This window comes from Streptococcus equinus (assembly GCF_900104225.1).
Lineage (GTDB): Bacteria > Bacillota > Bacilli > Lactobacillales > Streptococcaceae > Streptococcus > Streptococcus equinus_D.
In genome coordinates this window covers 461,371-574,077 of the sequence record NZ_FNJK01000001.1, presented here as the reverse complement: position 1 = coordinate 574,077, position 112,707 = coordinate 461,371, and the positions used below count along the sequence as shown (strand labels likewise).

At 36.4% G+C, this 112,707-nt stretch carries 107 protein-coding genes, 1 pseudogene and 2 riboswitches (1 of these 110 only partly in view); of the genes and pseudogenes, 17 read left to right on the top strand and 91 right to left on the bottom strand.

From position 1 onward, the window contains the following. The 3 genes from BLP98_RS09385 to BLP98_RS02765 form a co-directional block, all read left to right on the top strand. A partial coding sequence (locus BLP98_RS09385; protein ID WP_159427424.1) for a hypothetical protein occupies window positions 1-667 on the top strand: 667 nt, incomplete at its 5' end. Further along, window positions 657-1,430 carry a tetratricopeptide repeat protein gene (locus BLP98_RS02770; RefSeq protein WP_074481795.1) on the top strand — a complete coding sequence of 258 codons (774 nt, stop codon included), beginning with the start codon at window positions 657-659 and terminating at the stop codon, window positions 1,428-1,430. The genes BLP98_RS09385 and BLP98_RS02770, both read left to right, overlap by 11 nt. After that, window positions 1,420-1,731, top strand: coding sequence for a DUF4176 domain-containing protein (locus tag BLP98_RS02765; protein ID WP_268778080.1), 312 nt, complete (start codon window positions 1,420-1,422; stop codon window positions 1,729-1,731). The genes BLP98_RS02770 and BLP98_RS02765 overlap by 11 nt, the downstream gene beginning before the upstream one ends. 34 nt (window positions 1,732-1,765) lie before the next feature. Here BLP98_RS02765 and BLP98_RS02760 read toward each other — a convergent pair whose 3' ends face one another. Beyond that, a complete protein-coding gene (locus BLP98_RS02760) occupies window positions 1,766-2,593 on the bottom strand; it encodes a helix-turn-helix transcriptional regulator (RefSeq protein WP_234792774.1) in 828 nt (275 codons plus the stop codon). 123 nt (window positions 2,594-2,716) lie between these two features. Here BLP98_RS02760 and BLP98_RS02755 point away from each other — a divergent pair, with 123 nt between their 5' ends. Both BLP98_RS02755 and xerS read left to right on the top strand, forming a co-directional pair. Continuing rightward, complete coding sequence (locus tag BLP98_RS02755) at window positions 2,717-3,013, top strand: ATP-binding cassette domain-containing protein (RefSeq protein WP_234792777.1); 297 nt, start codon at window positions 2,717-2,719, stop codon at window positions 3,011-3,013. A gap of 337 nt (window positions 3,014-3,350) precedes the next feature. After that, window positions 3,351-4,421 (top strand): tyrosine recombinase XerS, encoded by a 1,071-nt coding sequence (gene xerS, locus BLP98_RS02750; RefSeq protein ID WP_074481791.1) that lies wholly within the window; start codon window positions 3,351-3,353, stop codon window positions 4,419-4,421. A gap of 113 nt (window positions 4,422-4,534) precedes the next feature. Here the strand turns inward: xerS and BLP98_RS02745 are convergent, their stop codons facing one another. The 16 genes from BLP98_RS02745 to ylqF all read right to left on the bottom strand — a co-directional run bounded on the left by BLP98_RS02745 (window position 4,535) and on the right by ylqF (window position 19,898). Next, window positions 4,535-5,215: an XRE family transcriptional regulator gene (locus BLP98_RS02745; RefSeq protein ID WP_074481790.1), complete on the bottom strand. Its 681-nt coding sequence runs from the start codon at window positions 5,213-5,215 to the stop codon at window positions 4,535-4,537. A gap of 80 nt (window positions 5,216-5,295) precedes the next feature. Then, complete coding sequence (locus BLP98_RS02740; protein WP_074481789.1) at window positions 5,296-6,243, bottom strand: sensor histidine kinase; 948 nt, start codon at window positions 6,241-6,243, stop codon at window positions 5,296-5,298. After that, complete coding sequence (locus BLP98_RS02735) at window positions 6,240-6,902, bottom strand: DNA-binding response regulator (protein WP_006532126.1); 663 nt, start codon at window positions 6,900-6,902, stop codon at window positions 6,240-6,242. Before BLP98_RS02735 ends, BLP98_RS02740 begins: the two co-directional genes overlap by 4 nt. A gap of 101 nt (window positions 6,903-7,003) precedes the next feature. After that, the gene (locus BLP98_RS02730) at window positions 7,004-8,980 is read right to left on the bottom strand and encodes an FtsX-like permease family protein (RefSeq protein ID WP_074481788.1); all 1,977 of its coding nucleotides are present in this window, start codon (window positions 8,978-8,980) and stop codon (window positions 7,004-7,006) included. Window position 8,981: 1 nt separating this feature from the next. Further along, a complete protein-coding gene (locus tag BLP98_RS02725; protein WP_039696908.1) occupies window positions 8,982-9,734 on the bottom strand; it encodes an ABC transporter ATP-binding protein in 753 nt (250 codons plus the stop codon). A gap of 48 nt (window positions 9,735-9,782) precedes the next feature. Then, window positions 9,783-9,926: a hypothetical protein gene (locus BLP98_RS09380; protein WP_159427423.1), complete on the bottom strand. Its 144-nt coding sequence runs from the start codon at window positions 9,924-9,926 to the stop codon at window positions 9,783-9,785. A 272-nt stretch (window positions 9,927-10,198) separates the two neighbouring features. Further along, the gene (locus BLP98_RS02720) at window positions 10,199-11,020 is read right to left on the bottom strand and encodes a sugar phosphate isomerase/epimerase family protein (protein ID WP_074481787.1); all 822 of its coding nucleotides are present in this window, start codon (window positions 11,018-11,020) and stop codon (window positions 10,199-10,201) included. A 26-nt stretch (window positions 11,021-11,046) separates the two neighbouring features. Then, entirely contained in the window at window positions 11,047-12,384 is a 1,338-nt protein-coding gene (trmFO, locus tag BLP98_RS02715) for a methylenetetrahydrofolate--tRNA-(uracil(54)-C(5))-methyltransferase (FADH(2)-oxidizing) TrmFO (protein ID WP_074481786.1), read from the bottom strand. A 173-nt stretch (window positions 12,385-12,557) separates the two neighbouring features. After that, on the bottom strand, window positions 12,558-13,040 hold the full coding sequence (locus BLP98_RS02710; RefSeq protein WP_081341153.1) for a hypothetical protein: 483 nt from the start codon (window positions 13,038-13,040) through the stop codon (window positions 12,558-12,560). Between the two features lie 11 nt (window positions 13,041-13,051). Continuing rightward, a complete protein-coding gene (locus BLP98_RS02705; RefSeq protein WP_074481785.1) occupies window positions 13,052-13,774 on the bottom strand; it encodes a DUF3307 domain-containing protein in 723 nt (240 codons plus the stop codon). Further along, window positions 13,774-14,439: a SatD family protein gene (locus BLP98_RS02700; RefSeq protein ID WP_074481784.1), complete on the bottom strand. Its 666-nt coding sequence runs from the start codon at window positions 14,437-14,439 to the stop codon at window positions 13,774-13,776. Before BLP98_RS02700 ends, BLP98_RS02705 begins: the two co-directional genes overlap by 1 nt. Before the next feature lie 139 nt (window positions 14,440-14,578). Further along, a complete protein-coding gene (gene topA / locus BLP98_RS02695; protein ID WP_074481783.1) occupies window positions 14,579-16,717 on the bottom strand; it encodes a type I DNA topoisomerase in 2,139 nt (712 codons plus the stop codon). A gap of 94 nt (window positions 16,718-16,811) precedes the next feature. After that, window positions 16,812-17,654, bottom strand: a complete 843-nt coding sequence (gene dprA, locus BLP98_RS02690; RefSeq protein WP_074481782.1) for a DNA-processing protein DprA — start codon at window positions 17,652-17,654, stop codon at window positions 16,812-16,814. 65 nt (window positions 17,655-17,719) lie between these two features. After that, entirely contained in the window at window positions 17,720-18,277 is a 558-nt protein-coding gene (locus BLP98_RS02685; RefSeq protein ID WP_074481781.1) for a sugar O-acetyltransferase, read from the bottom strand. Continuing rightward, window positions 18,278-19,057 carry a ribonuclease HII gene (locus BLP98_RS02680; RefSeq protein ID WP_074481780.1) on the bottom strand — a complete coding sequence of 260 codons (780 nt, stop codon included), beginning with the start codon at window positions 19,055-19,057 and terminating at the stop codon, window positions 18,278-18,280. After that, window positions 19,044-19,898, bottom strand: a complete 855-nt coding sequence (gene ylqF / locus BLP98_RS02675; RefSeq protein WP_074481779.1) for a ribosome biogenesis GTPase YlqF — start codon at window positions 19,896-19,898, stop codon at window positions 19,044-19,046. The genes BLP98_RS02680 and ylqF overlap by 14 nt, the downstream gene beginning before the upstream one ends. Before the next feature lie 208 nt (window positions 19,899-20,106). Between ylqF and BLP98_RS02670 the strand changes: the two genes are divergently transcribed. Further along, on the top strand, window positions 20,107-20,511 hold the full coding sequence (locus tag BLP98_RS02670) for a DUF4231 domain-containing protein (protein WP_074481778.1): 405 nt from the start codon (window positions 20,107-20,109) through the stop codon (window positions 20,509-20,511). A gap of 219 nt (window positions 20,512-20,730) precedes the next feature. On the opposite strand, the gene BLP98_RS02660 is transcribed toward BLP98_RS02670, so the two are convergent. From BLP98_RS02660 to BLP98_RS02645, 4 genes are all read right to left on the bottom strand, one after another. Further along, entirely contained in the window at window positions 20,731-21,048 is a 318-nt protein-coding gene (locus BLP98_RS02660; protein WP_074481776.1) for a hypothetical protein, read from the bottom strand. A 359-nt stretch (window positions 21,049-21,407) separates the two neighbouring features. Beyond that, entirely contained in the window at window positions 21,408-22,946 is a 1,539-nt protein-coding gene (locus BLP98_RS02655; RefSeq protein WP_074481775.1) for an ABC-F family ATP-binding cassette domain-containing protein, read from the bottom strand. 158 nt (window positions 22,947-23,104) lie between these two features. Then, window positions 23,105-23,662 (bottom strand): ECF transporter S component, encoded by a 558-nt coding sequence (locus tag BLP98_RS02650; protein WP_074481774.1) that lies wholly within the window; start codon window positions 23,660-23,662, stop codon window positions 23,105-23,107. After that, window positions 23,659-24,519, bottom strand: coding sequence for a pyridoxamine kinase (locus BLP98_RS02645; RefSeq protein WP_074481773.1), 861 nt, complete (start codon window positions 24,517-24,519; stop codon window positions 23,659-23,661). Before BLP98_RS02645 ends, BLP98_RS02650 begins: the two co-directional genes overlap by 4 nt. Before the next feature lie 137 nt (window positions 24,520-24,656). Here BLP98_RS02645 and BLP98_RS02640 point away from each other — a divergent pair, with 137 nt between their 5' ends. After that, the gene (locus BLP98_RS02640) at window positions 24,657-25,931 is read left to right on the top strand and encodes an aminotransferase-like domain-containing protein (protein WP_074481772.1); all 1,275 of its coding nucleotides are present in this window, start codon (window positions 24,657-24,659) and stop codon (window positions 25,929-25,931) included. 48 nt (window positions 25,932-25,979) lie between these two features. On the opposite strand, the gene dapA is transcribed toward BLP98_RS02640, so the two are convergent. The 4 genes from dapA to BLP98_RS02620 form a co-directional block, all read right to left on the bottom strand. Next, window positions 25,980-26,915, bottom strand: coding sequence for a 4-hydroxy-tetrahydrodipicolinate synthase (gene dapA / locus BLP98_RS02635; protein ID WP_074481771.1), 936 nt, complete (start codon window positions 26,913-26,915; stop codon window positions 25,980-25,982). 88 nt (window positions 26,916-27,003) lie between these two features. Beyond that, window positions 27,004-28,080, bottom strand: a complete 1,077-nt coding sequence (locus BLP98_RS02630; protein WP_074481770.1) for an aspartate-semialdehyde dehydrogenase — start codon at window positions 28,078-28,080, stop codon at window positions 27,004-27,006. A gap of 343 nt (window positions 28,081-28,423) precedes the next feature. Further along, window positions 28,424-30,013: a cardiolipin synthase gene (gene cls, locus BLP98_RS02625; protein ID WP_074481769.1), complete on the bottom strand. Its 1,590-nt coding sequence runs from the start codon at window positions 30,011-30,013 to the stop codon at window positions 28,424-28,426. A 117-nt stretch (window positions 30,014-30,130) separates the two neighbouring features. Continuing rightward, window positions 30,131-31,801, bottom strand: a complete 1,671-nt coding sequence (locus tag BLP98_RS02620; protein WP_074481768.1) for a formate--tetrahydrofolate ligase — start codon at window positions 31,799-31,801, stop codon at window positions 30,131-30,133. A gap of 368 nt (window positions 31,802-32,169) precedes the next feature. On the opposite strand from BLP98_RS02620, the gene BLP98_RS02615 reads away from it, so the two are divergent. The 4 genes from BLP98_RS02615 to BLP98_RS02600 all read left to right on the top strand — a co-directional run bounded on the left by BLP98_RS02615 (window position 32,170) and on the right by BLP98_RS02600 (window position 35,983). Then, window positions 32,170-32,856, top strand: a complete 687-nt coding sequence (locus BLP98_RS02615; RefSeq protein ID WP_074481767.1) for a phosphopantothenate--cysteine ligase — start codon at window positions 32,170-32,172, stop codon at window positions 32,854-32,856. Continuing rightward, window positions 32,849-33,388 carry a phosphopantothenoylcysteine decarboxylase gene (coaC, locus tag BLP98_RS02610; protein ID WP_074481766.1) on the top strand — a complete coding sequence of 180 codons (540 nt, stop codon included), beginning with the start codon at window positions 32,849-32,851 and terminating at the stop codon, window positions 33,386-33,388. The genes BLP98_RS02615 and coaC overlap by 8 nt, the downstream gene beginning before the upstream one ends. A gap of 90 nt (window positions 33,389-33,478) precedes the next feature. Beyond that, entirely contained in the window at window positions 33,479-34,051 is a 573-nt protein-coding gene (locus BLP98_RS02605; RefSeq protein WP_074481765.1) for an ECF transporter S component, read from the top strand. Window positions 34,052-34,267: 216 nt separating this feature from the next. After that, window positions 34,268-35,983 (top strand): phospho-sugar mutase, encoded by a 1,716-nt coding sequence (locus BLP98_RS02600; RefSeq protein ID WP_074481764.1) that lies wholly within the window; start codon window positions 34,268-34,270, stop codon window positions 35,981-35,983. 190 nt (window positions 35,984-36,173) lie between these two features. Here BLP98_RS02600 and BLP98_RS02595 read toward each other — a convergent pair whose 3' ends face one another. The 6 genes from BLP98_RS02595 to gyrA all read right to left on the bottom strand — a co-directional run bounded on the left by BLP98_RS02595 (window position 36,174) and on the right by gyrA (window position 43,396). Further along, entirely contained in the window at window positions 36,174-37,433 is a 1,260-nt protein-coding gene (locus tag BLP98_RS02595) for an NRAMP family divalent metal transporter (protein ID WP_074481763.1), read from the bottom strand. 218 nt (window positions 37,434-37,651) lie between these two features. Then, window positions 37,652-38,560: a TDT family transporter gene (locus BLP98_RS02590; protein WP_074481762.1), complete on the bottom strand. Its 909-nt coding sequence runs from the start codon at window positions 38,558-38,560 to the stop codon at window positions 37,652-37,654. Window positions 38,561-38,674: 114 nt separating this feature from the next. Beyond that, window positions 38,675-39,640: a DUF1002 domain-containing protein gene (locus BLP98_RS02585; RefSeq protein ID WP_074481761.1), complete on the bottom strand. Its 966-nt coding sequence runs from the start codon at window positions 39,638-39,640 to the stop codon at window positions 38,675-38,677. A gap of 72 nt (window positions 39,641-39,712) precedes the next feature. Continuing rightward, complete coding sequence (locus tag BLP98_RS02580) at window positions 39,713-40,126, bottom strand: SMU1112c/YaeR family gloxylase I-like metalloprotein (protein WP_074481760.1); 414 nt, start codon at window positions 40,124-40,126, stop codon at window positions 39,713-39,715. Between the two features lie 68 nt (window positions 40,127-40,194). Beyond that, on the bottom strand, window positions 40,195-40,941 hold the full coding sequence (locus BLP98_RS02575) for a class A sortase (protein ID WP_074481759.1): 747 nt from the start codon (window positions 40,939-40,941) through the stop codon (window positions 40,195-40,197). Window position 40,942: 1 nt separating this feature from the next. After that, window positions 40,943-43,396: a DNA gyrase subunit A gene (gene gyrA / locus BLP98_RS02570; protein ID WP_074481758.1), complete on the bottom strand. Its 2,454-nt coding sequence runs from the start codon at window positions 43,394-43,396 to the stop codon at window positions 40,943-40,945. Window positions 43,397-43,745: 349 nt separating this feature from the next. Here gyrA and BLP98_RS02565 point away from each other — a divergent pair, with 349 nt between their 5' ends. Then, window positions 43,746-44,735: an L-lactate dehydrogenase gene (locus BLP98_RS02565; protein WP_074481757.1), complete on the top strand. Its 990-nt coding sequence runs from the start codon at window positions 43,746-43,748 to the stop codon at window positions 44,733-44,735. Window positions 44,736-44,786: 51 nt separating this feature from the next. On the opposite strand, the gene nox is transcribed toward BLP98_RS02565, so the two are convergent. The 7 genes from nox to BLP98_RS02530 form a co-directional block, all read right to left on the bottom strand. Continuing rightward, entirely contained in the window at window positions 44,787-46,154 is a 1,368-nt protein-coding gene (gene nox / locus BLP98_RS02560) for a H2O-forming NADH oxidase (RefSeq protein WP_074481756.1), read from the bottom strand. Between the two features lie 110 nt (window positions 46,155-46,264). Next, on the bottom strand, window positions 46,265-47,221 hold the full coding sequence (locus BLP98_RS02555) for an ABC transporter permease (RefSeq protein ID WP_074481755.1): 957 nt from the start codon (window positions 47,219-47,221) through the stop codon (window positions 46,265-46,267). Between the two features lies 1 nt (window position 47,222). Next, on the bottom strand, window positions 47,223-48,275 hold the full coding sequence (locus BLP98_RS02550) for an ABC transporter permease (RefSeq protein ID WP_074481809.1): 1,053 nt from the start codon (window positions 48,273-48,275) through the stop codon (window positions 47,223-47,225). Then, on the bottom strand, window positions 48,268-49,812 hold the full coding sequence (locus BLP98_RS02545; protein ID WP_074481754.1) for an ABC transporter ATP-binding protein: 1,545 nt from the start codon (window positions 49,810-49,812) through the stop codon (window positions 48,268-48,270). The genes BLP98_RS02550 and BLP98_RS02545 overlap by 8 nt, the downstream gene beginning before the upstream one ends. A 147-nt stretch (window positions 49,813-49,959) precedes the next feature. After that, the gene (locus BLP98_RS02540; protein WP_081341152.1) at window positions 49,960-51,024 is read right to left on the bottom strand and encodes a BMP family lipoprotein; all 1,065 of its coding nucleotides are present in this window, start codon (window positions 51,022-51,024) and stop codon (window positions 49,960-49,962) included. Window positions 51,025-51,215: 191 nt separating this feature from the next. Then, window positions 51,216-51,881, bottom strand: a complete 666-nt coding sequence (deoC, locus tag BLP98_RS02535) for a deoxyribose-phosphate aldolase (protein WP_074481753.1) — start codon at window positions 51,879-51,881, stop codon at window positions 51,216-51,218. A gap of 504 nt (window positions 51,882-52,385) precedes the next feature. Further along, window positions 52,386-52,976, bottom strand: a complete 591-nt coding sequence (locus tag BLP98_RS02530) for a class I SAM-dependent methyltransferase (RefSeq protein WP_074481752.1) — start codon at window positions 52,974-52,976, stop codon at window positions 52,386-52,388. Between the two features lie 131 nt (window positions 52,977-53,107). Between BLP98_RS02530 and coaA the strand changes: the two genes are divergently transcribed. Both coaA and rpsT read left to right on the top strand, forming a co-directional pair. Next, a complete protein-coding gene (coaA, locus tag BLP98_RS02525) occupies window positions 53,108-54,028 on the top strand; it encodes a type I pantothenate kinase (RefSeq protein ID WP_074481751.1) in 921 nt (306 codons plus the stop codon). A 75-nt stretch (window positions 54,029-54,103) separates the two neighbouring features. Next, complete coding sequence (rpsT, locus tag BLP98_RS02520; RefSeq protein WP_004231769.1) at window positions 54,104-54,355, top strand: 30S ribosomal protein S20; 252 nt, start codon at window positions 54,104-54,106, stop codon at window positions 54,353-54,355. Between the two features lie 84 nt (window positions 54,356-54,439). On the opposite strand, the gene BLP98_RS02515 is transcribed toward rpsT, so the two are convergent. From BLP98_RS02515 to BLP98_RS02385, 27 genes and pseudogenes are all read right to left on the bottom strand, one after another. Beyond that, the gene (locus BLP98_RS02515) at window positions 54,440-55,768 is read right to left on the bottom strand and encodes a sensor histidine kinase (RefSeq protein ID WP_074481750.1); all 1,329 of its coding nucleotides are present in this window, start codon (window positions 55,766-55,768) and stop codon (window positions 54,440-54,442) included. Then, window positions 55,758-56,432 (bottom strand): response regulator transcription factor, encoded by a 675-nt coding sequence (locus BLP98_RS02510; protein WP_074481749.1) that lies wholly within the window; start codon window positions 56,430-56,432, stop codon window positions 55,758-55,760. Before BLP98_RS02510 ends, BLP98_RS02515 begins: the two co-directional genes overlap by 11 nt. A 167-nt stretch (window positions 56,433-56,599) precedes the next feature. After that, window positions 56,600-59,143, bottom strand: coding sequence for a M1 family metallopeptidase (locus BLP98_RS02505; protein ID WP_074481748.1), 2,544 nt, complete (start codon window positions 59,141-59,143; stop codon window positions 56,600-56,602). Window positions 59,144-59,358: 215 nt separating this feature from the next. Continuing rightward, on the bottom strand, window positions 59,359-60,012 hold the full coding sequence (gene phoU / locus BLP98_RS02500) for a phosphate signaling complex protein PhoU (protein WP_074481747.1): 654 nt from the start codon (window positions 60,010-60,012) through the stop codon (window positions 59,359-59,361). A 30-nt stretch (window positions 60,013-60,042) separates the two neighbouring features. Further along, window positions 60,043-60,801, bottom strand: a complete 759-nt coding sequence (gene pstB, locus BLP98_RS02495) for a phosphate ABC transporter ATP-binding protein PstB (protein ID WP_074481746.1) — start codon at window positions 60,799-60,801, stop codon at window positions 60,043-60,045. 11 nt (window positions 60,802-60,812) lie between these two features. Continuing rightward, window positions 60,813-61,616, bottom strand: a complete 804-nt coding sequence (pstB, locus tag BLP98_RS02490; RefSeq protein WP_039696858.1) for a phosphate ABC transporter ATP-binding protein PstB — start codon at window positions 61,614-61,616, stop codon at window positions 60,813-60,815. Window positions 61,617-61,626: 10 nt separating this feature from the next. Continuing rightward, a complete protein-coding gene (gene pstA, locus BLP98_RS02485) occupies window positions 61,627-62,514 on the bottom strand; it encodes a phosphate ABC transporter permease PstA (RefSeq protein WP_039696857.1) in 888 nt (295 codons plus the stop codon). Further along, on the bottom strand, window positions 62,504-63,421 hold the full coding sequence (gene pstC / locus BLP98_RS02480; RefSeq protein ID WP_074481745.1) for a phosphate ABC transporter permease subunit PstC: 918 nt from the start codon (window positions 63,419-63,421) through the stop codon (window positions 62,504-62,506). The genes pstA and pstC overlap by 11 nt, the downstream gene beginning before the upstream one ends. Before the next feature lie 9 nt (window positions 63,422-63,430). Continuing rightward, window positions 63,431-64,297 carry a phosphate ABC transporter substrate-binding protein PstS gene (locus tag BLP98_RS02475; RefSeq protein ID WP_074481744.1) on the bottom strand — a complete coding sequence of 289 codons (867 nt, stop codon included), beginning with the start codon at window positions 64,295-64,297 and terminating at the stop codon, window positions 63,431-63,433. A 142-nt stretch (window positions 64,298-64,439) separates the two neighbouring features. Then, window positions 64,440-65,750 carry an RsmF rRNA methyltransferase first C-terminal domain-containing protein gene (locus tag BLP98_RS02470; RefSeq protein ID WP_074481743.1) on the bottom strand — a complete coding sequence of 437 codons (1,311 nt, stop codon included), beginning with the start codon at window positions 65,748-65,750 and terminating at the stop codon, window positions 64,440-64,442. A gap of 130 nt (window positions 65,751-65,880) precedes the next feature. After that, window positions 65,881-67,235, bottom strand: a pseudogene (gene gorA, locus BLP98_RS02465) (glutathione-disulfide reductase). A 13-nt stretch (window positions 67,236-67,248) separates the two neighbouring features. After that, a complete protein-coding gene (locus BLP98_RS02460; protein WP_074481742.1) occupies window positions 67,249-67,581 on the bottom strand; it encodes a DUF6568 family protein in 333 nt (110 codons plus the stop codon). A 46-nt stretch (window positions 67,582-67,627) separates the two neighbouring features. Next, entirely contained in the window at window positions 67,628-67,954 is a 327-nt protein-coding gene (locus BLP98_RS02455) for a putative quinol monooxygenase (RefSeq protein WP_074481807.1), read from the bottom strand. Window positions 67,955-68,073: 119 nt separating this feature from the next. Then, the gene (locus BLP98_RS02450) at window positions 68,074-68,898 is read right to left on the bottom strand and encodes a ZIP family metal transporter (protein ID WP_074481741.1); all 825 of its coding nucleotides are present in this window, start codon (window positions 68,896-68,898) and stop codon (window positions 68,074-68,076) included. Window positions 68,899-68,993: 95 nt separating this feature from the next. Then, window positions 68,994-69,758, bottom strand: coding sequence for an inositol monophosphatase family protein (locus BLP98_RS02445; protein WP_074481740.1), 765 nt, complete (start codon window positions 69,756-69,758; stop codon window positions 68,994-68,996). After that, window positions 69,748-70,023, bottom strand: coding sequence for a UPF0223 family protein (locus BLP98_RS02440; protein ID WP_074481806.1), 276 nt, complete (start codon window positions 70,021-70,023; stop codon window positions 69,748-69,750). The genes BLP98_RS02445 and BLP98_RS02440 overlap by 11 nt, the downstream gene beginning before the upstream one ends. Window positions 70,024-70,113: 90 nt before the next feature. Next, window positions 70,114-70,518: a Spx/MgsR family RNA polymerase-binding regulatory protein gene (locus tag BLP98_RS02435; protein ID WP_074481739.1), complete on the bottom strand. Its 405-nt coding sequence runs from the start codon at window positions 70,516-70,518 to the stop codon at window positions 70,114-70,116. A gap of 42 nt (window positions 70,519-70,560) precedes the next feature. Continuing rightward, complete coding sequence (locus tag BLP98_RS02430; RefSeq protein WP_327084534.1) at window positions 70,561-71,511, bottom strand: bifunctional riboflavin kinase/FAD synthetase; 951 nt, start codon at window positions 71,509-71,511, stop codon at window positions 70,561-70,563. 13 nt (window positions 71,512-71,524) lie between these two features. Next, complete coding sequence (gene truB, locus BLP98_RS02425; RefSeq protein WP_074481737.1) at window positions 71,525-72,403, bottom strand: tRNA pseudouridine(55) synthase TruB; 879 nt, start codon at window positions 72,401-72,403, stop codon at window positions 71,525-71,527. Between the two features lie 73 nt (window positions 72,404-72,476). Then, a complete protein-coding gene (locus BLP98_RS02420; RefSeq protein ID WP_074481736.1) occupies window positions 72,477-73,859 on the bottom strand; it encodes a DUF438 domain-containing protein in 1,383 nt (460 codons plus the stop codon). Next, a complete protein-coding gene (locus tag BLP98_RS02415; protein WP_074481735.1) occupies window positions 73,852-74,091 on the bottom strand; it encodes a DUF1858 domain-containing protein in 240 nt (79 codons plus the stop codon). Before BLP98_RS02415 ends, BLP98_RS02420 begins: the two co-directional genes overlap by 8 nt. A gap of 88 nt (window positions 74,092-74,179) precedes the next feature. Next, window positions 74,180-75,517 (bottom strand): DUF2130 domain-containing protein, encoded by a 1,338-nt coding sequence (locus BLP98_RS02410; RefSeq protein WP_074481734.1) that lies wholly within the window; start codon window positions 75,515-75,517, stop codon window positions 74,180-74,182. A 147-nt stretch (window positions 75,518-75,664) separates the two neighbouring features. Continuing rightward, on the bottom strand, window positions 75,665-76,261 hold the full coding sequence (locus BLP98_RS02405; RefSeq protein WP_074481733.1) for a restriction endonuclease subunit S: 597 nt from the start codon (window positions 76,259-76,261) through the stop codon (window positions 75,665-75,667). 117 nt (window positions 76,262-76,378) lie between these two features. Next, window positions 76,379-78,043: an ABC transporter ATP-binding protein gene (locus BLP98_RS02400; protein ID WP_074481732.1), complete on the bottom strand. Its 1,665-nt coding sequence runs from the start codon at window positions 78,041-78,043 to the stop codon at window positions 76,379-76,381. Beyond that, the gene (locus tag BLP98_RS02395; protein WP_074481731.1) at window positions 78,033-79,808 is read right to left on the bottom strand and encodes an ABC transporter ATP-binding protein/permease; all 1,776 of its coding nucleotides are present in this window, start codon (window positions 79,806-79,808) and stop codon (window positions 78,033-78,035) included. Before BLP98_RS02395 ends, BLP98_RS02400 begins: the two co-directional genes overlap by 11 nt. Window positions 79,809-79,950: 142 nt before the next feature. Continuing rightward, window positions 79,951-82,587: an FtsX-like permease family protein gene (locus BLP98_RS02390; RefSeq protein ID WP_074481730.1), complete on the bottom strand. Its 2,637-nt coding sequence runs from the start codon at window positions 82,585-82,587 to the stop codon at window positions 79,951-79,953. A gap of 10 nt (window positions 82,588-82,597) precedes the next feature. Further along, window positions 82,598-83,299, bottom strand: a complete 702-nt coding sequence (locus BLP98_RS02385; protein WP_074481729.1) for an ABC transporter ATP-binding protein — start codon at window positions 83,297-83,299, stop codon at window positions 82,598-82,600. Window positions 83,300-83,439: 140 nt separating this feature from the next. Between BLP98_RS02385 and BLP98_RS02380 the strand changes: the two genes are divergently transcribed. Further along, window positions 83,440-83,988 carry a TetR/AcrR family transcriptional regulator gene (locus BLP98_RS02380; protein ID WP_074481728.1) on the top strand — a complete coding sequence of 183 codons (549 nt, stop codon included), beginning with the start codon at window positions 83,440-83,442 and terminating at the stop codon, window positions 83,986-83,988. A gap of 49 nt (window positions 83,989-84,037) precedes the next feature. Here the strand turns inward: BLP98_RS02380 and tpx are convergent, their stop codons facing one another. The 12 genes from tpx to pdxS all read right to left on the bottom strand — a co-directional run bounded on the left by tpx (window position 84,038) and on the right by pdxS (window position 95,925). Continuing rightward, window positions 84,038-84,529, bottom strand: a complete 492-nt coding sequence (gene tpx / locus BLP98_RS02375; protein WP_074481727.1) for a thiol peroxidase — start codon at window positions 84,527-84,529, stop codon at window positions 84,038-84,040. A 127-nt stretch (window positions 84,530-84,656) separates the two neighbouring features. Further along, a complete protein-coding gene (locus BLP98_RS02370) occupies window positions 84,657-85,316 on the bottom strand; it encodes a DNA alkylation repair protein (RefSeq protein ID WP_074481726.1) in 660 nt (219 codons plus the stop codon). Between the two features lie 114 nt (window positions 85,317-85,430). After that, the gene (locus BLP98_RS02365; protein WP_074481805.1) at window positions 85,431-86,711 is read right to left on the bottom strand and encodes an O-acetylhomoserine aminocarboxypropyltransferase/cysteine synthase family protein; all 1,281 of its coding nucleotides are present in this window, start codon (window positions 86,709-86,711) and stop codon (window positions 85,431-85,433) included. 113 nt (window positions 86,712-86,824) lie between these two features. Next, window positions 86,825-87,457: a thiamine phosphate synthase gene (thiE, locus tag BLP98_RS02360; protein WP_074481725.1), complete on the bottom strand. Its 633-nt coding sequence runs from the start codon at window positions 87,455-87,457 to the stop codon at window positions 86,825-86,827. Then, on the bottom strand, window positions 87,450-88,247 hold the full coding sequence (gene thiM, locus BLP98_RS02355) for a hydroxyethylthiazole kinase (protein ID WP_074481724.1): 798 nt from the start codon (window positions 88,245-88,247) through the stop codon (window positions 87,450-87,452). The genes thiE and thiM overlap by 8 nt, the downstream gene beginning before the upstream one ends. Continuing rightward, entirely contained in the window at window positions 88,248-89,045 is a 798-nt protein-coding gene (gene thiD / locus BLP98_RS02350) for a bifunctional hydroxymethylpyrimidine kinase/phosphomethylpyrimidine kinase (protein WP_074481723.1), read from the bottom strand. Beyond that, window positions 89,038-90,375, bottom strand: a complete 1,338-nt coding sequence (tenA, locus tag BLP98_RS09520) for a thiaminase II (RefSeq protein WP_234792773.1) — start codon at window positions 90,373-90,375, stop codon at window positions 89,038-89,040. The genes thiD and tenA overlap by 8 nt, the downstream gene beginning before the upstream one ends. After that, complete coding sequence (locus BLP98_RS02335) at window positions 90,359-91,072, bottom strand: class I SAM-dependent DNA methyltransferase (protein WP_074481722.1); 714 nt, start codon at window positions 91,070-91,072, stop codon at window positions 90,359-90,361. Before BLP98_RS02335 ends, tenA begins: the two co-directional genes overlap by 17 nt. A gap of 3 nt (window positions 91,073-91,075) precedes the next feature. Then, window positions 91,076-91,651: an energy coupling factor transporter S component ThiW gene (gene thiW, locus BLP98_RS02330; protein WP_074481721.1), complete on the bottom strand. Its 576-nt coding sequence runs from the start codon at window positions 91,649-91,651 to the stop codon at window positions 91,076-91,078. Window positions 91,652-91,818: 167 nt separating this feature from the next. Beyond that, window positions 91,819-91,908: riboswitch (TPP riboswitch) on the bottom strand. A gap of 98 nt (window positions 91,909-92,006) precedes the next feature. Next, the gene (gene pcrA, locus BLP98_RS02325) at window positions 92,007-94,319 is read right to left on the bottom strand and encodes a DNA helicase PcrA (RefSeq protein ID WP_074481720.1); all 2,313 of its coding nucleotides are present in this window, start codon (window positions 94,317-94,319) and stop codon (window positions 92,007-92,009) included. A gap of 149 nt (window positions 94,320-94,468) precedes the next feature. Then, the gene (gene pdxT, locus BLP98_RS02320) at window positions 94,469-95,041 is read right to left on the bottom strand and encodes a pyridoxal 5'-phosphate synthase glutaminase subunit PdxT (protein ID WP_074481719.1); all 573 of its coding nucleotides are present in this window, start codon (window positions 95,039-95,041) and stop codon (window positions 94,469-94,471) included. A gap of 8 nt (window positions 95,042-95,049) precedes the next feature. After that, the gene (gene pdxS / locus BLP98_RS02315; protein ID WP_074481718.1) at window positions 95,050-95,925 is read right to left on the bottom strand and encodes a pyridoxal 5'-phosphate synthase lyase subunit PdxS; all 876 of its coding nucleotides are present in this window, start codon (window positions 95,923-95,925) and stop codon (window positions 95,050-95,052) included. 105 nt (window positions 95,926-96,030) lie between these two features. On the opposite strand from pdxS, the gene BLP98_RS02310 reads away from it, so the two are divergent. Continuing rightward, a complete protein-coding gene (locus tag BLP98_RS02310) occupies window positions 96,031-97,431 on the top strand; it encodes a MocR-like pyridoxine biosynthesis transcription factor PdxR (RefSeq protein ID WP_074481717.1) in 1,401 nt (466 codons plus the stop codon). A 181-nt stretch (window positions 97,432-97,612) separates the two neighbouring features. Beyond that, window positions 97,613-97,791, top strand: a riboswitch (glycine riboswitch). A 131-nt stretch (window positions 97,792-97,922) separates the two neighbouring features. Continuing rightward, the gene (locus BLP98_RS02305) at window positions 97,923-99,254 is read left to right on the top strand and encodes an alanine/glycine:cation symporter family protein (protein ID WP_074481716.1); all 1,332 of its coding nucleotides are present in this window, start codon (window positions 97,923-97,925) and stop codon (window positions 99,252-99,254) included. A gap of 43 nt (window positions 99,255-99,297) precedes the next feature. On the opposite strand, the gene BLP98_RS02300 is transcribed toward BLP98_RS02305, so the two are convergent. From BLP98_RS02300 to BLP98_RS02235, 14 genes are all read right to left on the bottom strand, one after another. Beyond that, a complete protein-coding gene (locus BLP98_RS02300) occupies window positions 99,298-100,119 on the bottom strand; it encodes a Cof-type HAD-IIB family hydrolase (protein WP_074481715.1) in 822 nt (273 codons plus the stop codon). Window positions 100,120-100,204: 85 nt separating this feature from the next. Continuing rightward, window positions 100,205-101,704 (bottom strand): glycoside hydrolase family 1 protein, encoded by a 1,500-nt coding sequence (locus BLP98_RS02295; protein WP_074481714.1) that lies wholly within the window; start codon window positions 101,702-101,704, stop codon window positions 100,205-100,207. A gap of 93 nt (window positions 101,705-101,797) precedes the next feature. Further along, a complete protein-coding gene (locus BLP98_RS02290) occupies window positions 101,798-102,451 on the bottom strand; it encodes an SGNH/GDSL hydrolase family protein (protein WP_074481713.1) in 654 nt (217 codons plus the stop codon). A gap of 24 nt (window positions 102,452-102,475) precedes the next feature. Then, on the bottom strand, window positions 102,476-103,294 hold the full coding sequence (locus BLP98_RS02285; RefSeq protein WP_074481712.1) for a Cof-type HAD-IIB family hydrolase: 819 nt from the start codon (window positions 103,292-103,294) through the stop codon (window positions 102,476-102,478). A gap of 147 nt (window positions 103,295-103,441) precedes the next feature. Beyond that, complete coding sequence (gene celB / locus BLP98_RS02280) at window positions 103,442-104,767, bottom strand: PTS cellobiose transporter subunit IIC (protein ID WP_074481711.1); 1,326 nt, start codon at window positions 104,765-104,767, stop codon at window positions 103,442-103,444. Between the two features lie 40 nt (window positions 104,768-104,807). Continuing rightward, window positions 104,808-105,320: a hypothetical protein gene (locus BLP98_RS02275; RefSeq protein WP_074481710.1), complete on the bottom strand. Its 513-nt coding sequence runs from the start codon at window positions 105,318-105,320 to the stop codon at window positions 104,808-104,810. Window positions 105,321-105,342: 22 nt separating this feature from the next. Then, window positions 105,343-105,657 carry a PTS cellobiose transporter subunit IIA gene (locus tag BLP98_RS02270; RefSeq protein WP_020916861.1) on the bottom strand — a complete coding sequence of 105 codons (315 nt, stop codon included), beginning with the start codon at window positions 105,655-105,657 and terminating at the stop codon, window positions 105,343-105,345. 19 nt (window positions 105,658-105,676) lie between these two features. Continuing rightward, window positions 105,677-107,650 carry a BglG family transcription antiterminator gene (locus BLP98_RS02265; RefSeq protein WP_074481709.1) on the bottom strand — a complete coding sequence of 658 codons (1,974 nt, stop codon included), beginning with the start codon at window positions 107,648-107,650 and terminating at the stop codon, window positions 105,677-105,679. A 50-nt stretch (window positions 107,651-107,700) separates the two neighbouring features. Further along, entirely contained in the window at window positions 107,701-108,018 is a 318-nt protein-coding gene (locus BLP98_RS02260) for a PTS cellobiose transporter subunit IIB (protein WP_074481708.1), read from the bottom strand. Window positions 108,019-108,326: 308 nt separating this feature from the next. After that, on the bottom strand, window positions 108,327-108,656 hold the full coding sequence (locus BLP98_RS02255; protein WP_234792772.1) for a hypothetical protein: 330 nt from the start codon (window positions 108,654-108,656) through the stop codon (window positions 108,327-108,329). A 179-nt stretch (window positions 108,657-108,835) separates the two neighbouring features. After that, entirely contained in the window at window positions 108,836-109,138 is a 303-nt protein-coding gene (locus BLP98_RS02250; RefSeq protein WP_074481706.1) for a hypothetical protein, read from the bottom strand. Between the two features lie 192 nt (window positions 109,139-109,330). Continuing rightward, the gene (locus BLP98_RS02245; RefSeq protein ID WP_014334819.1) at window positions 109,331-109,570 is read right to left on the bottom strand and encodes a SemiSWEET transporter; all 240 of its coding nucleotides are present in this window, start codon (window positions 109,568-109,570) and stop codon (window positions 109,331-109,333) included. Between the two features lie 101 nt (window positions 109,571-109,671). Then, the gene (locus BLP98_RS02240) at window positions 109,672-111,105 is read right to left on the bottom strand and encodes a 6-phospho-beta-glucosidase (RefSeq protein WP_074481705.1); all 1,434 of its coding nucleotides are present in this window, start codon (window positions 111,103-111,105) and stop codon (window positions 109,672-109,674) included. A gap of 109 nt (window positions 111,106-111,214) precedes the next feature. After that, window positions 111,215-112,707, bottom strand: the 3' portion of a protein-coding gene (locus BLP98_RS02235; protein WP_074481704.1) for an ABC1 kinase family protein. It continues 76 nt past the right edge of the window; only the last 1,493 of its 1,569 coding nucleotides appear in the window; its start codon lies beyond the right edge, outside the window; its stop codon occupies window positions 111,215-111,217.

Genomic DNA, 112,707 nt, shown 5'->3' with positions numbered 1-112,707 from the left:
TAAAGAAATTCTCTTATATGATAATCTGTATGGTTACGCAAAATATACTTTTGAAACGTCAGTTTCCAACAAAGGAAAAGTTGCCTTTACTTTTAGTCAATCAGGATTGGATAGTGTGACATCTGGAAATACCACTTTAACTAAAAAAGGTGAACTAAATTTACCAGTTTCTGGTTCTGCTTTAGAAGGACATCCATCATATGATGTTAGTGCTAATGCTAAGGGGGTTAGCGGCATATCAGGAAGCATCGGAAATGATAAATCAAAAACAACCTATGGTGTTAAGTATATTAATGGGGCATTAGCTGCTTACACAAGTAACCAATCGAATTTCGCATTGCCACAACAAGCCACAAACGATGTAGCGACCCTAAAAGAAAAAGTCACTTTCGAACAAGGCCAATACCTGAGAGATGGTGGGGGACCAAACTTGACTAAGTATGATTATTGGGTAAAATCAGGAGATTTTGAGACTGCAGGAAAAATAATGCGACAAGAAGCTGCGTCGGAAGTAAAATGGCTTTTGGGTATTGGTGCAGTAGCAATAGGTGGTTTTATTATATCAGTTCTTGGAGCTGGCAGCTTGGTATCCATAGGTATAGGAAGTTTGACTGGTTCAGCATTAATATTAAGAGATAGTCACAAGGAGAAAAAACATGAAGAATAAATTTCAGAAATGGGTTTCAAGACAGCCTTCTATGTTTATTTGTAATCTTCCAAAGATATTTTTGGCGTTTATAATGATTCCTATAGTGTGGTGTATTTATCAACTTTTTCAAGTACAGAAAGATAGTACTATAATATTATTATTGCTTTTTATTATTATTATTGAGTGTTTTTGGATTTTTAGTTATAAGTTAGTTCTGAATTCGGTACAACTCATATTAACTGAAAATATTGATTTACAAAAGTACAGTCAATGTTTATTGCGTATTTTATCTCATCATTTTTTGGGAAAGAAAAAACTTCAGTTACAATCCGATTTTGTGAAAGCACAAGTAGCTTTTTTACGTGGTAACTTTGAAGAATCATTGCAATTACTAACTCAATTAAAAAATAATGAGGTATTTTCATCAAGCAGTGAGACTCTTAAAGAAAATCAATTATACTACGAATTTTTAAATTATTGTAAATTATCTCAGTTTGAAAATGCTGAAATTCTTTTAGATAAGCTACCTGAAGAGTATAAAGAAAGTTCAAAATTTATTTTGAAAGTTTTAAGAGGTAATGTAAGCGACTATGTTTTTGAGTCTGAACCACGTACAAAGTTAGTGAAGATTGGGAGATGTTATTACCAAGCACTTAATTATTTAAATGCTAATGATAAATCCTCTGCCAAAGAAAACTTCCAAAAAATCGCAAATGAAAATCCAGAACTTTTCTATGTTCGTGAGGCTAAGAAGTATTTGGAGGAATTAGATAATAAATAGAGAACATTTACCGATTGGGAGTGTTGTTCGTGTGAATGGTGGTTCGCAGAGTTTAATGATTACGGCACTTTTTCCTGTTACTGAAAAAGATGGGCAAAAAGGTTATTTTGATTTTGGAGCAGTGCCTCTTCCTTTAGGAGTGGTTAATCAGGATTTAGCCTTTTTCAACAAAGAAGATATTGATGAAGTTCTCTTTTTGGGCTATGTTGATGTGTCATTTCAGCAATTGATCGCTAATTACGATGAACTCATTTCAAATATTCAATATCCTAAATTTACAGTTGAAGATTACAAAAAGTAAAATCATACAAAAAACACGAGATAACTCGTGTTTTTTACTTTAGTATTTCAGCATCTACCTTTGCTTCACAGAATTTATTAAGGCAATCATGGCATGGGCGTTTTTCTTTGTTAGGAGTAGTTTGTTTCTTGATATCATGCGGGTAAACACCGATATACTTTTTAAATAGGCTAGCAAAACGGCTGTGTGAAGTATACCCGACTGCAATAGCCACCTCTTTGATTTCTAGTTGGGTTGTCATTAATAAGTGCTCTGCTAGCGCCATACGACGTCGTTGGATGTATTCGGTAATTGTCATATGATACTTGGTCTTAAAGGCTGTTTTGAGCTTGGTTTTACTCATCATAGCAATTTTAGCCAGTAAATCTTGTGGAATTGTTGCCATCAGATGATCATTGATATAATGGCGGACATTATCCAAAGCGAGGCTATCTTCTTGACTCATTTCTTGTTCATCTTGTGCGGCATAATAGTTATTAATAATGACGCTTAGCCATTCTTTAGCCTTGATTTCATAGAAAAGTTCGCTGGCAGAAGATCCCAACTTATAGTGTAAAATATCATCAGCAATTTTTCCAAGTCCTGCTCCCAGAAAATGATTGGCTTCTTTGAAAATATGACATAAATCATCAGGGTTTAATTGGTAGCGTCCGACAAGGCAGTCATCGATGATTTTTTGTTTAAAGTCAAAACAAACTGCTTGAAAATTAGTGTGCTCATGTAGTAAAGTTTGAAGAATTTGGTGTTGGTTGCAAATCACAAAGCTATCGTTACTTGAGAGTTGCTGGTAAGGTGGCAAGATTTCACCATTAGCAGAAATGACATGGGCTGAAAAGAGGGCAGTATCAGGAAAAGCTGACAAATCGCAACAATAGATAGTTTCCTTTTTTAGAGTAAAATCAAAAATACTAACTCGGAAGTATTCAGTCTCATAGGTCCAATAAAATCCTTCTAAATCATCACATGACAAGTAATAGCTTTGACCGTGTGGAGTAAAAAGGATGCGCTTATACAGTTTGGATTAATAGATAAAATAGAGCGACACCCACAAAGTTTGTCAGGCGGTGAAAAACAACGTTTATTGTTAGCTATGGCAAAAGCTTCAAATAAGCCGATTATCGTCTTAGATGAGCCAACAAGTGGCCTGTGTAGACAACAAATGGACAAGATGATTGAAGATTTGCAGCAAATGGCCCAAACAGGAAAGATTATTATCGTGGTAACACATGATTATGAGCTAATTAAGCATTGCAAAGGAAGAATCATAGAATTCGTCGAATAAGCTTAAAATATCAAATATATAACGTATATATAACGTAATAATATATCATAGAATATATTTAAAATAGATTGTAAATCTCTGACAGAAAAATTATTTGTCAGGGATTTTTTTCTGTTTAAAAAAATAAAACAAAAGTAAGAGTACAAGTTAGCCAAAAAATTCTAAAAAGCATTAAAAACGTTGATAAAACACGTTTTTTTACAAAAAGCCATAAATGAATGATATCTCTTTCTTTGCATTTTTCTCATTACATCTTTCCGAAAAACTGTAATTTTCTTGAAAAACAAATCAGTCTATGATAAACTACTATTATAAAGACATCTAGGGAGATTTTTAGATGAAACGTGAAAAATTACTTGAAAAAATTGATGAACTAAAAAATATAATGCCTTGGTATGTCCTTGACTATTACCAATCAAAACTTTCTGTACCATATAGTTTTACAACTTTGTATGAATACCTCAAGGAATATCGACGATTCTTTGAATGGATTCTTGATTCAGGTATTTCAAATGCTAATCAAATTGCTGATATTGAATTAAGTACTTTAGAACATTTATCAAAAAAAGATATGGAATCCTTCGTTCTTTATCTACGTGAACGTCCTTCTTTAAATACCTATTCAACTAAGCAAGGGGTTTCACAAACCACTATCAACCGCACACTCTCAGCACTTTCAAGCTTATTTAAATATCTGACAGAAGAGGTCGAGGACGAAAATGGTGACCCCTACTTCTATCGAAATGTCATGAAAAAGATTTCAACCAAGAAAAAGAAGGAAACCTTGGCTGCTCGTGCTGAAAACATTAAAGGAAAGCTCTTTTTAGGTGATGAAACTATGGCATTTATCGAATATATCGATAAAGAATACCAAAGTAAGCTCTCTCATCGTGCTCTCTCCTCCTTCCAGAAGAATAAGGAACGTGATTTAGCGATTATCTCACTTCTTCTTGCCTCAGGAGTTCGTTTATCTGAAGCTGTTAATCTTGATTTAAAAGATTTAAACCTTAATATGATGGTTATCGAAGTTACTCGTAAAGGTGGTAAACGCGATTCAGTTAACGTTGCTTCTTTTGCTAAACCGTATCTTGAAGAGTATTTAAAAATTCGTGCACCTCGTTATAAAGCAGAAAAACAAGATCAAGCACTATTTTTAACAGAATACCGTGGTGTTCCAAATCGTATCGATGCTTCAAGTATTGAAAAATTAGTTGCTAAGTATTCGCAAGATTTTAAGGTCCGTGTAACGCCCCACAAACTTCGTCACACCTTGGCAACGAGATTGTATGGCGCAACTAAATCACAAGTTTTGGTTAGTCACCAATTAGGTCATGCCAGCACTCAGGTTACTGACTTATATACTCACATTGTTAATGATGAACAAAAAAATGCGCTTGATAAATTGTAAAAATAAATCTGGACTTAATTGTTAGTCCAGATTTTTTTATATTTTTATATATAAAGAAAATTTAAAAGATCTTAAAATGTGTATTTTACATAAATATTATTATGTCTTTTGAATTAGACTTCTAAGGGTTTAAAGTTACCAATGATTTTTCCAATGATTCGTGGATTTTCATCATAGGGAGCAAATTTGTCAGCATAATGTTTATTGAGAGAGACTAAACGTAATCCATCTTCTTCTCGATAAACTTTTTTGATGTAAGTTTGTCCATCCCAATCAACGGCGTAAATGGCTCCATCATAATCAAAGCCAGTTTGCTTAATAAGGACTACTTCACCATTTAAATAGGTTGGTTCCATTGAATCACCAAAAACCCAAGATGCAAAATCGTGGTCTAACTGCTCATCATAAAAGACTGTATCGTAATTGCCATCGCCAAAATAAGAGTAACCAGTACCTGCAGATAACTTTTCAAAAACCTTATAAGAGTAAAGTTTTGGCAATGGTTTAACAATTTCTTGCTCTTTTAGGAGATTTTCTGCGTAGTTCTCTAATTTTAAGCGATTATCTGGAGTTAATTTTAGGTAAGTGTTGACAATATCATGCTCAGAAAGGAAATACGTTTCATCAACTTTAAAAATCTGACTTAATTGTTCTAAATTTTTTTGATTTGGTTTTGTTTTCCCATTCTCCCAATTAAAGTACGAAGCTCTTGATATTTGTAGTCTTTTGGCTAAATCAGCTTGAGAATAGCCTTTTTCTTGACGTAATTCTTTTAATTTTTTCCCAGAAAACATGGCTTCCTCCTTCTGTTAGTTTATAAACTAACATTATTATAAAAGATATTCAGTAAAAAAGCAAGACGAAATAGTCTTGCTTAACGTTTTTTAGGTGTGATGTAAACTTGCGTTCCCTGATCAATTTGGCTTTGAATCGTGATATCAAGATTAAGGCTATCTAGGACTTGTTTTGTCATATAAAGACCAAGACCTGTGGCTTTTTGATGTTCATGACCGTTGAAGCCAGTGAAACCTTCTTCAAAAATACGTGGTAAATCTTCTTCAAGTATGCCGATACCATCATCTGATATTTCAATACTAGCTTGAGAAATGCGGATGATGATTTTGCCGTTATCTTTCGAATACTTAATGGCATTGTCGATTAATTGAGTTAAAGCAAAATTAACCCACTTTCTGTCGGAATTGAGCTCCCAATTACCTGTTACCTCAACTGAAAGATGTTTTAATAAACAAGGAATACGATATTTTTTGATAATTGAAGTTACAATATTTTTGACAGATAGTTTCTCAAATCGAAAATCGTCTTTATTTTGGCTGAATTTAAGATAATTTAACAAGGTATCTAAATAATTTTGTAGACGATTTAACTGCTGTTCCACTTCTTTTGGTTCAAGTTGATTTGTTTGAGCCATCAGTGAAAGGGCAGATAATGGGACCTTCATCTGATGTGACCACATTTTAATAAGATTTTGAACATCTTCCATCTGAGTTTGAAGTTTTAAGAGCTCACTAGCATGAGTCTCTTTTTGCTGACAGATGATTGCTTTGAAAGCTTGTTCAGACGGCAAGTGAAAATCATTCAACTCTTTTACATAAATAAATTGTTGTAAAATTAATTGCTTGCGCTTAAATTTATAGTATTGCCAAATCGTGATAAAGATAAGAATGGTGATGTTGACACTAAAACTGACTTTAAAGTAGGCAATCGGCAAGTGAAATAGAATAAAAGTGGTTAAAAATAAGGTCGTTAAAATGGTGTAGGTAAGATACCAAACACCAAATTCTTTAAAAAATTGTCGTATCATTTTAAAAGATAACCGACTCCTCTCACGGTATGAATGCGATCAAATCCTAATGGTTGAACTTTTTTACGTAAGCGTGTCATGTTGACACTTAGCGTGTTTTGGTCAATAAAACTCTCATTTTCCCACAATTTCTCTAGTAACTCTTCTTTTGGTACGACTTGATTTTGGTGTTCGAATAGGATGCTAAGGATTTTGTTTTCCGTTGGCGAAAGGTTAATCTGTTTGCTGCCATTTGATAGAATTCCTTCACGTGATAACGAAAATTCATCGAGCTGATAATTATCGGAAGTGAATTGATAAGCTCTACGCAAAAAAGCAGATATCTTGGCATCTAAAATAGTCAATGAGAAGGGTTTAGAAATAAAATCGTCTCCTCCCATATTAAGTGCCATAACAGTATCCATTTCATCATCGCTGGATGAGATAAAGATGATTGGTAAAGTCATCGTTTTACGAATTTCTGTTGTCCAATAAAAACCATTGAAATAAGGCAAAGTGATATCCATCAAAATCAAATCAGGCTTAATTTCTTCGATTTCTTGCTTAATCGCACGAAAATTATTAACGCTAAAGACATCATAAACTTTGCTTAAATGCTGTTTTAATAGAGTTACAATGGTGTTGTCATCTTCTACGATATAAATTTTTCCTTGTTTCATAGCTTCATTTTAACAAAAAATGGTCTTTACGACCATTTTCAGCTGAGTTTCTTATCAAAATATTTGTAGTTAGTCTTATTAAAGAAAGTAGTTTTTAGTAACTAACGATTGATGAGCTTATAATAAGTTCGGCTTGTTAGTTTATAGATAAAGAAGTAAATGATAACCAAGCATAGTATTGTAATACCACTTACAGTAACCATACTTGAACCAGCTACTCCAAAGAGTAAGAGCATTTGTTTTAGCATAGTTAAAGCGAAAACAAAATGTAAGATAGCAACGCCAAGTGGCATGAAGAAAACAAGTAATGTTTGTGAATTAACTGTTCGTTTCACTGCTTCTTTGCTCATTCCGACTTCTTGCAGGATTTTATAAGATTTTTTATCTTCAATTCCTTCGGTGCGTTGTTTGTAGTAAATGATTAAGGCTGCACCAAGCAAGAAACTGAGTCCTAGTAAGAATCCTGTAAACAAGAAACCTCCAGTAATAGCATACATGTCATTCATAAAGGTTTTCTTAGTGTAAATATCACTTTGGATTTCACTGTTTTTATCTGATTTTAATCTGTCAGAGATTGTTGAAATGTCTTTAGTTGAAAGATCAGCATAAGCTGTAAAAGTACTTTGAAACATGAGATCATGTTGTTTGAAAAGCTCTAGCATTTCTTCCATAACCGCATTATTACTGAAAATAATAACACTCGGATTATAGGTATTTCCTAGTTCAGGAAACTTGAAATCTTTAAAGTTTTTGACGTTTTCAAATTTTTTATCAAACAATGTCAATGTTTCAAGTTGACTGTCTCCCTTTTGTTTGTAAAAAGCAATTTGATTGTCTTTTAATTTTGGAAGATCATTTCCGAGTTTTTGAATAGCGTCTTGAGTTGTTAAATAAAGAGCACCAAACGTATTGACATCGGGATGTTTGATTGAATCGTCATTAATAGCCATTACTTTTTCATTTGCAAGGGAAGCTGAAGACATGGCTGACTGATAAGTTATGTAATCACTGCTTGGCTTATCTAGTTTATCGACGATTTGATTTTGGAATTCTTCTTTAAATTCATCCTCAGAGATTATTCTAGAATCCTTCTCAACATAGCCATTATTAGAAAAGGTTATTTGTGTATTTTTAGGAAATAGAATATTGGCTTGATTTTGACCACTAACATATAAAGAAGTTGTTGTTGCGATGGTTACAAAAGTCATTGTAGCAAGCAAAGTGATATTGGCAAGACCAACGGCATTTTGCTTCATTCTGAAAATCATTTGTGCAGTTGTGACAAAGTGTTCTGGTTGGTAAAAATAGTTTTTATTCTTACGACGGCGTTTGAGATACCATGTCATAAAGCTGACGTAAAATAGGTAAGTCCCAATAATAACAAGCACTACTGCAATGAAGAAACGATAGACAACCACAAGCGCAGCTACTTTTGCAGAGGAAATAGACATGTAATAGCCAATACCTAGGCTGATAATACTTAGCAAAGCTAAAATTATATTTCCACGAGGTTCTTTTTCACCTTTTTCTTGACGTTTAAACAAAGCAAGTGGTGATGAACGATGAATAATAACCAGATTAATAACTTCTAGCAATACAAAGATAGCCGCAAAAGCAAAAGCAGCAAACATAAAGGCAAGTGGTGATAATGTCAAAACAAACTTATCATAATGTAAGAGATTAACAAAAATTAGGTAGAACAATTGTGAAAATATGGCTGATAAGATGCTACCAATTATGATAACACCTACAAACATAATAGCTAATTCAATTGTTGACACCAAACCGACCTGACGTCTATTCATCCCAAGGATATTGTAAAGACCGAATTCCCTACTTCTTTGCTTGAGCAAGAAATTATAACTATAAATCTCCATGATGACTGTAAAAATCATCAAAACAACAATAGCCAGTCCTAATACGGTGTTACTGTAACGCATGTCGTCTGATACTGGACTAAAGAGAATTAACAAGGTTGAACAGTCAAGGATAAAAAGGACTACACTGGCGAGTAAAAATGGGCCGAAAATATCAAGTGATTTTTTCAAATTTGACCAAGCTAGTTTAGCATAGAACATCTTATTCACCTCCTAAAAGGGCTGTCATGGCAAGTGAAATGTCTTTACTAAATTCTTGATTGGTTTTGTTACCACGGTAAATTTGGTGGAAAATACGACCATCTTTGATAAAAAGCACACGTTTAGCATGGCTTGCGGCGTTGGCTGAGTGAGTTACCATAAGTATTGTTTGGCCATAGCTGTTAATGTCTTCAAAAAGATTTAAGATATCTTCTGAATTTCGATAGTCAAGCGCTGCTGTTGGTTCATCAGCCAAAAGAAGCTGCGGATTAGTAATTAAACTACGAGCAATGGCAACACGTTGTTTTTGACCACCAGATAATTCAAAAGGACGTTTTTCAAGCAACTCTTCAATGTGTAATTTTGGAGCAAGTGTTGCAATGCGTTTTTCCATTTCTTGATGATGAACTCGACCAAGAACTAATGGCAAGAAAATATTGTCTTTAACAGACAAAGTGTCGAGCAAGTTGAAATCTTGAAAGACAAAGCCAAGATTTTTTAAACGAAATTCAGCCAATTGGCTTTCTTTGATTTTCGTGACTTCTTCACCATTTAGAATAACAGAACCTTTAGTAGGTTTTTCCAGTGTTGCTAGGATATTTAGCAATGTTGTTTTCCCTGAACCTGATTCCCCCATGATGGCGATGAATTCATTCTTGTCTACTTTAAAGTCGACATCTTGCAAAGCACGTGTGACTTCTTTTGAAAAACGTGTGCGAAAGACCTTTTCGAGGTGATTGATTTCCAGTAACATAATTTCTCCTTTTTTTCATTATACCTTTTCGGTTTAAGAAATGCTTAGTTAGTCTTTAGTTTTCGAAACTTTTTTAGTTTCTTTCAGGTCTTTTTTAGGGGGCGTCTGCCGTTCCAGTACCAAAAAAGCTAGGCCTGCTACTCCTACTACAATAATCAATAAAATGGTTATTAGACTGTATCGTGTAACCATACTAAGCACCTCCTTTTACTTTGTTAGGCGAAAAGCGTAACAGATGATATAAGCAATGGAACCCAAAAGGAGTAACACTACCCAAATGAAAAAATTGTTCCATAAATTTACGTGTCTTTTGAGTTCTTCTTTCATGTTGCTACTCCTTTCTTATTGACACCTTTATTTTATCGGAAATAACTTCTTCTTTTCTTACAATTTCAGGGATGAAACCTTACAAAAATGTAAGAAAAACACAGAAGCCGATACTTCTGTGTTTTAGGGTTATGATATTACAAATCTTGTGCAATCTGTTTTAGGTAAGCATGACTTTCGAGCTGTTCAACTGGATTAGTTAGGTCTTTTAAGTTAATTTCGTAGATGCTACTTGCTTTCTCATTAAAGAGTGGCAAAGCTTTCGCCCAATCAATTTTTCCATGCCCCAGCGTTAAGCTATCATGCGTTTGCCCAAGTGAGTCTACCAAATGGTAATGAACGATATGATCTTTCAAAGTCTTTAGAGACTGCTGAAGAGCCTCATTATCACCGTGGAGATAGATAAAAGCATGTGAAACATCGTAAGCTAGTGGATAACCTTTTTCAGCAAGCAAGTGATCAAAATCAGGATTTCCATATGAATAGAGTTTTGAAATACCATTTTCAAACATGATATGGCCTTTGCCGATATGGCAAAAATGATCCATACGGGTGAAAAGGTATTTTCGAGCTTCCTCAATAGAATCAAATGGTTCTAGTAATTCAGCTTCTTCTAATTCATAAGATCCGTGAACAAGTACTTTGCAGTGATAAGCTTTAGCTAAATCGAGTAATTTTTGCGTTGAAAAATCAATAAAGTCAACTAATTCAGCATTGTTTTGCGGGTGTGCGACTAATTCTAATCGCTTGCCATGATATTTCATGGGATGATGAAGAACGATAGTCTTTACACCACTTGATTTTACTTTCTTGATAGCTTCTTCTAGTTGTTTTAAGCCATCAGTTGTAAAATCAGTTTCACTTGTAAAAAATTCAAAAACATCAGGATGATATTTTAAGCGACTAGCTACTTGTTCAGGGGCACAGCTAGCTTTTAGTCCTAATTGAATCGGAAACATTTTGTCACCTCTTCTAAGATAGTGTATTAAACGTTAAGGTATTCTTCCAAATCTTTCAAGGCACGTTCAGCAACTTTTTCGTAACGTTCTTTTTTATCGCGAATACGTGGACCTTCAAGTTCTTTAACGATACCAAAGTTAACGTTCATTGGTTGGAAATGTTTGCTTTCGGCATGAGTGATGTAGTGTGGTAAAGCACCGATAGCTGTTGTTTGAGGGAAAATAACAGGTTCTTCACCCTTGAAACGACGCACAGCATTGATACCAGCTACAAGACCTGATGCAGCAGATTCAACATAACCTTCAACACCAGTCATTTGTCCAGCAAAGAAAAGATTTGGATTTTGTCGTGTGGCAAATGTTTCTGTTAGAAGGTTTGGCGAATCCATGTATGAATTACGGTGCATAACCCCGTAACGGACAAATTCAGCATTTTCGAGGCCTGGAATCATACGAAAGACACGTTTTTGTTCTCCCCATTTAAGGTGTGTTTGGAAGCCAACAATGTTAAATAGACTACCAGCAGCGTTATCTTGACGCAACTGAACAACAGCGTAAGGTGTTTTAAATTCACCGTCACGTGGGCCTTTGTAGTCATCTGGGTATTCCAAACCAACTGGTTTCATTGGACCATAGAGCATTGTTTTAATGCCTCGTTTTGCCATGACTTCGATTGGCATACAACCTTCAAAGTATTTTTCTTTTTCAAATGAATTTAATGGTGCTTCTTCAGCATTGACAAGAGCTTCGTGGAAAGCCATAAATTCTTCTTTAGTCATCGGGCAGTTAAGGTAAGCAGCTTCCCCTTTGTCATAACGTGATTTAAGGTAAACTTTATCCATGTCGATAGAACTTTTATCAACAATTGGTGCTGCCGCATCGTAGAAATAGAAACCATCGCCACCATTTAATTCGTGGATTTTTGCAGCCAAAGCATCTGAAGTAAGTGGTCCACTAGCGATAACTGTAATAGCATCATCTGGGATTTCAGTGATTTCTTCGCGAATGACTTCGATAAGTGGGTGGTTTGTGACTTCGTCAGTTACCATTTGTGAGAATCCGTCACGGTCAACTGCAAGAGCGCCACCAGCAGGGACGCGCGTGCTTTCAGCAGCTTTCATGATAACAGAATCCAAACGGCGCATTTCTTCTTTCAAAAGACCGACCGCGTTTGTCAAACTGTCACCACGAAGCGAGTTTGAGCAGACGAGTTCAGCAAATTTATCAGTTTTATGCTGAGGTGTTGGTTTAACCCCACGCATTTCATAAAGTTTAACTTGAATACCGCGCTTAGCAATCTGATAAGCAGCCTCAGAACCAGCTAAACCAGCTCCAATAACGTTAATGTATGATGATTGAGACAATATACTAATACCTCCAAAAATGAGCTTAGAAAAGCCTAAAACTCATTTTCCAGATGTGGGAGTTTGCCCATATCTGAATCTTTCTATTTTTGATACCTGACTATCATAACATAAAATCAGTGAAATACAAATAAAATCTTGTAATTATTTACGTAAGTAAAATTATGTAAAAGTCAATGATTATCTTTTCTAATCATATTCTGATACTGTAAGTGAATGCCGATATGACCAATTCCTAAAATAATTGCTGCTAAGGCTAAAAAAGGATTCTTACCATAGATGGCTAGGCATAGAACTGCAAAAACTGGTAAACTTGCTCCGGCTACTGGTATTTTCAAAATAGGGGCGTAAAAATCAGTCATCCTTTTTGATCCCATAAAATAACGAATCCAAAAGATTTCATAAAGAAGCATGCAAAGAGCTGCTGCTATTAGCCACCAATTCCAATTTGTCCAAGAATGCCAGTTAAAGTCAGAAAAGATGAGAACTAGACAGGTAACAAGCACTTCTCCAATACGTTCAAGTAGGGTTAAGTACTTATTTTCTTGGCACTGATAGTGGTCATAATCTTTTGGTTTATGTCGTGTCCAAATAGGATTTGGTACAGTTAGCAGTACTAAAAAGATCAATCCAACATAAGAAAAGCCAAAATGCATGATTATCCTCCCTAGAATATACAAATCCAAGCAGCTAATAGAACACTTAAGATACTAAATAATGAACCAATCAGATAATATTCTGCAAATGTTGGGCTCTCTGAAATCTTGTTATAACGTGCAATTGATTTTGCTGTGAAAACCAGACCGATTGAGGCAAATTGATTAAAGATAATACAAATACTCATCACAATACGCTCTAATAGTCCAATAGTTGCTCCAGCCCCTGGAATGGTATCCATTTTTTGATTATCGTGTGGTTGGTATTTTTGAAAGAAAATTTTAAAGACGATATTCGTTGGTTTGGTGATTAAGACAAGAAATAAAATCATATTTAAAACTTGCCCCGCAAACTGGCTAGTTATCAGACCTAACCCCTCTTGATGGCGTGTTAATAAAATAATAATCACTAAATGAAGGATTTGATCAAGAAGAAAAGTCACCGTAGGGTTTAATCGAAGCCAGTTAGCCACATTAGATTTTCCAAAATCAATAATCGAATGTGTCACTAAAATGACTAAACTAATCTTCCACAAACTTGGTAAAAAGAGAGTTACTACTGCCAAAGGAAAGGCAACACCTAAAAGGTGAATTAGAAGATATTTACTCTCCGTATTTTTACGATCTGCAACTGTTTGACTTTGCAGATGAAAATCGGATAAAAAGTGACAGATTAAGAAAAGTGTCAAAATGGGATTTTGAATGAGATAGTGAGAAAGTCCAGTAATAGGCATTAAGCTAACTCCTCTCCATAATGTTTAAGGCATTTCAAAGCCGTTTTACGTGCGCGAAGGTAGACTTTGATGTTGCTACTTTTGAGCCGTTTAGACAAAGCGCTGGTTGTTAATTCTAAGCGTTTGGCAAGTATTTGCTGATCAAACTGCTCATCATATATACCAAGAGTTAACAGTTCCTTTAAAATCATTTCTTGACTTGCTCGCCAATCTGATTTGATGGCTTCGCTACTAGCAATCAAGGCATTCACAATGTTAACTTGACTTTCATCATCAAAAGAAACTGCAATTTGCGTATTGCCATAATCATTTTTTTGATGAATATAATTAATTGCTTTTCTAGCGTGCCAATAAGCTGGGCCATCAGCACCAATACTTTGTTCAGGATTAATGTCTGTTAAAATTTTGCCTAATCCTATCCCAAAACGTACTTGGTAAGGCTGAATAGCGAGATTGATGCGGTCAATAATTTGAAATAAAGGGGCATCAAGCGTCAATAATCCTTGAAATTCATCCCCTAAAGTAATAGAAAGTTTTGAAGCTAAGACTTCTTTAAATTCTGTATTTAAATCATTTAGACAAGCTTCTAACGTTTTTTGAACCTGATAGCGGTTATCAATTTTCTTTGAATCGATAATATCACCAATTAATGCAAAATAATTCATAGGCTACCTCTCTTATAAGTCTATTATAACAGACTTAACTCAAAAAGTCCGTTATAACGGCAATTATTTCAAAAGTCCATTATAACCACAATGATTATCAAACAAAAAACCTACAAAATGAATTGTAAGGTTTAACAGATTATTTAACTTTTGCTTCTTCGTAGTCACATTCTTCATTGCTGCAGACGACTTGTTTACCGCCGCCACGAATTTTTTTCTCAACAAGGAATTGACCACATTTTGGACAAGAACGTCCGACTGGTTTATCCCATGATGTAAATTCACATTCAGGATATTGATCACAACCATAGAAAATACGGTTACGTTTTGTTTTACGTTCAATAACTTGGCCTTTACCACAAATTGGACATGTTACACCAATTTCCTTAGTAATGGCTTTGGTATTATGACATTCAGGGAAATTACTACAAGCATAGAATTTACCGTAGCGACCAAGTTTAATAACCATCGGATGTCCACAAACATCACAATCAAAGCCGGCAGGTTCATCTTTGATTTGAATTTTTTCAATCTCAGTTTCTGCTTTTGCCAATTCTTTTTCAAATGGTTTGTAGAAAGCATCGATGACCTTTTGCCATTGTTCTTTACCTTCTTCGACTTCGTCAAGTTTACCTTCCATATCGGCAGTAAATTTGACATCGACGATATCAGGGAAGAATTCAACAATCAAATTATTGACGATTTCACCAAGTTCTGTTGGTTCAAAACGTTTTGAAACCAAGCGAACATAGTAACGTCTTTGGATAACATCGAGTGTTGGGGCATAAGTTGATGGACGACCAACACCATTTTCTTCAAGGGTTTTAATCAGTGTAGCTTCTGAATAACGTGCAGGTGGTTGAGTAAAGTGTTGTTCAGGACTTGTAGAAACTTTCTTAACAACATCACCCTCAGCCATATCTGGCAACATTTTATTCTTATCAGAATCGTTATAAACAGCTAAGTAACCATCAAATTTTACTTTACTACCGTTAGCTGTGAAGCGCACGCCATTTTGCTCCAAGTTCACTTTCATCGTGTCAAAGACAGCTGCAGTCATCTGACTGGCTACAAAACGATTCCAAATTAGTGTATAAAGTTTTAATTGATCTTTATCTAAGTGTTTTGCAATTGATTCTGGTGTTAAATTAACGTTTGATGGGCGAATGGCTTCGTGGGCATCCTGAGCACCTGTAGCATTTTTCACACGGCTACCATGTTTAGAGTAATTTTCACCAAAACGTTCTGTAATGAAACCAGCGGCATCATTTTGAGCAACAGGACTAATACGTGTAGAGTCGGTACGCATGTAAGTAATCAAACCTTGAGTACCACTCTTACCAAGACTAATTCCTTCGTACAATTGTTGTGCAACCATCATGGTTTTACGTGTACGGAAGTTGATTTTATTAGCAGCATCTTGTTGAAGAGATGATGTTGTATATGGAAGTGGTGCGTTACGACGACGCTCTTTCTTTTCAACTTTTGCTACGTTAAATTCATCACTAGTGAGACGAGCAAGAACTTCTTGCACTTCTTCGTTAGTGTTAAGTTTTAATTTTTTACCATCAATGCCATAAAAAGCAGCTTGGAATTTCTTTGTTCCTTTTTTGAAGAATCCATCAATAGTCCAGTATTCTTCAGGTTTAAAGGCTTTAATCTCGTTTTCGCGGTCAATAATTAGTTTTAAAGCAACTGATTGAACACGTCCAGCAGAAAGACCTTTTTTAACTTTTTTCCAAAGTAATGGCGAAATAGAATAACCAACAATACGGTCAAGAACACGACGGGCCTGTTGGGCATCTACCAAATCCATATCAATCTGACGTGGTTCAACGAAAGCATTTTTAACAGCGTCTTTCGTGATTTCGTTGAAGACAACACGGTTTTTATCATTCTCATCAAGTCCCAAAATATGTGCTAAATGCCATGAAATAGCTTCTCCTTCACGGTCCGGGTCACTTGCGAGATAAACTTTTTTAGATTTTTTAGCCTCTTTTTTCAAATCGTTAATCAGAGGACCTTTACCACGAATATTAATATATTGCGGTTCATAATTATTTTCAAAATCAATAGACATGCTTGATTTTTTCAAATCGCGGATATGACCAACTGAAGCGACAACTTTGTAGTTGCGTCCTAGATACTTTTCAATGGTTTTTGCTTTAGCTGGTGATTCCACAATAACCAAGTTTTTCTTGGCAGCTGTTTTTTTCTTTGTCGTTTTTTTACTTGTCTTTTTAACAGCTGTTTGGGCTTTTGTAGTAGTCGTTGCCATAAGCTCACTTCCTATCAGTAATAAACTTATAACATGATACCCCGCTTTTTGCGAACTGTCAATAAAAAAGTTGTATTTAATAGAAAAAACTTGTTTACATTTGGTATTCCGAAAGAACGTCTAGCCCTGATGTGATGCACTTTGCACCCTCTTTGATTAAGTGATGACAACCATCTGATTTTCCATCTAGGATATTACCAGGAATGGCAAAAACATCTCGCCCTTCTTCTAATGCTCGTTCACAAGTAATGAGACTGCCTGAGCGTAGCTTTGCTTCTGCTACGATGACGCCTTGTGATAAGCCTGCAATGATCCGGTTTCTTTCTGGAAAATGGTATTTCAGCGGTGCTTCTCCTGCGGTGTACTCGCTCAAAATCAGATGATTTTTTCCTAAATACTCCTGCAACTGCTTGTTTTCCTTGGGATAATAAACATCAAGACCACATCCGATTACTGCTATTGTTGCACCGCCATTTTTTAAGGCTGAGATATGGGCGCTGGTGTCAATTCCTCTAGCTAAACCACTGACAATAACAAAATGATTTCCAAGTTCATTGATGATTTTTTGAACAGATTTTGTTCCAGTTTGAGAACTAGTTCTCGCTCCTACTACTGCCATCTTCGGTCGACTGAGTAAGTCGATATTTCCTTGATAGAAAAGTAAAACAGGTGGATTATAGCAATGTTTTAGTTCCAAAGGGTATTCATCATCTAATATCGAGATACTAGGGTATTGATTAAAAAGTTTTCTTAACTCCTTGCTATCTAAAGCTTTATATTTTTCCATAAAGAGAATTGGGTTCTTACACTTAGAAACCACAGCCATATCACGCAAAGAAAGAGATTTATTTACTTGCTTCTGATAATCCAAAATGGCAAGAATGTTACGGTTAGTTAGTCCTGCTTGTTTTAATTTAAAAAGTTCAAAATTATTCATTAGTCACCTCACTACTTTTCTATTCGAAAAAAAGCCCTGAAAATCCAGGACTTTGTAAGGTTATTTTAGTTATTGTCTATAGTTTTAATGATTTTAGCTGGATTTCCAGCAATAACGACATTATCGCCGAATGACTTAGTAACAACTGATCCAGCTCCTACCACGACATTATCACCTAAAGTAACACCTGGTAAAATGGTTACACCACCACCTAGCCAAGCATTATCTCCAATAGTGATTGGTGCCCCATATTCTAAACCTGAAATGCGGTCTTTAGCATTTAGGGGATGAAGAGGTGTTAAAAGCTGGCAATTTGGGCCAAACATGGCGTTATCACCAATGTGAATCTCGCAGACATCCAGCATGGTGCAGTTATAATTAGCGAAAAAGTTCTCGCCGACATAGATATTAGACCCATAATCACAGACAAAGCGTTGCTCCATAAGAAGATTATCGCCTGTTCCACCAAACAATGATTTGATAATCTCTTTACGCTTATTGCGGTCTTCTTCATTGTTAAAAAGGGTGATTTGTTTACGGGCATGTAGACGCATGGCAAGTAGCTCACTATCACCAGCGTCATACAGCTGGCCAGCTAGCATTTTTTCTTTTTCGCTTGTCATTTATTGCTCCTTTAACATGGATTTAATTGGTTCAAAAGATTTACGGTGAATAGGTGTAACACCAAGCTTTTTAAGACCTTCGAGATGATCTTTAGTTCCGTAACCAACGTTTTTCTCAAAGGCATAGCCTGGATATTCTTTTGCGTATTCAGTCATCATACGGTCACGAGTCACTTTAGCGACAATGGATGCAGCCGCAATTGAAAGAGAATTAGCATCGCCTTTAATAAGCGATTCTTGAGGAATATCAGTATCGAGATGCATGGCATCGATTAGCAGATAATCTGGTTTTGTGATTTGTCCTTTGAGCTGGTCAATTGCTTGTAACATACCAACTTTTGTGGCTTCGTAAATATTGATATCGTCGATAACATTATTATCAATAACACCAATACCAACTCCTAAAGCACGCGCAAGGACTTCTTCATAAATTTCTTCGTGATGTTTTTTAGGAATTTTCTTGGAATCATTAAGATGCTTAATCTTACAATTTTTCGGCAAAATAACGCAGGCAGTCACGACAGGACCCGCTAATGGGCCACGTCCTACTTCATCGATGCCTCCGATAGCTTCATAACCAGCTTGATAAAGTTCTTTTTCGTAGCGCAACATTTTTTCAAGACGTAAATTTTCATCGATATCAGCTTGAATAGCCTTTTTACGCTGAATGATAGCCTTTTGAACGCCTGCTCTGCTATCTTCCTCGTAGGCTTTCCAGCGCGCATCGTCAAGACTATCAATCTCAGCTAAAGCTTCTTTGATTTCTTTAACGGTCGCCATCTTCTACTTCTCCTACAATGTCCAAAGTATAGCGACCAAGTTTGCCTTCACGAACGTCTTTAACAAAAAGGCTGTAGAAACGATCATAGTCATCACGGAAACCAAGTTTTTGTGTCATAGCCATAATGATTTCTGGCGCTTCTTCTTCCAAATCAATACCCTTATAACGTTCGATAAGACGTTCTGGATAATGTTCTTTGAAGAAATTCAAACCAAAGATTGTTACTTCATCCATTGGCAACAATTGATCTTTAATTGCTCCTGTAAGAGCAAGTTTTAGGCCTACAACTTCATCTTCAAATTTTGGCCAAAGAATCCCTGGTGTGTCAAGGATTTCCAAGTCTTTGTTTGATTTAAGCCATTGTTGACCTTTTGTGACACCTGGTTTATTACCGACAACAGCAATTTTCTTACCAGCCAAACGGTTCATGAGCGTTGATTTACCAGCATTTGGAATACCGATAATCATCGTACGAAGAGTTTCTTTTTGAATTCCACGTTCGCGTAATTTAGCTAACTTATCAGCCATTAATGACTTAGCGGCATCAGTGACTAACTTGACAGTTGATTGTTCTTTAGAATTAACAGCAAGGGTTTTAATGCCTTGATTTTCAAAATAATTGCGCCATTCTTTTGTGCGGTTACTATCAGCCAAATCTGTTTTGTTTAAAATCATTAATTTGGGTTTATCACCAACAATTTTTGTTAGCATTGGATTTTGACTAGATAATGGAAGACGTGCATCAACCAGAATTGTTACAAAATCTACGTGTTTGATATTTTCTTGAACTTGTCGACGAGCTTTCGACATGTGACCAGGGAACCACTGAATAGTTGCCATAAGTGTATAATTCCTTTCCTTGTTAAACTAATCTATGTTTTAGTATTGATTATTTCTTGTTTTCCACAAAAAGTGAAAAATATACCACATATCATTATAACATAAAGTGTTTTCGAAATGAGCGTTCGCCAGCTCCTTTCTTGACTATCCTTTCTTAAGACGATACAATGAAATCAAATGAGAAAAGGCTTTATTTAAGGAGATTCAAATGGACGATTACAAAGAAAAGACAATCAAAACTTATTTAACAGAACGTTTAGAACCTGCAATTAAAAGTTATGACAAAAAAGCTCGTTTTCATCGTGCCTGGTTTATTGTTTTTAAAGTTATTCAGATTATTGTATTAGCTTTGGTTCCAGTTCTAGCTAGTTTGCCAATTCCTTGTTTTAAACTCCTTGCTGTGATTAGTTCTTCTCTAGTACTTATTCTTGAAGCACTTATTGCACTATCAAGTCATAAAACCAAATGGCAACTTTATCAAGAGACATCTAAAACGCTTGCTTCAGAAAAATTTGCCTTTGAAACTGGAGCAGGTATTTACGAAACTTCTGATGATGATCGACTTTCTCTTTTAGTAGAACGTTGTGAAGCTATTATAAAATATCGCAATTAATTAAAAGAACCCCCGTGTTTTTAGAAACATGGGGTCTATTTTTTCTTTTGTAGTGAAATTAGTATTGGAATACTAGTAAGCGTTAGGTAATATAAAACATAAAACCATTTGTGACTTTGACCAAGCATAACGTAACTCATGATTAAATAAAAAATACAGTATCCTAGCCATAATTTTGCTGTCGTTTTAGGGTGATTTCTTATAAACGAATTAACTTTTTTAATCAATAATCTGATATTCCTTTTCAAATGTTTTTTGAGCAATAATACGGCGATTGGTAATATCGATATAATCGCCCAAGTATGCCAATTCATACATACCGTAGCCGGCAAATCCACCACCTAGACTTCCAATTGCTCCTATTTTAAGGTTTTTAACCGTTGATGGCTTTAAACCAGCCGTTAAAACACGAAGGTGGTTATCTAACCAGCAAAAATATCTTTTTGCAAAAGCTTCTTTTACCCAGTCAGGACTATTTCGATTATCTTTGCTGACTTGCCAAACATCTGCAACTTTTCCCTTATAAGTAGCTTTCATTTTTTTCTCCTTTTTTATTTCCCTTTTTATGATTTGTTAAAAGATTACAGTGACTATCAGTTTCACTAGGACGATGATACTTAGAGACTTTTGAATATTAGATTTAAGTTTTCTAGGCCACTTCATTAATCGCGTGATAGCTAGACAAATGCTTAAAAAACTTAAATAACTAACTATTGTTATCAATTGTTGCATCTAATTTACCCCAAAGTAATACTTCTATCCTCTATTTTACCAGATTAATCATTAAAAAAACGACCATGTCGTAAACAGTCGTTTTTTCGTCGTAATTGGTTAGTTTTCAATTAATAGCATTACTTTGGCTATAAAAAAGAGACCTGTTAAGTCTCTTTTTTATTTTACATAAGATCATTGAAATCCCAGACTTCAGTCCAGCCTTCGTAGAAATCTGGTTCGTGACAAACCATAAGAATACTTCCTTTGTAGGCTTTCAAGGCGCGTTTGAGTTCTTCTTTGGCATCAACGTCTAAGTGGTTAGTTGGTTCGTCAAGGACAAGGACGTTGTTTTCACGGTTCATCAATAGACAAAAACGAACTTTAGCTTGTTCCCCACCAGAAAGTACTTGAATTTGACTTTCAATGTGTTTTGAAGTTAAACCACAGCGAGCAAGTGCAGCACGAACTTCTGCTTGGTTCAATGCAGGAAAGGCATCCCAGACAGCTTCAAGCGGTGTTTGACGATTACCAGCAGCAACTTCTTGTTCAAAGTAACCAAGTTCAATGTAATCACCACGTTCAACACTTCCTGAGATCGGCGGAATAATTCCTAACAAACTCTTAAGAAGTGTTGTTTTACCAATACCGTTGGCACCAATGATGGCAACTTTCTGATTACGTTCAAAAGTTAGGTTAAGTGGTTTTGTCAATGGACGATCATAACCAATTTCCAAATCTTGTGTTTGGAAAATAAAGCGACTTGGTGTACGTGACTCTTTAAATTCGAATGATGGTTTTGGTTTTTCAGCCTGTAATTCAATACGATCCATCTTATCCAATTTTTTCTGACGTGACATAGCCATATTACGTGTGGCAACACGCGCTTTGTTACGATTAACAAAGTCTTGCAAGTCAGCAATTTCTTTTTGTTGACGTTCGTAAGCAGCTTCAAGCTGTGCTTTTTTCATAGCATAAACGGCTTGGAAGTTATCATAGTCACCAGTGTAACGAACCAAATCATGATTTTCCACGTGATAAACAATATTAATGACATCATTTAGGAATGGAATGTCATGTGAAATCAAAACAAAGGCATTTTCATAGTTTTGAAGGTAACGTTTCAACCATTCGATGTGTTCAGCGTCAAGATAGTTAGTTGGTTCATCAAGAAGCAAAATATCTGGTTTTTCAAGCAAGAGTTTTGCTAAAAGCACTTTGGTACGTTGACCACCAGATAGTTCTGTTACATCAGATTCCATTCCAAAGTCCATGACACCAAGAGCGCGGGCGACTTCATCGATTTTAGCATCCAAAGTATAAAAATCACGTGATTCTAGACGATTTTGCAATTCTCCTACTTCTTCCATAAGGGCATCCATATCAGCGCCTTCATCAGCCATAGACATGTAAATCTCATTTATACGTTCTTCTGTTTTGAAAAGCTCGTCAAAAGCTGTACGTAAGACATCACGTACTGTCATCCCTGCTTCAAGTACAGTATGTTGGTCCAAGTAACCTGCAGTGACGTATTTTGACCACTCAACTTTTCCTTCATCAGGTTGTAAATGTCCAGTTACGATACTCATGAAAGTTGATTTTCCTTCACCGTTTGCCCCGACAAGACCAATATGCTCTCCTTTCAACAGACGGAAAGACACATCCTCAAAAATCGTACGCTCACCAAAGCCATGGCTTAAATGTTTAACTTCTAAAATACTCATCTCTTATATTCTTTCGTTTATTTTCTTTTTGAAAATAGCTGCGCAAACAGCTTATTTATAATAATCTTTTCAATTATAGCATGACTTTAAGCGCTAAAGCAATGACTTTAGCTGTTGAAAACGCAAACTAAAAAGCCTTTTTAAAAGGCTTTTGTGATTTAATCAGAGATAGCTTTAGCGTGGCTTTTTTCTGGAATGAAGAATTGTTTTAAGATTGGGTATAAAATTGGCACAGAAATAATTGTGACAAGCGCTGAACCAAATGTCCCACCGATTTTAACCAAAGCTGTCAAAAAGGCTACTTGCAAATGAAGACCACCCACAAGACTATTAATCAAAGTATATTTAACAAGGTTACTAATGATTTTTGTAATGGCAGCTACGACCCCAACAATGATCACATTGCGTGTTTTAGTATCAGAATGCAACAGTTTTTCAAAAACAAAATGAAGAACTAAACAAACAATTAAGGATTCTAAAATGGTAATCCAGACTTCTGCTGCGTAACCATTAAGCACATCAAACAATCCTAGGCCGATAGAGGCGACTAGAGCGCCGATTTTTGAGCCAAACAATAAAACAGCCACAACTACTAAAGCATTGCCAAAATGGACAAATTGAGCGCCTAATGGGATACGTAAAAATTGTACACTAATAAAAATTAAGGCTGAATAAAAACTAAGTTCAACAAGTTGACGTGTGGTAAGATTTTTCATGCTTTTTCCTCTATTAATTGTTTCATTTGTAGGGCTAAATCAGTTAAAAAAGGCTCAAAAGATAGTCCAAAGCGTAAATTGCGTTTCAATGCCAAAGTTCTTTGCAAAGATTTGTCAATAAAAGCTAAGGCAAGGCTGGTGACATCATCTAAAGCTAATCCATGAAAATAGCCAGCACCAAGAACTGCCGTTAACAAGTCACCAGTTCCGAAGAAATGATAAGGATATTTTTTTGAAAAATGATAAGAGATACGCCCACTATTACAATCAAAATGAGCTAAACCAATTTTGTCATTTTCAAAAGAAACCCCTGTTAAAATAATGTGTTTATTATGAAGGGGTACTAGTGCTCGAAACAGCTGCTCAATATCTGCTTTGCTGTAAGACTCACCAAGATAAGGACAATCAGCTAAGAGACAAGCTTCAGTGATATTTGGCGTGATCACATCGGCATTTCTACAAAAATCACGCATGGCTAAGACAAAATCTTCCTGATAACCAGCATACAAGCGCCCGTTATCAGCCATGATAGGGTCTACAAAACGTGGAAGATGATTTTCAGCAGCAAATTCAGATAGCAAGTGCAATTGCTTTTGAGTTTTAAAATAGCCTGTAATCACTCCATGACAAGGAAAATCAAGCATCTCCCACTGTTTGATAAAGCCCTCGCTAGCCTGAGTTAAATCTATGATGCTAATGTTGTCAAAACCACCCGTGTGTGATGACAAAAGAACAGTCGGTATCGGCATAACTTCAATTTGGCAAGCTGATAAAACAGGTAAAGCACTTGATAAGGCGACTTTCCCAACCCCAACAATGTCATTAGCAACAATCACGGATTGTGTTAGATGATTCATAATAAACAACTTTCTAATCTTGTTTAAAACCCAATTTATCAAGAAGAAAAGGGTTTAAATTAAGAGTTTAGAAATATTGTAAGAAAATTCAATTTATTATACAATAGGTATCATAAAGAACTGTATGGGGACAGATTATGACAAGTAAATACCAAGACATTATCACATCGATTATCAGTCAAATTGAAAGCGGCCAATTGCAAAAAGGAGATCGTATTCCATCGATTCGTCGTTTGAGCCAAAGCTATCATTGTAGTAAAGATACGGTTCAACGTGCTTTGTTAGAATTAAAATTCAAAAATTATATTTATGCTGTTGAAAAGAGTGGGTATTACGTTCTTGAAGGAAAAAATCAGAAAGAATCCCCCTTAAATCTTAGCTTATCTGACTACAATAATATGGCTTACGAGGATTTTACAACTTGTTTAACAGAAACGCTTGTCAATCGTGAAAATTATCTCTTCAACTACTACTACCAACAAGAAGGGTTGCAAGAATTGATTCATTCTTTGCAGATTTACCTTGAAAAAAGTGCTATTTACGCTAAAAAAGAAAATATTTTAGTAACATCTGGAACACAACAGGCTCTGTATATCCTTTCTCAAGTACACTTTCCAAATCACAAGGAAACCATTCTCTTGGAACAACCGACATATCATCGTATGATTGATTTGGTCCGGTCGCTTAATTTGCCTTATCGCACAATTGAGCGTGATTTTGACGGAATAAATCTAACGAAGTTGGAAAACTTGTTTAAAACAGGCAATATCAAGTTCTTCTACACTATTTCACGTTTTTCTAATCCGCTTGGCTTGTCTTATTCAACCAGTGAGAAACAGAAAATTGTTGAACTAGCTAAGCGATACGATGTTTATATTATAGAAGATGATTATATGGGAGATTTTGCAAAATCAACGGATCTACCACTTCATTATTATGATACTTCGGGTCATGTCATTTACCTAAAATCGTTTTCAATGACGATTTTCCCAGCTTTGCGCTTAGGTAGCATTATTTTGCCATCTGCCTTAACACAAGCTTTTCTTGATCACAAAAAGATGATTGATTATGATACTAATCTTATTATGCAAAAGGCACTTTCGCTTTATCTAGATAGTGGTCTGTTTGAGAAAAATCTCAACTATCTTAAACAAGTTTTTCACAAGCAAAACTACAAAGCTGAAGCCATGCTAGCGCAATTTCCGGCTATTGAGCATTTTAGTACTTCTCTTCAAGGTTTGGTGCTTGAACTTCCACCAAATCACCATCTAGGAGATCTCAAATTTACCAATAAAATCAATTATTTAGAGACTAATTATCTTTCTTCAGCCGAGAAGCAATTTATTAAACTTCCTAATGACAAACATCTTCAGGAAACATTAGCGCTAATAGCTAAGCAACATACAAAATAAAACTCCAGAGACCATCTCTAGAGTTTTATAGTTGTTTCAAATAGTCAATTAATAATCAGGGCGTAAAACACCTGTAACGGTTTCTTTAGTAGCTTCCACATCGCCATCAATAACAACATTGATAATACGTTTAGCGTCTTCTGGTGGGCAACATACCAAAGGAAGACGTAGAGGACCTGTTTCAAAGCCAAGATAATTCAAGACAGCTTTAACAGGTGCTGGACTTGGGTATGAGAACAAGGCATTAACTTTCGGAATGAACTGACGTTGAATAGCAGCTGCTTTTTTAATATCGCTATTTTCAATAGCTGTCAACATTTCATGCATTTCATCACCGTTAACGTGAGAAGCAACTGAGATAACCCCATCAGCACCAAGGTTCATAGCATGAAAAGCATCTCCGTCTTCACCAGTAAAGATTAAGAAATTATCTGGTTTGTGTTCAATAAGATATGCCATGTTAGCAAGACTTGTGCATTCTTTAACACCGATAATATTTGGATGTTCTGCTAAACGTAGCATTGTTTCTGGAGTCATTTCGACAACGACACGACCTGGAATGTTGTAAATGATAATTGGAAGGTCACTGGCATCCGCAATGGCTTTGAAGTGTTGATACATACCTTCTTGAGATGGTTTGTTGTAATAAGGAACGATAGCAAGCCCCGCAGCAAAACCACCAAAGGCAGCTACCTCACGCGCAAACTCGATTGAGTCACGTGTATCATTAGTACCAACGCCTGCAATCAAAGGCACACGACCTTTAACGATTTTTTGAACAGCTGCAAAAAGTTCCAATTCTTCATCGTGTGTCAATGTTGGACTTTCAGCAGTTGTCCCTGCCAACAAGAGCGCATCTGTATGGTGTGCTAGTAAGTGTTCAACAAGTTTTGGCAGTGCATCAAAATTAATTGAGCCATCTGCGTTAAATGGGGTAATCATCGCGGTGATGATTTTGACATCTCTTAAATCTTCAATAGACATAATAATCTCCCTCTTTGTCTAAGAATGTAAAACCTAATTGATTAAATATGCTCAAAGACCAGTTTCTAAGAGAAACTGGCTTGAGTTATTATTTGAGTTCGAATTTAAGCTCTTTTGTTGGGTGTACAAGTCCACGTTCGTGGAGGGTTTCAGCGATTTGAACTGAGTTCCAAGCAGCACCTTTAAGAAGGTTGTCTGAAACAACCCACATATGAATACCATTTTCAACATCCAAATCTTTACGGATACGTCCAACGAATGTTTCACGTTTGCCGACAGCATTAGCTGCTTGTGGGTAAACTTGGTTAGCTACATCGTCTTCAAGAACTGCACCTGGGAAAGCTGCAATAGCTGCTTTCACTTCTTCAATTGGAGCTACTTCTTTTGTTTCGATGTAAACTGATTCTGAGTGTGAGAAGAGAACTGGCACACGAACACATGTTGCAGAAACTGGAAGTTCAGGCTCTTCCATGATTTTCTTAGTTTCGTTTGTCATTTTCATTTCTTCGTAAGTGTAGTCATTATCAGTGAAAACATCAATTTGTGCTAGAGCGTTAAATGCGATTGGGAAATGTTTCTTATCACCACCACATGGCAAAATATCAGCATGAACGTCTTTAGGTTCTAGGCCATCATTAACAACTTCTTTGATTTCGCGAAGTGTTTCGTTAATAGCTGATTGACCTGCACCTGATACGGCTTGGTATGTTGATACGATGATACGGCTTAAGCCCCATTTTTGACGAACTGGTTCCAAAGCAACCATCATTTGGATAGTTGAACAGTTTGGACAAGCAATAATACCGTTATGTGCGTCTAAGGCGTGTGCATTGACTTCAGGTACGACAAGTGGCACATCTGGATTTTGACGGAAATAAGATGTGTTATCGACAACAACTGCTCCTGCTTTAACAGCGTATGGAGCGAATTTTGCAGAAACAGAACCACCTGCAGAGAAAAGAGCAATATCAACGCCTTCAAATGAATCTTCAGTTGTTAATTCAACAGTAACATCTTGTCCCTTATACTTCAAAACTTTCCCAGCAGAACGTGAAGATGACAAAAGACGTACTTTGTCAATAGGGAGTGTTGATTGTTCTAATTGTTGAATCATGCGAGTTCCAACGGCACCTGTGGCACCAACGACAGCGACTGTATAGCCCATTTCAATACCTCTTCCTGGAAAATAGTATACTATTCTCAATTTTCTAAAAATTTATAGTAGCTACATTATACAATTTTTTAGAATAAAAGAAAAGACTGAATTTTATTTAATTTTAAAAATATTTTGAAAACAAAAAAATCCCCTACCAAAATGGTAAGGGATTGAGGCATTCAAAACTGAATGTGGCAAAAAGGTTCACACAGATTGCCAAAGTCCGCTCCTGCGTTTCTAGTTGAACTAGAATGACCTCCTCTTGCGCAAATAAACTCTCAAATCGAGTTAATTCGGCTCATCGCATGTAAATGATTATACCATAGATAGTAGGATTTGCAAAGAGTTACTCCTACATCAACGGTGCGATGGTTTTGACAAGTAATCCGATAAGTTTTTCGTGAGCTGGTCGGTTGTCGAGCATTTCTTGTGTTACGCGCTTACTTTTTCGCATGGTTTGAATGCAATCGTCGTAAATATCACGGATAGCATCGACTTTGTACATGTAAGTAGCACATTCAAAATGATGGTATAAACTACGGTAATCGAGATTAATCGTACCGACTACTGCTTTGCTATCATCGCTGATAAAAACTTTGGCGTGAACAAAACCAGGTGTGTAGAGATAAATTTTAACGCCAGAGCGCATAAGTTTGTTAAAGTATGTTTTAGCTAGCATATAAGGAACTTTTTTATCTGGAATACCTGGCATGATGATTCTGACATCTACACCACGTTCAGCCGCAAAACAAAGAGCGTGTTCCATTTCACTGTCTAATATCAAATAAGGTGTCATGATATAGACATATTCTCTGGCGTGGTTAAGAATATCGATGTAGACATTCTCACCAATTTTATCCGTATCAAGCGGCGAATCGCCATAAGGGATGACGTAGCCGTTTGCCTTGCGTTTTTTATCATGTTTTGCAAGATAAGGCTTAACCACCATCTGGCGCTCAGTAATTGACCACATTTGAAGGAAAAGAACCAAGAAGCTATCAACTGCTTCACCTTCAATCATCAGTGCCGTATCTTTCCAGTGACCAAAACGATTGATTTTATTAATGTATTCATCAGCTAAATTCACACCACCTGTGAAACCAACTTTACCATCGATAACAATAATTTTTCGGTGGTCACGATAATTGTAATAAGTTGAGATAAATGGTGAAATCGGTGAAAAGGCTTTGGCCTTAATACCGATTTTTTCCAAGCGTTGTGTATAGTCAAATGATAAGGTTGAAAATTCAATCATACCGTCGTAGAGAACACGAACTTCAACCCCTTCTCTGACTTTTTGCTCTAAAATTCGAAGAATTTCACCCCACATGACCCCTTCTGCGATGATGAAAAATTCCATGAAAATATATTCTTCAGCCTTAAGTAGTTGTTTTTTAAGTTCATCGAAAAACGCTTCTCCCGTTGGGAAATAGGTTACTTCTGTATTTTGATAGGCTGGAAAATCTCCTCGGCTACGGTCAAAATATTGAACCAAATGATAAGTTGTTGAGGTATTGCTTTTTAAAACTCGCAAAGTTTCAAGATTATCTTGCAAATACTGACTGCTAGCATCAACCAAATGATTCATGCGAAGCTTGAGACCACGATATCCCCAGTCAAGTTTGGTATAAATAAGAAACAACGACCCTAACAAAGGGGCAATCATAACCAAAATTAACCAAGTGACACGAGATAAAGCATCCATCTCGCTATTAACCAAGTATAGTACAGCAGCAATTGCAAGAGCACGCTCAATAATGGCAACCCAAATGCGATATTGATCTAACCATACAAATGATGCAATAATAAACAACAGTTGTAAAATTAGGAGAATAGAAATGACAGTCGTTCGACTAAAAATTCCCCGAAGAAAACTGCGACGGCTTTTATCTAATAAACGTATTGCTTTGATTTTATTTGTGCTTTTATTGTCGATAATCATAACCTCCCGTGTCGTCCTTTTTCATTTGCTACTATTATATCATACTTTACATTATGTCCTTTTCTGGAAGACAGAAAAAGCCGGCTAAAAGCCGACTTCATCTATATATGTATTAAATTAGAATAATCCAATAGCAGTTCCGTCTTCGGCAACATCCATATTAAGTGCTGCTGGTTTTTTCGGAAGACCAGGCATTGTCATAACATCACCTGTTAGAGCAACAATAAATCCTGCACCAGTTTTTGGTACAAACTCACGGATTGTAATATCAAATCCTTCTGGCGCTCCAAGAAGTGTTGGATTATCAGAGAAGCTATATTGTGTTTTGGCCATACATACTGGCAATTTATCCCAACCAAATTGAGCAAATTGTTTCAATTGGTTTTTAGCTTTTTTACCAAAGATAACTTTGTTACCACCATAGATTTCAGTAACGATTTTTGTTACTTTTTCTTCGAGACTTTGGTCATCTGAGTAAAGGCGTTTGTAGTTTGCATTTCCATTTTCAACGGCGTTTACAACGGCGTTAGCAAGATCAACACCACCGTCAGCTCCGTTTGCCCAAACGCTAGCAAGTTCTACTGGAACATCGATTTCGGCACAAAGTTCTTTAAGTGCAGCAATTTCAGCTTCTGTATCAGCAACAAATTCGTTAATAGCAACAACTGCTGGAACACCAAATTTACGGACATTTTCAACGTGACGTTTAAGGTTAGCAAATCCAGCACGTACTGCTTCAACATTTTCTTCGCCAAGATCAGCTTTTGCTACGCCACCATGCATTTTAAGGGCACGAATTGTCGCAACAATAACAACCGCATCTGGTGTTGTTGGAAGATTTGGTGTTTTAATATCAAAGAATTTTTCAGCACCAAGATCAGCACCAAAACCAGCTTCTGTGATAGTGTAATCAGCTAAGTGAAGGGCTGTTGTTGTGGCAAGAACAGAGTTACAACCGTGTGCGATATTGGCAAATGGTCCACCATGAACGAAGGCTGGTGTTCCATAGATTGTTTGAACAAGGTTTGGTTTAATAGCATCTTTAAGGATAAGAGTCAAAGCACCTTCTACTTTAAGGTCACGCACGTAAACTGGTGTACGGTCGTAACGGTAAGCAACAACAATGTTAGCCAAACGTTCTTTCAAATCTTTAATATCAGTTGCTAAACACAAGATTGCCATGATTTCTGAAGCAACAGTGATATCAAAACCATCCTCACGTGGAATACCATTAACTGGGCTACCAAGACCAACTGTTACATGACGGAGGGCGCGGTCATTAAGATCGACAACGCGTTTCCAAATAATACGACGTTGGTCAATGCCGAGTTCGTTACCCTGATGAAGGTGGTTATCAATAATTGCTGAAAGAGCATTGTTAGCTGTTGTGATAGCGTGCATATCACCTGTAAAGTGAAGGTTGATATCTTCCATAGGAAGTACTTGGGCATAACCACCACCTGCAGCACCACCTTTAATCCCCATTACAGGTCCGAGAGATGGTTCACGCAAAGCAAGCATTGTTTTCTTACCGATTTTGTTTAAGGCATCAGCAAGACCGATAGACATTGTTGATTTACCTTCACCAGCTGGTGTTGGGTTGATAGCTGTGACAAGAACAAGTTTACCTGGTTTGTTTTCTTGAACAGATTTGATTTTATCAAATGATAATTTTGCTTTATATTTACCATAGAGTTCAATATCATCAAATGTGATACCAACTTTTTCAACAACTTCTGTGATTGGTTTAAGCTCTACGCTTTGTGCAATTTCGATATCTGATTTCACGGGGACTCTCCTCTGATATTTTTTGATTGATAAAAACATTATAACACACTTTTTCAAAAACGCACGATATTTATTAAAATAATTATTAATGTTCGTGTTTTACCAATGCAAAACAATTATTTTTATCAATAGTTATAGTTATTCTTTATAACTAAGAACGTTTTGTGAACTCTCAAAGCATTGTTAATCTGGCATTTTACTGATATTTGGTTACTACTAAGTTCAATTATTTTATCATTCAAACTTCTAAAGCAAAAGTCATGAAATTGTTCGTATTTTAGCATATGAAAGAGTTAAAAAACTATTTTTTGAGATAAAAAACAACTTAAACAATTTACGAAAAAAACGTTTTTGTGTAAAATAAGTCTATGAAAATTTTAATTACATCCGGTGGAACCACCGAAAAAATAGATTCCGTTCGTGGCATTACCAATCACGCTACAGGATCCTTAGGAAAACATATTGCAGAAATTTTTTTAGAAAAAGGTTATCAAGTTACTTTGGTGACAACTAAACAAGCTGTCAAACCAAACGAGCATCCTCTTTTGACTGTACATACTATTACAAATGTTGAAAGTTTACTGACAACACTTGAACCACTAGTCAAAAACCACGATGTTTTTATTCATAGCATGGCGGTTTCTGATTATACTCCTGTCTATATGACTGGTCTTAATGAAGTTGAAAATACCAACAATGTTTCTGATTTGTTGCAACGTCATAATACTGAAACTAAGATTTCTTCTAAGGAAGATTATCAAGTGCTTTTTTTGAAAAAAACACCAAAAGTGATTTCTTTGGTAAAAACGTGGAATCCAGATATTACTTTAATCGGCTTTAAATTGTTGGTTGGTGTCAGCAAAGAGGAACTTTTTGCTGTTGCGCGTGAGAGCTTGCAAAAAAACAAAGCACAATACATCGTTGCAAATGATTTGACAGAGATTGATGGAAATCACCATCACGCTTACATGTTAGATGAGTCAAATGTTTATGAAGCTGATACTAAAGAAAGTATTGCTAGCTTGATTTTTGAAAGGGTGACCAATCATGACTAAAACGATTTTACTTGCTGTTTCAGGTAGTATCTCTGCCTATAAAGCAGCAGATTTAACTAATCAATTAACGAAACAAGGCTACGATGTTCATGTTTTAATGACAAAAGCTGCTACTGATTTTATTACGCCACTAACACTTCAAGTGCTATCAAAAAACGCTGTCCATCTTGATGTGATGACTGAAGGTGATCCAAAAAGCGTTAATCATATTGAATTGGCTAAAAAAGCAGATTTATTTGTCCTTGCCCCTGCTTCAGCTAATACTTTAGCAAAACTAGCACACGGTATGGCTGACAATATGGTTACAGCTACTGCTCTTGCTTTGCCATCCGATACACCAAAATTAATCGCGCCAGCTATGAACACAAAAATGTACGAAAATCCACTCACACAGCGTAATCTAGCTATATTAAAAGAAGTTGGCTTTGAAGAAATCGAGCCTCGTTCAAGTTTATTAGCCTGTGGAGATATTGGGCGCGGTGCGCTAGCTGAGCTTGACGCCATCATTGAACGTATAGAAAAAAATCTTTAAATTTTACTCTTGTCAAGACACTTGTAAATTTGTATAATGTATTGGGCTTTTGAAAGAAAAGTCGAAAAAAGTCGTCCTTTAGGAGGAGTTATGAAAAACAATAAAGCAGCAAGTAATATTGCTACAGTTGCAATTTTCTTTGCTATCATGCTTGTTATTAATTTTTTAACAAGTCTTGTCTTTAACCTTTGGCCTGTGCCAATCAAACCAACCCTTGTTCATGTTCCAGTAATCATTGCTTCTATTGTTTACGGACCGAGAATTGGTGCCACACTCGGTGCTTTAATGGGGGTTATCAGTGTCACAGTCAATACTTTGACTCTATTACCAACAAGTTATCTTTTCTCTCCATTTGTTGAGAATGGTAATCTTTCATCACTGATTATTGCTATGGTGCCACGTATCTTGATTGGTATCACACCATATTTTGTTTACAAATGGCTTCACAATAAATTTGGTATTGTTATCGCCGGCGCTATTGGTTCAATGACAAATACAATTTTTGTTTTAGGAGGCATCTTCTTACTTTTTGCTAACGTATATAGCGGAGACATTAAAGCGCTTCTTGCTGTTGTTTTCGGAACAAACGCAATTGCAGAAATGATTATTTCAGCAATTTTGACACTTGCAATTGTTCCAAGATTACAGAAAATCAAATCATAAATAATGAAAATCACGGGAAAACCGTGGTTTTTTAATGACATGAAGTAAAAAACTTGGTTAATTTTTACCTAACACAAACGTTTGCGTAACTTACAAAAAATGCTTAGAAAGCTTGATTTAACAATATTTTCACCAATATTAAATTTTTACTAGAAAAATAATTTACAAAGTGGTATAATGAAAGCGTTTATAAGATCATAAAAAGGAGTTCCATTAATGACTTACACTGAAAACTATCAAAAATGGCTCGATTTTGCGGGGCTTCCCGACTATCTCCGTGAAGAATTGTTAGCCATGGACGAAAAGACAAAAGAAGATGCTTTTTACACAAACCTTGAGTTTGGTACAGCAGGTATGCGTGGGGTTATTGGCGCTGGTACAAACCGTATCAACGTTTATGTAGTACGCCAAGCTACTGAAGGTCTTGCAAAACTTATCGAAACAAAAGGTGAAGACGTTAAAAAACGTGGTGTTGCTATCGCTTACGATTCACGTCACTTCTCACCTGAATTTGCTTTTGAATCAGCTCAAGTTTTAGCAAAACACGGCATTAAAGCTTATGTTTTTGAATCACTTCGCCCAACTCCAGAATTGTCATTTGCTGTTCGTCACCTTGGTACATTCGCTGGTATCATGGTTACTGCAAGTCACAACCCAGCACCATTTAACGGATATAAAGTTTACGGTGAAGATGGTGGACAAATGCCACCTGCTGATGCTGATGCTTTGACTAATTTCATTCGCGCTATCGATGATCCATTTGCTATCGAATTAGCTGACCTTGAAGAAAGCAAAGCTTCTGGTCTTATTGAAGTTATCGGTGAAAATGTCGATGCTGAATACCTTAAAGAAGTTAAAGATGTTAACATCAACCAAAAATTGATTGATGAATACGGTAAAGACATGAAAATTGTCTACACTCCACTTCACGGTACAGGTGAAATGCTTGCACGTCGTGCGCTTGCTCAAGCTGGTTTTGAATCAGTTCAAGTTGTTGAAGCTCAAGCTGTTCCAGATCCAGACTTCTCAACTGTAAAATCACCAAACCCTGAAAACCAAGAAGCATTTGCACTTGCTGAAGAACTTGGACGTAAAGTCGATGCTGATGTTCTTGTTGCAACTGACCCAGATGCTGACCGTCTTGGTGTTGAAATTCGTCAAGCAGATGGTTCATACCGCAACCTTTCAGGTAACCAAATCGGTGCTATCATCGCTAAATACATTCTTGAAGCACACAAAACTGCTGGAACTCTTCCAGAAAACGCAGCTTTAGCAAAATCAATTGTATCTACTGAATTGGTTACTAAAATTGCTGAAAGTTACGGCGCTAAAATGTTTAACGTCTTGACTGGTTTCAAATTCATCGCTGAAAAAATTCAAGAATTTGAAGAAAAACACAACCACACTTACATGTTTGGTTTTGAAGAAAGCTTCGGTTACCTCATCAAACCTTTCGTACGTGATAAAGATGCCGTTCAAGCTGTTCTTATTGTAGCTGAAATCGCTGCTTACTACCGTTCTCGTGGTTTGACACTTGCTGATGGTATCGAAGAAATCTACAAAGAATATGGTTACTTCGCAGAAAAAACAATTTCTGTAACTCTTAGCGGTGTTGACGGTGCTGCAGAAATCAAGAAAATCATGGATAAATTCCGTGACAACGCTCCGGTTCAATTTAATGCAACTGATGTCGTTAAAACTGAAGACTTCTTGGCTCAAACAGCTACAAGCGCAGCTGGCGTTGAAAAATTGACAACACCACCAAGCAACGTCTTGAAATACACTCTTGCAGATGATTCTTGGATTGCAGTTCGTCCTTCAGGTACTGAACCAAAAATCAAATTCTACTTTGCAACTGTTGGTAAAGATCTTGCCGATGCTGAAGCTAAAATTGCTAACATCGAAAAAGAAATCAATGCATTTGTTAAATAAATCTTATCAATGATGTTTAAACTCCTTCTATTTTATAGAGGGAGTTTTTGTGTATTGCTTTTCAGCTTTATCGCTTTAAAAGGTGCTTAGTTTTTAATTTACATAAATATATTTATATACAACAAAACAACACCCAAGGGAGAAAAGGTGTTGTTTTTTAGAGAGTTCGCATTTCATGAAATAGTAAGCTTTAAATATTACCAGTTAACCACGCAACGATAAAGAATAAAGCAAAACCAAATAAGTAAATAAGACCAATGATTGATAGAACTTTCAACCAAGGTTTGATTTGATGTTCTTTGTTGTTGACCAATGAATAGTTCAAATAACCAAAGAACGGTGTTGTAATAAATGATGCAATCATCGCAAAGCGAAGCATTGTTGCAACGTTACCAGCAAATAGGTAAACAATTACAAGACCGACAGCTGCTGTTACAGTCATCCAGATGTAAAGTGCTTTTTGAGATGATTCTTTTTTACCGAGCAACAAACGAAGAGATTCGTTATTGGCACGAGAGTAACCATCAATAACGGTAATAACTGTACCAAAGATACATAGGAAGGCGATTAAGGTAATCAAGAAACGAGACCATTGACCAAGAACTTTGGCATACATATTAACGAATTGAGCGATGTAAGCTGCTGATGCTCCTTGTACTTCTTCTCCTGAGCCAAATTGAATCAAAGCACCAAGAGCACAGAAGATAAGAGCAAGGATTGCTGTTCCGATATAGCCAATATTGAAGTCGAAAACAGCATCATCTTCAGACATATTGACGGTTTTACGTTTTTCGACAGACCACATTGAGTTAATGGCTGAAATTTCAATCGGACATGGCATCCATCCCATTAATGAAACAATAAATGGTAATGCGGCCATGCGCCATGGTGTAGGTGCTTCAAAGTTTGGGGCATATTCACGATGTTTAAACAAAGCAATAACTACCGCAAGAACAGTCGCAACAGTCAAAGCAGTCATTACCCATTTTGCAAGTGAATCAAGGAAGCGGTAACCACCGATGAGCAACATTGCCCAGATAATCACAACGATAATGGTAGTCAATTGTGAGATACTCATTCCCAATCCATTTGGAAATACGTTATACAAAATAGCTGCACATAGAATACCAACACCTGCAGTGTTAACAATTGCTGAAAAAACATTCAAAATGAAGAAAATGGCGAGCCAACCTTTTCCTTTTTCAGCATATCCTTCAATCAAGCTCTTATTATTTTCCATTGTGTATTGTGAACCAAAACGGAAAAATGGGTATTTGAAAATGTTAATCAAAATAATAATCAGAGCTAATTGCCATCCGTAGATAGCTCCTGCTTGAGTTGAAGAAACAATGTGTGAACCGCCGACGGCAGCGGATGCCATTAGAATACCAGGGCCGAGTGCTTTAAATTTAGTGCGCCAGGTCGACTGTTGTTCTGCGTTTTCAGTCATAAACCAGACCTCTTTCTAAATAAACTTTCAATTTTCAGATAATTCTGAATTGTGCAAGATTTATTTTACAACTCAAAGCAATGAAAGTCAACCTATTTCACGTAAATTTTCTGAAAAAACTGAAAAAATATTTATTTCTTTAAAAAATTAAATCAATAGCTATTTAATAATACTAAAAAACCAAGCATCTAGTCTTGGTTTTTAGGAAGTTCACTATTTTAGTTTCTAAAAAAATTTACATAACCTGCTGCTACTCTTGCTAAAATCAAGGTAGCGATTATAAGTTCAAGGGTAAATAAACCATTTAACCAATGATCGTTTCCAAAATACCTCGCACATCCTTTCAAAGCCGTTGCTGAAACAATTAAAGGAAATGTCATAGCTGAAAACCCTGGATTGAAACCATTTTTCAAGATTTTGGGGATTTGATAAAGAACGATGACATATAAAATTTGCGATAAAATGACTAAGACAAGTAGCAAAGATTGGTTAACAGGCTCAAAAGAGTTCTGATAGGCTACAACTACAAGTGCAGGAGCACAAAGTGTCGCGATATTTGCTCTTACTTCATCTGCAATACCATGTTTATAAAGTCTTAGAAAAACAATTGGTAACAATACGATAACAGCAAACAAGATATAGGCAAAAATGATTTTTCCAAGATATGAATATCCAGTCCAAGGAACGGTAACGCTAGATATCCCGATACCGATATAAAGGACTGCCCAAGAAGGATAAACATTATTTAACTTAAAATTCCAAAGAAAGCGTTTGGAAAAGATAATGATATAAATGATTAGCAAAATAAATGAGAGCCACCAGATCGTACGAAAAATTAATTCAGTGATTCCATACAGATCTGGAAAATCATCACAATAACTAATCATTAGCATGCCTTGCATCAAGAGTGTTGGAAAAATTGAAGCTGTCAATGGGTCTCTTAAAATATTTAAGTAAGTTTTAAATGATCTAAACACAGCAATCAATAAGAGAAAATATAACCCAAAAGCTATTGCACCCAAGACATAGCGTAATATGATTGAATAATCTCCTAAAATATTTCCAAGTGAAAAAAAGCTTAACCCCAATCCACCAATGGCTAAAGGAGGTTCTTTTAACTTTTTCATATATAGATAAATCTCTCCTAAAATTAAAGCGTAAAAAATACCTCATGCCTGTAATCAACACGAGGTATTGTTATTGTATCATAAAAGAACTGAAGTCAAAAGACCTTCAAATAATTAGAACAAGCCCTTAAAGAAGTTTACGATAGCTTGCCAAATATTTGCCAAGAAACCTTTACTTGATTCAATAGCACTTGAAGAATCAAAGTTAAGGTTAATTCCCTTAAAAGTTGAACCAGCATTTGAAACAATGCTATCTTTCAAAGAAGCTAAAGCTGATTTAAAGCTACTGCTATCAATAATGCTTGATTTTGAAAGATTAAAGGCAAAGTTGACAATCATATTGATTTGGTTGTTTGATAAAACATCTTTCAATTTATAGTTATCAAGTGTTTCATCAACGATTTTACGAACGTCATCCTTTGTTACATCTGACCCTGCATCTGCTACAGCTGATTTAATATCGGCTAAGGCAACGTTCAATTTGTCGGCATCATAACCTTCGTTTCCTTGGTTTTCAGCGTTAATTGTTGACAAAGTATTCAATTCTTCTTGTGCTAATTGTTTGCTTTCATCAGAAACTTTAGCGCCATTTTCTTCAAGTGAGTAATAGATACCCGCTAAGGCAGATTCACCAGTTACAGGGATTGGTGAAGCTACTGTGATTGCAGCATGCTCAATACCAAGAGTTACTGCTGCATTTCGGTACATGTCAGACGTTACTTTTGTGATGTTTTCAGGAGTGACAATATTAACTGTCAAAGTCTCTGAAGAACCTAATTTTTGAATTTTTACTGATGAATAGAGTTGTAAGCTTGGATCGTCAGCAACGTCCATGATTTTTGCATAAGCACTGGTTGTAATTGTTTTGACATTTGTATCTTTTGAACTGTCATAACCAAGTAAAGATAATGTTTGATTACGTTGATCATCTGATAGTGAATAGCCTAAAACATAATCAGGTTGAACGTATGTTTCATCAATAACATCTTGAACAGAATTACTTGCTGCTTGAACATGTCCAACGGTTACAGTTGAAAACAAAGCTAGGGCACAAGCCATAAGTATTTTTTTAAATTTCATCTCAATTAATTCCTTTCACTTAGGTATTTAATTATAGCACTTCTTATTTAAAGCGTCTGAAAAAAACTGTACTTATTCGTGTAATTCTAATGGTAGACCATCTGGATCAAAGAAAAAGGTCATTTTTTTACCTGTATAATCATCGTGACGGATAGGTTGGACGTAAATTCCCATATCTTCAAGCTCTGCTTTATAAGCTTCGATATTTTCAACATAGAAAGCTAAATGACGAAGGCCACAAGCCTCCATGTGGTACTCAGGTTGCCCAACTCGTTTAGGAGGAGCAATATAGGCTGGATCTGAGGTTTTATTGCCAAAAATCTCAAGTTCAATCGAGCCGCATTTTAAATCTAGTTTGTAATCATGGCGTTCAGGACGATGATTTTCACGAATAATGTCAAAACCGAGTTTATTGACATAAAAGTCACGTGATTTATCATAATCAGATACAATAAGAGCCACATGATGAACAGCGTTTAATTTCATAAAAATCTCCTTATTTGGGCATTTATCATAAAAGAAGCTGAGAATAAATCTTACTCCCAGCTTCTTCTTTAAAAGGTCATTTGATTGTAAGAATGTGAGAAAGCTTTGTGGATGTCATCAGATGCTTGGTCATAGGCAACGGATGATTCTAGGCTACCTTTAACTACAATACGTTTGGTTGCTTCCTGATCGGTACAAGTTACCAAAGTAACCAATGCCTGACCAGGGACATCATTTAAAACATCCGAACGGTCTGGAGTTACAGAAAATGCTTCTGTAATCACATAAGTATAAACATTCGATTTATCAGTAAGATAAATCTTCATTCCCGCTTTAGCGTTCTCTAAAGGAGAAAACAGCATCTTTGATGAACCAGAAACACCAAAAACATGGTGACTAGCGAGAGCGTAATTATTTTGCCCTCCCATTACTTGATCTTCTTTCATCGTTCCAGCACCATAAGACAATTCAGTATTTCCTAAACCTTTAAAAATTGGTAAGTTAATATCAAGATCTGGTACTGCAATACCACCAATCACTGGTAGGTCGGTACTAGTTGATTGTGTTTTTAAAATAGATTGAACTGTAACTGGTTCAACTGCAGAAAAATCATAAGTAACTTTTGCTTTTTGATTGTCTTGTATTTTCTTTTTAGTGACTTTGTTGATTTGATAACGATTTGATTGGTGACCAATCAAAAAATTACAAATGGATTTATTGAAAATCAAAGCGAGCCCTAATAGTAATAGAACTATAGACAATGTGACTCTAAGAAATGTCAAGAAACGATGTGTCTTCTTCTCTTTTTTTCCCATTCTAATCTTCTACTTCTTCAGTTTCCTGTTCTTCTTCTGGTTGTACAAGAGCGAGTGTCATGATTTTAGCATCTTGGTCAAGTCGCATGATTTTAACACCTAGTGTTGCACGACCAGTTTGTGAAATATCAGCAACACTTGTACGAATCATAACACCAGTGTCAGTAATAACCATGATATCTTCATCGCCATTAACGGTTACAAGTCCAGCTAATTGACCGTTCTTATCAGTGATATTAGCGGTTTTAATACCTTTACCACCACGACCTTTAGTTGGGTACTCAGAAGCAAGCGTACGTTTACCGTAACCTTTTTCAGTAATGACAAGAACTTCTTGATTATCTGTAATACGTGATGCGCCGATGACTTCATCGCCTTCACGAAGGTTAACACCACGAACACCAGTTGCTGACCGGCTCATGCTACGAACATCTGATTCATTAAAGCGAACACTATAACCAAATTTAGTACCGATGATGATATCATCGCTGCCATTCGTACGGATAACATTGATCAGTTCATCACCATCTTTAAGGTTAAGAGCTTTAAGACCATTTTGACGGATATTGCTAAACTCAGATTCTTTGGTACGTTTAACAACACCTTGTCGTGTAACAAAGAACAAATAATTTTCGTGATCATCGCTACCTTTTTCACTGATGATTGTTTGAACAGTTTCACCTTCATCGAGTTTTAGAAGGTTAACGATTGGCAAACCTTTAGCGGTACGACCGTATTCAGGAATTTCATATCCTTTCAAACGGTATACTCGCCCTTTATTCGTCATGAAGTATACATGATCGTGAGTATTGGTTGACACTAATTCACGAACAAAATCGTCATCATTAACACCAGTCCCTTGGACTCCTCGTCCACCACGGCGTTGAGCACGGAATTCATCTTGGGCTAAACGTTTGATGTAACCTTTGTTTGAAAGAGTAATCAAGACATCTTCTTCTTCAATCAAGTCTTCATCTTCAAGTGAAAGAACTTCACCCACCATCAATTCTGTACGACGTGGATCAGCGTATTTACGTTTAATCTCATCCATTTCTTCTTTGATGATTGTAATTACACGTTCCGGTTTTGCCAAAACATCAGCCAAATCAGCAATCAAAGCAAGAAGTTCATCATATTCTGCTTGGATTTTTTCACGTTCCAAACCTGTCAAACGACGAAGACGCATATCAAGGATAGCTTGACTTTGACGTTCAGATAAGTCAAAGCGACTCATCAATTCACCTTGGGCAATCACATCAGTTTCACTGTTTCGGATAATGCTGATAACTTCATCCAAGTGATCAAGAGCGATTAACAAGCCTTCTAAAATGTGAGCTCGTTTTTCAGCTTTCGCTTTATCGAACTCAGTACGGCGAACGATAACTTCTTTTTGGTGTTCAATGTAATCAAGAATGATTTGTTTCAAAGAAAGAATCTTTGGAACACCTTTTTCGATTGCTAGCATGTTAAAACTGAAATTTGTTTGCAAGCTGGTTAGTTTGAACAAGTTATTTAAAATGACATTTGCAGAAGCATCACGGCGTACTTCAATGATAAATCGAATGCCTTCACGGCTTGATTCATCACGCACAGCTGTAATACCTTCGATACGTTTTTCTTGGGCTAAGCGGACAATGTGTTCGTGAACCTTTGTCTTATTAACACCATATGGGAATTCTGTAACAACGATACGTTCGCGGCCACTCTTAGTTGTTTCAATTTCCGTACGTGAACGTAATACGATAGATCCTTTACCTGTTTCGTAAGCTTTACGAATACCAGATTTCCCCATAACAAGAGCTCCTGTTGGAAAATCTGGGCCAGGCAATACTTCCATCAACTCACGTGTTGTGACATCAGGATTATCCATAACCAATTTAACGGCATCAATAGATTCACCTAAGTTGTGAGGTGGAATATTTGTCGCCATACCAACGGCAATACCTGTAGCACCATTAACAAGTAAATTAGGGAAACGTGATGGTAAAACAAGCGGCTCACGTTCACTACCATCATAGTTATCTTGGAAATCAACAGTATTTTTGTTAATATCACGAAGCATTTCAAGAGCGATTTTACTCATACGTGCTTCTGTATAACGTTGTGCGGCCGCGCCGTCACCGTCCATAGAACCAAAGTTTCCGTGTCCGTCAACAAGCATGTGGCGGTAACTCCACCATTGTGCCATACGAACCATAGCTTCATAAATTGATGAATCACCGTGTGGGTGATATTTACCCATAACATCCCCGGTGATACGTGCAGATTTCTTATGAGGTTTATCTGGCGTCACACCGAGCTCATTCATTCCATACAAAATACGACGATGAACGGGTTTTAATCCATCACGTACATCAGGAAGAGCACGAGCAACAATAACAGACATGGCGTAATCAATAAAACTTGTCTTCATTTCTGAAGTTAGATTTACGTCAATTAAATTCTTATCCTGCATTAAGGAAAAACACTCCTTTTCTAGTGTAAAACTCAACTATATTATATCATAAATACAGCATTAAAACCACATCAACACTAATATCCTTTTACTCCTTTTTAACTGAATGTCAGATAAACTACCACTGCTTTTCATATGATTTTCAAAAACAAAATACGACAAAGATAAGTAAAATTTTTGTGAAAAATTCACTATTTTTTAGAAGGTAATATGACTAAATTCTCCTTAAAAAATTGCTTTCTTCTTTTTTCAATTTTTTCCAATTAGTTCGTGACATTTCTCACTTAACGTGTTAAAATATTATTCGTATGGGCGTCAGCCTAAAAAAATTAAGGAGATGTTTAGATAAATGACTGCAACTAAACAACACAAAAAAGTTATCCTTGTTGGTGACGGTGCCGTAGGTTCTTCTTACGCATTCGCACTTGTAAACCAAGGAATCGCTCAAGAACTTGGTATCATCGAAATCCCTCAATTGTTTGACAAAGCTGTTGGGGATGCTGAAGACCTTAGCCACGCTCTTGCTTTCACTTCACCTAAAAAAATCTACGCAGCTAAATACGAAGACTGTGCAGATGCTGACCTTGTAGTTATCACTGCAGGTGCTCCACAAAAACCAGGTGAAACTCGTCTTGACCTTGTTGGTAAAAACCTTGCTATCAACAAATCAATCGTAACTGAAGTTGTTAAATCTGGATTCAAAGGAATCTTCTTGGTTGCTGCAAACCCAGTTGACGTCTTGACTTACTCTACATGGAAATTCTCTGGATTCCCTAAAGAACGCGTTATCGGTTCAGGTACTTCACTTGACTCAGCTCGTTTCCGTCAAGCATTGGCTGAAAAACTTGATGTTGATGCTCGTTCAGTTCACGCATACATCATGGGTGAACACGGTGACTCAGAATTCGCTGTTTGGTCACACGCTAACGTTGCCGGTGTAAACCTTGAAAACTACCTTAAAGACGTTCAAAACGTTAACGAAGCTGAATTGGTTGAACTTTTCGAAGGTGTTCGTGACGCTGCTTACTCAATCATCAACAAAAAAGGTGCTACATTCTACGGTATCGCTGTTGCGCTTGCTCGTATCACTAAAGCAATCCTTAACGATGAAAACGCAGTACTTCCACTTTCTGTATTCCAAGAAGGTCAATACGCTAACGTAACTGACTGCTACATCGGTCAACCAGCTATCGTTGGTGCACACGGTATCGTTCGTCCAGTTAACATTCCATTGAATGACGCTGAACAACAAAAAATGGAAGCTTCTGCTAAAGAATTGAAAGCTATCATCGACGAAGCTTTCTCTAAAGAAGAATTCGCTTCTGCTTGCAAAAACTAATTTCTAGTTTTTAAATAAAAAGCTATCCGTAAGGATAGCTTTTTTTGTGTCTTATTTTGCATTTAAGGCAGCCATTGTAATGTAATTATATGGCTTATTGAAATGAGGTAAGAAGAATAAATCAGTAAGTGCGAGTTTATCAATTGTCACTCCTTCTTGGATAGCAAGTGAGAAAAGGTGAATTCCCAATGAAATATCTGCCATCGCCATCATTTGTGCACCTAAAATACGTCGACTAACTTTATCGTAAACGATTTTTAAAGTAACTTCAAAATTGTTTTTCTCAATAAAATCAAGCTTTTGTTTATCACTATACTCAACTTCTTCTGCATCGATACCTTTGGCCTTTGCTTTTTCGAGTGTTAACCCTGTTGAAACCATATTCAAGCCATAAATTGAAATACCATTTGAACCTTGGACACCAATCCCTTCAAGTTTATGACCACAAGCATTATGTGCAGCAACAATACCGGTTCTAACAGCGTTTGATGCAAGTGCAATATAGTCAGTTTCACGAGACGCATTGTTATAGATTGTTGCACAATCTCCAATTGCGTAAACATCTTGAGTACTTGTTTCTTGATTCTTATCAACTAGAAAAGCTCCATTTCTGAACAAATCGAGTTTGCCTTCAGCGAGACTTGTATTTGGTCGAAAACCTACGGCAAGAATAACCATATCGACATTATAAGTTGCCTTATCGGTAACAATTTTTTCAACTTTTGTTTTTCCGACAATTTCTTTTACAGTTTCACCAAAAGCTAGTTTAATGCCATGAACTTGAAGATTAGTAGCCATAATATCGCTTAAATCTTTATCATAGTATCCAGCGAGACAAGTATCAGCAACGTCGATTAAAGTCACTTCTTTACCTTTTCTTTGGAAGGCTTCGGCGAGTTCAACACCAATATAACCAGCGCCCACAACTGCAACACGAGAAATGTCTCTATCTTTTAGTTTTTCAATAACATCTTCGGCATTTTGGTATAACTTAACAAATTGAATATTTTCAAGTTCTGCTTCAAATTCTAGTGAACCTTCTTTCAAACTAACACCTTTGATTGGTGGGATGATTGGCTGTGAACCAGTAGCAAATATTAATTTATCGTATGATTCTACGTGAACTTTACCTTCAACTTGTGCAGTAACTGTTTTTTGATCAAAATCAATTGACCCTACAGGAGAGTTCATGTAAATTGTAGCACCTAATTGTTCAAGTTCTTCTTTATTCGAATAAAAAAGTCCTTCAGGTCCTGAAATTTGTTGACCAATCCATAAAGCCATACCACATCCCAAAAATGAGATATTAGAGTTTTGATCAAATACTACAACTTCGTTTTCTGAACCATAGTTAGTTAACATCGTTTTTATGCAAGCTGTACCAGCGTGATTTGCTCCAATAACAACAATTTTACTCATAGAAGTAACCTCAATTATATTATTTTATTAAGATAACTATATCACACATGTAAACCGCTTACAAATATTTAGCTTAAAAAATAAGTTGGCTTCACACCAACTTATTTTCTTTATTTAGATTTAATGTAGTTAACACCATCTGCTTTTGGCGCTACTGCTTTACCAAAGAACGCTGCCAAGACAACGATTGTCAATACATAAGGAGCGACTTTTAGGTAAACAGGTGGAATATTTGAGAAGAATGGTAATTGTGCACCGATAATAGCAAGTGATTGTGACAAGCCAAAGAATAAACTTGAAAGCATTGCTCCAACAGGATTCCAGCGACCGAAAATCATTGCAGCAAGAGCGATGAAACCAGGACCTGCGATTGTAGTTACCGCAAAGTTGTTAGAAATAGTTTGGGCATAAACCGCTCCACCAATTCCTCCAAGGAAACCTGAAATCATAACACCAGCATAACGCATAAGGTAAACGTTGATACCAAGGGTATCAGCAGCTTGTGGATGTTCACCAACTGAACGAAGACGCAAACCAAAGCGTGTTTTAAAGATGATAAACCATGAAACAAATGACACCAAAATCGCTACATAAGCAACTAATGAGGTATTATTGAAGAAGACTTTCCCGATAAATGGAATATCTTTTAAAATTGGGAATGAGAATCGTCCAAATGTTTGTGTGATTGTATCAGTTTGTCCTTTACCAAATAAGTGACGACATTGGAAAACGGCAAATGATGGTGCAATCAAGTTCAGTACTGTACCAGATACAACGTGATCAGCACGGAAATTAATAGTAGCCACTGCGTGGATAAGTGAGTATAAAATACCAACCAAACCAGCAACAATTGAAGCAATCCAAGGTGTTGCGTGTCCAAAGACATCAGCAAAACTTAAGTTGAAAAGAACACCAGAGAAAGCTCCCATTACCATGATTCCTTCAAGACCGACGTTAACAATACCACCTCGTTCTGAGAAAGTTCCACCGATACTTGTAAAAATCAAAGGTGCTGAGTAGATTAACATGGAAGAAACTAATAGGGCTAACGTTGTTGAAAAACTCATCTTACTTTCCTCCTTCTTCTTTTTTAGTTTTGATAAATCGACGAATCATATAGTCTGCACCGACAAAGAAAATAATGAAGGCAGACACAACATCAATAACTTCTGATGGAATACCAATCATACCAGTTTTACCAATTGAAAGCACCGCATAAAGGAAGGCAGCAAATGGAATACCTACAGCTGAATTCACAGCAAGAAGCGATACGGCCATTCCGTCCCAACCAATACTCAATGAACTTGTTTGTGAGTACACATTTCCAAATGTTCCAAGCCCTTCAACTGTACCACCTAGACCAGCCAACGCACCAGAAATAATCATTGAAACAACAATCAAATGTTTAGCTGACATACCAGCATATTCAGCAGCATGTGGATTAATACCTACAGAAGTAATTTCATAACCAAGCGTTGTCTTACGCATCATAAACCAAACGATTAGAACAGCAAGTAAAGCAATGAAAATACCAATATTGATACGTGAATTATCAGTCAAAGCTGACAACCACTCAGTTTGATAAGAAGTGTTTTTTGAAACTTTGATTGTTGCTTCAGTTGTACGCATGATACTATCTGGGAAAACATCTTGAATCAAATATTGAGTTCCGTATAAGATAATGTAGTTCATCATGATCGTTACGATAACTTCACTTGTTCCAAGGAAAGCTCGTAAAATACCAGGAATTGCTCCTGCAATACCACCAGCAACAAGACCAACCAAAACAGTACAGATTACTGAAATTGGTTTTGGTAAATCTGGAAATGACAGAGCAAACCAAACTGACATTACCCAACCCATTAACGCTTGACCTGGAAGACCAACGTTAAAGAAGCCAGCTTTTGAAGCTACTGAGAAACCAAGGGCAATCAGGATAAGTGGACCCATTGCACGGAAGATTTCCCCAACATTTTTAACAGTACCAAAAGCTGTATAAAGCAAATCATTATAAGCCCAGAAAGGATTATATCCAAAGCAAAGCATAAGGATTGCTCCAAGCAACATTCCTAGGAACACTGCAATTAATGGAACAGCCCATTTTTGGGTTTTCTTAGACATTAACATTAGAATCCTCCTTTTCCACTTTTCCACCAGCCATCAAAATACCAAGTTCTTGTTTATTGGTTGTGGCAGGGTCTAAGATACCTTGAATTTTACCATCATGAATAACGGCAATACGGTCGGAAACATCAAGGATTTCATCTAATTCAAAACTAATAACCAAAACGGCTTTACCCTTATCTCGTTCAGCAACCAAACGTTTACGGATATATTCAATGGCACCAACATCAAGTCCACGAGTTGGTTGACTAACAATAAGCAAATCTGGGTTTCGATCGATTTCACGAGCGATAACAGCTTTTTGTTGGTTACCACCTGAAAGTGCACCACCCGAAACTAATTCACTTGCTGCACGAACATCAAATTCTTTCATCAACTTACGAGCATGTTCATTTAACTTATTATAGTTCATGAAACCATGTTTGCTAAATGGTTCTTTGTAGTAAGTTTGAAGGGCGATATTTTCAGCAATTGTCATATCAAGAACCATACCATCACGATGACGATCTTCTGGGACATGTCCAACGCCAAGTTCTGTAATTTTACGAGGACGTTGATTTGTCATATCAGAACCTTTGATGAAGAATTGACCAGATTCAACTTTACGCAAACCTGTAAGAGCTTCTACAAGTTCTGTTTGACCATTACCATCAATACCAGCAATACCAACGATTTCACCTGCACGAACATCAAGCGACAATTCTTTGACAGCTGGAACTCCACGGTTTTCGTTAACAACCAAGTCTTTGATTGAAAGAACGACATCTTTTGGATTGGCAGGAATCTTATCTGTTTTGAATGAAACAGCACGACCAACCATCATTTCAGCCAATTCATTACTTGTTGAATCAGCAACTGGAACTGTTTGAATTGATTTACCGTGACGAATAACTGTTACGCGATCTGCAACCGCACGAATTTCATCCAATTTGTGTGTGATTAAGATAATTGATTTTCCTTCTTTAACCAAATTACGCATAATATCAAGTAATTCAGTGATTTCAGAAGGCGTTAGAACAGCAGTTGGTTCATCGAAGATAATGATGTCCGCACCACGGTAAAGTGTTTTTAAGATTTCAACACGTTGTTGCGCACCAACTGAAATATCAGAAATTTTGGCAGATGGATCAACCGCTAAACCGTATTTCTCAGACAGTTCTTTAATTTCTTTACTAGCCTTTTTAAGGTCAAGAACACCTGCGCCTTTTGTGACTTCATTACCTAAGATAATGTTTTCAGCAACTGTAAAAGCTTCTACCAACATAAAGTGTTGGTGAACCATTCCGATACCCATCTTAGCTGACTTAGATGGAGAATCAAGTACTGCTTCTTCACCTTTTACTAAGATTTGACCACTTGTTGGTTGCAAAAGGCCAGCAAGCATATTCATCAAAGTCGATTTACCGGCTCCATTTTCTCCAAGAAGAGCGTGGATTTCACCTTTTCTGACTTGTAAATTAATATGGTCATTTGCGACAAAATCACCGAATTTTTTGGTAATCTCACGCATTTCTATGACGTTTTCTTGTGTCATGTGTGATCCCTTTCAGTCTAATAATAATTTTTAGGTCAGTTAAGCCCATTAAAAACTAACATTAATGAACTTAACTGAGATAAAAATACATTTTATCTCAGCCCCTGAAAAAAGGCGACCAATTTGGTCGCTTTTTCATAAGAGCGATTATTTGTTTACGCCATCGTCAACTTTTACTTCGCCTTTGATAACTTTATCTTTTGCAGTTTCTACAGCAGATTTAATGTTATCAGGAAGGTTTTTAGTAACAAGATCTACACCACCGTCTTTAAGACCGTATGTTTTAGTTGTGTTACCGTCAAATTTATCACCTTTAAGTTGACCGTTAGCGATATCTTTAACAACTTGACCTACTTCTTTGATTGTTGAAGTCAAAACGAAGTTTGATTTCACTTTATCAGATGAAGTGTAGTTACCTTCTTCAGTTTGGTCGCGGTCTACACCAATAACCCAAACTTTTTTGTCGCTATCAGCAGGCAATTTTTCATTGATTTCTTTAGCTTGTGAGAAGACACCAGTACCTGAACCACCAGCAGCATGATAGATTACATCTGCACCGCTAGCATACATTGTTGCAGCGATTGTTTTACCTTTAGCAGAATCAGAGTAAGAACCAGCATATTGAACGTCAACTTTGATTGAACTATCAACTGAAGCAACACCTTCTTTGAATCCAGTTTCGAAACGAGTGATTGTATCAGATTCAACACCACCTACGAAACCAACGTGTTTAGTTTTTGTTTGCATTGCTGCAGCGATACCTGCAAGGTAAGCACCTTCGTTATCAGCGAACAATACACTTTCAACATTTTTGTGGTCTGCTACAACGTCATCAATGATAACATAGTTTGTTTTTTCATTTTGTGGAGCAGCTTCATCAACAGCATCGTGAAGGTTGTAACCAATTGCAAAAACAAGGTTGTAACCATTTGAAACAGCTGAATCAAGGTTTGTTGCATAGTCTGACTCACTATCAGATTGGAAGTAAGTGTAGTCAGTATCTTTTTTCAATTTGTTTTCTTTACCCCAAGCTTGCATACCTTCCCATGCAGATTGGTTGAATGATTTATCATCAACACCACCTGTATCAGTTACGATAGCAGCTTTAACGCTTGAATCTGAGCTAGAGCTAGATGAATTTGAACGGCTACAAGCACCAAGAGCCAATGTTGCTACTGCAGCAAGTCCAAGACCAACAATTTTCTTGTTCATGAAAATGAACCCCCCTAAAAAACTTATAAGCAACGGTTGTTGCAAAAATCTATCAAGCCAGATGGCTTAATGAACACTCTGAAGATAGACTTAGACAAGTCTATAAAACTGTGGTAATAACACCACCTGACCGTCATCTCGACCGTCCACAATCAAAAATAGGTTGTGTTTAAATCACTCGATATTAATGATTAATAACTACCTTCTGCAGCAGTTTCACCATTAACAATTGCAACACCTGATGAAGCACCAATACGAGTTGCGCCAGCTTTAACAAAAGCTTCAGCATCAGCATATGTGCGTGCACCACCGGCAGCTTTGACACCAACATTAGGTCCAACTGTTTTACGCATAAGCGCAACGTCATGAACATTTGCACCAGCAGTTGAAAAACCAGTAGATGTTTTAACGTAATCAGCGCCAGCCGCAACTGACAGTTCACAAGCTTTTACTTTTTCTTCATCAGTCAAAAGACAAGTTTCAATGATAACTTTAACCAATTTATCACCACTTGCTTCAACAACAGCACGGATATCATTTTCAACAAGGTCATATTGTTTAGCTTTTAATTGGCCAATGTTAATAACCATGTCAATTTCATCTGCACCGTTTTCAATAGCATCTTTTGTTTCAAATGCTTTAACACGACTTGTGTTAGCCCCTAGAGGGAAACCGATAACTGTACAAACTTTAACATCTGAATCTTTCAAAGCTTGTGCTGCGTATGAAACCCAAGTTGGATTAACACAGACACTAGCAAAGTTATATTCTTTCGCTTCAGCAATAAGATGATCAATTTGATCTTGAGTGCTTTCAGGTTTCAATAAAGTGTGATCAATGTATTTGTTAATAGACATTAATATAATTTCCATTCCTTCCTGAAAATGTTATTTTCATTTCATTAATAATTACACTCTACCTATTCTACCATTTTTTTGATAGAATGTAAGTCTTTTTTGCTATTTTTTTAATAAACAGCAAAAATGGCAAAATCCGAAAATTCATTAAAACGCTTTTTTTGTTTCTTTTTTATCTATAAACCTTGTTAAAGCCTTGTTTTTGTACAAAATATGACACATATGTCACATATCATATTCGGTATTTCTGAACATTTTTATATTATTTTACTATAAACAACAAGTTTTTACGAATATAAAATCTTACTTTTTTGATACTCTGAGCGCTTTAAATTAGTGTATTTTATGACTTTTATGTGAATAATTATACTTTAAAAAGTGACCTTTGTGTCATAATTATTCTATGACATTTGTCACAAAGCTTATTATTGTAGGAATTCAATAAAAAAATCTCTATCAAACTAGAATCAATATCTAATTCAATAAAGATTTTTTATTCACTTATTAATTTTTTTCACTGCGCAAAATATAATAGCCTTTGTCACGTTTTAAAATCTCTACATTTCCAAAAACTTCTTCCATTTTCGCTTTAGCACTTGGTGCTCCTTGTTTTTTCTGAATCACAATTGTTAGATTCCCGCCTGCATTTAAGTAGTTGATACTTTCGGATATAATAGTATGAACTACTTGCTTACCAGCTCGAATTGGTGGATTACTGATGATATAATCAAATGTTCCATTCACTTTTTCGTAAATATTTGATTGGAAGATATCAGCGCAAATACCATTTTTTTGTGCATTTTGTTTTGCCAAATCAATGGCACGATTATTGATATCAACCATGGTCGGCTTAACCCCTTGAACTTTGGCTAACGAAATTCCTAGAGGTCCGTAACCGCAGCCAAGATCCAAAAGCGTTTTACCTTTTTCAAAATCCAAGGTATTTAAAAGTACTTGACTACCATAGTCCACCATTTTTTTCGAAAAAACACCTGAATCTGTTAAAAACGTGAAAGATTCCCCAAGTAATGTGACTTTCAATTCATGAATGTCATGAGCACTATCGGGATTTTCTGCGTAATACATTTTAGTCATTCTTCTATCACTTTCTCTTATAATGCACTTCTATTTTATCATACTCTTCCATCATATCAAACGTTGTAACTGTTTTCAATCCTTCCTTAAAATGCTATAATAAGGTACACAACCTCTTTAAGGAGTTTCGTATGACCAACGAATTTATTAACTTTGATCTTATTTCTCGTGAAACTTGGCAGGAGTTACATCGTAAGACTCAGCCACTTCTTACAGCTGAGGAACTTGAATCAATTAAAAGTTTAAATGATAACATAAGTATCCAAGACGTTATTGAAGTATATCTTCCTTTAATTAGCTTGATTCAAATTTACAAAAATGCTCAAGAAAATCTATCTTTTTCAAAAAGTATTTTTCTAAAGAAAGAAGCGAGTAATCGACCTTTTATTATCGGAATCTCTGGTTCTGTAGCTGTAGGGAAATCAACAACAAGCCGTCTGTTACAGCTTCTCCTATCTAGAACATTTAAGGATAGTAAGGTAGAAATGGTAACAACAGATGGTTTTATTTATCCAAATAAGGAGTTAATTGAACGAAATATTTTAGACCGAAAAGGTTTCCCTGAAAGCTATAATATGGAACTTCTTCTAAACTTCCTTGATACCGTTAAAAATGGAATGACTGCTCATATTCCAGTATATTCACATGAAGTTTATGATATTATTCCTGACCAAGAACAAATAATTGAGGCACCAGACTTCTTAATCGTTGAAGGTATTAACGTTTTCCAAAATCAAAAAAATAAGCGTATTTATATGACCGGTTACTTTGACTTTTCTATTTATATTGATGCTGAAAATGATTTAATTGAAAAATGGTACTTGGAACGTTTTGATAGTTTGCTTGAGTTAGCTAAGACAGACAAAAGCAACTATTATAATCGTTTTGTTAAAATGCCTCATAAGGATGCCCTAGAATTTGCTAAAATGGTTTGGAAAACGGTTAATCTTGTCAATCTTGAAAAGTATATCGAGCCAACTCGTAATCGGGCTGAATTGATTTTACACAAGACTGATAATCATAAGATTGATAGTATTTACTTGAAAAAATAAGTAAATTTTCCTGAAACAGTGATTAAGGCTTGCCAAAATGCAATAAATTCTATATAATAATGTAGTTAGATTAATTTGGAGGTGAAAACATTGGCAAATATTAAATCAGCTATCAAACGCGCTGAACTTAACGTTAAACAAAACGAAAAAAATTCAGCACAAAAATCAGCTATGCGTTCTGCTATCAAAGCATTTGAAGCTAACCCATCTGAAGAGCTTTTCCGTGCTGCTTCTGCAAGCATCGATAAAGCTGAATCAAAAGGTTTGATTCACAAAAACAAAGCTAGCCGCGATAAAGCACGTCTTGCTGCTAAATTGGCTAAATAATATCCAATGAAAACTCCAAATGGAGTTTTTCTTTTTCTAATGAACACTCTTACAAACCAAAAAGGACGCTAATTAGCGTCCTTTTTATTTACCAAAATTATGTCGATTGAATCGAACTTCAAAAATTGTTCCTTTTGGATGATTATCTTTTACTTGAATATCACCCTTCAAAGCATCAACAATTTGTTTTGCTAATGACAATCCAAGACCAAACCCACCTTTTTGGCGTGTTCTAGCTTTGTCAATACGATAAAAACGATCAAAAATCTTTTCTTTATCAGCATCACTAATACCTGGTCCATTATCAGAGATTGTCAAAATCGTTTGACGCTCTGTTGTCTTAACAGTAAATTCGATAAAACCATCATCATCAGTGTACTTAATAGCATTATCAAATAAGATAGTCATCAATTGTTTGAGCAGCGTCTTATCAGATTTTATTGGACGATCAGCTGAATTGTGAGCAACAAATGTTTTGCCATTTTCTTTGGCAATCATATTGTAATTCTCAAAAATTTCGTTAAAAGTAGATGGTTGAATCTCTTCCAATTCAACTTTTAAGCCATCGTCTCGTCTAGCAAGATTTAAAAGATTAGTTGTTAGAATCCGCATATTTCGCACTTCATCAAGACTTGCCGCGATACTTTCGCTATTATCAAGAATTGTTGCATCCGGTCGTCTAAACAAACTTTCAAGACGATTTTGAAGCACCGCTAATGGTGTTCTAAGTTCGTGACTGGCATTTTCAACAAATCGTTTTTGTTTTTCGTAACTTTCTAAAATCGGCTTACGCGTCCAGTTAGCCAAATAAACGCTTGCTAAAATAGAAATCATCCAGAAGATAATCATAATTGAAATGGTAATCGTCACATAACGTTCATTGGCTTCATCAAGCTGACTGACACTAATTAAGAACGTTGCGTATTCAATCGATGGATAGTCACTACTATAAACTCTAACAGTTAAAACATGGTATTTTTCAGTTTGACCAAAGATAGTAGTCATCTTCTCGTCTTTAATCTCACCAACCGAATCCTCATCAACACTAGATGTCAAGGTTCCAAATTGAACAAATGCGTCCAAAGCATTTACGATTTTTCCATTTGAATCATACAAAAGAACGCTGACATTACTTAAACCAGCGACAGTTGAACTTGACTTACTTTTTCCTGGTCCATTCAAACCATTATTCGCTTGCAATGAATCACTTCGCTCCATCGTTCGTGTCACGTAATCACTTGCATTGTCCGCTGCATTTTGCAAAGTTGTATCTACAGAAGAATAAAGACCATATCTCATAATCTGCAAGATAATGGTAGTCATAATGATAAAGATCCCAGTAAATACCGCAAAGAAATGGAAAAAGTGAGAAAAAGTCCCAGTAGATAATTTTTTGTGTATGTTATTCAGCATCTTTTAGAATATATCCCACACTACGTAGCGTTTGTAGATTGTTAGCAAAGCTTGTGCCTTTTAGTTTTTTTCGAATCTTAGACACATAGACTTCAACAACTGAAATCGTGGTATCACTATCAAATCCCCAAATACGGTCAAAAATTTGAGATTTTGGCAAGATAACATTTTGGTTTTGCAAGAAATAAACCAACAAGTCAAATTCTTTACCAAGCAACTCAACTTTCTCACCGTTTACTGTGGTTGTGTTTGTTGAGGTATCAGCTGTTAATTCATGGTAAGACAAAGTATTATCATTGAATTTTCCAGAGCGTTTTAAAAGCGCTTGAATACGCATCTTCAACTCTTCAAGGTAAAATGGTTTTGTTAAATAGTCGTCAGCACCAAGTTCAAACCCATGTCCTTTGTCGTCAAGACTTTCTTTAGCTGTCATAATTAAAACTGGTGTTGTAATGCCATCTTCACGTAGTTCTTTAAGAACTTGGAAACCATCTTTTTCTGGCAACATTAAATCAAGCAAGATAAGATCATAAACACCACTTTCTGCTTCATATAATCCTTCTTCACCGTCAAAAACTTGCATAACATCAGCAAAATCGTCTAAAAAATCAAAGATTGAATTTGATAAGCTCAAATCATCTTCTACTAATAAAATCTTAATCATATATCTGCTCCCTTATTCATCTTATTATATCATGACTTAACCCTTTGGTCTAAGTATTTAATGCAATTTATTTAGTCTATCAAAAGAATATCGAATTGAGCTTAAGATTTCCTAAAAGACAGAAAAAAAGCGCCTGAGTTTTCACTCAAACGCCTCTTTATCACTGCTTATTTAACTGCTGCTAGGGCTTCTTCAACAGCAACTTTACTTGTGCTAATTAAATCAAGACGAGCTGAGATTTCTTTAATACCCATTGTGATGTTACGGCTAATAGCCATATCATTCAATTGAGGTTCAAAGAAAGCTTTATACTCTTCAAGACGTTCAACTGTCTTGAATGAATTAGCTGGGTAGATAACAAATTTATCAAAACTCATATCGCCACCAAGTGCAGCTTTAATCCAATCCCAGTTTTCTCGAGCCCATGTCCAGAATGCACCTTGAGAGAATGGTTTATCAAGGAATGGACGGTACCAACTCATAGCTAAGTCTTGAGGTTTAACAACATCTTTATTTTTCAACTCAGCCAATACACGTTCAACTGTTGCATTATCTTTTGTATTTGACAAAGCAGATGCCAATTGACGTTTGAAGTTACCGTCATTTGTTTTCACATAAGTGTCAAGGTAAAGAGATACTAAATCTTCAGTTTCAGCGTGTTTGATTTGGTTGGCAAGAACTGACATACGGATTGATGCTGGAATAGCTTCGATATTATCTTTATGTTGGTGGAAGATTGCTTCAGCTTTTGTAACAGCATCTTCATTATCAGCATACAACATCAATGAAATAGTATTTTGTCGAACCATCTCATCTTCATCAGATTCACCAGCTTTTGGTTCAAAACCTAAACGATCGTAGTTCTTTTGCATCAAACGACTAATCAAGGCTTTGAATTGAGCTTGTGCTTGACTTCCTTCGTCTAAGAAGATATCCAAACCATCAACAACTTGAGAAATAGCTTCTGCTACCAAGTATGATGTTTCATCAGAAAGTTTTGTTAATAATGGCACTAACTCAGCGTATGAGATTTCGCCACTTTCAGCAAGCAAACGACGTTCTTGGATTACTTGAAGTTTTGAAACTGTATCAAGTTCAGTCAATTGTTCAAGAACTGTATCTAACAACTCACCTTTGTAGTTTGTGATATAGTGGGCTGTATTTTCTGTATTGAGACGGAAAGCTCCATCATTTTCAGAAGCAAGTTTGCTGTAATTAGGAATTTCAAGACGAGCTTCTGTTAAAGTATCTGGAAGACCTTTCCAATTGCTATTTAATGGAATTGGCCAAATACGATTTTCATCAACACTTTCACCAACGAAGAATTGTTTTTGGCTAAGAACAAGTGTATCATCAACCACTTCAGCTGTTACAACAGGGTAACCAGGTTGTTCTAACCATGCATCCATGAAGACAGCAACATCTTTTCCAGACGCTTCTGACAAGGCATCCCAAAGGTCACGACCAATTGTATTGCTGTATTGATGTTTTTCAAAGTAAATTTTAAGACCGGCACGGAAATCTTCATCACCTAACCAACGACGAAGCATGTGCATCAAGCGACTACCTTTAGCGTAAACAATAGCTGGATCAAACAATGTATTGATTTCATCAGGGTGTTTGACTTCAACGTGAACAGATTGAACACCATCAGTTGCATCACGTTTAAGCGCTAATGGAAGACCTCCTGTTTGGAAATCTTCAAAGATATTCCATGATGGTTCAATGGCATCAACTGAAACATATTCCATCATATTGGCGAATGATTCATTCAACCATAGGTCATCCCACCATTTCATTGTAACAAGGTTACCGAACCATTGGTGAGCTAATTCGTGAGCAACAACAAGGGCTACACTTTGACGACTCTTAACTGTTGAGTTTTCATCAACAAGGAGATAAACTTCACGGTATGTTACTAAGCCCCAGTTTTCCATAGCTCCCGCTGAAAAGTCAGGAAGCGCAACGTGATATGACAATGGAATTGGGTATTTAACACCAAAGTATTCTTCGTAAAAGTCAATGACACGAACAGCAATGTCTAGTGAAAAATCTAGAGATTTAAGAGCATGTGCTTTTGTTGAGAAAACTCCTACTTCAGTACCGTTTTTAGTTTTAGCGGTTTTACCTTGCAAATCACCAAGAGCAAAAGCTAATAGGTATGAAGACATACGAGGTGTTGTATCAAACGTCCAAAGACCAGTTTCTTTACGACGATCAGCATCAACTTCAGGCATGTTTGAAAGAACGATTTCGCCTTCGTTTTGGTCAAATTTGATACTCAAATCAAATGTTGCCTTAGCTTCTGGTTCGTCAACACATGGAAATGCTTCACGCGCAAAGTGACTTTCAAATTGAGTTGAAATGACTTCTTTTTTAACCCCATCAACTGTGTAATATGATGGGTAAATACCAGTCATGTTATCAGTGATATTACCTGAAAACTCAACAACAAGTGTCATTGTTCCAGTTTCTGGTAATTCAACATGGACAGCTTCATTATCATTATCAATCGTAAATTCAAGATTTTGATTGTCTAACAAAACAGAAGCAACTGTCAAATCTTTTTGGTGGAATGAAATAACATTATCTAAAGCTTCACCACTAATGGCAACGTTACCTGAAAAAGTTTTGTCTTGACGGTTAATATCAAGGAAAATATTATAATTTTCAGGAACAAACTTTTCAATAAAATGTTCTACAGTTTTCATATAACTCCTTTAAAACGTAGAATGAGGACCAGTATACTGCTTCCCCATATCACCTAATCTTTTAAAAATTAAATCGTATGATGGATTGTATAATAAATGAAAATTCAGAAAACGACAATACCATCAAACTTCATCATTATATCACAAAATATGATATATGTCAGTTTTAAAAAGCCTATTGAAAAAGACTGCCTAATAGACAGTCTTTTAAACTTTTACAATTCAATAATTTTTCCTGTTTTAAGGTAAATAACCCATTCACAAAGGTTACGAGCATAATCACCGATACGTTCTAAGTAAGTAATTACTTGAAGATACTCTTTACCAGCAAAAACAGTATCTGGTTGTTGACGAATAGATTCAACAGCCATGTTTTGAATTTCTTTAAAGTAGTTATCAATGACTTCATCAGAAGCTGCAACTTCATAAGCGCGTTCTTCTTCACCTGTCACATAAACATCAAGCGCTTCTTCTACCATGTTACGAACGGCTTTACCCATTTTTTTGATTTCTGCTTCAACTTCTGGCAAACGTTCTTCGCCTTTAACACGAATAGTTGCTTTAGCGATTGATGTAGCATGGTCACCCATACGTTCAACATCGCTAGATGCTTTCAAAACGGTAATAACCGTACGTAAATCTTGTGAAACGGGTTGTTGTAGGGCAATGATTTCAAGAGATTTTTTCTCAAGTTTTGTTTCGAAATTATTAACAATTTCGTCGCCTTCAATAACCTCTTTAGCCAATTCACGGTCATGGCTGATAAAAGCACGAACTGTTTTGTTAATTTGTGACAACACTTCAGTACCCATAGCATAGAATTGGTTATGCAATTTTTCTAATTCATCGTCAAATTTTGATCTTAACATAATATCATCTCCTTTTGAGTGTTCCCAAAACTAACCAAATTTACCAGTAATATAATCTTCGGTTTCTTTACATTTAGGATCCATGAACATTTCATGAGTTTTTCCGTACTCAATGAGTTTTCCATCAAGGAAGAAACCGGTACGATCTGAGATACGTGATGCTTGTTGCATTGAACGTGTCACAAGAAGCATTGTGTATTTATCTTTCAAACCATAAAGCGTATCTTCGACCTTACCTGCTGAGATAGGGTCAAGAGCTGATGTTGGTTCATCAAGTAAAATAATTTTTGGACTTGTTGCAAGAACACGTGCTACACACACACGCTGTTGTTGACCACCTGACAAGCCAAGAGCAGAATCATGCAAACGGTCTTTGACTTCATCCCAGATTGAGGCACCAATCAAAGAACTTTCAACTGCTTCATCCAAAATTTGCTTATCCTTGATTCCTTTTAAACGCAAACCATAAACAACATTTTCATAAATTGACATTGGAAATGGGTTAGGTTGTTGGAAAACCATTCCGATTTCTTTACGAAGTTCAACAGTGTCTGTTCTTGGACTGTAAATGTTATGTCCGTTATAAACGATTGATCCTGTTAGGGTTACTTCAGGGTTCAAGTCCCCCATTCGATTAATCGAACGTAATAGTGTTGATTTTCCTGAACCAGATGGACCAATCAATGCAGTAATTTCATTAGGATAGAAATCCATAGAGACATTATTGAGCGCTTTTTTCTTATTATAGTAAACAGATAAGTCTCTTACTTTTAAAATAGGTTCTGTCATGTCTTGCCTTTCTAACCAAAGTGTCCTGACACATAATCGCTAGTTGATTGCAATTTGGCATTTTGGAAAATATTATTGGTTTTATCGTATTCGATCAAATCCCCCAAATAGAAGAAGGCTGTATAATCACTAGCACGTGCGGCTTGTTGCATGTTATGAGTAACAATAATGATTGTGTAATCTTTTTTCAACTCAAACATTGTATCTTCCAGTTGCATTGTCGCAACAGGGTCAAGGGCTGATGCAGGTTCGTCCATCAAAAGAATATCAGGTTTCACTGCGATAGCACGAGCGATACACAAGCGTTGTTGTTGACCGCCTGAAAGGGTGAAGGCTGATTTATGCAAATCATCTTTCACTTGATCCCAGAGGGCAGCTTGTTTTAGAGAAGTCTCAACGATTTCATCTAAAAATTGTTTATCTTTAACACCTGCACGTTCGTAGGCAAATGTAATATTTTTATAGATTGATTTAGCAAATGGATTTGGTCGTTGGAAAACCATTCCGATGTGCTTACGCATTTCGTAAACGTTAATGTTTTTGGCATTAACATCAATACCTTCGTACAAAATTTGTCCAGTGACTTTCGCAATATCAATGGTATCGTTCATACGATTTAGGCTACGAAGAAAAGTTGATTTACCACATCCTGAAGGTCCGATAAGAGCAGTGATTTTATTTTTTTCAAACTGCATATCAATCCCCTTGATAGCTTCTTTTTGACCATAGTAAACATGAAGGTCTTTTGTAGCTAGGGCTAATTTTTCTTCAGGAAAAGTAATAATATGTCTTTCATTCCAGTTATACTTTGTCATCTCTTCTCCTTTATTTTGCTGACGTTAATTTGGCGTGAAGTTTTTTACCGATATAACGTGCTGAGAGGTTGAAAATTAAGATGAAAATCAAGAGAACTGCAGCACTTCCTTGCGATACTTGAGTCGCATCAGGAATCGTTCCTTCACTATTAACTTTCCAAATGTGAACAGCCAAAGTTTCGGCTTGACGGAAAATTGAAATCGGACTTGTAATACTTAGCGGATTCCAGTTTGACCAATCGAGAGCTGGTGCTGATTGACCAGCTGTGTAGATAAGCGCTGCTGCTTCACCGAAAATACGACCTGAAGCAAGAACGATACCAGTCACAATACTTGGAAGAGCTTCTGGAATGACCACATGAACTACTGTTTCCCAACGTGACAAACCAAGCGCAAGACCTGCTTCACGTTGTGTGTGGTGAACATTACGAAGACCATCTTCAACATTACGTGTCATTTGTGGAAGGTTAAAAACGGTAAGAGCAAGGGCACCTGAGATGATTGAGAATCCATATTGGAATTGAACAACGAAAATCAAGTAACCAAACAAACCGACAACAACAGATGGTAAAGATGAAAGAATTTCAATACATGTTCTGATGAAATTAGTAAAACGGCCTTTTTTCGCGTATTCAGACAAATAAATTCCTGCTCCCATTGATAAAGGGATAGAAATAACCAATGTGATTACCAAAAGAAAGAGGGAATTATACAATTGAATCCCAATACCACCACCAGCTTCATATGATGATGATTTACCCGTCAAGAATGACCAGTTGACATGTGGTAATCCATTAACCAAGATATATAGTAATAATGATGCCAAAATCGCAACAATAATCCCAGCAATTGTGTAGAGAATTCCTGTTGCTAACTTATCAAATTTCTTAGCGTGCATAGTTTCTCTTTCTTTCTCTTGTAATAAATTTCACGAGCATGTTGAATCCTAGGCTCATGATGAGTAGAACCAACGCTAGTGACCAAAGAACATTATTTTGAACAGTTCCCATAACGGTATTACCAATTCCCATTGTAAGAACGGATGTTAGGGTTGCTGCTGGAGTTGTTAGTGATGTAGGAACAACTGCTGAGTTACCAACGACCATTTGGATAGCTAAGGCTTCACCAAAGGCACGTGCCATACCGAAAATAACTGCGGTAAAGATACCAGGTCTAGCAGCATTTAAAATAACGCGCCAGATGGTTTGCCAACGAGTGGCTCCCATCGCTAAACTAGCTTCTTTATAATGTCTTGGCACTGCTTTTAAACTGTCAATTGTCATGAAAGTAACCGTCGGTAAAATCATAACAAACAAAACACAGACACCGGACAAAATACCAAAACCAGTTCCACCAAAAATAGAACGTGTAAATGGCACAATGACTTGTAGCCCAATGAACCCATAAACAACAGATGGAATACCTGTCAATAATTCAATTGCTGGTTGTAGAATTTTAGCTCCATATTTTGGAGAAATTTCTGTCATAAAGACCGCTGCACCAATAGCAATAGGTGTTGCTACCAAGGCAGACAAAATCGTTACAATAAATGATCCCAAAATCATTGGAAGGGCTCCAAATGATCCTGAACTTGGATCCCATTTACTTCCAAAAAGGAATTTGATCGGGTTAACACCGTCAACGAAGAAAGTTGATAACCCTTTTTGAGCAACAAAGATTAAAATCATTGCAACAATGAAAACAATCAGTACTAAACAAAAGAATGTAATGCCTTTTCCGAACTTCTCAAGGCGAGAATTTTTCGAAGGCGTTGTTAACTGTTTCTCAAGATCTTGATTTCTCATAACATCTCCTTATTTTGCTGTAACAGTGCCATCAGCTGCTTTTGTAACTTTCATATCGTTAACTGAAATATAGCCCATTTGTTCAACGACACCTTTTTGGACATCATCACTCATGACGTAGTCCAAAAATTCTTTAGTCAAACCAGTTGGTTTACCTTTCGTATACATATGTTCATAAGACCAGAGTGGCCAGTTATTTTTTGTTACATTTTCAGCAGTTGGTTTGTAGCCGTTCAAACGAATTGTCTTAACGGAACTATCTACATAGGCAAAAGCAAGATAAGAAATAGCCCCTGGAGTTTGCGAAACAATTGATTTAACCATACCATTTGAGTCCTGCTCTTGACTTTGAATAGCTGAATCACCTTTCATGATAACACTATCAAAGGTCGCACGAGAACCTGAACTTGCAGCACGGTTGATAATAGAAATGGCCAAATCAGGTCCACCAACTTCTTTCCAGTTCGTAATCTTACCAGTAAAGATTTGATGTAATTGATCTGTCGTTAGATTGTTAACTGAAACTTTCTTGTTAACAATAACCGCAAGACCTGCTACTGCTACTTGGTGATCCACCAACTTATCAGCATTAATACCTTCTTTTTCTTCTGCGAAAACATCGCTGTTACCAATTTGAACAGCCCCTGATTGAACTTGTGAAAGACCTGTACCAGATCCACCACCTTGGACATTGACTGTTTTTCCAACATTAGTCGATCCAAATTCATCTGCGGCAGCTTCTACCAGTGGTTGCAAAGCTGTCGATCCGACACTTGTAATCGACTGACCTTTATCAATCCAGCTTGCGCAGCCAGACAGTGCAAAGGTCACTGAGGTAACTAGCAATAAAAAGCTAAGAATTTTCATTTTTTTCATTTGCGATTCCTACTTATTTTGAAAATAAAAAGTAAATAACATGAAGTGTTACAAATACCTCACAAGGAAATAGTATCACATCACTGAAACCTTGAAAAGTGGTTTTCAACCTATGTCACTCAAAAATTGTACCTATAACAGTTTAGGGATTAAAGCGAAGTCCTTTTGGAAAGTAATTTTTCAGAATATTCCCAGTAACTTTTGCAAAACCTATGCCGTTGCCGTTTACAGAAACTAAATACCAACCATTTTTTAATGGATTTTCTAAGTTTATGACATTTCCTGTAACATAAACCTTGAACTGTTCTATATCAATTTCTACAAACTGTTCTACGTCATTTGGTGAAAGGGCTAAGCCCAATGCAAAAGATGGTTCGAAACGATTTTTCTTAAATGTTCCTAGATGAAGTCCATTGCGAGCAATTTTTAATTTACCTAAATCAGGCAAACCTTCTGGCAACAAATAAAGGTTATCACCAAAGGTTTGTAGGAGCCCACTTAGCTCAATTTTTAGATGTTTTTTGGCGAAATCTTGCCATAAATTAAGCTGATCTTTTGTTAGATTAGATTTTATAGGTTTGACTTTGCGGTGAGCTGGTTCTCTCGTATCATGTAGCTTAGCAACAAATTGTCCTTCACCTTTAAAACGGTGTGGATACATGCGAGCAACTTCAGGCATGTCAATTCCTTCAGCCATCCCGTTGATTTTCTCAATCGGAACAAGCTCAAGGTTGTCGTATTCTGATAGTAACCAATTTACCACCCCTTCATTTTCCTCTGGGGACCATGTACATGTTGAGTAAACAAGTGTACCACCTGGAGCAAGCATTTTCATTGCTTCTTCTAAGATTTCCTTTTGGAGACTGGCACATTCAGCTGGATATCCTTCATGCCAATATTGTGTCGCTGAAGGGTCTTTTCGGAACATTCCTTCTCCAGAACAAGGACCATCAAAGACAATCAAGTCAAAGTACTCTTTGAAAACTTTTGCTAATCTATCTGAGCTTTCATTGGTCACCACAACATTTTTTGCACCAAATCGTTCGACATTCTCAACAAGGATTTTACTGCGCTTGTTAGAAATCTCATTGCTGACCAAAACGCCAGTATTATTCATATAACTGAGAAGGTGAGTTGATTTTCCACCAGGTGCTGCAGCTAAATCAAGCACTCGCATGTTTTCCTTGGGTGCTGCTACTTGTGCAACCATCTGAGCAGCAGGTTCTTGAGAATAAACCAATCCAGAGACATGTTCAGGTGACTTACCAGATACTTTCCCATAGTGACCCCACGGGGTATTTGGAATTGCTGAATCGAAGGTTTGCTGAGCATTTTTTAGAGGATTTACACGAAATCCAGAAACAGCTTCTTGATCAAATGTAGCAAAGAAATCATCTGCTTCTTGTCCAAGAAGATTACGGTATTTTTCAATAAATTTATCAGGTAATTTCATACTTATATGATAACAATTTCACATGTTAATTACAACTTTAAGACAAGCATATGACTGATTTAATCAGTAATTTAGTCAATAAAAAGCAGTTCATTATCCGAACTGCCTTATTTGTATAAAAATCTAAAAGCTATCTCATTGTCACAAACTCCTCTGCTCCTGTTGGATGAATGGCTACCGTATTATCAAAATCTTCTTTAGTTGCTCCCATTTTGATAGCAACTGAAAAACCTTGAATCATCTCATCAACACCATAGCCAATACCATGTAAACCGATGATTTTCTCGTCATCACCTAAAGTAACCAACTTCATTTTACTTGGTTGGCGATGATTGCCTAGAGCTGTATACATAGGTGTGAAAGTTGAGCGATAAACTTTAATTTTATCTGCCCCAAATTCTTCAATAGCTTTTTCCTCTGAATACCCGATAGAACCAATGGCTGGATGACTAAAAATGACTGTGGCAACGTCTTTATAATCCATTTTTGCAGTTGGTTTGTTGTTAAAGAGGCGTTCTGATAATTGTCGTCCTGCTTTAACTGCCACAGGTGTTAGTTCAAGTTTACCATTAACATCTCCTAGAGCGTAAATACCTTCAACAGAAGTATTTTCATACTCATCTGTCTTAATGTAGCCCTCTTTGGTCAATCCTACTCCTGTTTTTTCAAGACCAAATCCGCTCACATTAGCCTTGCGTCCAATTGCCCAAATGATAGCGTCTACCGTGTAAGATTCACCATTTTCTAAAATTAACGTCAAAGAGTCATCGGCATTTTTTTAACTTCTTTTGGAATTGAGTGCGTATGTAATTGTGGACCACTTTCGGCCATGTATTTAACAAGGGTTTCAACAATTTCTTTATCAAACGTACGAAGTGGTCGTTCATTACGAACAAAAAGGTCCGTCTTTGAACCGAGTGCATGTAAGACTCCGGCAAGTTCGACAGCGATATAGCCTGCTCCAACAACAGCAACACGCTTTGGAAGACTATCTAAGGCAAAAAAATCATCTGAAATCATGCCGTATTCAGCACCTGGAATATCAGGATAAAGAGCATGACCACCAGTCGCAATTAAAATGTGCGGAGCTGTATAGTATTGACCAGCAACTTCAACCGTATGAGGATTAACAAAACTAGCATAATCATAAACGCGATCAACACCATTGTTATCAAATCCACGTTCATAAGAGGCATGAATACGATCGATATAGGCCTTACGATTAGCTTTTAGCGTTTTGAAATCAAAAGTCGTATCAGTGATGTGAAAACCATATTCGCTAGCATAGGTCTGAATCGTCTCAGCAACCTGAGCCCCGTACCACATCACTTTCTTAGGAACACATCCTAAATTAACACAGGTACCACCAACCTCTTTTGCTTCAAATAGAATGACTTTAGCACCATGCATAGCCGCACGATTAGCTGAAGCAATCCCGCCAGAACCTCCACCAATAACAATATAATCGTATTGCTTAACGTCCATATATTCTCCAAATCTAATTCTTGATAAACTCTAAAATAGCTTCTTCTGACAACGATGAATCACACACCACTTTAACGTGACCAGCTTTAGCCACTAACAAACCTGGTACAGTTGAAACATCATATGCTGTTCTTAATTCTTGAATACCTGAATCAAGTCCTTCACTATTTACAAAGTAAACAGTAAGTTGATTATCTTTGGCAACCTGTGTTAACTTTGGTTCAAAGCGGCGACAATATGGACAACTAGGGCGACCAATAAAGAGAATAAAATCTTCAGCTGTTTCTAAAAACTTTTTAGCTTCTTGTGCAGTGATTTCTGTAAAAAATGATGCAAATGATGTCATCTGAATACCTCCTGTAGAAAACTTAATAATCGATGCAATTGATAAATTAATGGCGAATAAAAGCACTGTCATCAACGTCACTATTATCTGAAACATAACGTTCAACTGTCATATGCAAATCGTATTTATCACGCAACTTTGCCAAAGTAGCCATCATCGGTGAAGCGTGATGACTGTCAAGGGCTTCTTGATTTTCCCAACTATCAATCAATAAAACTGTCTCAGTTTCTTTAGCCGGAAAGAAATAGTCATAGCGTAAATTACCTTTTTCAGCACGAATAGCATCTGCTATACCAGATTTTTCCATTTCTTCTACAAATCGTCTAGCACTGCCGTTTGCACCTTTATAATACAAATTAACTGTAATTGCCATAGCATCACCTTTTTCTTTTTTGTCCATTTTAATAAATTTTGAAAACTGTTTCAAATAATTTGCACACCAAAAAAGAGATTGAGAAATTTTACCTCAACCTCTTTTTGAATATAAAGTGATTAGCCTAATGCCACATCCATCACCATCATGATAACAAACCCAACCATTAAGCCAAGAGTTGCCACATCAGTATTCTCATTCGTCTGTGATTCAGGAATTAACTCTTCAACAACAACGAAAATCATGGCACCAGCTGCATAGGCCAGAGCATACGGAATAATTTGTAGCATAATAATTACTAAAGCTGCTCCTAAAACAGCTCCAATAGGTTCAACAATTGCTGACATTGACCCCAAGAAGAATGCTCGTGATCGTGAACTGCCATCAGCTCGAATCGGAATCGACAACGCAGCACCTTCTGGGATATTTTGTAAACCAATCCCAATAGCAAGACCAATAGCACCAATAAGCGCCGAACTAGTCATATTACCAGAAGCCAAAGCTCCAAAAGTAACACCGACCGCTAGACCTTCTGGAAAATTATGAATAGTAATCGCTAAAAAGAGAAGAGCTGTTTTTGATAGTTTTTTCTTTGGTTGAATCCCTTCAGCTTCAGACACTTCTAACCCCAAGTGTAAGTGTGGGACAAGAGCATCAATCAAACGAAGACTAAAACCACCTAATAAAAAGCCAACTGCTGCAGGTACCCAAGCAAAATTGCCATAATCAGCTTTAGCGTAGGCAAGCGCTGGGTCAAGCAAAGACCAAAAGGACGCTGCAATCATTACTCCGGCCGCAAACCCCATCATGACATCAAGTAATTTGCGACTAACTTTGGTAAAGAAAAAGACAACTGCAGACCCTACAATAGTACATCCCCACGTAAATAAACCTGCTAACAAGGCTAAAAGGACAACATTTTGTGTCATTAGCCAATTTATCATAAAAAAACTCCTTTTATAAAATTTACCCAATTAAAACGTTTTCTATAAATTATCCTCATTTTACCATAGATATAAAAGAAAAACCTAGTAAAATACTAGGCTTTAGATAAATAAGTTTGTATCGTTGATAATTTTGCTTTCGGAACAAACATGATTTTTTGACGATGTGTAAAATCAGGTTCTTCACCATCAATAGTTAACAAAACATAGCCAAGCTTATCACCCATCACCTTAGCGGCTGCATAGTCCCAAGGTTGAATATATGAAAAGTATGCCATCAACTGTCCTGCCATGACAGCTGCCATGCTGATACCTGCACCACCATAAACACGAACACCTAAAGTTTGTTCAATCAAATCATGCAAACCATGATAATTACTAGCAAACATGTTAGCGTTACAGCCTACCAAAAAACGATTCAATGGTCGATCTTTAAAGGGTGGTAATTTTTGGTCATTCACAAAAACATCAAATTGACCACCACCACTATACAACAAATCATTCATCACATCGTAAATCAAACCAAATTGACCGATACCATCCTCATAATAAGCAATCATAACGGCAAAATGTGTGCCTTGAGCCACAAAATTCACTGTTCCATCAATAGGGTCTAAAACCCAGACATTGCCATCAGTGATATCATGATGGACACCGTTTTCCTCAGCTAAAATGTGGTCATCTGGATAGACTTGTTTAATATTAGCGATTAGTAATTCCTGCGTTTCTTTATCTAAATTGGTTACTAGATCATCAAAACGCGTCTTTTCTTCGATTTCAAGATCCTTAACCATATTTTTTTTGATAAAGTCGCCTGCTTCACGAATCATTTTTTTAGCAAATTGAAACTTATTTTCCAAGGGAAATGTATCCTTTCTCCTTTGCTTTAGCAGCTTTTACGGCTTGATACGTTGAATAGCCGCTACTTTGTTGAAATTCGCGATCAATTTGTTTTTCTTGTGCTTTACTTTTAACAATGGTTTTAAAAGTTGCATAGCTATCTAATAAATCGCTCACAGCAACTTTTGTTTCATATGCGGCCTCAACCTGATTTAAAAAATGAAGCACTGATGCTATCTCTTCAGTGCTCCAAGACAAATCAAGTGGATAGCTGTAATTTTTCATACAAAGATTTTCCAAACTTCTAGGAAAAGCCTCTTTCTTCATCAAGAGAACTCATAGCTTTTTTCGCTAAGAAGTTATTCCTTTCTAATTCTATCCTTCAATTTCTGCTTTTATCGTAGCATCACGCAATTCCTGTTTACGATAATCACGTGGCAAAAAAGCACGAATTTCATCTTCGTTAAATCCGATTTGCATCCGTTTATTGTCCAAAATAATTGGACGACGAAGCAAACCAGGATTTTTCGCAATTAAATCAATCAATTCTGAAACAGACAAGTCGTCGAGGTCGATATCTAACTTTTGAAATACTTTTGATCGAGTTGAAATAATATCTTCTGTTCCATTTTCTGTAAAGGCCAAAATAGCCATTAATTCATCGCGACTAAGAGGACTGGTAATGATATTGTGTTCTTGAAATTTAACATCGTGTTCATTAAGCCAAGCTCGTGCTTTTCGGCAGCTTGTACAACTTGGTGACAAAAATAAAGTAATCATAAAACCACCTCTCTAATCTTCTTAACTTAATTATACAAAATTTTAAAAAAGTTTTCTATTTTTTTCCCAATTTTGGGCAATTTCTTTATCAATTTTTAAGCGCTTAACTAATTCATCTGCTCCCGAGAATTTTTCCATGCCACGAATCTTGTCCAACCAAATAATCTCGACGGTTTCTCCATAAATGTCATCATCAAAACCAAAAATATTTGCTTCAAGTCGTAAATCTTGACCACCGAATGTGACATTTTTCCCAATGCTTGTCATTGAGCGGTAGCGTTTTCCTGAAACAATAATATCTGATACATAAACACCGTCGCCAGGAAGATAGATGCGATCCAAAACAGCTAAGTTTGCTGTTGGAAATCCTATCGTACGGCCTCGTGCATCTCCGTGAACCACAATACCTTTAGTTGAGAATTCATAGCCTAGAAGGCGATTCACTTCAGAAACATTTCCTGACAGGATTTCCTTACGAATTCTACTAGAACTAATTTTTTCACCATTATCTTGAACTTCTGGCACTACTATCACTTGACCATCAAAAATTTCTGCCAAATCATTAGCATCTTTGCGATCATGCCCAAATTTATAATCAAAACCTACGACAATTGTTTTTGCACGTAAAGCTTTAATATAAGTTTCAAGAAATTCTTTTGATGACTTTTTCGAAAAATCAGATGTGAAATCAATTAAATAGAGGTCATCTACGCCGTATTCGGCAAATTTCTCATAACGCTTTTCTGGCGATGTTAAATTCAATAATAATTCAGGTGTAAAGCGAGCAAGAGCTAAACGCGGTGATTCATTAAACGTCAAAACAGTCAAATCCAATTGATCACGTTTTGCAATTTCTCTTGCTTGATCAAATAAAGCTTTGTGACCTTTATGAAGGCCATCAAAGTATCCCAATACTAAAACACTATCTCGAGTGCGTTCAATGTCTCGAGTGCGTTCAATGTCTCGAGCATCTTTTATTTGTTGAATATTCATTTTTTCCATTCTATTATATAAACACTTTATTTGGTTTGTATAGGTCATCACGTGGAATGAGAATAGCAACTACTTTGTCTTGATAGAAGGCTGCCAATTGTTCTTCATTTCTATCTAGAGCAATTTTACGTCCAAATGAAATTTCTGTTACTTGTTCTTCTGTCAAATCAATACGTGGTAAGTCCATAACACCGTATTCGATTGGCAAAAGAAATGAAAAGTCATCTTGAGCAACTTTTTCAGCAATTTCAGACAAGGTAAGTGCATCTTCCAACTGAAGACCTGCTGATGCTTGGCGTTCTAAATATGACATATGACTTGCAAAGCCAAGCGATTTTCCTAAATCAACTGATAAGGTTCTAATGTAAGTACCTTTACTACAAGCAACTTCAAAGTCAAAATAACAACAGTCATCCTTGAAGTTTAATGAACTTGTGCGTTTAAAGCCATAAATTGTCACATGACGTTCTGGACGTTCAACTTCCTGACCAGCACGAGCATACTCGTACAAACGTTTCCCATTAACCTTAACAGCAGAATACATTGGCGGCACTTGAGTAATCTCACCAACAAACTGAGTAAGTGCCTGGTCAACTTCTTCTTCTGTTAATTCACTAACTGGTGTTTTTTCAACAAGTTCACCACTAGCATCCTCTGTTGTCGTTGAAAAGCCTAGGCAGATTTGCCCACGATATACTTTTCCTGCTTCAGTCATATATTCAATCACACGAGTTGCTTTTCCGACAGCAATTGGTAAGACTCCAACAACATCTGGATCTAGCGTACCACCGTGACCGATTTTCTTTTCATGTAAAATTTTACGAAGCTTAAAGACAGCGTCATGGCTAGTCATCCCAGCTTCCTTTTTCAAATTAATAATTCCGTTAATCATAAGTAATATTATACCTGTTTTCATCAATAAAAAACAAGTTAAAACTTTGCATTGCTTTAACTTGTTCATTTTTCTAGATGTCACGGTTAACATCTGTATCAATATCTAAGAATTCTTGAATGTCTTGGACGTATTCTAAAACACCTTGGAATTCACCGTTTTCATCACGAACTGCTGCATAGGTAATGTGGATGAATTTGCCCATTTTTTCAGATTTAAACCACATAACCACTTTATCGCGTTGCCCTGAACGTAATAAAGTAAAAACTTTTTTGACTTTATCTAACACTTTCGGTGGATGACATAATTCAACATTTCGACCAATTTGACTTGGTGTACGCTTAAAGACCATTTTTTCAGGAACAGTATTATTGTTAAAATACTGGAAAATGTCGTCTTTATTAACAAAAGAAATTTCTAAAGGCAAATGATTTAAAATCAAGTTTGCTTGCTCAACTGACAAATAACCATTACCAAAAGGTTGTGGAGTAGTGCGATTAACGGCAGTTTTCTCTTTTTTAGGTGTAAAGCTAATCGTAAACTCCCCTTCAGGTGTTTTAATAACTTTTGTTAAAGAATTTTGATTACTATCTTGATCATCTTTTTCTCGACTTGAACTTTCAGAGTCATCTTTTTGGAAAATAGGATCTGTTTTTTTCTTAACAGTCTCAGTGTCATCGAATTTCTGACGTCTTGGCTGCCACTTAGTTGTTGGTTTAATTATAGCATACCCATAAGCATCACTTTCTTCTGCAATAGCCAACCAATCATCTTGTGTCAATGCTTCAAGAAGAATCATTAATAAAATAGCTTCTTCTTTAAAAATCATTTCTTCAAACTCGCTGGCAAATGTTTCAAATGCTTGTGAGACTTCTGAAATTGGCATATTGGGTAATTCACCAACGGCTTCTTTTGCCTTTCTAAATAACTCTCGGATATCATCATCCACACCCCACATGACTCTTGGTGGTGCATCATGACCATGCTGTTCCATAAGCGGGAAAAAGAGTTCTTCTTTACGGCGATAGTGATTATCAAATTGTCCAAGAAGATTCATCTGAAATTTTAAACCACGTATTAAATCATCTCGAAAATCAGCATTTTCAGGTTTTCCATAGTTCTCAATAATACGTCGAATACGCAACATTGCTGAACGCAAAGCGAGATTTTCTTGTTTAAACACATAAACTGGATGACCTTCTTGCTCGGCATCCGGTACATCAACATCAGATACCGCACCTTTAAAAAGATTAGCATGGACATTACACAAGCCCATAACATCTTCAAACGTAATGCCAGTATCATCTCCCATTAGTTCATGTTCCATCATTGAAATTTCAAGTGCCGATACACCTTTGAATGTTTGGTTGAAATCTTCTTGAACTGAATCAGCATCAGCTCCGTGGTGCAATCGTAACAAAATATCTTTTAAAACTTCAATACGATTTTCAGTCATTGTTGCCTCCAATCACTTCATAACCGTTACATTCAAGTGCTTTTTGGATTTTATCTAGTGATAGGTTAGCCAGTTTTGCACCAGATTTAAGAGATGTTACCTTACCAACAGTATTTAACATTGCTGGATTTGCTAATGGCGTAAAGCCTAAATTAACCAGCATATCTTTGATTTCAGGGTGTTCCTTGAGAATCTCAGCGACTGGTTTTGTTAAATCTATAATATTGTTCATTAATATAACCTCATTATGCAGGAATGATTTCATTATAACACAAAGATTGTAAAATGAATTTTTCCAAAATAATGAGGTGTTATTTTATCTAGTCTTTCAGCGCTTCAAATTTAGCACGCATGGTTGGGTTTTTCCGAGTCAATTTTTTAACGGAAACATCATCTAATTTATTATTAGCAAGGCGGAGCTGATTTTCACTAGTCGTCAAGAAACGTTTGACTTCTTCCATACGACGAATTGATTTATCAATCTCATCAATAGCTTTTTTGAAATTGTTGCTAGCTGAATTATAGTTTTTAGCAAAAGCATTTTTGAAAGTTTCAAGATCATCTTCAAAATGAGTGATATCAATGTTTTGCTCACGAACCAAAGCTAATTCTTGCTTATACTTGAGTGAATTAAGCGCAGCATTTCGCAAAATACCAATCAACTGGATAAAGAGTTGAGGGCGAACGACATACATTTTTTCATATTCGTGACTAACATCAACAATTCCTGTGTTAAAGTAATCATTATCTGCTTCTAACATGGTTACCAAAACAGCATATTCACAGTTCTTTTCACGACGGTCTTTATCTAATTCTTTATAAAAGTCCTTGTTTTTATGCTTAGTTTTTGTCTCATCAGCTTCATTTTTCATCTCAAACATAATAGATAGTATTTCAATACCATTCTCATCCGTTTCGCGATAAATGAAATCACCTTTTGAACCACGACTTGATACTTCGTTATCTTTTCCAAAGGTAGCATTTGGAAAAGCATAGGCACGAACTTTATTGAATTCTGTTTCTGCATAAACTTCTAGACTTTCACCAATAGCTTTTGTAGATTGCTGAGCTTTAAAATTCTTGTAAAATTCAACCTGTTCGTTAGCAGCTTTCAACTGAGCTTCATAATCACTTTTAACTGAGGCAAGAGAGAGTTCTGCTTCTTTTTCTTGGAGTGCCAATTTAGATTTGGCATCATCACGTTCTTTTTCAACACTAGCGACAGCTTCAACAAGGCTTGTTTTATTTTCAAGTGTCAGACGTTCAAGTTGATTTTTTAGTTCCGTAACTTCTTTATCTTTTTCAGTTAAAGCTTGTGTCAACTCTAAATCTTTAACCGACGTTAAGTTATTAAGTTGTGACTTTAATTCAGTAATCTCTTGATCTTTAGCACTCAAAAGACGTTGATTTTCAAGTTCTAAGCTTTGTTTTAGTCGCTCTAATTTTGATGATAAATCAGCAATTTCCTTATCTTTAACACTAACTTGAGCTTGTAAATCATTTTTGGACTTTTCTTCCAATAATGCCTTCTCTTTTTCCAGACGATCATGAATTTCTTTATCAAATTCACTACTACGAACTTGAGCTAATAACTGACTATACTCTGTTTCATTAATCGTAAAAACCGTTCCACAATGTGGACATTTTATATTATTCATAATTTCCTCGCTCATTCATTGATACTATTATATATTATAGCAAAGCTTAACATATTTTCCTGTTATAAAGGGATAAATTTAAAAATGGCTTCTTCTCAAAACAAATAAGACTAGGACATTTTTCCCAGTCTTATTCAGTTCAATATTTTAAAACAAATTTTTTTCAACTTCTTCTCGAATGTGATGCCATTCTTGTTGGGCACGCAGCATTTTACGTTTATAATCTCTAAGACCTTGTTCATAGCGCTGCAACAGATAAGCTTGTTTTACAGTAGGGAGTTTTGGTATTTCAATACTAATGATTTTCTGTGTATTCAGATTCATCACATTCTTCCCAGTATTTGTCTCGTCTAAAAGCCCTTGTCCAACTTCAGATTCCAAAAAGAGTTTGATATAACCGCCCGAAATATCAGCAATCGGCCTTAACACCGTGATGTTTGCTGAAGCAATAACAGGCACTTCTTGTTCTTCAAAAACAGCAATTTTTTTAACAGTCCCTTTTGAAGCAATCAAAACATCACCTTCTTGTAACAAGTAACGTTTTAAACTTTGTTCTTCAGCTTCAATCTTCTTTAGGCTATTATAATTAATGCCAGTTTCTAGCATATCACTTAGATTAATGACTGATATATTTCCGTCATCATTAAACTTAGAAACTGCCTTTCCTTTAAAGTGCTCCGTAACTTCTCTTAAAGGAATTTTAGGAACATTATTTTCTCGGTAACGTTCAACAACTTTATTCATAGTTATCTCCTTTACAATTTAGTATTATAATACCAAATTATTCTTTTGACAAGCAAAAAGAGCAGCATTGCTACTGCTCCTTTACTATTTAGTTGTATGATTGTTTCAAAAATAGTATTAAAGTTGAGTGATCCTACCATTTTCAATACGATAAATAATATCACATGATGCAACTGTACTTAGACGATGCGAAATCAGAAATACGTAACCTTTACAATGTTCTCTTATCACCTTTAAAAAGGCAGCTTCATTCAGTGAATCTAAATTACTTGTAGGCTCATCAAAAATGTAACAATCTGCATTTTTTAGCAGAGCTCTTGTCAATTCTAGACGTTGCAGTTCACCTGCAGAAAATATGGTTTGTTCATTATTTAATTCAGTATCCAAGCCATCAGTTGTTGTCAAAATTTTATCCTTAATTCGACATTTATCAGCTGCCTCTAAAATCATTTCATCAGTGATATTTGGATTTCCAAGTCTCAAATTTTCTCGAATATTTTGACTAAATATTTGTGGAATTTGTGGAATATAGGCAATACGATTTTGAACATCACGCGCCGCCAATGTTGAAAGTGGTCTCTGGTTAATTAAGATTTGTCCTTTAGTATTATCATACCATTTCATAACTAACTTCATTAATGTTGATTTGCCTGAACCAGATTTTCCAACCAGTCCAATTACTTTATGATTCTCAAAAACAACTGACAACTGTTCAAAAATATTTTGATTTCTCTGCTTGTATGAAAAAGAAACATCTTCCAAGGCAATATGAGTAATTGTCTCATTGAAAGCTAGGCCTGATTTATCATTCTCTTCTTCATCTAATAATGCAAAGACTTGGCGAGCTGCTGTCATCGCACGTTTAAAACCAAGAGGTAAACGACTCAATTCCAAATAAGGGGCAAAAGAAGCCGAGAATACAACAATAATGGTTGTAGCTGAAAGAAGAGAGATTTGCCCATTATTAGCTTGTGATACCGCTAAAACAACTACTAACATCATTGCAAAACCAATAATAAAAAAAGATAAACTAGCTTGCAAGTGCTGTGTTTGTGCTACTTCTTTTTCACATGCATTGACAGACTTACTTTCTTTGTTTAATTGTTTTAAATAGGATTTTACTTGTCCGAATTGTAACAAATCTTTCATGCCATGCAGGCTATCTGAGAAGTGTGACATATAAGCACATCGTGTTTTTGTTTGTTCCTGCAATAAAGGCTGTAAATGCTTAGCTTGAAGACGAGGCAAAAAGATCGCTAAAACAGCATAAACCGTCAGACTAATCAGAGCTATTAAAGGCGAAACTGACCAATAATAAATCTCTAAGATAATTGTTACCAAACTTGCCGTGATAACAGGTGGAAGTGTGTGGGCAAAGAAGACTTCCATAGCCTCAATATCTTCACCAATCATCTTAAGCATGTTTCCACTATCTTGATGATCTAATTTTGCTGGTGCCAAACGTCGTAATTTAGCAAATACCATACATCTAAAGTCATAAAGCGTTTTAAAAGCCACATAATGACCAAAATAATGCTCAACATAGCGCAAAATACCACGCAATAGTCCCAAAGTAAATAATATCATAACAAATCTAAACTGAGGAGTTCTTCCCACTAGAGCTTGCCAAGCTAAGTGGATGACAAGACTTGGAATAAGGATTGTCATAAAAAAACCTAAAACTGCTCCGCCAACTGCTAGGACATATTCTAACCAAAAGCCTTTAACAAGCTCTGCAAGCCGTTTCACTACTTGCTTTGTTGATAGTGTTTTATGAGACATGTAGAATCGCCTCCAATTCTTCTTGTGTTGTTACTAGGGACTTAAATTCATCATTCGTTGTTAATAATTTTTCTGGATAATCCAGCGAAATATTGTGCTTGCTGTCTATAAAAAGCACTTGATCTGCTTGTAAAATCTGCTTCATTTTATGTGAAATCACAATAACAATCGCATCTTGAGACGCTAACCTGATATAGTCATAAAGCTTTTGCTCATTCTCACTGTCAATACTTGATGTCATTTCATCAAAGATATAAATTGGTCGTTTAGCCAATAAAGCTCGTGCACAAATGATTTGTTGACGTTGACCGGGTGATAAAAAATTACCATTTTCACCAACTTGTGTCTGTAAACCCTCTGGTAACTCCTCTAAAAATGACATCAGCTGACCTTGATTTAGCCAATCTTGCAATTGAGCAGGTGACATATCAGTTGCTAATGCAAGATTCTCATAGATAGTTCCCCTAAAAAGATAAGAATCAGCTGAGACATACATCACATTTTCTTTAACAGCATCTAAACTCACATCAGTTAAGTCTTGGTGATCAAAGAAAATATTTCCTTCTGATACAGATAATTGTTTTTGAAGGAGTTTCGCAATAGTTGTTTTACCGCGACCACTTTCACCAGTAATTGCAAAAATTTTCCCTTTAGGAATGGTAAATGACAAGTTAGAAAAGATCTTCGTATGATCATATGAAAAGCCAACATGATTAAAAACAATCTCATTAATATCATTTGGCAGCATCTCTTTAGTTTTATGCGACTCAGCAGTCACCACACTATCTAAAAAGGTATAAATTCGCTCAGCCATTTTTGCATTCATCATTACTAAATGCATGCCATAGCCCAGTTCACGAATTGGCATAAAAAATTCAGTCGCAATAAGGACAAAGAAACAAAGGCTAAAAAGTGATAAATGACCATATGACAAAGAAACTGCTGCCGCAAAACCCGAAAGACCAATGCCAATATACATCACACCGTCCATATAGCCAACTGATTGTAGCTGAAATTTTAATAATTCCATTGTTGATTGTCGAAAGGCTTCTGCTTTTTCAACAAATGTTTTTTCATAACGTTCATCAACTCCGTAGGTATAAAGAGTGTTCATTCCCTTTAAGTCGTCCATAAACAAATTGCCGACATCCATATAAGTTGCCCAATAATGATTCATAATTTTTCTTGAACGTCTTTGCATCAAGATAATCGAAACAGGAATAAATGGTAAACTTAGTAAAAAAATCACTCCACCAATAGGATAGATAAAAACTACTAGCAAAAGAACTGTCGCACAATTTAGATAAGCTCTAAGCGATAAAGTCAAATAGTGATTGAAATAGGTATCTAAAGTATCAATACCTTGTGATGCAACTGTCATCACGTCTGCAGTCGAAAAATTCTGATCATCAAATTCGCCACCATGTCTTTGAAAAGCATCAAAAAATGCTTGCTTTAATCGATTTCGTGCATATTGAGAGGCTGTTCCTTGATATTTTTTCGCTAGCCAAGCTGATATATAACCAATAAGATTTAAAAATAATAATGATAAAACTAGATTGAGTATTGAAATATCATTTCCTTGATATAAGGCACCTACCGCCTTTGCGATAATAAAAAATGAAAGAATACGCATTATAAATTGTATCCAAGATAAAAATGCTGCAATATATAGTTCATATTTATGCGGTCCTAACTCTGATTTCAACCGTTTAATTAACTGTTTTTGTTGGCTATGTTCCATTTTATTTGGATTTTCTGTCATTGTCGCCTCCTCAAAATAATTTACCGGTTAAGTATATCATGAAAATAGCATTTTTTAAATAGGGTTAACGACATCAAAAGAACATTTCTCAACAAATAAAAACGCCCCTTATATCTAAGGAGCATTTTTTATCACTTTAATATTAATCTACTGATTTCAAGGCTTCGAGCATATCAACTGTTTTTAGAATATGATTAACAAGCCAGCCTAACAAAAATAGTATTCCGATAACAACGACGATTGGAATGATATAAACGAATAAACCAACCTCAGTACCAAATTTAATGTAATCTGAACCAATCATATCCATAATCGCTTGATGTAGGTATTTTCCACTAATCAAACCAACAAGAATACCAATCAGAGAAAGGCTAATAGTTTCTCGATAAATGTACATGGTTACTTCTTTATCGTAAAAACCTAAAACCTTAATCGTTGATAATTCACGAATTCGTTCAGCCACATTAATATTAGTTAAATTGTAGAGAATAACAACCGCGAGCAAAACAGAAATAATAACGAGAATTGTCATTGCTCCATTCAATGAAACCACCATTGAATTAACGTTTTTTATCATTGAAGCATTTTGACTAACGGCTGACACTTGATCCATGGCCAATAATTTAGTTGCCATATCTTCAATATTCTTACTTGAATGATTCTTTAGAGTGACTAGATAAGCATTATCTTTAACATCATCATCAAAAATCTGCTCATATGCTTTTTGTGACATAAAGAGGTAGTGACCAACGTTCATCTCTGCTACTGCTGAAATTTTAATGGAACGTTTTTGACCATTTTGATCTTTCAAGTCAAACGTATCACCCGCTTTAACCCCATACAAACTAGCAAGTTTTTCTGAAATGATAACACCATCATCGGTTAAGGTCAATGCTTTTCCAGTCTTTTTATCTTTAAGATGAATGAAATCACCAAAATCTTTACCTTGACTAACCATGATTGAAATATCCTGCTTATCACTCAAGTCTGAAATGTTTTCTGTTAAATGTGATAAATAAATACTTTGGTATTGGGATACTTTATCGGAATCCATGAATTGGGTTAATTCATCTTGACTGCCGCTCTCATCACTTTTCACAACAATCATATCATAAGGCATCAAACGTGAGAATTGATTATCAATAATTTTACCTAAAGAAGATTGGATACCAAGACCAGCAAATAGGAGTGCTACCGAGCCAGCAACACCAAATATAGTCATCAGCATACGCTGTTTGTAACGAAAGATATTACGTGCGGTTACTTTATGAGTAAATGATAAACGACGCCAAATAAAGCCCAAACGCTCCAAGAAAATTTTTGAACCTTTAACTGGAGGTTTTGGTAATAACAATTGCGAAGGCTTTTCACTAAGTTCTTTTCTGGCGATGATAAAAGCTGGTAAAACCGCACTAACCAATGCAAATACAACTGCAATAAGGGTATATGACCAATAGAAATAAAGATTGGTACTTCCTAAAGTCGTATCACCAGTCACGATTTCTGCAATCACTCGTGATAAAACATAATGACCTCCCAAAACTCCCAAGATGGTACCAGTCATACTGGCAACAAAACCATAGATAACAAATTTCTTGATAACATCACTATTGCTGTAACCAAGAGCTTTTAAAACACCAGAATTTGTTCGCTCTTCATCAACAAATCGTGTCATCGTTGTAAATGTGACTAAAGCAGCAACAACATATAAAACAACAGGAAAAATATTTCCGATACTTCCAATACTTGAGGTGCTAGAGGCATATGTTTGATAACCACCTCCACCTGGTAGAGTAGAACGAGTATAGGTCGTATATGTCGGCTCTTTCATTGCATCAATCTTACCTTGAGATACTTTGATTTGTTTTTCACTCTCTGTAATTTGAGATTGTGCCTGTTCAAGAGAACTTTGTGCTGCTAGCTGCTGTTCTTTAGGCAGTTGAGCAAGCATTGCTTTTTGGGCTTCTAGTTGTTTTTTGGCTTCATCAACTTTTGCTTGATTAGTATCAATTTCTGCCTGAAGTTTTGAAGTCAATTCTTTTGAACGTTGACTTGGATTATCTGAAAGCAAGTCATCTAATGTATCCTCTTTTTGAGCAATTTTTTCTTTATAAGCTTCAGAAAATGGATTTAAATCTTTTAAGTCATCATAACGAATTCTAGCAATAGTATAATAGTCACTATCAAAAGCTGATTCTGGAACTATAGCATAGTATTTCAATACGCCATTTCCAGCACTTGAAGTTCCTAAACTAGATTTTGAAAGCAATTCTGATGAATTAACAAAGCCAACAACTTTAAAGGATGTTTTTTTCAAAATACCTTGTTCATCAGATTGGGTAAATGTAATGGTATCCCCAAGATGATAAGTCTTCTTCATAGTTGAAGCAAGAGCAATTTCACCTGATGTTTTAGGATAAGAACCTGAGATAAGTTCGTATTTTGAAATCTTCTTACTTTTTGAAAAAACACGAATCGCATCATCTGTATTTTTAATAGTAACGTCTGTTAAATAGCCATACTCAATTTCACTATTCTTAATAGAAGCAATTTCTTTCTTGTCATTGTCACTAAAGCCATAACTAGCTATGACTGATAAATCCATAGCATTTTGCTTTTTCAAGTAATCACTAGCTGTTCTTTGCATATCAGGGCCTGTTACTTTTAATGCTACAAAAGCAAAGGCTCCAAGCATCATCAAGAGCATGATAGACAAAAAACGACCTTTAGAACTGCCAATTGATTTTCTGATATCTTTCCAATAAGTCTTTTTTGACATAATGCTCACCTCAGTATTCTAGTGTCTCAATATCTTGAGGGTGCTCATTGACTTCAATGCTGCTCACAGTAGCATCGTGCATGTGAATAACACGGTCAGCAATTGGTGCAAGGGCAGAGTTGTGTGTCACGATAATAACTGTTGAACCTTTGTGACGAGACATGTCTTGCAAAATCTTCAATACCTGTTTTCCAGTTTGATAATCAAGAGCTCCTGTCGGTTCATCACACAACAATAATTTTGGATTTTTAGCTACTGCACGCGCAATTGACACACGTTGCTGTTCCCCACCTGACAGCTGTGCTGGAAAATTATTCAAACGTTTACCCAAGCCAACATCAATCAAGGTCTGTTCAGCGTCTCTTGCGTCTACTACAATTTCTGATGCCAATTCAACATTTTCTTTTGCTGTTAAATTAGGGACTAAATTATAGAATTGAAAAACAAATCCGACATCGTTACGACGATAGGTTGTCAATTCTTTAGCATTATATTGAGAAATATCAACACCATCAATCAAGACTTGCCCTACATCGTTGGTATCCATTCCACCAAGAATATTTAAAACCGTTGATTTTCCGGCACCTGATGCTCCAAGAATAATCACTAACTCTCCCTTTTCAATAGCAAAGTTAATGTCATTATTTGCTACAATTTCAGTTTCACCAGTTTTATAGCGCTTGTATGAGTGCTTCATTTCAATATAAGCCATAAAATCACCTCTTTGTATTTCTTAATTAAACATGTTGTTGATTTAATTCGAGGAATAGTATATAATTTTCACAATTATTAAACAAGGACAAAAATAGACAATCTGTTCATTTTAGCTATGTCCAAGAAAGGAGAGTTATTTTGGCAAAAAGACAAACCGAAACCACGAACTATCTCAAGCAGGCTTTAGCAAAACTCTTATTAGAAAAAAGCTTTGAAGAAATTACCATCTCTGATTTAACAAAAACTGCCGGAGTTAACCGTGGGACGTTCTACCTCCATTACGTTGACAAATATGATATGATGGACCAATTAAAACATGAAACTCTTAATGATTTGTTAGCTATTCTCAACACCGACTCCCTTTATACTGATACTCCAAAAGTTATCACACGTTGCCTTGATTACGTTCGTGACAATTTCAAATTAACTTATGCACTTTCAAAATCATCATACTCTAATTTTTCCAAGACCGTCAAAGATTTTATCTACAGTTTTCTTTTGACCATCCCAGATTTCAAAGAAATCCTTGTCGCCTACTATGGAATTCCTTTCCAGTACGCAACTGAGGTTTATTTGTCTTCTATTGAGAGTATTATTTCACTGTGGGTGAATAATGGTGGCAAAGAAAGTACTGAAGAGTTAACTGAGATTATTCTCAAAGTTGCTTCACTGGATAAAACTCTTTAAGGTCATAAACAAAATCCCTCACCTAGACAGACTAAGTGAGGGGATTTTATTATATCGATTTTACCGCATTGATTGCTGCTTGATAGTCTGGATCTGAGTTTACATTTTCCAAGTATTCAGCATAAACCAAATGATTATCAGCATCTAAAACGAGTACTGCTCGCGCTAAAAGATGCCATTCTTCCATTAAAAGACCATAAGCCTTACCAAAACGATTATCGTAGTAATCAGACATCATAATGGCTTTATCAAGTCCTTCAACACCACACCAACGTGCTTGTGCAAAAGGAAGATCAGCTGAAACAGTAATCACAACAGTATCATCCATATTAGACAATTCTTGATTAAAGGTACGAGTTTGTGTCGAACAAATGCCAGTATCAATTGATGGAACAACGCTGATCACTTTTTTCAAGCCAGAAAAATCAGCTAAACTCTTAATAGCTAAGTCAGATGTTCGTAATGAAAAATCAGGCGCAATATCGCCAATTTGCAGTTGCTTACCAACTAAGGTTACAGGTTTCCCAAGAAAAGTTGTCATATCTATATCCTCCATTATAAGGGAGCTTTTTTCACCAAAACATTATATAAGGTGAGATGAGTAAGCCTTTTATTCATCTCTTATTCTATCGAAAAATAGTTTTTAAAACGAAAAATTTGCTTGGAAATCATAAATATTTGCTAGCTTCTCGGATTGAAAGTGAAGACAATTTTTCTTCATTTTTAGCTAAAAACTGTCTTACCCAATCAGGATTTACCTTTGAAAAATCACGTAAAGCCCAGCCGATTGCTTTATTGATAAAGAATTCTCTTGAACCAAGATTCGTTAAAAGAATCCATTCTAACAATTCTAGCTTCGTTTTCTTTTTTCGGCCAAGTTGATGAAGTATGGCTATACGACGAAACCAGATATTCTTATCTCGAGCCCATATTTTCATAACATCATCTACTCTAGTATCTTCTAACCCAATTCGACCAACAATTCCTGCTAACACATCAATACTATCCCACCACTGCTTACTTGAGATAAATGGCTTTACCTTTTCAATATCTTCAAAAGTCAGGTATTTTTGAAAGGCGCGTAGGTAATCAAGAACCAAATACTGACATTCACGATGCTCGTCTTCCCAGCAACGATTTAAAAAAGCCCAATCTACTGTTTTTGCTTTTTTCTCTCTAGCTAAAAAATCTTTGTAAATTGCCCGACGTTTAGGTGTTCGAATACCATAAAATGAAAAAAGTTTTTTCATGTAAGCCGACATCTCTTGAGCCTTTTTAGGATTGGCATTAGCTTCAAAAGCTCGACAAATATCATCATATTTTGGCATAAACTTCCTCCAAAAATTATCGTATTATCATCTAAAATCATTCTATCAAAAAGCAGCCTGTTTGGCATACAGACTGCTTGCTTTTACCCTATGAACTTTAGTACGAATCACCAATTAGATTTTTTCAAATGCCAAACGCAAATCTTCAATCAAATCATCGGCATTTTCTAGACCAACTGACACACGGATTTGATTACGTGTAACACCACAAGCTAGAAGATCTTCTTCTGAGAGCTGTTGGTGAGTTGTAGTCGCTGGATGCACAACCAATGATTTAGCATCAGCAACATTAGCTAAATCTGAAAAGATTTCAAGGCTATCGATGAATTTATGTGCTTCTTCTTGTCCACCTTTGATATGGAAAGTAAAGATTGAACCCGCTCCTTTAGGGAAATATTTTTGAGCCAATTCATAGTATGGACTTGATGGTAAGCTAGGATAATTAACCTTTTCAACTTTTGGATGATTTTCCAAAAATTCAACGATTTTTTTAGTATTTTCGATATGACGGTCAATGCGAAGCGATAGTGTTTCAAGACCTTGTAAGAGTAAGAAGGCACTAAATGGTGACAAAGCGGCACCAGTATCACGCAACAATTGTACACGCAAAGCTGTAATAAAGGCTGCTGCACCAATATCACGTGTATAGCTAATATTGTGATAAGATGGGTCTTCATCTACAAATTGTGGGAATTTTCCTGAAGCTTCCCAATCAAACTTACCTGAATCAACAACAACACCTGCAATAGTTGTTCCGTGACCACCGATGAATTTTGTTGCTGAGTGAACGGTAATATCTACCCCATGTGAGAAAACATTGATAAGATATGGTGTTCCAAAAGTATTATCTGACACCAAAGGAATTTTATGAGCGTGAGCAATATCAGCAATCTTTTCAATGTCAGGAATGTTGATAACAGGATTACCAAGAGTTTCAATAAAGACAAGTTTTGTATTATCTTGAATAGCTGCTTCAATTTCATCAAGATTAGCAACATCGACAAATGTTGTTGTCACACCGTATCGTGGAAGTGTTTCTTTAAGTAAATTAAACGTTCCACCATAAAGGGTAGTCGCTGCTACCACATGATCCCCAGCATGTGCCAAGCCTAAAACAGCATACGTAATAGCTGCCATACCAGATGATGTAGCGACTGCTCCTACACCACCTTCTAGGGCAGCAATACGATTTTCAAAGACTTCAACTGTTGGATTCCCAATACGTGAATAGATATTCCCTGGTTTTTTCAAACCAAATAAATCTTCACCTTCTTGGGCGTTATCAAAAACATATGATGTTGTTTGGTAAATTGGAACAGCACGAGATTTAGTGACAGGGTCAACAGTTTGACCAGCGTGTAATTGCAAAGTTTCAAAATTATATTTTCGTGTCATGGCATGTACTCCAATCATTAAAATTTCTGAATGTACATACAATTTTACACTCTTTTAAAAAACTTGACTAATACTTATTAAAAAAGACTAGGTATAGTTTCAAACTATACCCCTCACTCAAAGGCTCTGGCAAATCGCTGGGTATCTAGTTCAATCTGTTCTGACTGAGCCAAAGCTGAAATAACTGCAACACCATCAGCTCCTGTTTGACGAATGGCTGCAACATCACCAAATGTAATCCCACCAATTGCTACGATTGGAATTTTCGAATCCAATTCACGCATCTCTCTCAAGCCTTTTAAGCCAATGACTTGACCAGCATCAGATTTAGAAGACGTTGGAAAGACAGGACCAACACCAATATAATCCACAGCATCAATTGCTGACAAATGGTATTCTTTACTATTACCAACAGACAAACCAATAATCTTATCTGGAAATAATTTTCTTACCTGACGAACTGGCATGTCATCTTGACCAATATGAACACCATCAACACCAATTTGCAAAGCTAAGTCAATATCATCATTGATGAGAAATAAAACGTGATATTTTTGGCAAAGCTCTTTAACTTTTAATGCCATAGCTGTCTTTTCTTGCCCGACGAGCGCTCCTTGCCCTTTTTCACGAAATTGAAAACAGGTTACACCAGATTTAAAAGCTGCCTCGAGCGTATCTAGGAATTTTCCCTTAGGACAATTTTGGGTGCCACAAATAAAATAAACTTGTAACTGTTCTTTATTCACAATAATCCTCTACTTTTTTCAATCGATTAACGTCTTGGTTGCTAATCTGACAAAGGGCATCTAAAAAGGCAATCTGAAAACTACCTGATAATCCTTTACCTGATGCTACTTCTGCCATTTCACCAGCAATATTATAAACAGACATAGCTTCTTCCAGACAAGCTAATAAATCTCCTTCTTTAGCCAATCCGATGAAAGCTGCTAAAACCGCACCAAGTAAACAACCTGTTCCCGTCACCAACGGCATTATTGAACTACCATTTTTAAGAAGTTTCACTTGACCATTAACAGCAATGGCATCGGTCTTTCCGGTGATAACCACTGGGATATTTAGTTTTTGATTGGCTAGCAGAACTAAGTGACCAATATTGTCTACATCAGCTGAGTCAACACCTTTACTAGCCACCTCTTCCCCAATAAGCGCAGCGATTTCTCCAGCGTTCCCTCGCAATAGTGAAATCTTATGATGTTCAACCAAATCAAGTGATACTTTTTTACGATAAGCACCTGCACCAGCCGCAACAGGATCTAAAACGGTTGGAACTGAATATTTTTCAGCAATATCTAAGGCATCTTTGTATAGTTGCCAACTATCTTCTTTCAAAGTTCCAATATTGACTAAAAGACCACTTGCATTGGGTAAAAAATCTTCCAAATCTGGTTGATATTCGCTCATTGCAGGTGAAGCTCCCAAAGCTAAAAGACCATTGGCCGAGAAATTTTTAACAACATTGTTGGTCAGACAAATGGTTAACGGTTTTTCTCGTCTTAATTCATCTAAATATGTCATTTAATCTCCCTTATATGTCACATGATTTACCGGACCATTACCATGACCAAGTTCAGGAGCTGTTTTAATAGCTTCAGTAATAAATCGTTTGGCTGTTGCTACTGCCTCTTGGACGGTATGACCTTTGGCTAATTCTGCTGTGATAACCGCGGCATAGGTACAACCAGTACCGTGCGTGTGTTTGGTTGGAATTCGTTCAGCAGAAAATGTCATCACCTGGCCATCTTCTAAGAAAAGAAAATCTTTTGCTTCAGTTTCCAAATGGCCACCTTTAATGACGACGTTTTTAACACCGTATTTTTCCTGAATGGCTTTACCTGCTTTAAGAATCGCAGCCTCATCTTTCAATTCTTGTCCAAAAAGGACTTCTGCCTCTGGTAGATTTGGCGTAATAATCGTCGCTAAAGGTAGCAATTTTTCTTTCAAAGCTTCAACAGCTTCTTGGCTAATCAAGCGGTCACCACTGGTTGCCACCATAACAGGGTCTAAGACATAGGGACATGAAATAGTATTCAAATACTGACTGACTCGTTCAATGGTTTCAACTTCAGCTAACATCCCTGTTTTAATCGCGTCGGGAGTAATATCAGAAAAGACGCTCTTTAGTTGCTCATCAAGGATGGTTTGATCCAGATTACAAATAGCCTGAACACCTTTGGTATTTTGTGCCACGACACTGGTAACAACAGCCATGCCATAGACACCACGCGCTTGAAAACTCTTTAAATCCGCCATGATTCCCGCACCACCACTTGGATCTGTTCCCGCGATGGTTAAAGCGACATTTAATTTAGACATTTCTTACCTCCTCTGGCCATTCTTCTTGGTCTACTGCCATTTGAAAGAAATTACGTTCATGTTGGCAACTTTCTAAGAAGACACGAATGACTTCTTTTTTATTTTCTTCTGGTAGTTGTTTGCTGTAACGTTTTAATAAGTCAAAATAAGTTGGCAAACATGATGTTGCCCCATCACCAGCATAAAACTCAAACCATGTTTTAAAAGGATTCTCATCAGCAATTTTGCCACTTGCAAGAGCTTTTTGAGCAACTTGCTGATAAATCCACGGGCAAGGAAGCATAGCCGCAAGAATATATGATGGATTATCTTGATAAAGTTGATAATACATGTGCTTAATGTAGTGATCAGAACTTGGATACCAAGCTTTATCCTCAATAATATCATGATAATCTCTACCAGCAGCTTCAGCTAAAATATGATGAGCTCCAACTTCATGATTAAAAATGAAATCAATCTGACTTAAAAAGAAATTTTTACTTGCTTTATCTGGAATTCGCGCAAATAGTTGTGCATAGATGTCAGCAAATTTCTCCAAATAGATTGCATCTGCCTTTAAATAGTGACAAACAGCCTCTTTTGACAAATTTCCTGCAATCATATTCTGGATAAACTCATCTTGATAAATCTTATCAACAAAGATAAGACTACGTTCTTTCATTTCATTAATCATTTTTTCTTCCTTTACCAATTTTTTAAAGTCATTTAAACATCGAATAGTGTAAAATCTCTGTCCTTGATTATCTTGAGGATTATCAGTATTTGATAGGTAAATTCCTTTAATACCACATCTTGCTGCTTCCTCTAGATTTCTCACACTATCTTCCAGATAAATAATTTGCTCACTCTTTAAACCTTCTTTTTCAAGCAAATTCCTAAAGAAATCCTTGGTTTTATCCGCAAATCCTTCCTCAATACAAGAATAGATTTTAAAAAAGTATTTCAATACTCCTTTTGATTCAAGACCTATTTTAGCCAAATCATCATAATTTGAAGTGACCGCATAGATCACATAACCCTCTCTAGACAAATCTGCTAAAAACTCAGCTGCCTGAGGCATCAGCAAGACTTTCTGATAAGCTTTGACTAGCTGCTCTTTAACTTTTTTGGCTTGATAGACTACATTTTGCTGCGCAAATAAACTAGCTAAATATTCTTGTGCTTCTATCATATTTAATCGCCAAAGTTGCTTCTTAATTGACTGAGTATATGGGATGTTTGCATGTGATAATACTTGCTCGATAACCTCGTCCCATAATCCATAAGAATCAAAAATCACACCATCTAAATCTAGAAAAATAACCTTTTCAGCTTTATTTTTGAGCGACAAGGGCAACATAACCTCCTTTGTCGTATCCTTCAATCGGCTCTTCCACAAAATCATTAGTGTAGATTGGCTGAGCAGTTAGAGTTTGGAAATAACGAATGTTTGTCATACCAAGTTCATCACGAAGAATATTTTCTTTTTCAAGTGGCGAATGAAAAATGGCGGAGCGGACAAGCTCGATTGGATAAGGGAAAGTTGGTGCAATTTCTTTAAAGATTTCCTTGTCATACTCACCAACATGTGCAGCAAATTTGTACAAAATGCCATATGCACTTTCGACAGGCACATCAAGCAAGATTAAATGTCCACCTTTTTTAAGAGCTTTATGGCAATTTTGGTAAGCTGCTGATAAATTTTTGATATAACTTGAACAACCATTTAAATAAATGACATCATAAGCATTTGGAGTCAATTGGCTTGTTTCAGCATCGCCAATCTTAACAGTCATACCACGTTTTCTGGCAATTTCAGCCATGTTATTTGAAGGTTCAACACCACGTTGAACTTTGATACCATATTCACGATTGAGTGCAGCTTCAAACAAACCACTACCACAACCAATCGACAAAATATTATCCTTTTCAATACCATGCAATGCTCGGTGTAACAATTTCAGTTCACTAGCAAAGACATTTGCATTTGACATAAACCATTGATCATAAGCATTTGCATAACCATCAAACATTTTTGCTTTTTTCATTACCTATTTCCCCTCTTTGATTCCCTTAGCTACATATAATTTTTCCAAATGCATGAAATAACTTGAATACTTTAATCCTTTAAGCACAGCCATTGCTAAAGCACCACCAATAAGTGTTGCTAAAACAAATCTTGGTGTAAAAAAGAGTAATGATTGTGCCTGACTAGCTTTTGATAAGACTTCTTCATCACCATGTGCTGAAAATGTCCAGAACCAGACCATAACAGGCGCTGAGACCAGTGAACCAATAATACCTGTTCCAAGAAACTCACCAAACCAAGACATGATTGGTTTCTTAGTTAAACGGTAAAAATAAGTTGCTAAAAATGCCCCCGGAACAGAACCGATAATTGCTAAAGGAGCCACGCTAGCCACACCAGCTTGAGTTAAAATTCTCATAATAGCAACAATAAAAGCCATAGCCACAGCATAAAGTGGCGTCATAAATGTTCCAGCAATGATATTCATCACGCTTGACATGAAAGCCATACCTTCAATCCTAAAAAGCGGTGTTAGCAAAAAGTCTAAGGCAATCATAATAGCTAAAACAGTTAAACGATGTACACGATTACTCGCCATAAAAATTCCTTTCCTGACACTAACATGCACCAAAAGCTCACAGAAATAAAAAGACTCCATTTGAAAAATCTCAAATGGAGTTTATCTATTTAAAAACTGCGAAACAGCTCTTTTGACTCTACAAAAGAACTATCTTATATCGATTTTTGCACAACAAAAAACAGCTTTTTGTTGCTCACACATTTCCCTTCGTCAGTTCTAACTGCATCAGGTTCAATGGGTATAATCTCAGCTTTTACGCACCCCAAATGTCTTATTTAATTACAGAATAACTATACCACACCACTTCTAAATATGCAACAATATTCAGAAAATTTTTATTTTTATCAAAAAAGCACAGAAAATCTGTGCTTTTTCATTTTTTCTCAATCGGTGCGACGCTGGCAAGTAATTTTTTAAGGCCAACTTCTGGGAAATTGATTTTAAGTTCTTGAGTTTTTCCTGTTCCAGTGACAGCAAGAACTGTTCCGTCACCCCATTTTCTGTGATGAGCGATATCACCGATTTGCCAGTCAACAGCTTCTTTTGAAGCGCTAGCTGATTGCCCAAATGGAACAGCTTTTCCAGCTTTTGAATATGGCTGTGCTACGCGTGATGATGGCTGAACTTTAGCTTTACGTGCTTGAAGAGCTTGTTGAAGACTCATGCCCTTACCAAAGCTCATCGAGTCACTACTACTGTTGCTATAACGAACGCCAAATGATGAATTCGCTGGTCGAGCCAAACCTTGGTATTGCAATAACTCATCATCAATTTCACGAATAAAGCGTGATGGACGATTATAACTTGTCTTACCAAACAACGTACGTGTATTGGCATTTGTCACAAAGAGCAACTGCTCAGCACGCGTAATACCAACATATGCCAAACGGCGTTCTTCTTCTAATTCATCTTGATCTTCAGCAGCACGTGAAAGTGGGAAGACCCCTTCTTCCATACCAATCAAGAAGACGATTGGAAATTCCAAACCTTTGGCAGCATGCAAGGTCATCAAAGTCACTTCTGCTGTCTCTGCATCACCGTCATCAGTATCAGCAATCAAAGCCAAATCATTCAAGAAACGGCTTAGTTTGTCAATACCAGATTCATCTTCAGGGGCATCGTCTTGATTATCATCAAAATTCTTAGTAACAGTCAAGAATTCTTCGATATTTTCGATACGTGCTTGGCTTTCAAGTGTATTTTGCACGCGAAGAGCATCAAGGTAACCTGTCTTATCAAGAACAGTTTCTACCAATTCAGTAACACTGTATTTATCCAAATCCGCACGAAGATTCATAAGAAGATTTGCCAAATCCCAAACAGCTTGCGCAGCTTTTCCTTTAACACCAGAGAGCATGATATTAGCTGAAGCGTCAAGCAAGCTCATATTTTGAAGGTTAGCAAAGCTACGAATTTTTTCAAGCGTTCCAGGACCAACACCACGTTTTGGTTCATTAACAATACGTTCATAACTGATATTATCAGCTGTATTGGCAATAACGTTCAAGTATGAAATCACATCACGAATTTCCTTACGGCTGTAGAATTTTGTTCCACCAACCATAGTATATGGAATATTTGATTTGAGCAGCGCTTCTTCAATAGTACGTGATTGCGCATTGGTACGGTAAAGAACCGCAAAATCTTTAAAGTTTTTACCTTGTTCACGGACAATATTGTCAATCGTTGAAGCAACGAAGACTGCTTCTTCACGTTCATCACGCGCACGGTAGTAAACAATTTGTTCCCCGTCAGCATTTTGAGTCCAAAGTTTTTTCGGACGACGATTGCGGTTGTTATTGATAACAGCGTTTGCTGCTTGCAAGATTTTCTTAGTGGAACGATAGTTCTCTTCCAACATAACAACCTTAGCTTCTGGGTAATCTTTTTCAAAATCAAGGATATTTTGCATATCCGCACCACGCCAACCATAAATAGATTGGTCCGCATCACCAACGACACAGATATTTTTAAAGCGGGAAGCCAAAAGTTTGACCAATTGGTATTGCGCGTGGTTAGTATCTTGATACTCATCCACATGAATGTATTGGTAGCGTTGTTGATAATAAGCTAACACATCAGGATTTTGGTCAAACAAACGAAGGGTTAACATGATAAGGTCATCAAAGTCCATGGCTTCGCTTTGACGAAGTTCAGCTTGGTAAGCTTTGTAACATTTTGCCACGATTTGCGTGTACATATCACCTGCTTGATTTTCGTAAGCCACTTCATCAAGCAAATCGTTTTTAGCATTTGAAATAGTTCCAAGAATCGCACGTTCGTTCCATTTTTTAGGATCAAGGTTAAGATTCTTCAAAATACGTTTCATGAGCGTACGTTGCTCACCTGGATCCACGATAGTGAAATTGCGATTGTAACCAATATGGTCGGCATCACGACGTAAAATACGCACACACATGCTGTGGAAAGTCGCAATCAAGGTATCTGCAGTTGCAGGATTCAAAGCCATAGCACGTTCACGCATTTCACGCGCAGCCTTATTGGTAAAGGTAATAGCTAAAATATTCCAAGGATTTACAAATTTTTCATCAATCAAGTAAGCAATACGGTGTGTCAAAACACGTGTTTTACCTGAACCGGCTCCCGCCATAATCAAGAGTGGACCTTCCGTTGTTTTAACAGCTTGTGCTTGCTTGTCATTCATACCATTTAATAAAGGATTCATCGTAAAAGTTCACGGACTTTCCTATCAACCAATCACACGATAAGCTAATGATTATTATCCGAGTTTTATTCCTCTCTATATTAATAAATTCATTTAAAATTAATGCTTATCTATTGTACCATTTTTTAGGAAAATAGTGTTGGCTGGTTTTACTTTGTTTGACAAATCTTCAAGAAATAAGAATGCACAATATCGTTATCATCAACTTCTGGATGAAAAGATAAACCAACTTGATTTTGATAGCGAGCAGCAACGATTTTCCCATCATGTTGTGATAAAATCTCAACGCCGTCTCTAACATCACTGATGTAAGGAGCTCGGATAAACGTTGCAGGGACTTGACCTAAATTCGCAAAGTCAAGACTGGCATGAAAACTTCCTAATTGTCTGCCATAAGCATTACGCTTAACGGTTACTGGCAATGTTCCTAAGTAATTGTCTGCTTGATTTTCCACCTTCTCAGAAAGAAGAATCAAACCAGCACAAGTGGCTAAGACCGGCAATCCTTGCTTGATTTTTTCTTGCAAAGGTTTTAAAAGCCCCAAGTCACGTAATAGTTTTCCCTGAACGGTTGATTCTCCTCCAGGTAAAACAAGACCATCTAAAGGTTCCTCTAAATCCTTTAACTGTCTAATTTCAAAAGTCTTAGCTCCTAGCGAAGCAAATTTTGCTTTGTGCTCTGCAAAGTCGCCTTGTAAAGCAAGTACTCCAATTAAAACCATACAACCTCCTAGATACCACGTTCAGCCATAAGCAATTGGATTTCATCTTCGTTAATCCCGACCATTGCTTCACCAAGATTTTCTGATAATTTTGCAAGTAGTTTCTTATCTTGATAATTAGTCACTGCTTGAACAATCGCACGAGCACGTTTTTCTGGATCTCCTGATTTGAAAATTCCTGATCCGACAAAGACACCTTCTGCTCCAAGGTGCATCATAAGTGCTGCATCAGCAGGCGTAGCCACACCACCTGCAGCAAATAGAACAACTGGCAATTTACCCGTTTCATGAACTTCTTTAACCAAATCATATGGCACTTGAAGTTCTTTTGCCGCATGATACAATTCATCCTCACGAAGAGAAGTTAAACGAGCAATTTCACGGTTCATTTGGCGCAAATGACGCACGGCTTGAATGACATCGCCTGTACCTGGCTCACCTTTAGAACGGATCATACTAGCTCCTTCTGCGATACGACGTAGAGCTTCTCCAAGATTCTTAGCTCCACAGACAAAAGGAACATCAAAGTTTGTTTTATCAATATGGTAAAGATCATCTGCCGGTGACAACACTTCACTTTCATCGATGTAGTCAATTTCAATGGCTTCAAGAATTTGGGCTTCTACAAAATGACCAATACGAACTTTTGCCATAACTGGAATAGAAACAGCCTCTTGAATTTCTTGAATCATCTTAGGATCGCTCATGCGCGAAACACCACCTGCTGCTCGTATATCTGCTGGAATTCTTTCAAGTGCCATGACGGCACACGCACCTGCTGCCTCAGCGATTCTCGCTTGTTCTGGTGTAGTGACATCCATGATAACACCACCTTTAAGCATTTGGGCCAATTGTTTGTTGAGTTGATAACGTTGATTTGTCATTAGAAATACCTCATTTACTTTTTTGTTGCTTTTCATTATAATAAAAACTGACATGGTATCAAGCGTCAAATAAAAACTTTTTTATAGGGTCAGTTTGGAGGTTTTATGCTTACATATTCATTGGACAATCACGCATCTATTCCCCTTTATGAACAGCTCTATCGAGCTATTAAAAACGATATTACAACTGGCATTCTTGAAGCAGGTGAAAAGCTTCCTTCAAAACGTAATTTAGCCAAACACCTTGGGGTGTCTATTGTTACGGTAGAAACAAGCTATCAGCAATTAAAAGCTGAAGGCTATATTTACAGCCAAGCTAAAAAAGGATTCTTTGTATCAAAAATCAATCCTCATCATCCACCTGTTGAAAAAACAATAAGGTTACTTTCAAACCCAGAAAGCATGCCAGATGAGGTCAAACCAAGTTTACGACTAAGCAACAACCAAACCAATTCTGAGACTTTTCCTTTTGCAACATGGTCAAAAATTGTTCGACAAGTCCTCAACAATTGTCAAAATGAACTTGTTCACCCCTCACCAAGTAAGGGAGTTCTCATGTTAAGACAAGCCATTGCCAAACACTTAAACGACTATCGAGGAATGGCTGTTGATCCTCGACAAATTATCATTGGAGCTGGGACAGAGTATCTGTATACTATTCTCATTCAGTTGATAGGATTGGATAAAACAGTCGCGCTGGAAGAACCAAGCTACTCAAAAATTCAAAAAATTTACCAACAATTCAAGGTCAAACAAACCTTTATCGATATGGAAGAAGACGGCATTAGTATGTCTCAACTAAAAGAAAAAAATGCTGACATTGTCCATTTATCGCCTTCTCATCAATTTCCAACAGGTGCTATTCTTTCCATTAGCAAGCGTTATGAACTTCTCAGCTGGGCAAATCAAGGAGATCGCTATATCATTGAAGATGACTACGACAGTGAGTTTCGCTTTCATGGCTTACCAATTCCAAGCCTTCAAGAAATCGATAGTCTTGGAAAAGTCATCTATATCAATACTTTTAGTAAAAGCTTAGCTTCTACCCTTCGTATCAGTTATATGATTTTGCCACCACAATTACTAGAGCGCTTTGAAAAACAGCTCAGCTTTTACAACAATACTGTCTCTAATTTACAGCAATATACGCTGGCTTATTTTATGCAAGACGACTATTTTGAAAAACATTTAAATCGTATGCGCCTGTATTATCAGAAAAAACGTGATTATCTGATTCAAAATTTATTAGCAAGTCCTTTAAAAAATCACATCAGTATCCATGAAGAAGAGTCTGGTTTGCATTTTATTATGACCATAAAAAGTCGTTTATCTGAAGAAGAAATTTGCCAGCAGGCTCTCAAAAATGATTTGCAAATAACACCAATTTCTCACTACTATCATGGTGAAAATAAGCAGTTTGACAAGTGTTTTATCGTAAACTACGCCAATATCTCAAATCAAGACTTAGAAAAGATTATTAATATTTTATCCCAAATTATTCTCTAATTTTTTCACATTTTATATTTTTCCCAAACAATTTAAAAAATACTATTGACAAAGTTCGGTTTTTGCTTTAACATAGTATTCAAATCAAATAGCAAACCGAATGATGTCATTCAGGAGAAGAAAGCTTGCCTTTCGCCGAAGGAGTTACGCTCTCAGGTGTCATAGACAGGGACTGGGTGATGGACGGACTTCTGGAGAGACCTAGTAATAATTTATTACACTAGCGCTCTTGTGAATCAGTATGTTTTTAAGGACTAAGTATTGTAATACTGACACAAAAGGACTAGATAGGCGCCGAAGGGGCAAGGCTGAACGCTAAGTTTAGCTCAAACTCTCAGGCAAAAGGACAGAAGATAAGAATCGATTAACAGGTAAGGTTGAATTATCTTTGTCAGTCTTCTTATCACTTTTCAGGAGTTATCGTAATGATAACTCCTTTTTCTATTCTAATGGCATCGTGGGAGCTATATTTAGTAGGAGTTTTTTCGTATATGCTTAACTTTTTTACAATGTTAGATGATATTGTCTGGGGTGCCCCACTGCTTATTCTTTTAGTGGGAACTGGGATCTACTTAACAGTTCGTCTTGGTTTACTTCAGGTTTTAAAATTACCTAAGGCCTTCAAACTCATTTTCGCTGACGATAAAGGTCAAGGGGATATTTCAAGTTTTGCTGCTCTTGCAACTGCTCTTGCTGCCACCGTTGGTACAGGAAACATTGTTGGGGTTGCAACAGCTATCAAGGCCGGTGGACCTGGTGCACTTTTTTGGATGTGGATGGCTGCTTTCTTTGGAATGGCAACAAAATATTCTGAAGGGCTTCTTGCTATCAAATATCGTACGCGTGATGATAACGGCGAAGTTTCTGGTGGACCAATGTACTACATCTTAAACGGTATGGGTAAACGTTGGAAACCACTTGCCGTCTTCTTTGCCATTGCAGGTATCCTTGTTGCCTACTTTGGTATTGGTACCTTCTCTCAAGTTAACTCAATTACTTCATCACTTGAAAATTCATTTGGCTTAGCGCCACAAATCGTTAGTATCGTTGTTGCTGTAGTAGTTGCTATTATTATCTTTGGTGGAATTAAATCAATCTCAAAAGTTGCTGAAAAAGTAGTTCCTTTCATGGCAATCATTTATATCCTAGCAACACTTGCTGTTATTTTCTGCAATGCAGACCAAATTCTACCTGCATTTGGTGAAATCTTCTCTGGTGCCTTTACTGGTACTGCTGCTGTCGGTGGTTTTGCCGGAGCTGTTGTTAAAGATGCTATCCAAAAAGGTATTGCACGTGGAGTCTTCTCAAATGAATCTGGTCTAGGTTCAGCTCCAATTGCTGCCGCAGCCGCTAAAACAGAAGAACCTGTTGAACAAGGCCTTATTTCAATGACTGGTACTTTCATTGATACAATTATCATCTGTACTTTGACAGGTCTTTCAATCATCGTTACGCAAAAATGGACAGTAGCTGGTCTTGAAGGGGCTCCGTTAACTCAAGCAGCCTTTTCATCACTCTTTGGAACACCTGGCGCACTGGCTCTCACATTCTGTTTGGTCTTGTTTGCCTTTACAACAATCCTTGGTTGGTCTTACTACGGTGAACGTTGCTTTGAATTCCTTTTCGGAACAAAACACATCAAACTCTACCGCACTATTTTTGTCATCATGGTTGCCCTTGGTGGGTTCCTCAAATTGGAATTAATTTGGATTATTGCGGATATCGTTAACGGGTTAATGGCTCTTCCAAACCTTATCGCTTTACTTGCCCTCTCACCAGTTATTATCCATGAAACTAAAAATTATTTTGCTCGCATGAAATAACAAATAGCTAGGAGTTCATTCTTACTCCTAGCTATTTTTATGTCTAATGATTAGCTAAATAATCTTCAATGACTTGAAAAACACCTGCTTTAGCATTTGATGGAGCTAAAAAATTAGCAGATGCTCTTACACGTTCAGGCGCATTTCCCATAGCATAGGAGTATTTAGCTAAGCGCAACATAGCAATATCGTTTTCCCCGTCACCAAAAGTCATTAGTTGATTAGCCGATACTTCACGTAATCTCATCAACTCTTTCAAACCTAAAGCTTTATCAACCCCCGGTAAAACCACATCAATAGCACCAAAGCCACTTGCCATGGGAACTAAATCAGGAAATTCATTTTTAAAATCAGCGCTAACTTTCTCAAATACCGCCAAAGGCAATTGCATTGTGATTTTATTAATTGTTTCTTTTGGCAATTCAGACATATCATCTAGTAAAATCACGTTTGGAAAACTTGCATTGTAATATTTTAGAGTTGCTTCATCTGCTAAATTCTGACAAGCATAAGCACTTTTAGTCATATAGGAATGCTCTGGGGATGAAATAACGATATGATAATCGTCAAAATGATTTCGATAATAATCCAAAAAATGTTGAAGTTGCTGTGAACTTAAGTTTTTTAAATAAATCGTCTTATCTTTGACAACTAAATGACTGCCATTTCCTACAACATAAGCTAGCCGTTTAGCAAAATCCCCAAAAACGATTTTCATTCTTGAAATTTGATTTCCAGTTGCTACAACAAATAAAATACCACGTCTATCTAATTCATCTAATAAGTGCTCAAAACGCTTCGCATCAAATTTTCCCTCTTCATCCAAAAATGTTCCATCCATATCAACTGCTATTATCTTTATCATCACGTCTTCCATTCTTATTTTTAATCTAAAGAAATACCTTCGATACTAGTACAATGCTCCCACATGTTGCAGGAGCATTGTTTTTTTATTTTTCAGCTTCTTTAATAGCTTTTTGGCCATTAGTAGCAAGAACTTCTTTATACCAATAGAAACTATCTTTTGGTGTGCGGTTAAGAGTACCATTCCCAGCATCATCCATATCAACGTAGATAAAGCCATAACGCTTGCGCATTTCACCAGTACCGGCTGAAACAATATCAATACATCCCCAAGTTGTATAACCGATAAGGTCAACACCATTGTCAATAGCATTTGCCATGGCGTTGATGTGAGCACGGTGATAATCAATTCGGTAATTGTCATGAATAGAACCATCTTCTTCTACCGTATCAAAAGCACCAAGTCCATTTTCAACCACCATCAAAGGAATTTCATAGCGGTCATAAATTTTTTCAAGATAATATTGAAGCCCCGTTGGATCGTGTGCCCAACCCCAATCTGAGTAAGTCAAATATGGATTTTTAGTACCAGCTGAGAAGTTACCAGATACCTGTTCACCACCAGTATGAGTAGTCACATTGTTTGACATATAATATGAGAAAGTATACATATCAACCGTACCACGTTTCAAATCTTCAAGATCTTCTTCAGTGATATCAAGTTCAACATTATGCTCTTTCCAAAGACGTTTGGCATAAGTACCATATCTTCCTTTAGCTTGGACATCACCGCAATAATAAATGCCAGACTGCCACTTGTGCTCGTTTGCTAAGATATCTGCAGGATCACAAGTTCCAGGATAGAAAGTAATGCCACAAATCATATTTCCAATCATGAAATCAGGGTTAATGGCATGCCCAATTTGCACAGCCTTAGCTGATGCTACAAATTGATGGTGAAGAATTTGATAACCTTCTTGATAATCTGCATCACTGGCCTTTGAACCAAACATATCAAGGAACATGGTTGTATTATTGATTTCGTTGAAAGTTAACCAATATTTAACCAAATCTTTGTATTCATTGAAAATCACTTCACAGTAACGCACGTAAAAATCAATCAGTTTACGGTTTTTCCAACCGCCATAATTTTCTTCCAAAGCAAGTGGCGTATCAAAATGCCAGATTGATACCAATGGTTCAATGTTATATTTACGGCATTCTTCAAAAACAGAACGGTAAAAATCTAACCCAGCTTGGTTAGGTTCTTTGTCATCACCATTTGGGAAAATACGTGCCCAAGAAATGGACAAACGAAAAACAGAATAACCCATTTCAGCAAACAACTTAATATCTTCTTTGTAACGATGATAGAAATCAACCGCCACATGGTTTGGGTAATGTTCTGTATCAAGCACCGCATATTTGGCACCTTCAGGAATTTTACCATTGTGTCCCATGGCTGGCGCTTTACCAGGCTTGCCATCTTTATCAATATAAGTCATGTAACGTGGAGCATTAACACTACCACCAGTTGTCACATCAGTTGCAACAAGACCACGACCATCTTCGTTATAAGCACCTTCGGCTTGGTTAGCAGCAATCGCTCCACCCCAAAGGAAATTTTTTGGAAATGCTTTCATCATACTTTTTCCTTCTTTCAATTAAGTACAATAATATTATACCGTCATTTGAAAGCGCAATCTTACATTATTATATTAGAAACTGATACTATCCCATTAGAGATAAGTTTGAATCACTTTTGAAATGGCGCGATAGCCTTCAACGGTCAAATGAAGTCCATCAATTGTCCAGTCTCGTTTTAACTGTCCAGAAGCATCACACAATAAATCATGTAAATCAAGCCATTTAACTTGCTGACTAGCCAATTGTTCTAATAGTTTATTAAGTTGTGAAATGCTTGCATTATTTCGCAGGCTTGGTGTGCGTACAAATTCAGGCGATTCATTCATCGGAAAAACAGACAATAAGAAAATCTGACTCTCAGGCAACTGCTGTTGAATTTTCTCAATAATTGTTTTGATGGTTTGATAAACCTCTTCTGGTCTTCGATTTTTCAAATCATTGACACCAATTAATAGAAAAACTTTGCTTGGTAGCAATTCAAGTACTTGAGAATCAAGGTGTTCCAATAGATGAAGACTATTAATCCCATGGACGCCACGATTATAAAGAGCTAAATCTGATGACAATAATTCATGAATCGGAAAATATTCTGTAATAGAGTCCCCAGCAAAAACGATATTGGGGTGAGAAGCACTGCTATTTAAAGCATCAAATTTATCCCACAATTGATTTTGCTGATCAATTAACACATAATTTCGATATTCTTTGACATCTGCTCGATGATATAATGTTTGAAAATCAGTCATTTTTTCTCCTTTGTGATTATTTTATCACAAATCAAAACCTTTCAAAAAATGATGTGCTAAGACTTGCAAAACACCATTTTCCTGATTTGAAGGTGCTTGGTAATGTGCAATATTTTTAATCTCTTGAGGAGCGTTTGCCATTGCAAAAGAATATTTTGCCAATTTTAACATTTCGATGTCATTTCCACCGTCACCAAATACCATAAGGTTTTCTGGACCATATCCCCAATGATCTAATAAGAAATCAAGCCCAGTTCCTTTATGAACGTGTGAGGGAATAACATCAATACAACCAAAACCGCTAGAGGTCGCCGTTAATTGATAGTCTGCAAATAATGTGTTGATTTCGTCACGAACTTGAAAGGTTAAATCATCACGAACCAACAAGGTCACTTTGAAATAATCGTCATCAGGAATTGGATGTAGATTATCAACGTATTTTAAAACCGGTAGATAATAACTCAATGAATCCTTTATCTTTTTCGGTGTTGTCACTGGTAAATATGACGATGTTTTTCCTGCTAGATTAATCACGGTGTCAGGATAATTTTCCTCGATATAATTTACCAATGCAGAAACAGCTTCCACCGTCTCGAATTCTTCTTGCAATGTCTTACCATTTTCAATAATATGTCCGCCATTTTCAGCTACAAATGACATCTGATGTTTGTGTCTTGGAAATTGTTTGATAATTTGGCGATATTGGTTACCGCTAGCAACAACAAATTTAATTCCTTCTTCCATAAAATGGTCAAAAAGTCGTTCAAATAAGACCTTATCATATGTCTTTGTATCTGTTAGAAATGTTCCGTCCATATCGGTTGCAATTACTTTAACTGTCATAACACCCTCCTTGTTCCCCATTATACGCTAGCTGACTGAAAAATTCTTTGAGTATATTCAGAAAAAATGATACTATGATACGGAAAAAATTGTTGACTTTCATTTTCGAGCAAAAAAAAGAACGGGTCAAACCCGCTCTTAATTCTATTAAGCTTCTACGCCTTCTTCTTTGAGAAGTTTCAAATCGTACATTTTAAGGAATGGGAACCAAACAAAGAATGCTGCTACGGCACAGACAAGAGCTGTGATGACGGCACCAATGTTACCACCAGTTCCGATGTAAGCACCAAGACCGATTGGAGTTGGCCATGGAGTTTGGATGATTGATACAGCGGCAAAGCCAAGTTTGATTGACCAGTATGCAATTGAAGCACAAACGATTGGTGCAAGAATGAATGGAAGGGCAAGGATTGGGTTATAAACAACAGGAAGACCAAAGATCAATGGTTCATTGATGTTGAAGATTGCAGGACCCATAGCTGCACGACCAAGCATTTTAAGTTGTGATGATTTAGCTGCTACTGCAAGCCATACACAAGCAAGAAGCATTGCACCAGAACCACCCATGATAACGTATGAGTTTGAGAATTCACCGGCGAAAGCAATGTGTGCTCCGTCAACGTTTTCTGCCATGTTTGACAAAAGGATTGGGTTAACAAGACCCATAACGATGTTAGCACCGTGGATACCAACAATCCACAAAGCGTGAACAAGAAGGTAAATAACCACAATACCAAGCCAAGAGTTTGCAATGTGACGAACGAAACCAAATGGAATAGCAACGACATTGTAAATGTCAGTACCAAGTGCGATGAACACACCATCGATAACAAGAACGACAATAGCTACAAAAGCACATGGAATCAAAGCTGAGAATGAGCGAGAAACCCCTGAAGGAACTGCTTCTGGCATTTTAACAACCCAGTGACGTTTGATACATACACGGTAAAGTTGAACAGCAAGGATAGCCATCAAGATAGCTGTAAACATACCTGAAGTTGACAAACGAGCCAAGCTGTTACCACCAACAGTCCAACCATTGATTGTAGCACCTTTAACGTTCAAATAGTCAAATGAACCATTTTTAACAAGCAACTCTGGAATTGTCAAGAAGAAAGCAAATACTGAAAGTAGAGCACCATAAACTGGATCTACATCAAGTTCTTCTTCATCAGCGAAAATTTTAGTGTATTCATAACCAATAACAATGGCAAAGTATAGTGACAAGATACCCATTGTACAGTTGTAAGCTTGCAAGTAAAGTGGTGCAATCTTATCAACTGAGTTTGCCCAAAGAGTGGTTAAGGCAGGAATTGGAAAGGCTTGTGGGATAATGCTCAAAACAAGGAACATAGATCCGACGATTGTGAACGGAATACTGGCCATACCAGCGGCAACAATGGCACGGACAGGACGCCAAGCAGATACCTTAGCCATCGGCCCCATCAAGTACTTTTCTAATAATTCAAACATTTTCTTCTCCTCCTAAAAACTGTTGAATGTTTGTTGTTAACTAATTGATTGATGCCAAATATTTTTGGATGCGATAATATTGTTTATCTGAATTACGGTTGATACGACCAATTTTAACTAACATCCATGATGAAATCATAATCCCAAGTAAAAGCATCACGATTAGGAAAATTTGACTCGTAGCATTTTCAGATAAGAATGGATAAAAATAGTGATATTGCTTAAATACAGTGGCAATAATTAAAATAATATTTAAAGCAATAATTGTTTGGAAATAAAATTGCGTTTTAATCGCAGGTTTTTGTTCCCTCGAATACATCCGTGATTGTTCCCACATACAAATGGCACCAAAGGCAGCCATAAGCACCGGAATGATAACTAGACTGATGTTACTGGCTGATAAGAACATCAAAATCCAGTACAGATTGATGAAAAAGAAGAAGGCGACGACATAACGAATGAGGAAGTAACGTGTGTAGTACATGTTTTTAATCCCGTTCTCACGTCTAGTTGCGTCTAATTCTCTTTTCTCCTTTTCTGTTAAAGCAGCCATAGCTATCTCCTTTCTTGCCTAACTAACCAATTTTTTTGTATAATTCTAACATTTCAAGTCCAACTTCACGAAGAGTCATTGTTGTCATCAAGTGGTCTTGAGCGTGAACCATGATGATTTCAACGTTAACTTCTTTACCACCTGCGTATTCTTGCAACAAGTGTGTTTGTGATTGATGGGCTTTTAGTAATTCGTCATTTGATTCTTTCAATTTTTCTTCTGCTAACGCATAGTTACCTTCGCGCATAGCATCAAATGCTTCGTGGACGATTGAACGTGCGTTACCAGAATTTAAGATAATCTCAAATGCTGCAACTTGCAATTCTTCTGAATTCATATAACTCCTACTTCCTTTTTTAAAGTGTTAAAAATATTTTTCTAAATTCATCAAATGATTGGCAAGTTAACATTTGTTCTTGAAGTTTTGGATTATCAACCAAATCTACAATGGCAGATGTCAACTCTGGTAAACCATCATTGTCATGAATTGACATTGACATTAAAAAGATAATTTTGATTGAAGGATATTGTTCATCCCATTTCACACCATTTTTAACAATCGCAACAGCAAAATGATGCTTGCTTCCTACGGCTTTCAGTGGATGTGGAACAGCAATATTTTCTCCGAATACAATCGAACTCATTGCTTCGCGCTGTTTCATCATATCTAACAAGCGTTTTTCAAATTGCTCATTTTCATTAACTGAAATACTATTTGCCAAAGTTTTAAGCACTTCTTCTTTTGTCGCATCTGACAGAAGAAAGAAATAATCTTCTGAGAAGTAGTCGTCAAACACGTCACTTACACTGAGTTCTGATTGACGATCTTCTATTCTTGCTAAAGAGGTGTTTAAGTGAGAAATTCCCTGTTTGATATCCTTCAGTTCATCATCATTTAAAAAGACTGAAACTGTAAAAACTGGAATATTGAAAATCAAGTTTGATAAATCAATAGAAGATACGATAAAGTCGATTCCTTTTAACTTTTCATCGTTGATTTCGTAATAACCAATCACATCTGAAATTGAAACTAAGTTCCCGAGCTCATTTTCAATTCGACTCTTCAACATTTGGGCACTACCATAACCAGTAGCACAGATGACTAGGACATTGTATTTACGTTGTTCCTTGTATCTTTCTTTTGCTGCCATAAAGTGAAGAGCAATGTAGGCGATTTCATTAGGTGTTAAAGTGTAAGCGCTGAAGGTTGGCATATTCTTAACCACTTGCTCTGCTAGCTTATACATGTCAGCGTATTTCGCTTGAATCTCAGCCGTTAATGGATTTTCCATAACAACTCGACTTTGCAAACGAATAAACATTGTTGATAAGTGAGCTAGAAGTCCTTCAATCAATTGAAAATCATTTTTCACAGTTGGATTGACTTGGTCGATACTGTCAATTAACTCCTGACGTATTTGCTCTTGCAATACTTCAGAAATATGACAAGCATTCCCGTGACCTTTTGAAACCAAGTGTAACGTAATGTAATCAATTTCTTCAATCGGGAAATGAATTCCTGTTGAACTTGAAACACGTTTTAGAATATTTTCTGCAATTTGACGCTCTGCCAAACCTCTCAGCACCAATTCATCTTCTGACACCTTACTGATTTGAAAACCTTCAGTAATACGTCTGATCGCTAAGGCAATATGGATGACCAAATTTTGAATCACAAAATCTGATAATTTAAGACCACCTTCCCGACATTCATCAAGGACAATGATTGTTAACTCTTCAAAAGAAATCTTTTGATTAAGCAATTCATTATCAACATATGAATGCATGGTGTTGATGAAACCAGAATCGATAAAGTAATCCATAATGAATCGACGCTTATCACGTTCTTGGCCCATCACGTAAACACCCTTATTAGCTTTGCTCTCAATTTTTAAATGATATGGTTTAAACTTTTCTCTAATCTTTTTAAAGTCACTAGATAATGTTGAACGACTGACAAACAACTCATCTGCTAAATCATCAAAATAAATTTCATTTTGTTCAAACAAAAGTTTGTTTAACAGAAAATTGTAGCGATCGTTAATATCTGTAACGTTTTGATAATTAAAATGGTTCTCATTGATATGATTTTCTTCCAAGAAATCGGCATAAGTATCATCATCTTTAATGTCTAGCTTATAACCATAACCTTGTTTTGAAATCAAATCAATTCCCGAATAGTTATCTAATTTTTCAACCAGTGTTTTATAGTAAGTTCTAATTGTTCTATCCGAACATCCTAAATGCGCTGCTAGTTCTTTACTAGTAACGAATTTATCCTTATCTTTAATAAGATATTGAATAATCTGCTTTTCTTTTTTATTTAACACAGAAGAGGACACCTCCAAGTACCATTAGAACTATTATATCACAACAGGCATTAGATATTTTCTTGAACCAAGGCCGCCATTTTTTCGATTCCCATTGGAATTGGAATGTAAGCTTGTGGTGGAATTTGAACGATTGGTTTGTTTGTTTTAGCAGCTGCATCTGCTAATTGTTTGAAGTTCATTTTAGTTTGTGGGCTAACAAGATACAAATCGTATTTATCAGCTTCGATACGTTTTTGTCCTTCTGGAACACCAACAGCATCCATTTCGATGTCTTCGCCTTTGTCTTGAAGGAATGTCATTGTTTTTTTAGCAATCATTGATGATGACATACCGCCTGCACAGATAATTAAAGCTTTCTTAGCCATAATGTGAATCTCCTTTGTTTTTTGTTTACACTGATATTATATGAAAACGCCATCATTATGTAAACGCATTCTTTTTCCTTTGCAATACGGAAAAATATTCGACTAATACGGAAATTTTCCATTTAGATACAATTTTTTCCGCATTAAACCGGCAATCACTACGGAAATTTGCTGAAAATTACTCATTTTTTAACCCAAAAAGAGCCAAGCTAAGGAAAGTTTGCTTGACTCTCTTTCATTTTTTAAATTTCCTAGAAAAAAGCAGGAATAAATAATTTTATGTAATTCATTTCTCCTTCTTAAGAAACTTACATCATACCAACGGCACCTGAGAGTTGTGCTGGACGAATGTAAACTTGATCTTCTGCCAAGTTATAATCTGACATTAAAACCTTTTTCAACTCTACATCGTTAAGATGAGATTGTAGGCTACATGTATCGTCTGATGAACCAACAACTCTGATTTTTCCTTTTAGGCCAGCATTGCTTGCCAAATCAGGAAGTTTTGCACCATTTTTCATGACAACTACGTAATCGTAACCAAATGTCTTTGACACCCATAGTTGATTTCTAACATTGTAGATACCAGCCACAACAAGAGCAACAACTAAAACAATTAATAGCATTTTTAACATCATTAATCTCCTTTAACCTAATTGTCTGAAGTATTTTTAACACTTCACCGACATTATAAGACATTCATTCAAAAGAAAACATCATTTCTTAAAACAAAATGTCTAAAATATTAACAAAGAATAATTATTGTAGACGTTTTGTGATTTCTAATGTCCTATTCCTAAAAACGACTCATTCATGCTTACTGAGTATTCTCGACCTGCACTTGAGTTGAATCCAGTCCATAATCTTTCATTAAGGTTGTTTTCAGCTCAGTATCGTTAATCTTTGATTGTACCATGCAGGTGTCTTCCGTTGCCGAAATAATCTTAATCTTTCCTTTGAGATTGTCATTTCTTGTTAAATCTGGTAACTTCAGGCCATGATGCATGGTAATCGTGTAGTGATAACCAAAACGTTTGGTAACCCCAGTTTTCAACTGGATGACACGCACAATCGCGATAATTAACAATATTCCAAAAATTATTGCTAAAATCGTCACCATAATAGCCTCCTTAGCCCCTTCATTAAGGGAACTTTAAAATTTATACGATAACTATAATCCTTTTTGAAACCCCTGTCAATTATTTTCTGTAAAGTCCTTTTTCAGAAGTTAAATAGGAAGAATAACTCACTTCCATTTAAGAAAAAAGCCTCTAAAACATTGATTTATCAACATTTCAAAGACTTTTTTAAATTATTTATAAATTATTTTACAAATAAGGATAATTCCTGCTAAGGCAACTGAGATTGTATTGGCAACGATTAAGGCTGGATCTGAAACAGAAATTCCGTGCGCTAACCATAAAGCCATACCAGTTACCGACATGGTATACATACCAAGTGAAATGGATTCAACATCTTTGGTTTTTAATACCTTGATCATTTGTGGTAAAAAACCAAAAGTCGTCAAACAAGCCGCAATATATCCAATCATAAGGACCTACTCTCTTTTCTTATAACCATGTAAAAACCTTCATGGGGTAAGAGATTACACCCCCACAAAGGTTTCATAAATAAATTAATTAATTAACAGTTTTAGACTTCTTCACCGTTAGAAGCGATCACTTTCTTATACCAGTCAAATGACAATTTAGGTGAACGTTTGTATGTTCCATTTCCTTCATCATCTTTATCAACATAGATAAATCCGTAACGTTTGCGCATTTCACCTGTACTTGCTGAAACAAGGTCGATACAACCCCATGGAGTGTAACCCATCAAATCAACACCATCTTCGTCGACAGCTTTAATCATTTCTTTGATGTGCGCACCTAGGTAATCAATACGGTAATCATCATGAACCATACCATCTTCTTCAACTTGATCGATGGCACCAAAACCATTTTCCACGATAAAGAGTGGCAAATGATACATGTCTGTAAACCAGTTCAAGCTGTAACGAAGACCTTCTGGGTCAATTTGCCAACCCCATTCAGACGCTTTGACGTATTTATTTTTAATCAAATCTTCTGTTTCAAGGTAGTCAAAGTGTGGGTTATTTTCACGGTGAGAATCGATTGCAAATGACATGTAATAAGAGAATCCGATGTAGTCAACAGTTCCCTCTTTCAAATCTGCCAAGTCTTCTTCTGTCACATCGACATTGATACCTTTACGTTCCCAGTATTTAAGAATATGATTTGGATAGAAGCCATGAACGTGTACATCAGTGAAGTAATAACGTTTTTCCATAGCTTTTTGAGCCATCAAAATGTCTTTTGGATTACATGTTGCAGGATAGATTGGACACATGGCAATCATACAACCAATTTGGAAATCTGGATTGATTTCACGGCCAATTTTAACTGCGCGAGCTGATGCTACCAATTCGTAGTGAGCTGCTTGATACATAATAGCTTCGCGATCATCGCCTTCTTTGTAGACGATACCAGAGTTTGTAAACGGTGCGAAATCTTCTTGATAGTTTGCTTGGTTATTGATTTCGTTGAATGTCATCCAGTATTTTACTTTGTCTTTGTAACGACGGAAACATGTTTCAGCGAAACGAACAAAGAAATCTACCAATTTACGGTTTGTGAAGCCACCATATTCTTTAACCAAGTGGTATGGCAATTCAAAGTGAGACAATGTGACAACTGGTTCAATACCGTGTTTCAAACATTCGTCAAACAAATCGTCATAGAATTGCAAACCTGCTTCATTTGGTTCCAATTCATCCCCATTTGGGAAAATACGTGTCCATGCAATTGATGTACGGAAACATTTGAAGCCCATTTCAGCAAACAATGCAATATCTTCTTTATAGTGGTGATAGAAATCAATAGCTTCGTGGTTTGGATAATATTTTCCTTCCACGACACCATCAGTGATTTCACGAGGAACACCATGACGACCAGCTGTCATCACGTCAGCGACACTGAGTCCTTTTCCTCCTTCTTTCCATCCACCTTCAAGTTGGTGAGCAGCAACTGCACCACCCCACAAAAAATTATCTGGTAACTTAGCCATTACATATCCTCCTTGTTTAATACATTGTCATTATAGCAAGCGGTTACAAAAATAAAAATAGAAAAAATTTCCTAAGTCATTAGGAAATTCCTTCTATCTTGTTGCAATTTTATTTTTTTAGAATGAGAACAAGGTCCCATAAAAAAAGCAGTAAAGCCACGACAAAAAGGCCATTTGATAGGATTTCGAGGCTTTGATTAAAACTTAAAATTGCCGCACTTATCAATACTGCAAAAAAGAGCATTCCCAACACAAAACGGTTAACAAGGCGGTTAAAAAATTTAATACGGTTGGTATAATCGTACAAATCATGATTAACCAAAATTCGCCCATTTAGAACTTGTTCCAAAAGTTGATTAAGTCGACGTGGGATATTTTTACCATTTTTTAACTGATAAAAAAGCTCAATCAAAAGCGTTTCTTTATTCAAAGCTTGTTTGAGCATGTCAGGTCCCATATTTTCTAGGAAATAATTCTTAGCAAGTGTCATTAAATCAACTTCCGGAGCTAATTCACGGAAAATCCCTTCAATTTGCAGCGCAGCTTTTTCCAAAATAGTAATCTGCGGTGAAGCTTTCAAGCCATTTTTAACAAAGACATTTAATAAATCCTCGATAAGATCAGTAATCGATAGGACACCTACATCAAGGCTTGAATACTTAGCAAGCATACGTTCGACGTCTTGAGCTAGAGCTGATTTGTTCATCGATGTGTCAAAACTTGTGACAGATAAAATTCCTTGCATCATACCTTCAACGTCTTGAGCGGTAAAGCTATAGAGGATGTCATTTAGAGCCACGCGCATGCCATTATCAAGTTTTCCCATGATTCCAAAGTCAATAAAATAAATTTTTCCATCGGAGATAAAAAGATTTCCTGGGTGAGGATCACCGTGGAAAAAACCATCTTTAAAGACTTGCTTGATAAAGCTTAGCATGAGTTTTTTACCAATGTCTTCTAAATCATAACCCGCTTTAATTAATTCTTCGTAATGATTAATTGGGATACCAGACACGTAATCTTCAACCAACATGCAAGGTGTCGTAAACTCATCATAGACCTCTGGACTGGCAATACACTTGCTTGATTGGTTTAACTCGGCAAAAGCAATCATGGCTTGTGCTTCATTACGAAAATCAATTTCACGTGTCAAACTTTCCTTGATTTGTTGCAAAACCTCTGGCAAATTGACCATTGGAAGCAAAGCTTTTGGAACACGTCTTGACAGACGAATCAAAAGCGTTAAATCTTCTTCAATGATTTCAGGCAAATGTGGACGCTGAATTTTAATAATGACATCGCGTCCATTTAATAAACGAGCTCGATGTGTCTGAGCTACTGACCCACTTGCCAAAGGTTCTGGCGTGATTTCAGCAAAATAAGCTGAAACTGGACCTGAAAGCTCATCAGAGATAGCCTCCATAACGATTTCTTGAGGCAAGGGAAGGACATTACTCTGTAACTTACTTAACTCTCTAACATAAGCTTCTGGAAATAAATCACTTCTGGTCGATAAGATTTGCCCAATTTTAACAAAACTTGGACCTAATTTTTCGAAAGCTAAACGAAGCTTACGCGGTGTAGACTTATCTTCTACTGCTT

Bases quoted from the DNA above. Each gene is read 5' to 3' on its own strand.
- BLP98_RS02770 (WP_074481795.1), top strand. From the start codon at position 657: ATGAAGAATAAATTTCAGAAATGGGTTTCAAGACAGCCTTCTATGTTT.
- BLP98_RS02295 (WP_074481714.1), bottom strand. From the start codon at position 101,704: ATGATGAAAGCATTTCCAAAAAATTTCCTTTGGGGTGGAGCGATTGCT.
- BLP98_RS02290 (WP_074481713.1), bottom strand. From the start codon at position 102,451: ATGACTGATTTTCAAACATTATATCATCGAGCAGATGTCAAAGAATAT.
- BLP98_RS02510 (WP_074481749.1), bottom strand. From the start codon at position 56,432: ATGATTAAGATTTTATTAGTAGAAGATGATTTGAGCTTATCAAATTCA.
- BLP98_RS02640 (WP_074481772.1), top strand. From the start codon at position 24,657: ATGACAAGTAAATACCAAGACATTATCACATCGATTATCAGTCAAATT.
- BLP98_RS02595 (WP_074481763.1), bottom strand. From the start codon at position 37,433: ATGACTGAAAACGCAGAACAACAGTCGACCTGGCGCACTAAATTTAAA.
- BLP98_RS02300 (WP_074481715.1), bottom strand. From the start codon at position 100,119: ATGATAAAGATAATAGCAGTTGATATGGATGGAACATTTTTGGATGAA.
- nox (WP_074481756.1), bottom strand. From the start codon at position 46,154: ATGAGTAAAATTGTTGTTATTGGAGCAAATCACGCTGGTACAGCTTGC.
- BLP98_RS09380 (WP_159427423.1), bottom strand. From the start codon at position 9,926: ATGGTTACACGATACAGTCTAATAACCATTTTATTGATTATTGTAGTA.
- pdxS (WP_074481718.1), bottom strand. From the start codon at position 95,925: ATGACAAATCAACGTTATCAACTCAACAAACAATTGGCCCAAATGCTT.
- pstC (WP_074481745.1), bottom strand. From the start codon at position 63,421: ATGAGAAATCAAGATCTTGAGAAACAGTTAACAACGCCTTCGAAAAAT.
- BLP98_RS02310 (WP_074481717.1), top strand. From the start codon at position 96,031: ATGCTTACATATTCATTGGACAATCACGCATCTATTCCCCTTTATGAA.
- BLP98_RS02390 (WP_074481730.1), bottom strand. From the start codon at position 82,587: ATGTCAAAAAAGACTTATTGGAAAGATATCAGAAAATCAATTGGCAGT.
- tpx (WP_074481727.1), bottom strand. From the start codon at position 84,529: ATGACAACTTTTCTTGGGAAACCTGTAACCTTAGTTGGTAAGCAACTG.
- BLP98_RS02700 (WP_074481784.1), bottom strand. From the start codon at position 14,439: ATGAATTATTTTGCATTAATTGGTGATATTATCGATTCAAAGAAAATT.
- BLP98_RS02685 (WP_074481781.1), bottom strand. From the start codon at position 18,277: ATGACAAGCGAAAAAGAAAAAATGCTAGCTGGCCAGCTGTATGACGCT.
- BLP98_RS02740 (WP_074481789.1), bottom strand. From the start codon at position 6,243: ATGATACGACAATTTTTTAAAGAATTTGGTGTTTGGTATCTTACCTAC.
- BLP98_RS02405 (WP_074481733.1), bottom strand. From the start codon at position 76,261: ATGAATAAAGTTGTTGAACGTTACCGAGAAAATAATGTTCCTAAAATT.
- BLP98_RS02240 (WP_074481705.1), bottom strand. From the start codon at position 111,105: ATGGCTAAGTTACCAGATAATTTTTTGTGGGGTGGTGCAGTTGCTGCT.
- BLP98_RS02575 (WP_074481759.1), bottom strand. From the start codon at position 40,941: ATGGGAAAAAAAGAGAAGAAGACACATCGTTTCTTGACATTTCTTAGA.
- BLP98_RS02430 (WP_327084534.1), bottom strand. From the start codon at position 71,511: ATGAATATTCAACAAATAAAAGATGCTCGAGACATTGAACGCACTCGA.
- BLP98_RS02385 (WP_074481729.1), bottom strand. From the start codon at position 83,299: ATGGCTTATATTGAAATGAAGCACTCATACAAGCGCTATAAAACTGGT.
- BLP98_RS02270 (WP_020916861.1), bottom strand. From the start codon at position 105,657: ATGAATTCAGAAGAATTGCAAGTTGCAGCATTTGAGATTATCTTAAAT.
- BLP98_RS02710 (WP_081341153.1), bottom strand. From the start codon at position 13,040: ATGCATTTTGGCTTTTCTTATGTTGGATTGATCTTTTTAGTACTGCTA.
- BLP98_RS02285 (WP_074481712.1), bottom strand. From the start codon at position 103,294: ATGACAGTTAAAGTAATTGCAACCGATATGGACGGAACATTTCTAACA.
- BLP98_RS02450 (WP_074481741.1), bottom strand. From the start codon at position 68,898: ATGATAAATTGGCTAATGACACAAAATGTTGTCCTTTTAGCCTTGTTA.
- BLP98_RS02460 (WP_074481742.1), bottom strand. From the start codon at position 67,581: ATGACATCATTTGCATCATTTTTTACAGAAATCACTGCACAAGAAGCT.
- BLP98_RS02335 (WP_074481722.1), bottom strand. From the start codon at position 91,072: ATGAAAAAAGCAAAAATGTTTGATGGTTATGCAAATGCTTATGATCAA.
- BLP98_RS02725 (WP_039696908.1), bottom strand. From the start codon at position 9,734: ATGTTACTGGAAATCAATCACCTCGAAAAGGTCTTTCGCACACGTTTT.
- BLP98_RS02735 (WP_006532126.1), bottom strand. From the start codon at position 6,902: ATGAAACAAGGAAAAATTTATATCGTAGAAGATGACAACACCATTGTA.
- BLP98_RS02680 (WP_074481780.1), bottom strand. From the start codon at position 19,057: ATGGCGACCGTTAAAGAAATCAAAGAAGCTTTAGCTGAGATTGATAGT.
- BLP98_RS02410 (WP_074481734.1), bottom strand. From the start codon at position 75,517: ATGAATAATATAAAATGTCCACATTGTGGAACGGTTTTTACGATTAAT.
- BLP98_RS02650 (WP_074481774.1), bottom strand. From the start codon at position 23,662: ATGAAAAATCTTACCACACGTCAACTTGTTGAACTTAGTTTTTATTCA.
- BLP98_RS02255 (WP_234792772.1), bottom strand. From the start codon at position 108,656: ATGATGTTAAAAATGCTATTAATTGTTTTAGTTGTTGCTCTTGTTGTG.
- BLP98_RS02305 (WP_074481716.1), top strand. From the start codon at position 97,923: ATGCTTAACTTTTTTACAATGTTAGATGATATTGTCTGGGGTGCCCCA.
- BLP98_RS02670 (WP_074481778.1), top strand. From the start codon at position 20,107: ATGGACGATTACAAAGAAAAGACAATCAAAACTTATTTAACAGAACGT.
- BLP98_RS02260 (WP_074481708.1), bottom strand. From the start codon at position 108,018: ATGGCTAAGAAAGCTTTAATTATCTGTGCAGGCGGTATGTCATCATCA.
- BLP98_RS02550 (WP_074481809.1), bottom strand. From the start codon at position 48,275: ATGTCTAAGAAAACCCAAAAATGGGCTGTTCCATTAATTGCAGTGTTC.
- BLP98_RS02705 (WP_074481785.1), bottom strand. From the start codon at position 13,774: ATGCCTATTACTGGACTTTCTCACTATCTCATTCAAAATCCCATTTTG.
- BLP98_RS02630 (WP_074481770.1), bottom strand. From the start codon at position 28,080: ATGGGCTATACAGTCGCTGTCGTTGGTGCCACAGGTGCCGTTGGAACT.
- celB (WP_074481711.1), bottom strand. From the start codon at position 104,767: ATGTTTGAATTATTAGAAAAGTACTTGATGGGGCCGATGGCTAAGGTA.
- coaC (WP_074481766.1), top strand. From the start codon at position 32,849: ATGACTAAAACGATTTTACTTGCTGTTTCAGGTAGTATCTCTGCCTAT.
- topA (WP_074481783.1), bottom strand. From the start codon at position 16,717: ATGGCAACGACTACTACAAAAGCCCAAACAGCTGTTAAAAAGACAAGT.
- BLP98_RS02530 (WP_074481752.1), bottom strand. From the start codon at position 52,976: ATGACTAAAATGTATTACGCAGAAAATCCCGATAGTGCTCATGACATT.
- BLP98_RS02720 (WP_074481787.1), bottom strand. From the start codon at position 11,020: ATGTTTCCGATTCAATTAGGACTAAAAGCTAGCTGTGCCCCTGAACAA.
- cls (WP_074481769.1), bottom strand. From the start codon at position 30,013: ATGATTATCGACAATAAAAGCACAAATAAAATCAAAGCAATACGTTTA.
- thiM (WP_074481724.1), bottom strand. From the start codon at position 88,247: ATGACATATTTAGATGAATTAAGACGAGAAAAACCGTTAACCATTTGT.
- BLP98_RS02415 (WP_074481735.1), bottom strand. From the start codon at position 74,091: ATGAACAATATTATAGATTTAACAAAACCAGTCGCTGAGATTCTCAAG.
- deoC (WP_074481753.1), bottom strand. From the start codon at position 51,881: ATGTCTATTAACAAATACATTGATCACACTTTATTGAAACCTGAAAGC.
- truB (WP_074481737.1), bottom strand. From the start codon at position 72,403: ATGATTAACGGAATTATTAATTTGAAAAAGGAAGCTGGGATGACTAGC.
- BLP98_RS02655 (WP_074481775.1), bottom strand. From the start codon at position 22,946: ATGAGTATTTTAGAAGTTAAACATTTAAGCCATGGCTTTGGTGAGCGT.
- BLP98_RS02245 (WP_014334819.1), bottom strand. From the start codon at position 109,570: ATGATTGGATATATTGCGGCTTGTTTGACGACTTTTGGTTTTTTACCA.
- thiW (WP_074481721.1), bottom strand. From the start codon at position 91,651: ATGGCGAGTAATCGTGTACATCGTTTAACTGTTTTAGCTATTATGATT.
- BLP98_RS02365 (WP_074481805.1), bottom strand. From the start codon at position 86,711: ATGACACGAAAATATAATTTTGAAACTTTGCAATTACACGCTGGTCAA.
- BLP98_RS02475 (WP_074481744.1), bottom strand. From the start codon at position 64,297: ATGAAAAAAATGAAAATTCTTAGCTTTTTATTGCTAGTTACCTCAGTG.
- BLP98_RS02275 (WP_074481710.1), bottom strand. From the start codon at position 105,320: ATGGCTGCTTTAACAGAAAAGGAGAAAAGAGAATTAGACGCAACTAGA.
- BLP98_RS02600 (WP_074481764.1), top strand. From the start codon at position 34,268: ATGACTTACACTGAAAACTATCAAAAATGGCTCGATTTTGCGGGGCTT.
- pcrA (WP_074481720.1), bottom strand. From the start codon at position 94,319: ATGAATCCTTTATTAAATGGTATGAATGACAAGCAAGCACAAGCTGTT.
- BLP98_RS02400 (WP_074481732.1), bottom strand. From the start codon at position 78,043: ATGTCTCATAAAACACTATCAACAAAGCAAGTAGTGAAACGGCTTGCA.
- BLP98_RS02580 (WP_074481760.1), bottom strand. From the start codon at position 40,126: ATGAAATTAAACGCTGTTCATCATGTGGCTCTTATTGTATCTGATTAT.
- BLP98_RS02370 (WP_074481726.1), bottom strand. From the start codon at position 85,316: ATGCCAAAATATGATGATATTTGTCGAGCTTTTGAAGCTAATGCCAAT.
- BLP98_RS02505 (WP_074481748.1), bottom strand. From the start codon at position 59,143: ATGAAAACTGTAGAACATTTTATTGAAAAGTTTGTTCCTGAAAATTAT.
- BLP98_RS02730 (WP_074481788.1), bottom strand. From the start codon at position 8,980: ATGTTCTATGCTAAACTAGCTTGGTCAAATTTGAAAAAATCACTTGAT.
- BLP98_RS02455 (WP_074481807.1), bottom strand. From the start codon at position 67,954: ATGGCAATTACAGTTAATTTGTATTATAAAGGTGCAAACGGCAGTGCT.
- dprA (WP_074481782.1), bottom strand. From the start codon at position 17,654: ATGAATAATTTTGAACTTTTTAAATTAAAACAAGCAGGACTAACTAAC.
- ylqF (WP_074481779.1), bottom strand. From the start codon at position 19,898: ATGGCAACTATTCAGTGGTTCCCTGGTCACATGTCGAAAGCTCGTCGA.
- BLP98_RS02590 (WP_074481762.1), bottom strand. From the start codon at position 38,560: ATGAAAAAGTTAAAAGAACCTCCTTTAGCCATTGGTGGATTGGGGTTA.
- xerS (WP_074481791.1), top strand. From the start codon at position 3,351: ATGAAACGTGAAAAATTACTTGAAAAAATTGATGAACTAAAAAATATA.
- BLP98_RS02555 (WP_074481755.1), bottom strand. From the start codon at position 47,221: ATGAGTTTTTCAACAACGTTAGCCCTATTAGTTTCTTCCATGTTAATC.
- BLP98_RS02745 (WP_074481790.1), bottom strand. From the start codon at position 5,215: ATGTTTTCTGGGAAAAAATTAAAAGAATTACGTCAAGAAAAAGGCTAT.
- phoU (WP_074481747.1), bottom strand. From the start codon at position 60,012: ATGTTAAGATCAAAATTTGACGATGAATTAGAAAAATTGCATAACCAA.
- BLP98_RS02250 (WP_074481706.1), bottom strand. From the start codon at position 109,138: ATGGTGACGATTTTAGCAATAATTTTTGGAATATTGTTAATTATCGCG.
- BLP98_RS02470 (WP_074481743.1), bottom strand. From the start codon at position 65,750: ATGAAATTACCTGATAAATTTATTGAAAAATACCGTAATCTTCTTGGA.
- coaA (WP_074481751.1), top strand. From the start codon at position 53,108: ATGACCAACGAATTTATTAACTTTGATCTTATTTCTCGTGAAACTTGG.
- BLP98_RS02565 (WP_074481757.1), top strand. From the start codon at position 43,746: ATGACTGCAACTAAACAACACAAAAAAGTTATCCTTGTTGGTGACGGT.
- pstA (WP_039696857.1), bottom strand. From the start codon at position 62,514: ATGCACGCTAAGAAATTTGATAAGTTAGCAACAGGAATTCTCTACACA.
- BLP98_RS02395 (WP_074481731.1), bottom strand. From the start codon at position 79,808: ATGACAGAAAATCCAAATAAAATGGAACATAGCCAACAAAAACAGTTA.
- pdxT (WP_074481719.1), bottom strand. From the start codon at position 95,041: ATGGTTTTAATTGGAGTACTTGCTTTACAAGGCGACTTTGCAGAGCAC.
- BLP98_RS02515 (WP_074481750.1), bottom strand. From the start codon at position 55,768: ATGCTGAATAACATACACAAAAAATTATCTACTGGGACTTTTTCTCAC.
- pstB (WP_039696858.1), bottom strand. From the start codon at position 61,616: ATGACAAAGTATAACTGGAATGAAAGACATATTATTACTTTTCCTGAA.
- BLP98_RS02660 (WP_074481776.1), bottom strand. From the start codon at position 21,048: ATGAAAGCTACTTATAAGGGAAAAGTTGCAGATGTTTGGCAAGTCAGC.
- BLP98_RS02615 (WP_074481767.1), top strand. From the start codon at position 32,170: ATGAAAATTTTAATTACATCCGGTGGAACCACCGAAAAAATAGATTCC.
- pstB (WP_074481746.1), bottom strand. From the start codon at position 60,801: ATGACAGAACCTATTTTAAAAGTAAGAGACTTATCTGTTTACTATAAT.
- BLP98_RS02420 (WP_074481736.1), bottom strand. From the start codon at position 73,859: ATGACTGAAAATCGTATTGAAGTTTTAAAAGATATTTTGTTACGATTG.
- BLP98_RS02540 (WP_081341152.1), bottom strand. From the start codon at position 51,024: ATGAACAAGAAAATTGTTGGTCTTGGACTTGCTGCAGTAGCAACATTG.
- BLP98_RS02440 (WP_074481806.1), bottom strand. From the start codon at position 70,023: ATGAAAAATTACAGCTATCCACTTGATTTGTCTTGGAGCACTGAAGAG.
- BLP98_RS02605 (WP_074481765.1), top strand. From the start codon at position 33,479: ATGAAAAACAATAAAGCAGCAAGTAATATTGCTACAGTTGCAATTTTC.
- thiD (WP_074481723.1), bottom strand. From the start codon at position 89,045: ATGTCTAAATTAAATGTCGCTTTAACCATCGCGGGAACAGATCCAAGT.
- BLP98_RS02645 (WP_074481773.1), bottom strand. From the start codon at position 24,519: ATGAATCATCTAACACAATCCGTGATTGTTGCTAATGACATTGTTGGG.
- BLP98_RS02435 (WP_074481739.1), bottom strand. From the start codon at position 70,518: ATGATTACTTTATTTTTGTCACCAAGTTGTACAAGCTGCCGAAAAGCA.
- dapA (WP_074481771.1), bottom strand. From the start codon at position 26,915: ATGTCTATTGAAGATTTAAGAGATGTCAAAATCATCACCGCGATGATT.
- BLP98_RS02545 (WP_074481754.1), bottom strand. From the start codon at position 49,812: ATGACACAAGAAAACGTCATAGAAATGCGTGAGATTACCAAAAAATTC.
- gyrA (WP_074481758.1), bottom strand. From the start codon at position 43,396: ATGCAGGATAAGAATTTAATTGACGTAAATCTAACTTCAGAAATGAAG.
- BLP98_RS02585 (WP_074481761.1), bottom strand. From the start codon at position 39,640: ATGAAATTTAAAAAAATACTTATGGCTTGTGCCCTAGCTTTGTTTTCA.